The 111,509-nt window shown below is 68.8% G+C and carries 105 protein-coding genes, 1 other RNA gene and 1 pseudogene (1 of these 107 cut by a window edge); 46 read left to right on the forward strand and 61 right to left on the reverse strand.

From position 1 onward, the window contains the following. Positions 1-199: the end of an RNA 2',3'-cyclic phosphodiesterase gene (thpR, locus tag GM656_RS04275; RefSeq protein ID WP_162412406.1), read on the forward strand. 365 nt of this gene lie to the left of the window's left edge; only the last 199 of its 564 coding nucleotides appear in the window; its start codon lies beyond the left edge, outside the window; it ends in the stop codon at positions 197-199. Between the two features lie 46 nt (positions 200-245). On the opposite strand, the gene GM656_RS04280 is transcribed toward thpR, so the two are convergent. Next, on the reverse strand, positions 246-518 hold the full coding sequence (locus GM656_RS04280) for a hypothetical protein (protein WP_162412407.1): 273 nt from the start codon (positions 516-518) through the stop codon (positions 246-248). A 163-nt stretch (positions 519-681) separates the two neighbouring features. Between GM656_RS04280 and GM656_RS04285 the strand changes: the two genes are divergently transcribed. Then, complete coding sequence (locus tag GM656_RS04285; protein ID WP_162412408.1) at positions 682-1,494, forward strand: ZIP family metal transporter; 813 nt, start codon at positions 682-684, stop codon at positions 1,492-1,494. Here the strand turns inward: GM656_RS04285 and GM656_RS04290 are convergent. Continuing rightward, positions 1,491-1,943, reverse strand: a complete 453-nt coding sequence (locus GM656_RS04290; RefSeq protein ID WP_162412552.1) for a hypothetical protein — start codon at positions 1,941-1,943, stop codon at positions 1,491-1,493. The two genes, GM656_RS04285 and GM656_RS04290, sit on opposite strands and share 4 nt — an antisense overlap. 188 nt (positions 1,944-2,131) lie before the next feature. Between GM656_RS04290 and GM656_RS04295 the strand changes: the two genes are divergently transcribed. Genes GM656_RS04295 through GM656_RS04305 form a run of 3 tightly spaced genes read left to right on the forward strand, consistent with a single transcriptional unit; the run spans position 2,132 to position 3,230 of the window. Next, positions 2,132-2,284, forward strand: a complete 153-nt coding sequence (locus tag GM656_RS04295) for a 50S ribosomal protein L39e (protein ID WP_162412409.1) — start codon at positions 2,132-2,134, stop codon at positions 2,282-2,284. Then, positions 2,284-2,562: a 50S ribosomal protein L31e gene (locus GM656_RS04300; protein ID WP_162412410.1), complete on the forward strand. Its 279-nt coding sequence runs from the start codon at positions 2,284-2,286 to the stop codon at positions 2,560-2,562. Before GM656_RS04295 ends, GM656_RS04300 begins: the two co-directional genes overlap by 1 nt. A gap of 2 nt (positions 2,563-2,564) precedes the next feature. Then, positions 2,565-3,230 carry a translation initiation factor IF-6 gene (locus GM656_RS04305; RefSeq protein ID WP_162412411.1) on the forward strand — a complete coding sequence of 222 codons (666 nt, stop codon included), beginning with the start codon at positions 2,565-2,567 and terminating at the stop codon, positions 3,228-3,230. 49 nt (positions 3,231-3,279) lie between these two features. On the opposite strand, the gene GM656_RS19010 is transcribed toward GM656_RS04305, so the two are convergent. Next, positions 3,280-3,444 carry a hypothetical protein gene (locus tag GM656_RS19010; protein WP_174242930.1) on the reverse strand — a complete coding sequence of 55 codons (165 nt, stop codon included), beginning with the start codon at positions 3,442-3,444 and terminating at the stop codon, positions 3,280-3,282. Positions 3,445-3,525: 81 nt separating this feature from the next. Here GM656_RS19010 and GM656_RS19015 point away from each other — a divergent pair, with 81 nt between their 5' ends. The 7 genes from GM656_RS19015 to GM656_RS04335 all read left to right on the forward strand — a co-directional run bounded on the left by GM656_RS19015 (position 3,526) and on the right by GM656_RS04335 (position 10,308). Further along, on the forward strand, positions 3,526-3,663 hold the full coding sequence (locus GM656_RS19015) for a hypothetical protein (protein ID WP_174242931.1): 138 nt from the start codon (positions 3,526-3,528) through the stop codon (positions 3,661-3,663). Between the two features lie 127 nt (positions 3,664-3,790). Then, on the forward strand, positions 3,791-3,964 hold the full coding sequence (rpl18a, locus tag GM656_RS04310; RefSeq protein WP_162412412.1) for a 50S ribosomal protein L18Ae: 174 nt from the start codon (positions 3,791-3,793) through the stop codon (positions 3,962-3,964). Beyond that, positions 3,964-4,428 (forward strand): prefoldin subunit alpha, encoded by a 465-nt coding sequence (gene pfdA / locus GM656_RS04315; protein WP_162412553.1) that lies wholly within the window; start codon positions 3,964-3,966, stop codon positions 4,426-4,428. Before rpl18a ends, pfdA begins: the two co-directional genes overlap by 1 nt. Positions 4,429-4,434: 6 nt before the next feature. After that, entirely contained in the window at positions 4,435-5,664 is a 1,230-nt protein-coding gene (ftsY, locus tag GM656_RS04320; RefSeq protein ID WP_162412413.1) for a signal recognition particle-docking protein FtsY, read from the forward strand. A 220-nt stretch (positions 5,665-5,884) separates the two neighbouring features. Further along, positions 5,885-7,624 (forward strand): nitrite/sulfite reductase, encoded by a 1,740-nt coding sequence (locus GM656_RS04325; protein WP_162412414.1) that lies wholly within the window; start codon positions 5,885-5,887, stop codon positions 7,622-7,624. Continuing rightward, positions 7,617-9,203 (forward strand): Coenzyme F420 hydrogenase/dehydrogenase, beta subunit C-terminal domain, encoded by a 1,587-nt coding sequence (locus GM656_RS04330; protein WP_174242932.1) that lies wholly within the window; start codon positions 7,617-7,619, stop codon positions 9,201-9,203. Before GM656_RS04325 ends, GM656_RS04330 begins: the two co-directional genes overlap by 8 nt. Positions 9,204-9,792: 589 nt before the next feature. Beyond that, positions 9,793-10,308: a cell wall anchor protein gene (locus GM656_RS04335; RefSeq protein WP_162412415.1), complete on the forward strand. Its 516-nt coding sequence runs from the start codon at positions 9,793-9,795 to the stop codon at positions 10,306-10,308. A 78-nt stretch (positions 10,309-10,386) separates the two neighbouring features. Here GM656_RS04335 and GM656_RS04340 read toward each other — a convergent pair whose 3' ends face one another. From GM656_RS04340 to GM656_RS04350, 3 genes are read right to left on the reverse strand one after another with little or no spacing between them, the layout of a single operon-like run. Continuing rightward, on the reverse strand, positions 10,387-11,037 hold the full coding sequence (locus GM656_RS04340) for a bifunctional 4-hydroxy-2-oxoglutarate aldolase/2-dehydro-3-deoxy-phosphogluconate aldolase (RefSeq protein ID WP_162412416.1): 651 nt from the start codon (positions 11,035-11,037) through the stop codon (positions 10,387-10,389). A 49-nt stretch (positions 11,038-11,086) separates the two neighbouring features. Next, a complete protein-coding gene (locus tag GM656_RS04345) occupies positions 11,087-11,461 on the reverse strand; it encodes a cupin domain-containing protein (protein ID WP_162412417.1) in 375 nt (124 codons plus the stop codon). A 40-nt stretch (positions 11,462-11,501) separates the two neighbouring features. Then, a complete protein-coding gene (locus tag GM656_RS04350; protein WP_162412418.1) occupies positions 11,502-12,410 on the reverse strand; it encodes an AEC family transporter in 909 nt (302 codons plus the stop codon). A 119-nt stretch (positions 12,411-12,529) separates the two neighbouring features. On the opposite strand from GM656_RS04350, the gene GM656_RS04355 reads away from it, so the two are divergent. Both GM656_RS04355 and GM656_RS04360 read left to right on the forward strand, forming a co-directional pair. After that, positions 12,530-13,936 (forward strand): signal recognition particle protein Srp54, encoded by a 1,407-nt coding sequence (locus tag GM656_RS04355; protein ID WP_162412419.1) that lies wholly within the window; start codon positions 12,530-12,532, stop codon positions 13,934-13,936. A gap of 140 nt (positions 13,937-14,076) precedes the next feature. Continuing rightward, positions 14,077-14,475, forward strand: a complete 399-nt coding sequence (locus tag GM656_RS04360; RefSeq protein WP_162412420.1) for a universal stress protein — start codon at positions 14,077-14,079, stop codon at positions 14,473-14,475. A 24-nt stretch (positions 14,476-14,499) separates the two neighbouring features. Here GM656_RS04360 and GM656_RS04365 read toward each other — a convergent pair whose 3' ends face one another. The 6 genes from GM656_RS04365 to GM656_RS04390 all read right to left on the reverse strand — a co-directional run bounded on the left by GM656_RS04365 (position 14,500) and on the right by GM656_RS04390 (position 20,257). Beyond that, complete coding sequence (locus GM656_RS04365) at positions 14,500-15,183, reverse strand: thioredoxin family protein (RefSeq protein WP_162412421.1); 684 nt, start codon at positions 15,181-15,183, stop codon at positions 14,500-14,502. 1 nt (position 15,184) lies between these two features. Then, positions 15,185-15,928, reverse strand: a complete 744-nt coding sequence (locus GM656_RS04370) for an ABC transporter ATP-binding protein (RefSeq protein ID WP_162412422.1) — start codon at positions 15,926-15,928, stop codon at positions 15,185-15,187. Next, on the reverse strand, positions 15,925-16,683 hold the full coding sequence (locus GM656_RS04375) for an ABC transporter ATP-binding protein (protein ID WP_162412423.1): 759 nt from the start codon (positions 16,681-16,683) through the stop codon (positions 15,925-15,927). The genes GM656_RS04370 and GM656_RS04375 overlap by 4 nt, the downstream gene beginning before the upstream one ends. Next, positions 16,680-17,771, reverse strand: a complete 1,092-nt coding sequence (locus GM656_RS04380; RefSeq protein WP_162412424.1) for a branched-chain amino acid ABC transporter permease — start codon at positions 17,769-17,771, stop codon at positions 16,680-16,682. The genes GM656_RS04375 and GM656_RS04380 overlap by 4 nt, the downstream gene beginning before the upstream one ends. After that, complete coding sequence (locus tag GM656_RS04385) at positions 17,768-18,706, reverse strand: branched-chain amino acid ABC transporter permease (RefSeq protein WP_162412425.1); 939 nt, start codon at positions 18,704-18,706, stop codon at positions 17,768-17,770. The genes GM656_RS04380 and GM656_RS04385 overlap by 4 nt, the downstream gene beginning before the upstream one ends. A gap of 135 nt (positions 18,707-18,841) precedes the next feature. Next, the gene (locus tag GM656_RS04390) at positions 18,842-20,257 is read right to left on the reverse strand and encodes a substrate-binding protein (RefSeq protein ID WP_162412426.1); all 1,416 of its coding nucleotides are present in this window, start codon (positions 20,255-20,257) and stop codon (positions 18,842-18,844) included. Between the two features lie 140 nt (positions 20,258-20,397). Between GM656_RS04390 and GM656_RS04395 the strand changes: the two genes are divergently transcribed. The 4 genes from GM656_RS04395 (at position 20,398) to GM656_RS04410 (ending at position 23,639) form a co-directional block, all read left to right on the forward strand. Beyond that, complete coding sequence (locus tag GM656_RS04395) at positions 20,398-21,252, forward strand: hypothetical protein (protein ID WP_162412427.1); 855 nt, start codon at positions 20,398-20,400, stop codon at positions 21,250-21,252. 112 nt (positions 21,253-21,364) lie between these two features. Further along, a complete protein-coding gene (locus GM656_RS04400; RefSeq protein ID WP_162412428.1) occupies positions 21,365-21,943 on the forward strand; it encodes a magnesium transporter in 579 nt (192 codons plus the stop codon). 48 nt (positions 21,944-21,991) lie between these two features. Next, positions 21,992-22,510 carry a magnesium transporter gene (locus GM656_RS04405; protein WP_254282022.1) on the forward strand — a complete coding sequence of 173 codons (519 nt, stop codon included), beginning with the start codon at positions 21,992-21,994 and terminating at the stop codon, positions 22,508-22,510. 64 nt (positions 22,511-22,574) lie between these two features. Next, positions 22,575-23,639 (forward strand): nucleoside recognition protein, encoded by a 1,065-nt coding sequence (locus GM656_RS04410; RefSeq protein WP_162412430.1) that lies wholly within the window; start codon positions 22,575-22,577, stop codon positions 23,637-23,639. Between the two features lie 3 nt (positions 23,640-23,642). On the opposite strand, the gene GM656_RS04415 is transcribed toward GM656_RS04410, so the two are convergent. Both GM656_RS04415 and GM656_RS04420 read right to left on the reverse strand, forming a co-directional pair. Continuing rightward, on the reverse strand, positions 23,643-24,374 hold the full coding sequence (locus GM656_RS04415; protein ID WP_162412431.1) for a GNAT family N-acetyltransferase: 732 nt from the start codon (positions 24,372-24,374) through the stop codon (positions 23,643-23,645). A gap of 98 nt (positions 24,375-24,472) precedes the next feature. Next, on the reverse strand, positions 24,473-25,366 hold the full coding sequence (locus tag GM656_RS04420) for a CBS domain-containing protein (RefSeq protein WP_162412432.1): 894 nt from the start codon (positions 25,364-25,366) through the stop codon (positions 24,473-24,475). Between the two features lie 156 nt (positions 25,367-25,522). Here GM656_RS04420 and GM656_RS04425 point away from each other — a divergent pair, with 156 nt between their 5' ends. Continuing rightward, entirely contained in the window at positions 25,523-26,455 is a 933-nt protein-coding gene (locus GM656_RS04425; RefSeq protein WP_174242933.1) for a branched-chain amino acid transaminase, read from the forward strand. A gap of 63 nt (positions 26,456-26,518) precedes the next feature. Here the strand turns inward: GM656_RS04425 and GM656_RS04430 are convergent, their stop codons facing one another. The 3 genes from GM656_RS04430 to GM656_RS04440 form a co-directional block, all read right to left on the reverse strand. Next, the gene (locus GM656_RS04430; RefSeq protein ID WP_162412433.1) at positions 26,519-27,181 is read right to left on the reverse strand and encodes a DUF502 domain-containing protein; all 663 of its coding nucleotides are present in this window, start codon (positions 27,179-27,181) and stop codon (positions 26,519-26,521) included. Between the two features lie 139 nt (positions 27,182-27,320). Beyond that, positions 27,321-28,487 carry a galactonate dehydratase gene (gene dgoD / locus GM656_RS04435; protein ID WP_162412434.1) on the reverse strand — a complete coding sequence of 389 codons (1,167 nt, stop codon included), beginning with the start codon at positions 28,485-28,487 and terminating at the stop codon, positions 27,321-27,323. Between the two features lie 258 nt (positions 28,488-28,745). After that, positions 28,746-29,627: a ketopantoate reductase family protein gene (locus GM656_RS04440; RefSeq protein WP_162412435.1), complete on the reverse strand. Its 882-nt coding sequence runs from the start codon at positions 29,625-29,627 to the stop codon at positions 28,746-28,748. A 90-nt stretch (positions 29,628-29,717) separates the two neighbouring features. Here GM656_RS04440 and GM656_RS04445 point away from each other — a divergent pair, with 90 nt between their 5' ends. Continuing rightward, positions 29,718-30,296 (forward strand): hypothetical protein, encoded by a 579-nt coding sequence (locus tag GM656_RS04445; protein ID WP_162412436.1) that lies wholly within the window; start codon positions 29,718-29,720, stop codon positions 30,294-30,296. A gap of 9 nt (positions 30,297-30,305) precedes the next feature. Here the strand turns inward: GM656_RS04445 and GM656_RS04450 are convergent, their stop codons facing one another. The 3 genes from GM656_RS04450 to GM656_RS04460 form a co-directional block, all read right to left on the reverse strand. Next, entirely contained in the window at positions 30,306-30,608 is a 303-nt protein-coding gene (locus tag GM656_RS04450) for a DUF7130 family rubredoxin-like protein (protein WP_162412437.1), read from the reverse strand. A 72-nt stretch (positions 30,609-30,680) separates the two neighbouring features. Continuing rightward, positions 30,681-31,883 (reverse strand): homoserine O-acetyltransferase MetX, encoded by a 1,203-nt coding sequence (gene metX / locus GM656_RS04455; protein WP_162412438.1) that lies wholly within the window; start codon positions 31,881-31,883, stop codon positions 30,681-30,683. Next, positions 31,880-33,166 (reverse strand): O-acetylhomoserine aminocarboxypropyltransferase/cysteine synthase family protein, encoded by a 1,287-nt coding sequence (locus tag GM656_RS04460; RefSeq protein WP_162412439.1) that lies wholly within the window; start codon positions 33,164-33,166, stop codon positions 31,880-31,882. The genes metX and GM656_RS04460 overlap by 4 nt, the downstream gene beginning before the upstream one ends. Positions 33,167-33,307: 141 nt before the next feature. Here GM656_RS04460 and GM656_RS04465 point away from each other — a divergent pair, with 141 nt between their 5' ends. Continuing rightward, the gene (locus GM656_RS04465; RefSeq protein WP_162412440.1) at positions 33,308-34,267 is read left to right on the forward strand and encodes an AAA family ATPase; all 960 of its coding nucleotides are present in this window, start codon (positions 33,308-33,310) and stop codon (positions 34,265-34,267) included. Positions 34,268-34,294: 27 nt separating this feature from the next. Here the strand turns inward: GM656_RS04465 and GM656_RS04470 are convergent, their stop codons facing one another. Next, positions 34,295-35,086, reverse strand: coding sequence for a TrmB family transcriptional regulator (locus GM656_RS04470; RefSeq protein ID WP_162412441.1), 792 nt, complete (start codon positions 35,084-35,086; stop codon positions 34,295-34,297). 196 nt (positions 35,087-35,282) lie between these two features. On the opposite strand from GM656_RS04470, the gene GM656_RS04475 reads away from it, so the two are divergent. Next, the gene (locus tag GM656_RS04475) at positions 35,283-35,615 is read left to right on the forward strand and encodes a DMT family transporter (RefSeq protein WP_162412442.1); all 333 of its coding nucleotides are present in this window, start codon (positions 35,283-35,285) and stop codon (positions 35,613-35,615) included. Between the two features lie 2 nt (positions 35,616-35,617). On the opposite strand, the gene GM656_RS04480 is transcribed toward GM656_RS04475, so the two are convergent. Genes GM656_RS04480 through GM656_RS04500 form a run of 5 tightly spaced genes read right to left on the reverse strand, consistent with a single transcriptional unit; the run spans position 35,618 to position 42,465 of the window. Next, positions 35,618-36,031, reverse strand: coding sequence for an SHOCT domain-containing protein (locus GM656_RS04480; protein WP_162412443.1), 414 nt, complete (start codon positions 36,029-36,031; stop codon positions 35,618-35,620). Positions 36,032-36,090: 59 nt separating this feature from the next. After that, complete coding sequence (locus tag GM656_RS04485; RefSeq protein ID WP_162412444.1) at positions 36,091-37,704, reverse strand: DUF7519 family protein; 1,614 nt, start codon at positions 37,702-37,704, stop codon at positions 36,091-36,093. Between the two features lie 2 nt (positions 37,705-37,706). Then, positions 37,707-39,098 (reverse strand): DUF58 domain-containing protein, encoded by a 1,392-nt coding sequence (locus GM656_RS04490; protein WP_162412445.1) that lies wholly within the window; start codon positions 39,096-39,098, stop codon positions 37,707-37,709. Then, the gene (locus tag GM656_RS04495; RefSeq protein WP_162412446.1) at positions 39,095-39,691 is read right to left on the reverse strand and encodes a DUF7269 family protein; all 597 of its coding nucleotides are present in this window, start codon (positions 39,689-39,691) and stop codon (positions 39,095-39,097) included. Before GM656_RS04495 ends, GM656_RS04490 begins: the two co-directional genes overlap by 4 nt. After that, positions 39,691-42,465, reverse strand: coding sequence for a transglutaminase TgpA family protein (locus tag GM656_RS04500; RefSeq protein ID WP_162412447.1), 2,775 nt, complete (start codon positions 42,463-42,465; stop codon positions 39,691-39,693). The genes GM656_RS04495 and GM656_RS04500 overlap by 1 nt, the downstream gene beginning before the upstream one ends. 166 nt (positions 42,466-42,631) lie before the next feature. On the opposite strand from GM656_RS04500, the gene GM656_RS04505 reads away from it, so the two are divergent. The 3 genes from GM656_RS04505 (at position 42,632) to GM656_RS04515 (ending at position 44,991) form a co-directional block, all read left to right on the forward strand. Further along, positions 42,632-42,907 (forward strand): hypothetical protein, encoded by a 276-nt coding sequence (locus GM656_RS04505; protein ID WP_162412448.1) that lies wholly within the window; start codon positions 42,632-42,634, stop codon positions 42,905-42,907. A 144-nt stretch (positions 42,908-43,051) separates the two neighbouring features. Continuing rightward, the gene (locus GM656_RS04510) at positions 43,052-43,990 is read left to right on the forward strand and encodes an ABC transporter ATP-binding protein (protein WP_162412449.1); all 939 of its coding nucleotides are present in this window, start codon (positions 43,052-43,054) and stop codon (positions 43,988-43,990) included. Next, positions 43,987-44,991, forward strand: a complete 1,005-nt coding sequence (locus GM656_RS04515; protein ID WP_162412450.1) for an ABC transporter permease — start codon at positions 43,987-43,989, stop codon at positions 44,989-44,991. Before GM656_RS04510 ends, GM656_RS04515 begins: the two co-directional genes overlap by 4 nt. A 20-nt stretch (positions 44,992-45,011) precedes the next feature. Here GM656_RS04515 and GM656_RS04520 read toward each other — a convergent pair whose 3' ends face one another. The 4 genes from GM656_RS04520 to GM656_RS04535 all read right to left on the reverse strand — a co-directional run bounded on the left by GM656_RS04520 (position 45,012) and on the right by GM656_RS04535 (position 51,236). Continuing rightward, a complete protein-coding gene (locus GM656_RS04520; RefSeq protein ID WP_162412451.1) occupies positions 45,012-47,210 on the reverse strand; it encodes a response regulator in 2,199 nt (732 codons plus the stop codon). Positions 47,211-47,360: 150 nt separating this feature from the next. Beyond that, positions 47,361-49,445, reverse strand: coding sequence for an NAD-dependent DNA ligase LigA (ligA, locus tag GM656_RS04525; protein WP_162412452.1), 2,085 nt, complete (start codon positions 49,443-49,445; stop codon positions 47,361-47,363). Positions 49,446-49,553: 108 nt separating this feature from the next. After that, entirely contained in the window at positions 49,554-49,814 is a 261-nt protein-coding gene (locus GM656_RS04530; protein ID WP_162412453.1) for a HalOD1 output domain-containing protein, read from the reverse strand. 309 nt (positions 49,815-50,123) lie between these two features. After that, complete coding sequence (locus tag GM656_RS04535) at positions 50,124-51,236, reverse strand: pyridoxal-phosphate-dependent aminotransferase family protein (RefSeq protein WP_162412454.1); 1,113 nt, start codon at positions 51,234-51,236, stop codon at positions 50,124-50,126. 181 nt (positions 51,237-51,417) lie between these two features. Between GM656_RS04535 and GM656_RS04540 the strand changes: the two genes are divergently transcribed. After that, positions 51,418-51,621: a hypothetical protein gene (locus GM656_RS04540; RefSeq protein ID WP_162412455.1), complete on the forward strand. Its 204-nt coding sequence runs from the start codon at positions 51,418-51,420 to the stop codon at positions 51,619-51,621. Between the two features lie 22 nt (positions 51,622-51,643). Here GM656_RS04540 and GM656_RS04545 read toward each other — a convergent pair whose 3' ends face one another. Beyond that, positions 51,644-52,159 carry a zinc ribbon domain-containing protein gene (locus tag GM656_RS04545; protein WP_241692698.1) on the reverse strand — a complete coding sequence of 172 codons (516 nt, stop codon included), beginning with the start codon at positions 52,157-52,159 and terminating at the stop codon, positions 51,644-51,646. A gap of 74 nt (positions 52,160-52,233) precedes the next feature. Between GM656_RS04545 and GM656_RS04550 the strand changes: the two genes are divergently transcribed. Next, complete coding sequence (locus tag GM656_RS04550; protein ID WP_162412456.1) at positions 52,234-52,860, forward strand: hypothetical protein; 627 nt, start codon at positions 52,234-52,236, stop codon at positions 52,858-52,860. 33 nt (positions 52,861-52,893) lie between these two features. Continuing rightward, a complete protein-coding gene (locus GM656_RS04555; RefSeq protein WP_162412457.1) occupies positions 52,894-54,639 on the forward strand; it encodes an excinuclease ABC subunit C in 1,746 nt (581 codons plus the stop codon). A gap of 923 nt (positions 54,640-55,562) precedes the next feature. Here the strand turns inward: GM656_RS04555 and GM656_RS04560 are convergent. Beyond that, positions 55,563-56,777, reverse strand: coding sequence for an ABC transporter substrate-binding protein (locus GM656_RS04560; RefSeq protein WP_162412458.1), 1,215 nt, complete (start codon positions 56,775-56,777; stop codon positions 55,563-55,565). Between the two features lie 164 nt (positions 56,778-56,941). On the opposite strand from GM656_RS04560, the gene GM656_RS04565 reads away from it, so the two are divergent. Then, the gene (locus GM656_RS04565; RefSeq protein ID WP_162412459.1) at positions 56,942-57,871 is read left to right on the forward strand and encodes a M48 family metallopeptidase; all 930 of its coding nucleotides are present in this window, start codon (positions 56,942-56,944) and stop codon (positions 57,869-57,871) included. Between the two features lie 179 nt (positions 57,872-58,050). Here the strand turns inward: GM656_RS04565 and GM656_RS04570 are convergent, their stop codons facing one another. From GM656_RS04570 to GM656_RS04580, 3 genes are all read right to left on the reverse strand, one after another. Then, positions 58,051-59,406 (reverse strand): right-handed parallel beta-helix repeat-containing protein, encoded by a 1,356-nt coding sequence (locus GM656_RS04570; RefSeq protein ID WP_162412460.1) that lies wholly within the window; start codon positions 59,404-59,406, stop codon positions 58,051-58,053. A 220-nt stretch (positions 59,407-59,626) separates the two neighbouring features. Beyond that, on the reverse strand, positions 59,627-62,098 hold the full coding sequence (ppk1, locus tag GM656_RS04575; protein WP_162412461.1) for a polyphosphate kinase 1: 2,472 nt from the start codon (positions 62,096-62,098) through the stop codon (positions 59,627-59,629). A gap of 3 nt (positions 62,099-62,101) precedes the next feature. Further along, the gene (locus GM656_RS04580; protein WP_162412462.1) at positions 62,102-62,812 is read right to left on the reverse strand and encodes a metallophosphoesterase family protein; all 711 of its coding nucleotides are present in this window, start codon (positions 62,810-62,812) and stop codon (positions 62,102-62,104) included. 1,571 nt (positions 62,813-64,383) lie between these two features. Between GM656_RS04580 and GM656_RS19310 the strand changes: the two are divergent. After that, positions 64,384-64,656: pseudogene (locus tag GM656_RS19310) on the forward strand (IS1595 family transposase); the annotation flags it as partial. Between the two features lie 290 nt (positions 64,657-64,946). Here the strand turns inward: GM656_RS19310 and GM656_RS04585 are convergent. Further along, positions 64,947-65,711: an IclR family transcriptional regulator gene (locus tag GM656_RS04585; RefSeq protein ID WP_162412463.1), complete on the reverse strand. Its 765-nt coding sequence runs from the start codon at positions 65,709-65,711 to the stop codon at positions 64,947-64,949. Positions 65,712-66,057: 346 nt separating this feature from the next. Between GM656_RS04585 and xacF the strand changes: the two genes are divergently transcribed. From xacF to GM656_RS04605, 4 genes are all read left to right on the forward strand, one after another. After that, on the forward strand, positions 66,058-67,506 hold the full coding sequence (gene xacF, locus GM656_RS04590; protein ID WP_162412464.1) for a 2,5-dioxovalerate dehydrogenase: 1,449 nt from the start codon (positions 66,058-66,060) through the stop codon (positions 67,504-67,506). 781 nt (positions 67,507-68,287) lie between these two features. Beyond that, positions 68,288-69,370: a D-xylose 1-dehydrogenase Gfo6 gene (gfo6, locus tag GM656_RS04595; protein WP_162412465.1), complete on the forward strand. Its 1,083-nt coding sequence runs from the start codon at positions 68,288-68,290 to the stop codon at positions 69,368-69,370. Between the two features lie 42 nt (positions 69,371-69,412). Continuing rightward, on the forward strand, positions 69,413-70,279 hold the full coding sequence (locus GM656_RS04600; RefSeq protein ID WP_162412466.1) for an MBL fold metallo-hydrolase: 867 nt from the start codon (positions 69,413-69,415) through the stop codon (positions 70,277-70,279). Between the two features lie 81 nt (positions 70,280-70,360). Next, positions 70,361-71,536, forward strand: a complete 1,176-nt coding sequence (locus tag GM656_RS04605; protein ID WP_162412467.1) for a mandelate racemase family protein — start codon at positions 70,361-70,363, stop codon at positions 71,534-71,536. A gap of 57 nt (positions 71,537-71,593) precedes the next feature. Here GM656_RS04605 and GM656_RS04610 read toward each other — a convergent pair whose 3' ends face one another. Continuing rightward, positions 71,594-72,520, reverse strand: a complete 927-nt coding sequence (locus GM656_RS04610) for a nucleoside hydrolase (RefSeq protein WP_162412468.1) — start codon at positions 72,518-72,520, stop codon at positions 71,594-71,596. 385 nt (positions 72,521-72,905) lie between these two features. On the opposite strand from GM656_RS04610, the gene GM656_RS04615 reads away from it, so the two are divergent. Next, on the forward strand, positions 72,906-76,391 hold the full coding sequence (locus tag GM656_RS04615; protein WP_394352092.1) for a CehA/McbA family metallohydrolase: 3,486 nt from the start codon (positions 72,906-72,908) through the stop codon (positions 76,389-76,391). 3 nt (positions 76,392-76,394) lie between these two features. Beyond that, positions 76,395-77,165, forward strand: a complete 771-nt coding sequence (locus GM656_RS04620; protein ID WP_241692699.1) for a hypothetical protein — start codon at positions 76,395-76,397, stop codon at positions 77,163-77,165. 77 nt (positions 77,166-77,242) lie between these two features. Here GM656_RS04620 and GM656_RS04625 read toward each other — a convergent pair whose 3' ends face one another. After that, a complete protein-coding gene (locus GM656_RS04625; RefSeq protein WP_162412469.1) occupies positions 77,243-77,437 on the reverse strand; it encodes a XapX domain-containing protein in 195 nt (64 codons plus the stop codon). 415 nt (positions 77,438-77,852) lie between these two features. Here GM656_RS04625 and GM656_RS04630 point away from each other — a divergent pair, with 415 nt between their 5' ends. Continuing rightward, on the forward strand, positions 77,853-78,893 hold the full coding sequence (locus GM656_RS04630; protein ID WP_162412470.1) for a zinc-binding dehydrogenase: 1,041 nt from the start codon (positions 77,853-77,855) through the stop codon (positions 78,891-78,893). 23 nt (positions 78,894-78,916) lie between these two features. Here GM656_RS04630 and GM656_RS04635 read toward each other — a convergent pair whose 3' ends face one another. Next, positions 78,917-80,128, reverse strand: a complete 1,212-nt coding sequence (locus GM656_RS04635; RefSeq protein WP_162412471.1) for a cation:proton antiporter — start codon at positions 80,126-80,128, stop codon at positions 78,917-78,919. 34 nt (positions 80,129-80,162) lie between these two features. Beyond that, positions 80,163-80,651, reverse strand: coding sequence for a cation:proton antiporter regulatory subunit (locus GM656_RS04640; RefSeq protein ID WP_162412472.1), 489 nt, complete (start codon positions 80,649-80,651; stop codon positions 80,163-80,165). 162 nt (positions 80,652-80,813) lie between these two features. On the opposite strand from GM656_RS04640, the gene GM656_RS04645 reads away from it, so the two are divergent. Further along, entirely contained in the window at positions 80,814-81,587 is a 774-nt protein-coding gene (locus GM656_RS04645; protein ID WP_162412473.1) for a CbiX/SirB N-terminal domain-containing protein, read from the forward strand. 388 nt (positions 81,588-81,975) lie between these two features. Here the strand turns inward: GM656_RS04645 and GM656_RS04650 are convergent, their stop codons facing one another. From GM656_RS04650 to cobN, 3 genes are read right to left on the reverse strand one after another with little or no spacing between them, the layout of a single operon-like run. Next, positions 81,976-82,737, reverse strand: coding sequence for a cobalt-precorrin-7 (C(5))-methyltransferase (locus GM656_RS04650; RefSeq protein WP_162412474.1), 762 nt, complete (start codon positions 82,735-82,737; stop codon positions 81,976-81,978). Continuing rightward, positions 82,730-83,458, reverse strand: coding sequence for a precorrin-8X methylmutase (locus GM656_RS04655; protein ID WP_162412475.1), 729 nt, complete (start codon positions 83,456-83,458; stop codon positions 82,730-82,732). The genes GM656_RS04650 and GM656_RS04655 overlap by 8 nt, the downstream gene beginning before the upstream one ends. After that, the gene (gene cobN, locus GM656_RS04660; RefSeq protein ID WP_162412476.1) at positions 83,448-87,335 is read right to left on the reverse strand and encodes a cobaltochelatase subunit CobN; all 3,888 of its coding nucleotides are present in this window, start codon (positions 87,333-87,335) and stop codon (positions 83,448-83,450) included. Before cobN ends, GM656_RS04655 begins: the two co-directional genes overlap by 11 nt. Positions 87,336-87,370: 35 nt before the next feature. On the opposite strand from cobN, the gene GM656_RS04665 reads away from it, so the two are divergent. From GM656_RS04665 to GM656_RS04675, 3 genes are read left to right on the forward strand one after another with little or no spacing between them, the layout of a single operon-like run. Further along, positions 87,371-89,518: a VWA domain-containing protein gene (locus tag GM656_RS04665; RefSeq protein WP_162412477.1), complete on the forward strand. Its 2,148-nt coding sequence runs from the start codon at positions 87,371-87,373 to the stop codon at positions 89,516-89,518. A 57-nt stretch (positions 89,519-89,575) separates the two neighbouring features. Then, positions 89,576-89,782, forward strand: coding sequence for a CbtB domain-containing protein (locus tag GM656_RS04670; protein ID WP_162412478.1), 207 nt, complete (start codon positions 89,576-89,578; stop codon positions 89,780-89,782). Then, a complete protein-coding gene (locus GM656_RS04675) occupies positions 89,782-90,495 on the forward strand; it encodes a CbtA family protein (RefSeq protein WP_162412479.1) in 714 nt (237 codons plus the stop codon). Before GM656_RS04670 ends, GM656_RS04675 begins: the two co-directional genes overlap by 1 nt. A gap of 12 nt (positions 90,496-90,507) precedes the next feature. Here GM656_RS04675 and GM656_RS04680 read toward each other — a convergent pair whose 3' ends face one another. The 13 genes from GM656_RS04680 to uvrB all read right to left on the reverse strand — a co-directional run bounded on the left by GM656_RS04680 (position 90,508) and on the right by uvrB (position 103,195). Then, the gene (locus GM656_RS04680; RefSeq protein ID WP_241692700.1) at positions 90,508-91,278 is read right to left on the reverse strand and encodes a hypothetical protein; all 771 of its coding nucleotides are present in this window, start codon (positions 91,276-91,278) and stop codon (positions 90,508-90,510) included. 148 nt (positions 91,279-91,426) lie between these two features. Next, positions 91,427-92,695 carry an outer membrane protein assembly factor BamB family protein gene (locus GM656_RS04685; RefSeq protein ID WP_162412480.1) on the reverse strand — a complete coding sequence of 423 codons (1,269 nt, stop codon included), beginning with the start codon at positions 92,693-92,695 and terminating at the stop codon, positions 91,427-91,429. Then, positions 92,688-93,059: a DUF3209 family protein gene (locus tag GM656_RS04690; protein ID WP_162412481.1), complete on the reverse strand. Its 372-nt coding sequence runs from the start codon at positions 93,057-93,059 to the stop codon at positions 92,688-92,690. Before GM656_RS04690 ends, GM656_RS04685 begins: the two co-directional genes overlap by 8 nt. Positions 93,060-93,086: 27 nt before the next feature. After that, on the reverse strand, positions 93,087-94,310 hold the full coding sequence (locus tag GM656_RS04695; RefSeq protein WP_162412482.1) for a CbiX/SirB N-terminal domain-containing protein: 1,224 nt from the start codon (positions 94,308-94,310) through the stop codon (positions 93,087-93,089). Next, complete coding sequence (locus GM656_RS04700) at positions 94,307-94,966, reverse strand: cobalamin biosynthesis protein (RefSeq protein WP_162412483.1); 660 nt, start codon at positions 94,964-94,966, stop codon at positions 94,307-94,309. The genes GM656_RS04695 and GM656_RS04700 overlap by 4 nt, the downstream gene beginning before the upstream one ends. Next, positions 94,963-95,235, reverse strand: a complete 273-nt coding sequence (locus tag GM656_RS04705) for a ferredoxin (protein ID WP_162412484.1) — start codon at positions 95,233-95,235, stop codon at positions 94,963-94,965. The genes GM656_RS04700 and GM656_RS04705 overlap by 4 nt, the downstream gene beginning before the upstream one ends. A 2-nt stretch (positions 95,236-95,237) precedes the next feature. Further along, positions 95,238-96,332, reverse strand: a complete 1,095-nt coding sequence (gene cobJ, locus GM656_RS04710; protein ID WP_162412485.1) for a precorrin-3B C(17)-methyltransferase — start codon at positions 96,330-96,332, stop codon at positions 95,238-95,240. 2 nt (positions 96,333-96,334) lie between these two features. Next, entirely contained in the window at positions 96,335-97,258 is a 924-nt protein-coding gene (locus GM656_RS04715; protein WP_162412486.1) for a precorrin-3B C(17)-methyltransferase, read from the reverse strand. Further along, positions 97,255-98,226 (reverse strand): cobalt-precorrin 5A hydrolase, encoded by a 972-nt coding sequence (gene cbiG, locus GM656_RS04720; RefSeq protein WP_162412487.1) that lies wholly within the window; start codon positions 98,224-98,226, stop codon positions 97,255-97,257. The genes GM656_RS04715 and cbiG overlap by 4 nt, the downstream gene beginning before the upstream one ends. Before the next feature lie 426 nt (positions 98,227-98,652). Then, a complete protein-coding gene (locus tag GM656_RS04725) occupies positions 98,653-99,567 on the reverse strand; it encodes a cobalt-precorrin-4/precorrin-4 C(11)-methyltransferase (protein ID WP_162412488.1) in 915 nt (304 codons plus the stop codon). Beyond that, on the reverse strand, positions 99,564-100,358 hold the full coding sequence (locus GM656_RS04730; RefSeq protein WP_162412489.1) for a cobalt-factor II C(20)-methyltransferase: 795 nt from the start codon (positions 100,356-100,358) through the stop codon (positions 99,564-99,566). The genes GM656_RS04725 and GM656_RS04730 overlap by 4 nt, the downstream gene beginning before the upstream one ends. Continuing rightward, complete coding sequence (gene cbiT / locus GM656_RS04735) at positions 100,355-100,993, reverse strand: precorrin-6Y C5,15-methyltransferase (decarboxylating) subunit CbiT (protein WP_162412490.1); 639 nt, start codon at positions 100,991-100,993, stop codon at positions 100,355-100,357. The genes GM656_RS04730 and cbiT overlap by 4 nt, the downstream gene beginning before the upstream one ends. Before the next feature lie 144 nt (positions 100,994-101,137). Beyond that, positions 101,138-103,195, reverse strand: coding sequence for an excinuclease ABC subunit UvrB (uvrB, locus tag GM656_RS04740; RefSeq protein ID WP_162412491.1), 2,058 nt, complete (start codon positions 103,193-103,195; stop codon positions 101,138-101,140). Between the two features lie 272 nt (positions 103,196-103,467). Between uvrB and GM656_RS04745 the strand changes: the two genes are divergently transcribed. After that, entirely contained in the window at positions 103,468-104,055 is a 588-nt protein-coding gene (locus GM656_RS04745; RefSeq protein WP_241692701.1) for a hypothetical protein, read from the forward strand. A gap of 17 nt (positions 104,056-104,072) precedes the next feature. On the opposite strand, the gene GM656_RS04750 is transcribed toward GM656_RS04745, so the two are convergent. The 3 genes from GM656_RS04750 to GM656_RS04760 all read right to left on the reverse strand — a co-directional run bounded on the left by GM656_RS04750 (position 104,073) and on the right by GM656_RS04760 (position 106,050). Beyond that, positions 104,073-104,687 (reverse strand): rubrerythrin family protein, encoded by a 615-nt coding sequence (locus tag GM656_RS04750; protein ID WP_162412492.1) that lies wholly within the window; start codon positions 104,685-104,687, stop codon positions 104,073-104,075. Between the two features lie 61 nt (positions 104,688-104,748). Beyond that, positions 104,749-105,176: RNase P RNA component (rnpB, locus tag GM656_RS04755), an RNA gene on the reverse strand. Between the two features lie 244 nt (positions 105,177-105,420). Next, on the reverse strand, positions 105,421-106,050 hold the full coding sequence (locus GM656_RS04760; RefSeq protein ID WP_162412493.1) for a twin-arginine translocation signal domain-containing protein: 630 nt from the start codon (positions 106,048-106,050) through the stop codon (positions 105,421-105,423). Between the two features lie 113 nt (positions 106,051-106,163). Between GM656_RS04760 and GM656_RS04765 the strand changes: the two genes are divergently transcribed. Next, on the forward strand, positions 106,164-106,808 hold the full coding sequence (locus GM656_RS04765) for a hypothetical protein (RefSeq protein WP_162412494.1): 645 nt from the start codon (positions 106,164-106,166) through the stop codon (positions 106,806-106,808). After that, entirely contained in the window at positions 106,805-108,142 is a 1,338-nt protein-coding gene (locus GM656_RS04770; protein ID WP_162412495.1) for a hypothetical protein, read from the forward strand. The genes GM656_RS04765 and GM656_RS04770 overlap by 4 nt, the downstream gene beginning before the upstream one ends. Positions 108,143-108,169: 27 nt before the next feature. Here GM656_RS04770 and GM656_RS04775 read toward each other — a convergent pair whose 3' ends face one another. Further along, on the reverse strand, positions 108,170-109,933 hold the full coding sequence (locus tag GM656_RS04775) for a nitrite/sulfite reductase (RefSeq protein WP_162412496.1): 1,764 nt from the start codon (positions 109,931-109,933) through the stop codon (positions 108,170-108,172). Between the two features lie 93 nt (positions 109,934-110,026). Beyond that, positions 110,027-110,368 (reverse strand): hypothetical protein, encoded by a 342-nt coding sequence (locus GM656_RS04780; RefSeq protein ID WP_162412497.1) that lies wholly within the window; start codon positions 110,366-110,368, stop codon positions 110,027-110,029. 271 nt (positions 110,369-110,639) lie between these two features. Here GM656_RS04780 and GM656_RS19020 point away from each other — a divergent pair, with 271 nt between their 5' ends. After that, positions 110,640-110,783 carry a hypothetical protein gene (locus GM656_RS19020; protein WP_174242934.1) on the forward strand — a complete coding sequence of 48 codons (144 nt, stop codon included), beginning with the start codon at positions 110,640-110,642 and terminating at the stop codon, positions 110,781-110,783. Positions 110,784-110,829: 46 nt separating this feature from the next. Beyond that, a complete protein-coding gene (locus GM656_RS04785; protein ID WP_162412498.1) occupies positions 110,830-111,507 on the forward strand; it encodes a DUF7119 family protein in 678 nt (225 codons plus the stop codon). The last annotated feature ends 2 nt before the right edge of the window (positions 111,508-111,509 follow it).

Below are 111,509 nucleotides of genomic sequence, written 5' to 3' on the forward strand. Positions count from 1 at the left end.
CCCGGAAGACCGCGACTTCACGCCGCACGCGACCGTCGCGCGGATGGACCACGCCGGCGGGAAAGAGACGGTCCAGCGCGCGGTCGAGACCGACGACCCGGACGTGGGTCGCCTGACGGTGGACGAGATTCGCCTGAAAGAGAGCGTCCTCGGGAGCGACGGACCGACGTACCGGACGCTGAAGTCGGTGTCACTGTGAGGTGGGTCCGAGGCGCTGTGGCCGAACTACGGGCCGGCAGCCCGTCTCAGCGGCCGAGGCCGATCCGGGGCGACGCGCCGGGGAGGTGGCGCGTAACCGCCCAGCGGTTCGCCGCCTCGTCGACCGGCGCGAGTTCGACCCGGACGGAGTTTCCGGGTTCACGAGCCTGTAACTTTTCCGCCAGGATCGGGTCGGCGTAGTCCACCACGTCGTATCGGTTCCCGCTGCTCATCGCCCGAAGCGAGAACTTCACATCCTCAGCACCGTTCGCCTCGATAACGTAGGAGTTTGCGTTATTTGGCTGCTTTGCTTTTGACATGCACTATACTTGAGACAATACCTGGATAAATGTTGTCCACTAGTGCATATTGTCCGAGGATATTGTATAAGGGATATTACGTCGGTTCCGCGACCCGTTTAGGTCCGCCGAAAACAATCAACTTCGTGATAATTCTTAACCCCGCGAGGGGCGTAGCACCGGCATGGTCGCCTTCGAGAACGTCGCGTTCGTGTTCGTGGCCGGGCTGCTGACGGCGCTGGCTACCGGGCTCGGTGCGGTGCCGTTCTTTCTCGTCGAAGAGTTCTCGGACCGGTGGAACGTCCTCCTGTGGGGACTGGCGTCCGGGATCATGGTCGCCGCGTCGCTGTTCGGCCTCGTCCGCGAGGGGCTCGCCTACGGGTCGCCGATACTGCTCGTCCCTGGCGTCCTCGCCGGCGTCGGACTCGTCGTGGTCGCCCACCGGGCGCTGGAGGACTTCGATCACTCGCCGAAGGAGTTCGAGCGGGCCGACTTCAAGAAGCTCCTGTTGATACTGGGTATCCTGACGGTTCACAGCTTCCCGGAGGGGGTCGCAGTCGGCGTCTCGTTCGCCGAACTGGGGCTGGAGTCGACCATGCCGGGGAGCATGATGGCCGTCGCCGGTCTCTCCGTGCCGCTGCTCGCGGTGTTCATGACTGTCGCCATCGCCATCCACAACATTCCGGAGGGCACCGCCATCGCGATTCCGCTCCGCTCGCTCGGCGTCAGCGAGTGGAAGATGGTGTGGTGGGCGGTGTTCTCCTCGCTCCCGCAACCGCTCGGGGCCGTCATCGCCTACTACTTCGTCACGCTTGCGAAGGCATTCCTCCCCTTCGGCTTCGGCTTCGCCGCCGGCGCGATGGTGTACCTCGTGCTCACAGAGTTCGTCCCCGAGGCGCTCGAATACGGGTCCGGCCTGCCCGGCGGCGGCAAGCGCGAACTGACGACTGGCATCGCGGTCGGCGTGCTGGCGATGGTCCCGCTCGCGTTCGTCTAGATCGGGAGGCGCTTCTCGATGATAGTCAGGTCGACGAAGGCGGTCAGCGGGTCGTCGAACTCCTCAACGCGCGTCTCCATGCGGTAGTTCGAGTGGTCGACGGCGAAGAAGTACGGTCCGGGCTCGTCCAGCGGTTCGCGCGCGCCCCCGTTGGCGGTCGACGCCTCGTAGATGTCGGAGCCCTCCGGTCGCACCGCCGTCTGACTGAACTCCGGGTTCCCCCGCGGGGTCTTCTCCGGCTCCCGGCCCTTGATGTAGGCGTCGTAGCGCTCGAAGGTGGTCTGATCGGTGAAGAAGTACACGCTGAACGGAACGTCCGCCTTGACGATGTACTGGATCTCTCCGCCGGGGTCGGACACGTCGGGGATCTCCTCTTTCACCCAGGCGCTCTGCGGGTCGATAGTGACGTCCTGCTTGACGCTCACGACGACGTTACCGCCGCCTCCCAGACAGCCCGAGCTCGCTGCTGTGGCGCCTGTTCCGACCGTGCGGAGGAACGTCCGGCGATTCATCTACCGAGAATCAGGGAAATGACTGCACTTAGTTCTACGTCCGCAGTTATGGCCGCTGATAACGGGGACGGCGCGGGTGCAAAAAGGAAGGAATTTAAGCCGCGGCGCGGAAGAGGCAGCACACCATGAGTAAGAAGTCGAAGGCCAAGAAGAAGCGACTGGCCAAGCTGGAGAACCAGAACAGTCGCGTCCCGGCCTGGGTCATGCTCAAGACCGACCGCGACGTGCAGCGAAACCACAAGCGACGCCACTGGCGGCGCAACGACACTGACGAATAATGAGCGCCAGTGACTTCGAGGAGCGCGTCGTGACCGTCCCGCTCCGCGACGCACGGGCAGAACCGAACCACAAGCGCGCCGACAAGGCGATGGTCCTCATCCGCGAGCACCTCGCCAAGCACTTCTCGGTCGACGAGAGCGCCGTCCGTCTGGACCCCTCGATCAACGAGGCGGCCTGGGCCCGCGGCCGCGCCAAGACCCCGAGTAAGATTCGCGTCCGCGCCGCCCGCTTCGAAGAAGAGGGCGAAGCCGTCGTCGAAGCAGAGACCGCCGAGTAACGTTGCTCCGCGCGGCATTCTCCGGGTCGTCGTACGTGGGCGTGTTCGCCCGTGCGACCGACGACTGCGTGCTGGTTCGCCCCGATTTAGACGAATCGCTCGTCGAGGATCTGAACGAGGAACTGGACGTGCCGGCCGTCCCGACGACGATCGGTCAGTCCGGCACCGTCGGCGCGCTGGCCGTCGGTAACGCGAACGGACTCGTCGTCACCGAACGCGTCCGCGAGACGGAAATCGAACGGATTCAGGAGGTCGTCGACCTCCCGGTGACGCGACTGCCCGGCCGGATCAACGCCGCGGGCAACGTCGTCTGCTGTAACGACCACGGCGCGTACGTCCATCCCGACCTCTCGCGCGAGGCCGTACAGGCGGTCCGCGACGGCCTCGACGTGCCCGTCGAGCGCGGCGTCATCGCCGGCGTCAACACCGTCGGGACCGCCGCCGTCGCCACCAACAACGGGGTGCTCTGCCACCCGAAGGCGACCGACGGCGAACTCGACGCGCTCGAGGACGTCCTCGACGTGCCCGCCGACATCGGGACGATCAACTACGGCGGCCCGCTCGTCGGCTCCGGGCTGGTCGCCAACGACTACGGCTACGTCTGTGGCTCCGAGACCTCCGGCCCCGAACTGGGCCGCATCGACGCGGCGCTCGGCTACATCGACTGACGCCGCGAACGGTCCGTTCGGGCCGGTTTTCTATCCGTTTTCCGTCTCGTCAGGACGGGTGCTGGTGGCTGAGTTTCTCCGCGACGACGCCCGGAACGGGAAGCCCGCAGTCTCCGCAGGTCCACGAGCGGCTCGTGCCGCCGCGCTCCGGCGTCAGGTCCTGCCTGAACCGCAGCGTCGCACCGCATTGACACTGATAGGTCGTCCGACTCATAGCGTCGGCTAGGGACCGCTGGCACATAGTCCATGACAATTCGTGACAAGAGATAATATGTCACCGGACTAATTGACACACATGGTTCAGCGAACCCCAGCCGTCGACGACCCGACACGACTCGTCTGCCGGAAGTGCGACTACTCGACCGACGTGCTCCGTCCGTCCTGCCCGGAGTGCGGCGGCGACATGGTGTACGCACCGGACGCACCGGAGTGAGGGCCTACCTCGCGGCGGTCACGCCGCCGTGCGGCCGCGTCGCGGGCCTCGGGCTCGCACGCCGAGAGCACGACCGCACACGGGCGGAAGGGGAAGATACTTCCCTGCCCTGCCCGCACCTGCGTGTATGAGCACGTACACTGTTCGCGGTAGTTTCCCGGCCCGAGACGGCCCGCAGGAGTTCGAAAAGGAGGTCGACGCGCCCAACGAGAACGTCGCGACGGAGCGCGTCTACGCCGACTTCGGCTCCCAGCACAACCTCAAGCGCACGCAGATCACCATCGACGAGGTGGCAGCATGATGGGCGGCGGTGGCGGTGGCGGCGGCGGCGGTCAGATGCAGCAGGTCGCACAGGAGATCGAGCAGATGGAGCAGGAGATCGACGCCATCGACGAGGAGATCGAGCGCCTGCGCGAGAAGAAGTCCGACATCGACGAGGCCATCGAGGCCATCGAGGTCCTCGAGTCCGGGTCGACGGTGCAGGTCCCGGTCGGCGGCGACGCCTACGTCCGCGCCACTATCGACGACATCGACGAGGTCGTCGTCTCGCTGGGCGGCGGCTACTCCGCCGAGCGCGAGCAGGACGGAGCCATCGACACGCTGGGGACGAAACAGGAGACGCTCGACGACCACATCGGCGAGCTCCAGGAGGAGAAGGCCGAAGTCGAGACCGAGATGGAGGAGCTCGAACAGCAGGCCCAGCAGATGCAACAGCAGCAGATGCAGCAGATGATGCAGCAGCAACAAGAGCAGGACGACGAGTAAGGCCGCATGTTCGACGGACTGAAGGACAAACTCAGCGGGTTCACGAGCGACGTCGAGGAGGAAGTCGACGACGAGGCGCTCGACGCCGAAGAGGAGACCGAAGCGGACGCCGAAGTCGAGGCGGAACCGGAACCCGAGGAGACGCTCGACGCGGAACCCGAAGTCGGGGCGGAAGCGGAACCCGAGGCGGACACCGATGTCGAGGCGGACGCCGACGCGGAGCCAGCGCCCGACGGCCCCGCGACCGTCGAGACCAGCGAAGCGACGTCGGAAGCGGCGGCACCGGAGAGCGAGCCCGCCGAACCGGCGACCGAGGCAGCGGGCGAGGAGTCCGACGACGATGACGACGGCCGCGGACTCGCCGCGAAGGCCAAGATCATGGCCACCGGGAAGACGGTCATCGACGAGGAGGACCTCCAGAGCCACCTCGACGACCTCGAACTGGCCCTGCTCTCGAGCGACGTGGAGATGAGCGTCGCCAACGAGATTCTGGCGGGCGTCAAGGAGAACCTCACCGGTCAGACCCGCCGTCGCCTCTCCAGCACGGGTAACCTCGTCCGCGACGCACTGCGCGAGTCGCTGTACGAGGTCATCAGCGTCGGGCAGTTCGACTTCGACGAGCGCGTGCGGGCGGCCGACAAGCCCGTCACCATCGTCTTCACCGGCGTCAACGGCGTCGGGAAGACGACGACCATCGCGAAACTCGCGAAGTACTTCGAGGATCGGGGGCTCTCGACGGTGCTCGCCAACGGCGACACCTACCGCGCCGGCGCGAACGAGCAACTGGAGAAGCACGCCCAGAACCTCGACAAGAAGATCATCACCCACGAACAGGGCTCGGACCCGACGGCCGTCATCTACGACGCCGTCGAGTACGCCAAGGCCAACGACATCGACGTGGTGCTCGGCGACACGGCCGGCAGACTCCACACCTCGGACGACCTGATGGCCCAACTGGAGAAGATCGACCGCAACATCGATCCGGACATGACGCTGTTCGTGGACGAGGCGGTCGCCGGCCAAGACGCCGTCAATCGGGCGCGCGAGTTCGACGACGCCGCCGCGGTCGACGGTGCAATCCTGACGAAGGCCGACGCCGACCCGCAGGGCGGCGCGGCCATCTCCGTCGCGCACGTCACCGGAAAGCCGATCCTCTTTCTCGGCACCGGACAGGGCTACGACGACCTCGACCAGTTCGATCCCGAGGAGATCGTCGACAGCCTGATCGGCGAGTGAGCCACCGACCTCTCGGTAATTCTTTCTGGTAACGTCGGCGTCGATCGACGCCCGCGAGCCTCGCAACCGTGCGACACCTCAGCGGTCCGACGAGTGCCGACGCCATCGACCCGGACAGTATTGCCGCATCGAGGGAGGTGTGGACGTATTCTCCGGCAGAGGCGCGTTGAAGGGGACAGTCGTCCATCATCGATTCACACAGTATTGAGGTGTGTGGTCAATGAACACAGTCGAACGCTGGAAACAGGAGAAGCACCCGCTCGACGTCGTCGACGACGTCGAGCGATACGCGAGCGAGGAGTTGAGTTTCGAGGAGATCGAGGCCCGCGCGGGCGACGGCGAGTGGGAGCGCCTGAAGTGGGCCGGGCTGTACGCCCACGGGCGGCAGGACGGGTACTTCATGTTGCGGACGAAGGTTCCGGGCGGTTCCCTCACGCCGGCGCAGGCCGAAGTCATCGGCGAGGTCGCCGACGAGTACGCCACCGCGCCCGCCGAGTTCGGCGGCGAGGACCAGAACGCGGTCTGGGGCGACGCCTTCCTCGACATCACGACCCGGCAGGACGTCCAGATGCACTGGATCGAGATCGAGGACGTACCGGAGATCTGGGACCGCTACGATGAGGTCGGCCTGACGACGGTCCAAGGCTGCGGCGACTCGGCGCGGAATGTGCTCGGCTGTCCCGCCGCCGGGCTGGACGACCACGAGTGCTTCGACGCCCAGCCCGTGGTCGACGCGGTCTCGGACTTTTTCACGGAGAACCGCGAGTACGCGAACCTCCCGCGGAAGTTCAAGCTGACCGTCACCGGCTGTCGCCACGACTGCGCGCAGTCCCAGATCAACGACGTGGGACTGACACCGGCCAGCCGCGAGGTCGACGGCGAGGGGTACTACGGCTTCCACGTCCGCGTGGGCGGCGGCCTCTCGGACGGCCCGCGGATGGCCTCGGACCTCGACGTGTTCGTCCCGCCGGAGGACGCCGTGGAATTCTGCCGCGCCGTCGCCCAGACGTTCAAGGAACTGGGCGACCGAACCAACCGCGGCGTCTGCCGGATGCGCTACCTCGTCCAGCAACTGGGTCCCGAGCGGTTCGAGGAAGCGGTCCGGGACCGCTGTGTCGTCGATCTCCCGACGCGGGGGACCGACCGCACGGTGGGCTATCGCGGCGACCACGTCGGCGTCCACGACCAGCGCGATTCAACCCTCAGCTACGTCGGTTTCAACGTCATCGCCGGACGGATGGGCGGTGAAGAGTTCGCCCGCGCGGCGCGGGCCGCACGGGAGTACGGGACCGACGACGCCTCGATTCGGCTCGCGACCGACCAGAACTTCCTCGTCACGCACATTCCCGACGCGAGCCTCGGCGACCTGCTGAACGAGCCGTTCGCCCGGACCTACCGGCCGGACCCCGGCCCGTTCTCGCGCGGCGCGGTCGGCTGTACCGGCTCCGAGTTCTGCAACTACGGCATCATCGAGACCAAGAAGCGCGTCCGACGGTGGGCGAAGGCGCTCGACCGCCGCGTCGACGTGCCCGAGGAGATCGACGTGGTGCGGATGCACATGTCCGGCTGTTCGGCCTCCTGTGCCCAGCCGCAGATCGCCGACATCGGCTTCCGGGGCGAGACCGTGCAGGTGGCCGACCCCGAACGGACCACCAACGAGGAGGGGGACGCGATCGTCGAGGGGATGGACTTCGGTCTGGGCGGGAGCCTCGGGGCGGACAACGAGTTCCTCGACTGGGTCGAACACGCCGTCCCGGCCGACGCCGTCGTCCCGGCACTGGAGGAACTGTTCGACGCCTTCGCCGACGAACGAGACGACGGCGAGCGCTTCTACGAGTGGTGTCGCCGCGTCGGCAACGACCGCCTCCGCGCGGTCATGCGGCGCGCCGACGCCGACGTGTCCAGCGGGATCGCGCACGGCGACGGCGGCGGTCGCGGGGAGGTGGCCGAAGATGACTGACCGGCGCTACCGGCGGCAGGTCGCGCCGGCCGACGCCGCGCCCGAACTGGTGGACGACGAGCGAACCGGTGCTACTCCGGGCCGCGGCGACCTTCGACTGGTGACCGACGGCGGCGAACCGATGCCCGGTGTCCCGGACGACGGGACCGACGGTTGCGGCTGTGGGGACTCGTGTGGCTGTGGCGGTGGCGAGAGCGGGCGAGACGGCGAGCGGCGCGCTCGACCGGACGGCGGCACCGGCGCGGCCAACGTCGAGCCGGACGGGACGCTCAAGCCGATCCAGTTCACCGAGCCCGCGTCGGGGACCAGTCAGGACGTGGAGAGCGGGCCGCCGGACGAGCGCGTCGGCGTGCCCGAGGGCGTCGACCTCGACACGCCCGGTTACGGCATCCGCGCGGAGATGAGCGACATCGAGGAGCCCGACGGGAAGACGTGGTTCATGGAACTGGACGAAGCGGTGATACAGGCCGACCGCTGCATCCAGTGTGGGACCTGCGTCGCGGCCTGCCCGAGCGACTCCATCGGCGTCGGCGAGGACGACCTGCCGGAACTCGTGAAGATGTGTACGGGCTGTTCGCTGTGCTGGGACGTGTGCCCGCGCGGCGGCCTCCGGTACGAACGGCAGTGGAAGATCACCGGCGGCGACGACAACGTCTCGGGCGCGGGCGACCCCATCACGGAGTTCTCCGCGAAAGTCGAGGACGACTGGCGCGAGAACGCTCAGGACGGCGGTCTCGTGACCTCGGTCCTGTGTCACCTGCTCGAAGCCGGGGAAATCGACGGCGCACTCATCGCGACCGAGAGCGACGACGCCGAGTGGAAGGCCGAATCGTTCCTCGCCACCACCCCGGCGGAGTGCATCGAGAACGCCGGCAGCTTCTACAACCAGACGCTCGCGCTCGGGAACCTGGACCTCGAACGGTGGGCGCACAAGCTCGACGTTCCCCTCGCCGATGCCTCGCTCGCGCTCGTGGGCACGCCCTGCGAGATCGAAGGAATCCGCGCCCTGCAGGACTTCGACTGGGACTACGCCGCCCAGGAGGACGGCGTCCGCGCGGTCGACTACACCATCGCGCTGATGTGCACGAAGAACTTCAACTACTACTCGCTCGTCGGCGAACTCATCGAGGAAGAGCGCGGCATCGACCGGTCCGACATCGGCAAGATGGACGTGCTCCACGGGAAGCTGATGGTCTACGGCGAAGACGGCGAGATGCTGCTGGAGGAGGACGTCGAGGCGTTCCACGACGCCGCGCTCAAGGGGTGTGACGAGTGCGCCGACTTCACCGGCTACTGCGCAGACCTCACTGTCGGGTCGGTCGGCTCCAGCGACGAGTACTCCTCGGTCATCGTCCGCACCGAGCGAGGACTGCGTGCGTGGGAACTGACGGAACCGGACCTCGACTACCACGATCTCGAAGACCGCTCGGCGATCGGAAAGCTCCAGGGCTGGGACAAGAAGAAGGCCTTCGACTCGCTGCAGCGACCCTTCGACCCCGACGCACCGCGGTTCATCGACTACGCGGACCACGCCGAGAACTACGGAACGACGCGTGCCCCCCACGAGAGCGATCACTGAGACAGGGGCTGACAGATCAGGGCCGTATCGCGGTTCACACCGGATTATCCCGTTGTTAAGGCCGGATTCGCCCGTCGCTCGAACGGATTTTGACCGTCAGACGCTCGGGACCGCGGTCGTAAGCCGACCCTGTGACGGCGTTCCCGTCGCGGGGTGTCCGACTCTTCGACTCCCCATGAGAGCGTTCGGCACAATAGCGGTGTGTGGGATTACCAGTCGGTCCCGATTTCGCGAGCGTCCTCCCGACTTCGAGCGGAGACGCGACGATCGGACGCGCTCGGGACGAGCGGATTTATCCGACCTGGCGGCGCGATAATCCAGCGTTTCGCGAGTGAACCGCGGATTTACTCACAGCCGCCGTGGCAGGGACCCGCGGACTCGGCCGGGACCGGACAGAAGTCGTCCCGTCGTGCCGCGGTGAGCACACAAACCTGACGTAGACCGCCTCTATCCGCAGATATTCGGCTGAGACAGAGGCGGCTCGTGCGCTCGGAGACCGTTCAGCGGGAGCGACGGCGAAACGTGGTCCGCTCGGTCCATCCTTAGCAGGTCATTCATAAACTCCCCCGGTGACGTTCGGGGAAACGCTATGGGAAGCCAGAGCAGTACACGACGGAACGTCATCAAACTCGCGGGCGGGGCGCTCGTCGCCCTCGCCGGCTGTAGCGACAGCGGCAGTAGCGGGACCCCGACCGAGGGCGGCGGTGCCGAGGGCCCGGGGACGGGAACCGAATCGGGCATGGATGAGACCGAATCGGGCATGGGCGAGACCACCGAGACCGAATCCGGTATGGGCGAGTCCACCGAGACCGAGTCGGAGATGGACGCGACCACTGAAACCGACACGGAGCTGACCAACGAGACCGACACCGGTGCGACGACCGAGACCGGGATGTCTGGCAACGAGACGTCGCTCGGCAACGAAACCGGGACGGCCGGTAACGAGACGTCGCTCGGCAACGAAACCGGGACGGCCGGCAACGAGACGTCGCTCGGCAACGAGACGACGCTGGGTAACGAAACCGCCACGCCCGGTAACGAAACCGCGCTCGGTAACGAGACGGCCACGCCGGGCAACGAGACGGCGACCGAGACCGAAGAGTAACGCCGGAGCCCTACCGACCGCCGTTCGACCCGTCGGGCCGGGAGCGCTCCCGGCCCCCGACGGGGCCGTGTTGCGTTGCTATTCTCGGGCGGCTTCGACCGCGGCGACGAACTCCGCCGCCTGCTCGCGGACGCCGTCCATGTCATCGTTCTCGATGGCCTCGTAGTTGACCAGCGCGGAGCCCGCGCCGACGGCGACCGCGCCTGCGTCGAAGAAGTCGTCGACGTTGTCGGTGGAGACGCCGCCGGTCGGCATGATCGGCACGTCGCCGAGCGGTCCCTGGATCGCGCCGATGTGGCCCGGGCCGACGGTCTTCGCGGGGAACATCTTCAGGATGTCCGCGCCGGCCTCCATCGCGTCGGCGGCCTCCGTCGGCGTCATGACGCCGGGGATGACGACGACGCCCTCGCGGTTGCACACGTCGATGACGTCCTCGTTGAGGTTCGGCGCGAGGACGAACTCCGCGCCGGCCTCGATGACGTTGCGCGCCGCGGCGGCGTCCATGACCGTCCCGGCACCGATGACGGCGTCGGTGTCGGCGAGCGCCTTGTCGACGGCCGCGATCATGTCCGAACAGCGCTTGGCGTCGGCGGTGAGTTCCAGTGCGGTGACGCCGCCCTCGTGGACGGCCGTCGCCACGTCGACCATCTTCTCCTCCGGAATCCCGCGCAGGACCGCCGTGACGCCGCTGTCGACCAGTTTCTGCTGAACCGCTTGCTTGCTCGTCATGGGCGCACCTGCGACGGGGTGGCCCAAAAGCGTGACTGAAGGCCCCGCCCTACTCGTCGGGGTCGTACGGTAGCGCGATGTCGGTCGGCGGCGCGCCGACGCCTAGGACCGTCACCGACGCCGCGGCGTCCGCGGGGTTGTACGCGCGATGCGGGCTCTCCGGTTCGGCGACGAACACCTCGCCCGCGGGCACCTCGTACTCGCGCTCCGGCGTCTCGACGTGGAGCGTCCCGTCGACGACGGAGAACAGTTCCTCGCGGCGCTCGTGGTAGTGGTAGGTCCGGGGCAGTTGCTCGCCGGGAGCCATCTCGTAGGTGGCGGCGTGGAGCGCGTGGAGTTCGACGGCGTCGGAGATGCCGCGCCGGTCGCAGGGGTAGTCGTCCGTCGCCGGCAACTCGGCGGGGTCGATCTGGTGGTAGGCCATACCACCGGTGGGGCGGCGGCCGGCAAAAGCGTGGTCACGGTCAGGCGAACAGCCAGACGAGGACCGAGAGGGTGCCGATCGAGACCACCGTCGACGTGAAGACGTTCAGCGACGCGAAGGCCGCGTCGCCGCCCATCTCGGTGGTGTACACGTACGTCGAGACGGCGGTCGGGGCGCCGAACATCACGACGGCTGTCCCGAGCGCGGTGGAACCGACCGGGAGCGAGGAGTACACCAGCCACGCCAGCACCGGCATCCACAGCACCTTGAGCGCGACCACGCTGGCGGTCTTCTCCACGTGAGAGGCCGGCAGGTCCGTGTCGAGCGAGGCCCCGATGCACAGGAGCGCGAACGGGAGCGCCAGTTCGGCCGGGATAGCGAGCGCGTCGACGAACGCCCCCGGGACGGGAATGCCGAGGACCGATGCGCCGATTCCCCCGGCGAGCGCGACCAGCACCGGGTTCGTGAGGAGCTTCCGGCACTCGGCGACGAGCGAGGCGTCGCTCCCGTTGATGCGGACGAGCAGGAACACCGTCACCGGGACGTGCGTGATCGAGCCGATGCCGAGGAGGACGCTCGCGACCGCCGTGGCGTCGCCGCCCATCGTCTCCGCGACGAGGGGGAGGCCGAGAAAGCCCATGTTGCTGTGGTACGACTGGACGACCGAGACGCTGCGGCGCTCGGCCGCATCGAGGCGGCGGTGGACGAGCCAGCCGAGGCCGATCGTCACGGCGATGACGACCCAGAAGCCGGCCAGCAGCGACGGCGAGATGATCTCGCGAAGCGGCTGGCCGTACGTGGACCGGAACACCAGCGCCGGCAGGGCGACGGTGAACACGAGCGTGGTGAGCACGTCCGTGCGACGCTCGGTCAGGAGCCCGAGGTGGCCGGCGACGACGCCGGCGGCGAGAAACGCGACCATGAACCCCAGTTGCCCGAGCACGCCCATACTGGGGTCCAGACGGGTCCCCCTCTTGACCCTTTCGTCGGCTGCAGATTTGGCGGGCGACCCGGTCGCGCACGCGACGGCAAGCCTTTACCCGCGCGGTCGCGTACCTCGCCCCAACAATGGTACTCGACGATCTCGGGAGCTCGCTCCGGGGGACCCTCGACGACCTCCGGGGGAAGTCCCGCCTCTCGGAGGAAGACATCGCGGACATCGTCAAGGAGATCCAGCGGTCGCTGCTGCAGGCCGACGTGGACGTGGGGCTCGTCCAGGACCTCTCGAACAGCATCGAGTCTCGCGCGCTCGACGAGGAGCCGCCGGCCGGCACGACGCCGCGGGACTGGGTCCTGCGCATCGTCTACGAGGAACTGGTCGACCTCGTCGGCGAGTCGACCGAGCTTCCGCTGGAAGAACAGACGATCATGCTCGCCGGCCTCTACGGGTCGGGGAAGACGACGACGGCCGCGAAGATGGCGTGGTGGTTCTCGACCAAAGGCCTCCGCCCCGCGATCATCCAGACCGACACCGACCGCCCCGGCGCGTACGACCAGGCCAAGGAGATGGCCGAGCGCGCAGAGGTGGAGTTCTACGGCGACCCGGACGAGGACGACCCGGTGAAGATCGCTCGCGAGGGGCTCGCCGCGACCGAGAGCGCCGACGTGCGCATCGTCGACACGGCCGGCCGCGACGGCCTGAACGAGGAGCTCATCGAGCAGATCGAGCGCATCGAGCGGGAGGTCCAGCCCGACCGGAACCTCCTGGTGCTCGACGCCGCGATGGGCCAGAGCGCGAAGAGTCAGGCCGCGGACTTCGAGGCGGCCATCGGCATCGACGGCGTCGTCATCACGAAACTCGACGGGACGGCGAAAGGTGGCGGGGCGCTCGCCGCCGTCAACGAGACGGACTCGACCATCGCCTTCCTCGGGGCCGGGGAGACCGTCAAGGACATCGAGCGCTTCGAGCCGTCCGGGTTCATCTCCCGACTGCTCGGCATGGGCGACCTCAAACAGCTCACCGAGCGCGTCGAACGCGCGATGGAGGAGACCCAGGAGGGCGACGACGAGGACTGGGACCCCGAGGACATGCTGGAGGGGCAGTTCACCCTCAAGGACATGCGCAAGCAGATGGAGACGATGAACAACATGGGGCCGCTCGACCAGGTGATGGACATGATTCCCGGGCTGGGCGGCGGCCTCATGGATCAGCTCCCGGACGACGCGATGGACGTGACCCAGGAGCGGATGCGCGACTTCGACGTCATCATGGACTCGATGACCGAGGAGGAACTGGAGAACCCCCGCGTCGTCGGCCAGTCCCGGACCGAGCGGATCTGCCGCGGCTCGGGCAAACCCGAGGAGCGCGTGCGCGAACTCCTCCAGCAGCACAAGCAGATGGACCAGATGTTGAAGCAGTTCCAGGGCATGGGCGACGGCGACATGGAGCGGATGATGAAGCAGATGCAACAGGGCGGCGGTGGCGGCGGCATGGGCGGCATGGGCGGCGGCGGGATGGGTCCGTTCGGCGACTGAGGCGGCGCAACTGGTTTCCAGAGCGACAATTTTCCCGAAAATAACGGGGGTGAACGTGTTCGCAGCGACATCTATCACGTTCGATGGGGCGAGATACGGACCAGAACTAAGGTGTGGCCACTCGTACCGAGTGAGCGAGCATGTACGAAATCGTTGCCGGCATCGACAAGAGCGAGGACCGTGGGCGTGCGATCGCGGAATCGATCACCGAGATGCCACTCGATCACGGCGAGGTTCGGGTGACGCTGTTGCACGACTTCCAGGACAACCCCGAGGGAGCGTCCGTCGACCAGGTGGCGTCCGTTCGCCACGCCAGGAAGATCCTCGAGGAGGTCGGCATCGAGGTGGTGCTCGAAGAGTCGAGCGGCGAGCCGGCGGACGCCATCCTCCGGCTGGCCGACGAACAGGACGCAGAGATGATCGTGGTCGCCGGGCGCAAACGGACGCCGACCGGGAAGGTGCTGTTCGGCAGCGTCACCCAGAGCGTGATTCTCGGGACGGACCGGCCGGTGCTGGTCTGTAGCGGCGACGAGAACTGAGGGAGCGCCGGAGCCGGAATCGGCTCAGGAGCCGTACACTTCTTCGACCCGCTCGGCGAGCGCCGCCGGGTCGGTCCGTCCAGTGATGATCTCCACCGGTTCCCCGTCGTCGAACAGCACGAACGCGGGGGCCGCGTTGACGCCGACCGAGCGGCAGAACTCGGGCGAGCGCTCGCCCGCGACGCCGCCGACCGGGGTGCCTTCGGGGAAGGCAGCCAGTACCTCGTCCAGCTGGTCTTTCATCGCCTCGCAGGGGTCACAGAACAGCTTCCAGACGGTGACCACGCAGCGCCGGTGGGAGTCGACGAACGCCTCGTAGCTGTCGTCGTCGAGGTGTTCGACCCCCTCGGGAACCGGCGTCTCCGGGCCGAGTTCGGTCGCCATCTGGGCCATCGTCGTCAGTTCCTGCAGGGAGTACGACCCCTCGACGTTCGACCGGAGCGTCAGGAACGTGGCGAACTCCTCGCGGGTGACGCCCAGCTCGTCGACGCGCTCGGCCGCTGCGTCCGGGGAGTCGAGGCCGAACACCTCGGCGACCGACTGGTGGAACTCCGCGTCGGGCATCGTCACGTAGGTGTCGTAGTACACCTCGCGGTCGGCCTCGAACGCCTCGGTCGTGCTGACCGCGTCCGTCTCCGCGTCGACGACCACGACGCCCTCCCGTTCGAGCGCGTCGAGCAGCGCGTCCGGTTGCCGTGTCTCAGCCATTTCAGACACCCAGGTAGCGGTCTCGCGTCTCTTGGTCGTTTCGGAGCGTCTCGGCGTCGCCCTCGAAGACGACCGTCCCGCGGTCGAGCACGTAACACCGGTCCGCGATCTTCATCGCGGCGATGGCGTTCTGCTCGACCAGCAGGATGGTCGTCCCGTCCTCGCTGATGCGCCGGATGGCGTTCTCGACGGACTCGATGATCTGGGGGGCCAGCCCCTCGTACGGTTCGTCGAGCATCAGCAGGTCGGTGCTCTGGTGGAGCGCGCGGGCGATGGCGAGCATCTGCTGTTCGCCCCCGGAGAGCGTCCCGGCCTTCTGCGACCGGCGTTCGTCCAGTCGCGGGAAGTACTCGTAGATCTCCTCGGTCGACATCCCCTCGTCGCGGAAGTCGAGGTTCCGTCCCCAGGTGTTGGACTTGTTGCGGACGGTCTCCGCGAGGTGGAGGTTCTCGGCGACGGTGAGGTCGGTGAACACCCGACGCTCCTCGGGGACGAGCGAGACGCCGCGGACGGCGATGTCCTCCGGCGGGGCGTTGGTGATGTCGGTTCCATCGAACCGGATCGAGCCGCTGCGGACGTCCGGCGGAGTCGCCCCGGAGATACAGCGCAGCGTCGAGGTCTTCCCCGCGCCGTTGCGCCCCAGCAGCGCGGTGATCTCGCCGTCGTCGACGTTCATCGACACGTCCTGGATGATGTGGCTCTCGCCGTAGTAGCCGTTGATGTCCTCGACTTCGAGCAGCGTCATTCCTCGACACCTCCCAGGTAGGCCTCCTGGACGGCCGGGTCGTTCTGGACCTCCTCGGGGGTCCCCTCCGCGATGACGGCCCCGCGGTTGAGGACGACGATGCGGTCCGAGATGTCGAAGACGATCTCCATGTCGTGTTCGACAAGCAGGAAGGTCAGGTCCAGTTCCCGCTTGACCTCCTTGATGAGCTCGACGGTGGATTTCGTCTCCTCGGGGGACATCCCCGCCGTCGGCTCGTCCATCAGCAGCATGTCCGGCTCGGCGGCGAGCGCGATGCCGATCTCGAGCCGGCGCTTGTTCCCGTAGTCGAGGCTGTCGGCCTGGGACTCGCGCTCATCGTAGAGCCCGACGGACTTCAGGACCTCGTCGGCGACCCTGGTGACCTCGGGATAGGCGTTCTCGTGGCGGAAGAAGTTGAACCGGAACGAGCCGTGTTCGGCCGCGAGCGCCGCGATGACGGCGTTCTCCTCGACTGTCAGCTCCGGGAAGATCGACGCCGTCTGGAACGACTTGCTCATGCCGAGCTGGACGACCTGGTGGGGCTCCATCCCGACGATGGAATCGCCCTTGAACAGGATCTCGCCGTAGCTCGGGTCGAGCCGCCGGGTGACGAGGTTGATGAACGTCGACTTGCCCGCGCCGTTGGGGCCGATGAGGCTCACGCCCTCGCCCTGTTCGATCGCGAGGTCCACCTCGTCGACCGCCGTGAGGCCGCCGAACTGCTTGGTGAGGCGCTCGGTTTCGAGGACCGTCACGACTCCTCACCTCCGAAGAGGCGGCTGCGAACGTACTGGACGCCGCCCCAGATGCCGTCGGGGAACAGCACGACCATCACGACGAACACGAGACCGAGGATGAGGTGCCAGAAGGGCCCAAGCGTCGGGAACCCGCTGACGATGTTCTCGATGTACAGGTACAGTCCGGCTCCGAACAGCGGCCCGAACAGCGAGCCGACGCCGCCGAGGACCGTCATGATGACGATGCGTCCGGACTCGGTCCAGTACAGCGACTCCAGGGGCACGTAGCTCCCCTCGATAGCGAACAGGCTGCCGGCGATACCGGCGAAGGCGGCCGAGATGATGAACGCCATCAGCTTGTACCGCCAGACGTTCAGCCCGACGAACTCCGCGCGGCTCTCGTTTTCGCGAATCGCACGGAACACGGTCCCGTACGGCGAGTGCAGGATGCGGTTCGCCATTGCCACCGACAGCACGGTGATGACGGCCACGAACACGTACACCATGTTGTCGACCAGCATCGAGAGCGGGAACGGCACCCCGCCATGGAGGTCGACGACGCCAAGCAGGTGGCCGATGTCGACGGACGTGAAACCGTTCTCACCGTTCGTGAGGAACGCCAGCGGCGACGCCGCGAGGTAGAACGACATCTGGCCGAACGTCAGCGTCAGGATGGCGAAGTAGATCCCGCCGCGTCGGAGCGACAGGAACCCGACGATCCACGCCATCAACACCGCAAACACCAGACCGGCGAGCAACACCAGCAGCGGGGAGCTACTGACGCTCGCGCTGAAGATGCCGGCCGCGTAGGCCGCGCCGCCGAAGAAGACGGCGTGGCCGAACGACAGCAGGCCGGTGTATCCCAGCAGGATGTCGAACCCGATTGCGAAGATGCCGTAGATGAGCATCAGCGTCGCCAGTTGCGTATAGCCGTCGAGGTAGTTGTTGAACAGGAACGGGAAGACGGCGACGGCCACCAGCGTGAGCAGCACCGTCGAGATCTCCCGGTCGCGGAAGCTGGCCCACTGGTCGGCGAGGCCGCCGCTGACCTCGTTCTCCGCGTCGGCCGTCGCGGTGGCGGTCGCGTCGCGGGGTTCGTCGCTCACGAGACATCCACCTCCGAACCCAGCAGTCCCTGCGGACGAACCAGCAGGATGACCGCCGCGAGCGCGTAGATTCCGACCTGACTCCAGGCGGCGTTGCCGGTCTGGATGAGGGCCACCTGCAGCGTGCCCAGCATCAGTCCGGCCACCACGGCCCCTTCTATTTTCCCGACGCCGCCGATGACGACCGTCAGGAACGCCGGCACCAGCTGTTCGGTGCCGATGTTGGGGTTGACGTTGGCGAGCGGACCGCCCACCACGCCGGCGACGCCGGCGAGTGCGGCACCGATGCCGAACACGACGAGGTACGGGCGACTCAGTTTGATACCGAGCAGTCGGACCATCTCACCGTCGAGCGTCCCGGCCTGCACGATGAGCCCGAAGTCGGTGTACTCGACCAGCAGGTAGACGCCGAGCACGAGCACCGCCGTGATGGCGATGACGCCCAGCCGCCACCGCGGGAAGTTCCCGATGATCGGGAGCGCGATCGGACCCGATGCCCACGAGGGTTGCTGGAACGGCTGGCTGTTCCCACCGAGCATCGCCCGGAGCGTCTCCTGGACGATGATCGCGAGCCCGAAGGTGACGAGAATCTGGTCGGTGTCCGGCCGGGAGTAAAACGCCTGTGCGACGAATTTCTCCATCAGGAGACCGATCACGAACACGACGATCGGGACGATCACGAGCGCGGCGATGAACCCGAGGCCGATGCCGTAGGACTGGATGCCCCATTCCGCCAGTTGGCCGTTCGTCAGCGGTACCTCCGTGGTGATGAACAGTCCCAGGTACGCTCCCACGAGGTACAGCGCCCCGTGCGCGAAGTTGACGAACTTCAGCGTCCCGAGAATGATCGACAGCCCGACCGCAAGCAGAACGTAAATCGCGCCCTGTTGCAGGCCGTTCAATAGTAGCGTGAGGATATCAGCCAGTAACGTCACGGGTTCACCCCACCACTGTGCGAGTATCTCAATAATTCTTCACTTCTAATCATGATTAATGTTGATCTATCACGTATCGCGGTCCCTTGCATTATAAATCCTGAGGAGATTCGAACGACGTGTCAGGGTCGGTCCCTACTCGTCGCCGTAGTCGCCCAGTTCACACTCGGCGGCCGGACCGGAGTCACAGCCGTACCCGACGTCTTCGCGGGCGGTCAGCTCGACGATCTCGATGAAGTTCCCGCCGGACTGCTCGCTCTCGGGGAGGCCGCGAGCGACCGGGATGGCCCGCTGGGCCTGGTGGTCGCAGGCACGCATCAGTTCCTCACCCATCCCGATGTTGCTGTACTCGTAGTCCTCCAGTTGACGGATGACCTCCGGCGGGTAGAACGTGCCCGCTCGCTCGGCGGCGGCCGCGTACTGGAGCGTCTGGGCGTAGGCCAGTTGTGCCGGACCGGACGGGGTCCGGTCGTACTCGTCCCTGAACGCCTGCGTGAACGTGTTCGAGGGCTCGTTGTCGAGCTGGGAGTCCCACGCGATGGTCCCGAATTTGCCCTCGATCGCGCCGCCGGCGGCCTGCGCCATCGGACGGTTGTACAGCGGAACGACGATCTCCATGTCTTCGTCGATGCCCGCGTCGACGGCCTGGGAGACCGAGTTCGCCCCGTCCAGCCCGTAGTGGTTCAGCACCAGCACGTCGGCCCCCGAGTTCGCGGCCTCCGAGAGGTACGAGGAGAAGTCGGAGGTACCCAGCGGCGTCGGGACGCTCTCGACCTGCGACCAGCCGATATCGGAGAGGAACTGGTTCATCGACTCCTGCTGGGTCTGGCCCCAGGAGTAGTCGGCGTACAGCTGGTAGAAGGAGTTGTCCGAGCCGTACTCTGACTCCAGCACCGGCGCGAGCGCCTGACCCGTCATGTAGGCGTTGAACATCTCCCGGAAGCTGTAGCGGACGCAGTCCTTCCCGGTGGTGTCGTTCGAGTGCGTCAGACAGCACATGAACATGACCTTCTCTTGCTGACAGAGGCCCTGCACGGCGATGGCCACCGCGGAGGACGAGCCGCCCGAGATCATTACCACGTCGTCCCGGTTGATCATCCGCGAGGCGGACTGGCGGGCGGTGTCGGCGTCGGTCGCCGTGTCGCCGTTCACCGAGTCGACCGTGTAGCCCAGCACGCCGTCACCGCTGAGGTCCGAGAAGCTTTCGACCCAGCCACCCCCGTTGTTGAGGTGCTTCTTCGCCAGTTGATACGCCCGGAGTTCGTCCTGGCCCTCCGAGGAGTACGGGCCCGACTGCGGGACGTTGAACCCGAACGTGACCGTATCGCCCTCGACCGGGAAGTTCCCGAGCGCCGGGTAGTCGGTGCTACCGCCGCCGTCACCGCCGCCGTCGCCGCCGTCTCCACCACCGCCGTCGCCGCCGTCACCGCCGCCACCGTCGCCACCGTCTCCACCAGAGCATCCCGCGAGTCCCGTCAGACCCGCGACCCCTGCAATTCCCGTACTTTTCAGCAGCCGTCGTCGACTCACCGATCTGCCATCAGTTGGCATAGTCCATACGGGGAGCCAATCTATCATAATAGTTGTGGAAGATTAAGTGAATGTTTCACTTGTGGGAAAAACCCGGACGAAGCGGTCTCCGTCTCGATTTCGTCAGAGCGTTTATCCCGCCGCGAGGGTAGAGGGATGATATGGCAGGCCGTCGACGGTCCCAGTTCCTCCTCGTCGCCGTCGTCGTCGTTACGGCTGGCTGTAGCGGGTTCGCGTTCGGCGACGGCGGGGACGGCACAGTGTCGACGGTGACGCCCGCGCCGGTCCCGACCGACGGCGCGGGGGCGTATCCAGTGGGTCTCGGTCCCAGCGGCGTCACGAGCCCGTCACTCCTGGGCGCCGCCCACGCGGATGCCCTCAACGGGACCGGCTACACGCTGGGCATGACCCGGACGGTCCGGTACGAGAACGGCACGCTTCGCTCGTACCTCCGGATCGAAGTCGCCCTCGACGCCGACCGGACCCACTTCGCCAACGTCTCGGTGCGCGGCCACGCGGCCCCGGTGTTGCTCGGCCGGCCACCGGCCTCGGCGTCCTTCTGGTCCGACGGCGACGTGTACCTCCGCCGGCTCACCCGCGACAACCGGACCATCTACAACGAGTACGAACCCCCGGACAGCTACGCCGGGACGTGGCGCTACTGGGTGCACACGGCCGCCCTCAACGGCCGCCCGGCGGCGGACGTGACCCAGACGGTCGCGCCGTTCCAGACCCGCGTCGCCACCGCCGGGAGCGGCGACGAGACGGAGTACGTCGTCAGCGGCGACCGCCTGCGGCGGGGCGAAATCGGGGCCCCGTGGTCGGCGCGTCGGAACGCGACCCTGGCCGCCCGCGTCACCGAGGACGGACTCGTCCGGGCCTACCGGACCGAGTACACCGCGACGACGGGCGGCGAGCGCGTCCGAGTCACGCGCACCGTCCGGTTCGACGGGGTCGGGAACACGACCGTCGGCCGCCCGTCGTGGTACGGCCGGGCGCGGTCGACCGCCGGGTGACGGGCGGACGGGGTCGGCGTCGCGGGCCGAGAGAACGAGCCGCCCGCGATCAGGGACACGGCCGCGCGGCTATCAGGTGGCTTTTTTTCGCGCGCCGTCGTTCGACCGGTACATGAGTCTCCGCGAGGTCGCCGCCGAGGCCTATCGGGAATCGCTCCCCGTGCTGGCGCTCAGCGCGGTCGGCGGCCTGTTCGCGGGGGTCGTTCTCGGCGGCATGGAGGCGGAACTCCGGGCGGTGTCCGGCCTGCTCGTCCTCGTTCCGGCGCTGCTTGCCACGCGCGGGAACGTCTACGGGTCGCTCGGGGGTCGGCTCGGATCGGCGCTCCACCAGGGGCTCATCGAGCCCACCTTCTCCTTCGACGACGAGCGCGTCAACGCGGCGGTCGCGGCGGCGCTGGCGAACGGCGTCCTCGTCAGCGGAGTCGCCGCGGTGATGGCCGTCGCGCTGCTCGTCGCGCTCGGACGGCCCGTGGCCCCGCTGGGGACGCTGGTCGCCATCGCACTGCTCGCGGGTATCGTCTCGGGCCTGCTGTTGACCGTCGCGGTCGTCTCCGTGGTGTTCGTCGGCTATCGGCGGGGACTCAACCCCGACACGCTCGCGGGCCCGGTCGTGACGACGACGGGCGACGTGGTCGGCGTCGCGACGATGCTCGGGGCGACGCGGCTCGTCCTCGCGCTCGGGGGTGGCTGAGTGACGGACTTCGACGCGCAGTGGTCGGTCCCCGGCATCGTCCGGACGATGTTTCCGATCCTGCTCGTCCTGACCGCGATCGAACTCGGGAGCGGGCTCGTGCTCGATACCTTCGAAGGAACACTACTGCGCTACCCATCGCTCCTTGTCCTCGTGCCGGTCACCATCGGGATGGCGGGGAACCTCGGGAGCGTGCTGGCGGCGCGGCTCTCGACGGCGTTTCACCTCGGACTGTTGTCGTTCGAGGCGACCGACGACCGGCTGGCGGGCAACGCGCTGGCGACCGTCGGCCTCGCGGTGACCATCTTCCCGCTCGTCGGCGCGGGCGCGTGGGGCGTCCAGACAGCGCTCGGCGGGACCGCCCTTCCGCTCCCGACGGTCGTCCTCGTCGCGCTCCTCAGCGGGAGTCTGCTGGCGGTGCTGGCCATCGTCGTCACTGCGGTGACGACCTACGCGGCCTACCGGTTCGGCCTCGACCCCGACGACGTGGTCATCCCCGTGGTCACGAACGTCTGCGACGTGCTCGGCGTGGTCGTGCTGTTCGGTGCTGTCCGCCTGCTCGTCTGAGACGGCCCGCTGTCGGGCTGACGCGACCGATGGGCCTTTGCCGGTCAGCGCCCGAAGGCGAGGTGTGCAGTCGCTCGTCGCAGCCGTCCTCGGACATCCCGCGGCCGCCGTGCTCGCGGACGTGGTCGTCCGGGTGCTTCGGATCACGGTCTTCCTCTCGCTGGGCGTGTTCCTCGCGGAACTCGCGGTGGCGTTCGGCCTCGTCGAGAAGATCGCCGTCGTCTCGCGCACCCTCACCGCGCCGGCGAACCTCCCGGACGAGGTGGGAACGGCCATCCTGACGACGACGGCCTCGACGACGGCCGGGTACGGCATGCTCGCGGACTTCCGCGAGTCGGGCGTCCTCTCGGACCGCGCGACGCTCGTGGCCGTCACCATCAACACGTTCTTCGGGTTCGCCCAGCACATCGTCACGTTCTACGCGCCCGTTCTCATCCCGATACTGGGCCTCCGAGTCGGCGTGCTCTACGTCGCGACGCGGGGGCTGGTCGCGCTGGCGATCACGCTGACCGGCATCGCCGCGGGGGCGCTCCTGCTCGACGCGTCGAACGTCGGGCGAGCGAGCGCCGACGCGTCGCCGGACGGCGGGACGGCCGAGCCGAGCGCGACGGCGGGCGAGACCGATCCCGCAGACGTGCTGGACGACCCGCCCGAGAGCCGCCGCGCGGCCGTCCGAACCGCCCTCGCGGAGACCGGCGAGAAGGTCAGGGACATCCTCCCGCGGCTGGCGGTCATCTACGCCGTCGTCTCGCTGCTCGTGGCCTACGGCGACGAACTGCTCGCGCTCGCCGGCCGTGACGCGGCGGGCGTCACCGCGGCCGCGGACGGCTTCGCGGGCCTGCTCGGCCTCCCCGGCGCGGCGATCCCGGTCATCGCGGCCTACGCGCTCGACACCACGTCGGGCGCGACGGTCATCGCGCCGCTGATCAGGAACGGGACGTTCACGGCGCGGACGGCGGTGGCGACGATGCTCGTCGGCGGCATCATCTCCTTCGCCGTCTCGACGTTCAAGCGCTCTATTCCCTTTCAGTTCGGCATCTGGGGCCGGGAGTTCGGCGCGAAGGTCGTCGCCGTGAACACGGCGCTGAAAATCGTCTGGATCGCGGCCGCGCTGGTCGTGTTGCTCTGAGCCCTAGAACGTGTAGGCCATCATCACCTCGTCGACCTCCTGGCCGTCGATGGTGTAGTGGTTCTTGCGGATCCCTTCGGTGTTCCAGCCGTGTTCTTCGAGAAAGACCATCGCGCTCTCCGTGATGGCCGGGACGCTGTTGTACAGCTTCCGGTACCCGTTGGCCTTCGCCCAGTCGAGCCCGCGCTGCATCAGCTGGCTCCCGACGCCGTTGCCCCGGTACCGCTCCCTGACGCCGACGGTGAGCTGTGCCGTCTCCCGGAGCTTGTCGAGCTGGGGCAGGTCGAGGTGACACCAGCCGATCACCTCGCCGTCGACCGTGGCGACGAAGAACACGCGCGACTCGACGGTGTTGTGTCGCGTGACGGCGTCCTCGTACAGCAACTGCTCGGCGATGCTCTCGGCGACCACGTACGTCCCGTCGCTCGACACGTCGCGTATCGTCTGGACGAGCCCCTCGAAGTCGTCGTTGCGCGCCGGGCGGATCGTGTAGGTCAGGTCCCCGGTCGAGTGTTCCTCCACGGAGCCAACGTCGAGCGCCAGCGTCAGCGTCCCGCCGTCGTCCCGGATGTACCCCTTCGACAGCAGGTGGGAGAGCGCCTCCTCGAACGCCTCCGGGTCGAGGTCCGCCATCTCCCGGACTCGGTGTCGCGCCGCAGTCCCGTGCCGTTCGACGAGCTGGTACACCTCCATCGCCGCCGTCGTTTCGAACGTCGGCCGTTCAACTGCGTCCATATCGGGGGTATGACCTGGCAGGTGCTTAACCATTGTTATCTGGTAACAGGAAACACAGTCGGTCGCGGCAGAGCCGAAGCCGAGGACGAACCGACGGCTCAGGCGGTCTCGGGAATCGGGTCGGAGATGACGACGGCCTCTCCCTCGACGACGCAGTCTCCGGTCTCGTCGTCGACGGCCGTGGTCAGACGGAATCGGTTGTCCTTGATGCGCTCGACGACCTCGCAGTGGGCCGTGACCCGGTCGCCGATGTCGACCGGCCCGCGGTAGCTCAGTTCCTGCGAGAGGTAGATCGTCAGCCCCGGCAGTCGGGCCAGCGCCGCGCTGATCACGCCGGAGACGAGCGTCCCGTGTGCGATGCGCCGGCCGAAGCGGGTCCCCTCCGCGAACGCCTCGTCGAGGTGGAGGCGGTTGGTGTCGCCGCTGGCCTCGGCGAAGGCCTCCACGTCGGACTGCGAGAGCGCCTTGGTGAAGCGGACGTGATCGCCCACGTCGATACCGTCGGCCGTGCCGTAGCTCTCGAACTTCCAATCATCGTTCTCGTAGAGCGTGTCGGGACGGGTGAACCGCGTGCGCTGGGAGGGCAAGTCCCCGGTCGGTGTCGGCCGTGAGATGTGCGGGATGTAGTTCGAGAGGTCCGTCGTCGTGAGGATGCCGACCAGCGAGCCGTCCTCGATCACGGGCAGTTTCTTGATGTTGTGCGTCCGGAGCCGTTCGACGGCCGTCTCGAGGTCCGCGTCGGGGGCGACGGTCACCAGCGCCTCGGCCATCACGTCACCGACGGTCAGCGCCGTCGTGTCCCCCTCCTCGGCGGTGACCGCCACGACATCGCTCTCGGTGATGATACCCACGCAGTCGCCGTCCGTCTCGACGACCAGCGAGCCGATGCCCCCGTCGCGGAGTCGGCGGGCCGCCTCGACGACCGTGGCGTCCGGCCCGATCGTCTCGACCGGCGTTCGCATAACGTCTCTGACAAGCAGTGGGACGAGCATCGTGTGAGCGCACACGTGGCAGACGTATAACAGTCCGCCCGGGACCGCACGCGGACCGTCAACACTCTTAAACACGGACATCAATGGAGTAGATATGACACACGACGAGACGACACGCGGTCACCGTGACTGCCGCCCCGCCGGGAGGGCCGCCCGATGAGCGACCGTCCGGAGATGTTCGAGGGGGCCGACCGAATCTGGATGGACGGCGAGTTCGTCGACTTCGAGGACGCACAGACTCACGTCCTCACCCACGCGCTCCACTACGGTACCGGCGTCTTCGAGGGCGTGCGCTGTTACGACACCGAGCAGGGACCGGCCATCTTCCGCTGGGAGGAGCACCTCGACCGGCTGTACCAGTCGGCAAAGCCCTACGACCTCGACATCGAGTTCAGCAAGGAAGAACTGACCGAGGCGACGACGGAACTCATCCGCACGGAGGGCTTCGAGTCGTGTTACATCCGCCCCATCGTCTACTACGGCTTCGACTCGCTGGGCGTCAGCCCGAAGAACTGCCCGACGCGGACCGTCGTCGCGGCCTGGCCGTGGGGCGCGTACCTCGGCGAGGAGGCCCTAGAGGAGGGCGTCGACGTGATGGTGTCGTCCTGGCGCAAGCACGCCTCCAGCCAGATACCGACGAACATCAAGACCACTGGCCTGTACGTCAACAGCATGCTCGCCGGCGAGGAGGCGCGCCGCAACGGCTACACCGAGGCCATCGTCCTGAACAAGGAGGGCAACGTCGCCGAGGGACCCGGCGAGAACGTCTTCGTCGTCCGCGACGGCGAGATCTACACGCCCGGGCTGGCCGAGAGCATCCTCGAAGGCATCACCCGCAACACCGCCATCACGCTCGCCGAGGAACTGGGATACACGGTCCACGAGGAGGCCACCATCTCCCGCGGCGAACTGTACACCGCCGACGAGCTGTTCTTCACCGGCACGGCCGCGGAAGTCACGCCGATCCGGAGCGTCGACGACAACGAGATCGGGTCCGGGACGAAAGGTCCGGTCACCGACGAGATCCAGACGGCGTTCTTCGACCTCATCGAGAGCGGCGACCGCGAAGAGTGGTTCCGCTACATCTGAGAGTACCGGTATAGCGGCCTTCACAGGGTCGTCCGAACCGCTTTCGCCGCGGCCCGCCGTCCGTCAGTCGTCCGCGAACTCCTCTTCGTCGGCCACCGGAATCGGCGTGCCGCCGGCGTTGCGGTTCGTGTCGCCGAAGCCGGCGCTGAGGATGCGCGTCAGCGCGTCCTCGACCCGCTCGTCGATCTCCTCGTAGCGGTGCGGTTCCACTTCGAGGACGTAGCCGGTCGTGATGTTCGGCGCGGTCGGTAAGAAGAGCACCTCGCGGCCGTCGTCGGTCGTCTTGCCCGTCTTGAACGCCGTCATCCGCATCCCGTCCCACACCTCGAGTTTCACCGGCGACTGGAGTTCCTCGGTGCCCGAGAGGGCGGTCTCGACGGCCATCTTCGAGGCGTTGTACACGACCCGAAGCCCGGGGACGTGGTTCATCACGTCGTCGATGGCCCGCTCGACGAGGTCGCCGACGGCCGTCCGCATCAGGTAGCCGACCGAGAAGACGATCAGGACGAAGATGACGAGCGTCGTGAACACCCGCGCGAACTCGACGAAGCCGCCGCTCGAGGGGAGTCCGAGCGTCGACAGGAGCTCGGCGTCGATGGCCGGAATGACCGCCGCAGAGGCGAGGATACCGTAGAGGTAGACGATGACGTACACCGTCACCAGCAGGGGCAACAGGATGATGAGCCCGCTCGCGAAATCGCGCTTCCACGACGTGGACGAGGCCATACGTACACCTGTCGGGCGCGGACTATCAGCCCTTTCCTTTAGACACCGTGTTCGACCGCGTCGACGGCCGCCTGACGGATTGCCGGCCCTGCTGCACGGACGGCGACGGCGAGGCGATACCCGGTCCCCGGCCGCCCGGCTACCACTCGGCGACGCTGCCGTCGTCGTGACGCCAGACCGGATTGTGCCAGTCCACGTCCTGCTCGGCCTGCTCGCGGACGAACGACTCGTCGATCTCGATGCCGAGACCGAGATCCGTCGGGACGGTGACGTAGCCGTCCTCGTACTCGAAGACCGACGGGTCGGCCAGGTAGTCGAGCACGTCCGAGGTCTCGTTGTAGTGGATGTCGATGCTCTGCTCCTGGATGAGCGCGTTGGGCGAGCAGGCGTCGACCTGGACGCAGGAGGCCAGCGCGACGGGACCGAGCGGGCAGTGGGGGGCCATCGCCACGTCGTAGGCCTCCGCCATCGCCGCGATCTTCTTCACCTCGGTGATGCCGCCGGCGTGCGAGAGGTCCGGCTGGATGAGGTCGACGGAGCCGTCCTCGAACACCTGCTTGTAGTCCCAGCGCGAGTACATCCGCTCGCCCGTCGCGATGGGGATGTCGGTGCTGGCGGCGATGGCCGGCAGGGCGTCGTTGTGCTCCGGCAGGACCGGCTCCTCGATGAACATCGGGTCGTACGGCTCCATCGCCGAGGCCAGTCGCTTGACCATCGGCTTCGTCACGCGGCCGTGGAAGTCCACGCCGATGTCGACCTCGGCACCGACGGCCTCGCGCACCTCGCGCAGGCGCGTCGCGGCCGCCTCGACCGTCGCCGGATCGTCGATGCGCTCGATCTCGGGCGTCGCGTTCATCTTCAGCGCCGTGAAGCCGGCGTCGACCTGCTCGCGGGCGGCGTCGGCCACGTCCGAGGGCTCGTCGCCGCCGATCCACTGGTAGACGCGGATGCGGTCGCGGGCCGCGCCGCCCATGAGCTGGTGGACCGGCGCGCCGAGCTGCTTGCCCTTGATGTCCCAGAGGGCCTGGTCGATGCCGGCGATGGCCGACATCAGGACCGGGCCGCCGCGGTAGAAGCCGCCGCGGTACATCGCCTGCCAGTGGTCCTCGATGTCCTCGGGGTTCTCGCCGAGCAGGTAGGAATCGAGCAGTTCCTCGACCGCCGCGCGGACGGTGTGAGCCCGCCCCTCGATGACCGGCTCGCCCCAGCCCACCGTCCCGTCCGCGGTCTCCAGTCGCAGAAAGAGCCACCGGGGCGGAACCTCGAACAGTTCGTAGTCGACGATCCGGTTCGCGTCGTCGCTCATGGCATCGGTCCTCCCGTCAGACGGCCGCCGAGCGTCGATACGGGCCGTCCCGCTCCACCGCGGCGTACCGAGGCGTTCCCCATCGGAGCTGAGCGTGTGTGCATCGTCGGATCAGTCGATCAGCGCGGAGTTAACGATTGTGCCCTCGCTGTCACCGAAACCGCGAACAGCAGCACTGCCAGTACGTTCGAGACAGTGTTCATCAATCGGCCCGGAGCGCCACCGGGAGTCACAGGTGCGTGGAGAGCCGTATCCGGTTCACAGCGTGCTCGATTCCCACGCGCGAATCAGTCGCGTCAGCGTCTCGTTCACCGGGACCGCACTCGTCGCCGCGTCGACGACGTACCCGTTGATGGCGTCGATCTCCGTCCGCCGGCCGGCCGTCACGTCCTGGTACATCGAGGAGCGGTTGGCCGCGGTCTTCTCGATCACGTCCCGAGTGAGCGAGACAGCGCGGTCGTCCGGGAGGTGGACGCCGCGTTGGCGCGCGACCGCGGCCGTCTCGCGGGCGGCGTCGGCGGCGAGACGGTCGGCCGGCGGGTCCGCGAGCGCGCCGTTCTCGACGCGCGCGAGGGCCGTCACCGCGTTGATGCCGGCGTTGACCGCGAGCTTCTCCCACAGGCGCGTCGGCATGTCGGTCGCGACGGTCGTCTCGACGCCGGCGGCCCGAAACGCCGCGCCCGCCTCGTCCGCGACCGGTGACCGTCCGACGGTGCGCTCGCCGAGGACCACCTCGCCGCGCCCGGTGAACGCGACGGTGCCCGGCTCGCGGAGGCGAGCGCCGTACGAGCACGTCCCCGCGAGGACCGGACAGTCGAGCGCCGCGGCGAGCGTCTCCTCGTTGCCCATCCCGTTCTGGAGCGAGCAACACGCGTCGAGCGCGCACTCGCCAAGCGCCGCGGCGGCGTCGGCGGTGTCGGAGGCCTTCACCGTCACCAGCGCGAGGTCGGCGGCGTCGGGCGGGTCGGTCCGCGCGTCGGGGAACGCCCGGAACTGCTCGGTCCCGACGACCGACAGGCCCGCGTCGGCGACCCGACTCACGTGGGGCTCCCGGCCGACCAGCGTCACGTCGTGTTCCCGGGCGAGCAGGCCCCCGAGGAGGCTCCCGAGGCTCCCGGCGCCCATGACCACGATGTCCATCAGGTGCAGTGAGGCGCGGCCCGGACAAAAAGCCATCACCGGCGGTCCTCGACCAGCACGCACTTGCACGCGAGCGACGAACGGGCGGCCATGAGCGACGAGGACGAGCGCGACGAGACGGAGCGCGAGGCCGCGGCGGTGGTCCGCGCAATCGACGACATCGGTATCGACCGGCTCACCGACGCCATCGTCGACGCGTGGGAGCAACTGGACGAGGAGCGCGATGGACCGACGTGGCCGCGCGAGGAGACGCGCTATCGGCTGGAGTTAACGGACCCGGACGAAGCCGTCGGGCTGGACGCGCTCGCGGCCGTGCTGGACGCGTCGCCCCGTGTGCCCGAGTCGGCGTTCGTCCACCTCGGGCTAGGCCGGCGCGCGGACCTCGGCGACGAGCGCTTCGCCGTCGAAACCATCGCCAGCCACGGCGGCGTGACGGCCGCCGATGGCCACACGACCGGACGCGTTCCGCTGACGGGCGAGACGTTCGACGCGCTCGCGCGCGTCCACGGCGACGCGCTCCGCTACGCCGTGGTCTGTGATGACGACGGACGGGCGATCGTCGAGCGCGACTGGACGACGCTCACCTTCTCGCTCCCGGCGTCAGCGGTCGGCGCCGTTCGAGCGGCCGCCGAGTCACTCGACGACGACCGGATCGAGCGGGAGCGGTAGGGACCGCGGTCAGTCCTCTTTCCAGTAGTAGATGTCCTCTTTGGGCGCGCCGCAGTCCGGGCACTCCTCGGGCATCTCGTCCAGTTCGCCCATCTCGCCGCACTCCCAGCAGCGCCACATCAGCTCGGCCTCGCCGGCGCTCCCCGATTTGAGGTGTTCGCTCGACAGCGCCTCGATGCCGTCCTCGACGGTGACGTAGAAGCCGTGCTCGTCGAAGCCGCGGATGGTCCCGAGCCTGTTCCCCTCGTCGTCGAACACCGTCTGCCCGAACGAGTACTCCTCGCTCTCGATGTTCGTTCTCATGTCGCTCATACAGAGATACTAACGCGCCGAAATATGATAAAGACTAGCGTGATCGTTCGGGCCCGTGGAGTACGGGGGCCGCTACCGCGAGAAGAGGCTGTTGTGGACCGGCGCGAAGTTGCTCTCCTCGCTGTCCTCGACCACGGAATCGGTGACGGCCTTGCCGTCGACGCCGGCGTCGAGGAAGTCCGACAGCGGCGGGCCGACGTTGTCCGGTTCCACGAGGAAGGCGTCGTGGCCGTGGTCGGAGTCGATGACGTGGTGGGCGACGCCGGCGTCGGCCGCCCGGAGCGAGTCTGCCAGCGCCTCGGCCTGCTGGGTGGTGAAGTGCCAGTCGGCGGTAAAGGACATCACGAGCGCCTCGCCGTCGAAGGCCGCCAGCGCGTCGGCGTCGGAGTCGAAGCCCGCGGCGAGGTCGTAGTTGTCCATCGCCCGCGTCAGGTAGAGGTAGCTGTTGGCGTCGAAGCGCTCGGTGAACTTCTCGGCGTTGTAATCGAGGTACGACTCCACGTCGCGGTAGGGGAAGAACGACCCGGCTGCGTCGACGGGGAACGTGCGGACGGCGTCCCGGCCGGCGGCGCGGCGGCCGAACTTCTGCTCCATCGACGCCTTCGAGAGGTACATCACGTGGCCCAGCTGCCGGGCCAGGGCGAGGCCGTCGCGCGGCGGCTCGCCGTCGTAGTAGTGGCCCCGGTCCCAGTTCGGGTCGGTCGTGATGGCCCGGCGCGCGATGGCGTCGAGCGCGAGGCACTGGGGGTCCAGCCGCGCTGCGGTGGCGATTGGGACGATGCGCTCGACGTGGTCGGGGTGGCGTTTCGCCCACTCGAGGACGTTCATGCCGCCGACGCTGCCGCCGACGACGGCGTGGAGGTGCGGGACGCCGAGTTCGTCGAGCAGGGCTCGCTGGGCCTCGGTCCAGTCGCGGACGGTGACCGGCGGGAAGTCCGTGCCGTAGGGCTCGCCGGTCTCGGGGTTCTCGCTGGCCGGTCCCGTCGACCCGTAACAGGAGCCGGGGACGTTCACGCAGACGGCGTAGTACTCCGTGGTGTCGATGGCCTTGCCCGGCCCGACGATGTCGTCCCACCAGGCGCGGGCCTGGTCGGCGCTGTCGACCCGGTCGCGGCCGGCGACGTGGGCGCTCCCGGTCAGCGCGTGACAGACGAGTACGGCGTTCTCGCCGTCGAACTCCCCGTAGGCCTCGTAAGCGAGTTCGAGGTCGGGGATCGTCTCCCCGCAGTCGAACTCGAACTCGCCCACCGAGACCGTGCCGTGTTCGACGTTCATGTCACTCGCTCGATGGCGTCGTCGACGTCCGCCAGGATGTCCTCGGGGTCCTCGATGCCGACGCTCATCCGCACGAGGTCGGGGCTGACGCCGCTCGCGCGCTGTTCCTCCTCGGAGAGCTGTGCGTGCGTGGTGCTCGCGGGGTGGATGACCAGCGTCTTCGCGTCGCCGATGTTGGCGAGGAACTGCGCGAGGTCGGTCTCCTCGCAGAAGCGCTGGCTCGCCTCGTAGCCGCCCTCGAGGCCGAAGGTGACGATGCCGCCGAAGCCACCCGAGAGGTACTCCGTCGCGAGGTCGTGGGTCTCGTGGTCTTCGAGTCCGGGGTAAGTGACCCAGGCCACGTCGGGGTGGTCCCGGAGGTGCTCCGCGACGGTCATCGCGTTCTCGCAGTGCCGTTCCATCCGCAGCGAGAGCGTCTCGGAGCCCTGGAGCGTCGCCCACGCGTCGAAGGGCTTCTGGCCGTCGCCGAGCGAGCGGAGGCCGCGCTGGCGAGCGGCGACGGTGAACGCGCGGTCGCCGAACGCCTCCGAGAAGTTCGTGTCGTTGAACGCCGCGTTCGGCGCGCCGAGTTCGGGGTACTTCTCGGGGTACTCGCCCCACGGGAACGAGCCCCCGTCGACGAGGACGCCGCCGACCGTCGTCCCGGAGCCGTGGATCCACTTCGTCGTCGACTCCCAGACGACGTCGACGCCGTGGTCGAGGGGGTTACAGAGCGCGGGCGTCCCGAACGTGTTGTCGACGAACAGCGGGACGCCGCGGTCGTGGGCCACCTCGGCGATGTCTTCGAGCGGCGGCACGACGAGCGAGGGGTTCCCGATGGTCTCGCAGTGGACGTACGCCGTGTCGTCGTCGATGGCCGCGGCGTAGGCGTCCGGGTCCAGCGTGTCGACGAAGCGGGACTCGATGCCGCGGCGGCTGGCGGTGTGGGTGAGGTAGGCGTGTGTCCCGCCGTAGATGGACGAGGCGGACACCACGTTGTCGCCGGCCTCGGCGAGGACGAGCGTCCCGGCGTCCAGCGCGGCCATCCCGGACCCGGTGGCGACGGCGTCGACGCCGTTCTCCAGCGACGCGAGGCGCTTCTCCAGGGTCCTTACGGTGGGGTTGTCGAACCGGGAGTAGACGTTGCCCGGGTCCTCGAGGGCGTACCGCTCGGCCGCCGTCTCGGCGTCCTCGAAGACGTACGACGAGGTCTGGTAGATGGGCGGCGCGCGCGCCCCCGTCGCGGGGTCCGGCTCCTCCTGGCCGGCGTGGACGCAGCGCGTCCCGAATCCGTAGTCGGTCATGTATCACGTGCATATATCTCCACACATCTATAACCACCAGTTACGGCAAAACTCTCTGACTGTGCGGAACCGACCCAGGGGAGTCGGATGCCACCGACCGATAGTGAGTGGGTATTTGTCGGTGGCTGTCCACACGCCGGTATGGACCACGAGACCGCCGGCCGGACCAGCCGGCAGATCCTCGACGCCGTCGGGAACGCCGTCGTCGCCGACGACCGGTTCCTCGAGACGGTCATGACGGGCGTCCTCGCCCGGGGCCACGTCCTGCTGGAGGACGTGCCCGGCACGGGGAAGACGCTCACCGCCCGGTCGTTCGCGACGGCGCTCGACCTCTCGTTCAAGCGCGTGCAGTTCACCCCCGACCTCCTGCCGGCCGACATCACCGGCTCGAACGTCTTCGACGAGGCCACCGGCGAGTTCGACTTCCAGCCCGGCCCCGTCTTCGCCAACGTCGTGCTGGCCGACGAGATCAACCGCGCGCCGCCGAAGACCCAGGCCGCGCTGCTTGAGGCGATGGGCGAGAAGCAGGTCACCGTCGACGGCGTGACCCACGAACTGCCCGACCCGTTCTTCGTCATCGCCACGCAGAACCCCGTCGAGCAGGAGGGGACCTTCGGCCTGCCGGAGGCCCAGCGCGACCGCTTCATCGTCAAGACCTCGATGGGCTACCCCGACTTCGCCGGCGAGCGCGAACTCATCGACCGGCGGGCCGACCGCACCGAACAGGCCCCGAGCGTCACCGGCGTCATCGACGGCGAGCGCATCCCGGCGCTCCAGCGGGCCGTCGAGTCGGTCACCGTCGACGGGACGCTCAGGGACTACGTCGTCGAACTCGGGCGGGCAACCCGCGAGGACGACCGCGTCGACGTTGGCGTCTCCCCGCGTGGCATCCAGCGCCTGTTCGAGGCGACCCGCGCCGCCGCCGTCATCGACGGCCGGGACTACGCCGTCCCCGACGACGTGAAGGGCGTCGTCGAGCAGGCCTTCGCCCACCGGCTCGTCCTGACCGCCGACGCGGGCGTCCGCGGCGTCGATCCCGCCACGGTCGTCCGGGACGTACTGGACCGCGTCGAAGTGCCCGCGGTCAGCCCCGGCCGCTGAGGCGGGCCACGGTCACTCGGTTCCGGATTACCGCGCCAGCAGCGGCTCCGCATCGGCCCACAGTCGGTCGAAGCGGGCCTCGAACGCCGTCGCGACCTCCGCGTCGGTGATTCCGACCACGCCGAGCCGGTCGGCCGGCGAGAGCGGGTCCGGGACGTCGAGCGTCACCGCCGCGGCGTCGATCACGTCGAAGGAGAGCCCGACCGTCGGCGCGGTCCGGACCGCCGCGTCGGTCGCCCGGTCCGCGAGAATCTCGGGAAGCGACTCGGGCAGCACGTCCAGCACCGCCTCGCTACAGAGCAGGTCGACGCGCACGTCCTCGCCCACGCCGTCGAGGAACGCGTCCACCTCGGTCTGGAGCGTCTCCCACGACGCGCGCTCGTACGGCGGGCCGACGGTCGCCCGGACGCGCTCTCGGGCGGTCCTGACGTGCCGACGCATCGCCGCCCGCATCTCGTCGCTCCCGAGCGACCCTGGCCAGAAGCTGCCGTCGACGGGCGGTTCGGGGAGGAGGTCGGACCTGACGGACGCGGCGACGGACCGGTAGCGTTCGAACTCCGACGCCAGTTCGCGGGTCCGTTCCGCGAGCAGTCTGTCGACGGCCCGCTCCGGGTCGACGGCGGCGTACCGCGTCGGGTCGGTCGAGTGCGTTCGGACGAGCCCGCGGGCTTCGAGGCCGTTGAGCACGTCGTAGATCCGGCCTCTGGGGACGCCGCTCGCGTCGGAGAGGTCGCTCGCGGACACCGCGCCGGTCACCAGCAGCGTCCGGTACGCCGTCTCCTCGTAGCTCGAGAGGCCGAGTTCGGCCAGGTCGGTCATCGGTCGGGTGGTCGAGCGGCCGGTACAAAGGTCCACAGGACCGGGGCCGACGCGAGTGGGGTCGGCCGCGGAAGGCGACTCCACGCCGCACCGCTCGTCACCGAAAGCGGCTCTACAGCCGCCAAGCGTCCGAAACGCACCGAAAGTGGCGGGGCGTTTCAGCACGTTCATCCCGCCGCCGGCCGCCGCTCCCGGTATGAATCCGTACGTGGTTCTCGGCGCCGCGATCGTCTCTGAACTGCTCGGAACGACCGCGCTCAAGCTCTCGGAGGGGTTCTCGAAGCCCGTTCCCAGCCTCGTCGTCGTCCTCGGCTACGGCGCGGCGTTCTACCTCGTCTCGCTGACCCTGGAGGAACTCCCCATCGGCGTCGTCTACGGGACGTGGGCCGCGCTGGGCATCGTCGGCGTCGCCGCCATCGGGACGGTCGTCTTCGACGAGCCGGTCGACGCGGTCGGCGTCGTCGGCATCGCGCTCATCGTCGCCGGCGTGTACTGCCTCAACGTCGTCTCGTCGATGGCCGCGCACTGATCTCAGTTCCGCTCGAACTCCCGTTCGCGCTCGCGCCGCGTCGCGTCCTCGGCGTCTTCGAGCGTCTCCGTCTCTAACAGCCGCTCCAGTTTCCGCTCGAACTGCTCGTCGGTCAGCTCGCCCTCGGCGTAGCGGCGGCGCAGTCGGTCCAGCGGCGCTTCGCCGTCCGCGTCGCTGTCGGTCGCCGCCGCGGGCTCGCGGCGCTGCTCGTCGGCGGGTTCGTCGACCGCCTCGTCGTCGGCGTCGCCGAACAGTATCTCGGTGAGCGGGACGATCACGACGTAGCCGACGAGCAGGGCCGCCAGCCACCACCCCTGGTCGGTGATGAGGGCCACGAGCCAGAGGCCGGTCACGACCATCGTGGCGATCTCGGTCACGTTAGCGCTGACCCGCTCTCGCGGGGACCGCGTGGGCATAGCGTCGCCTTGTCACCACTGGGCAAAGGGTGATTCGGTGTGCCGGCGCGCAGTCGCCCCTAGCGGAGCGCCACGGCCAGCGCCACGACGGCGACGAGACAGACGACCAGGGCCGCGAGCGCGACCGGCGACGCCACCGCGACGGAACCGCTTGCGAGGGCCGCGAGCCCGACCGTCGCGACGGCGCCGACGCCGCCGACGGCGACCGTGCCGCCGGTGTGGACGAGTTCCGTGCGCCGCGTCGCCGCCGCGGTCCCGACCTCCCGGCCGAGCGTCGCGCCGAACGAGCCCGCGTCCCAGACGACGAACGCGCCGACGAGGCCGGCGAGCACGAGCCACGTCGGGGCGTCGAGCGTCGCGGCGAAGGCGCTCGCGACGAACAGCCCGCCGCCGGCGAGCGAGACGCCGGCGGTCGCCTCGCTGAGTGAGGTCGTCGCCAGCGCCAGCCAGAGCTGGCCGACGGCGGTGACGAGCGCGAACAGCGACGCCACGACGAGCGCCAGCGCGACGGTCTCGGCCCCGTAGACGTCGACGACCGGGACGAAGAAGCGGTCGACGGCGGGCGCGACCGGCGTCGACCGCAACGCCGCCTCGACGGCGTCGACGACCGGGCCGGCGACCGCGAGCACCGCGAGGACGACGGCCGCGCCGCCGACGTACGGCGCGACGACGGTCCCGACGCGGTCGGCCGAGCTCTGGACGGTCCGCCGGAGGAACCACACCGCGACCGAGAGCGCGGCCCCGGCGAGCAACAGCCACCAGAGGAGGCCCCGGAGCGCCGGCGCGGCCGTCACCGCGACGAGCAGGTCGTACAGGCCGCCCGGGAGCGTCGCGGCGAGCACCGACTGGCCGAGCGCCAGTTCGACCAGCGCGGCGACGGGGACCACCAGGACCGCGAGCCGACTCGTCCACCGGAGCGAGCGCTCGACCGCGTCGACCGCCCTGGCAACGTCCGGCGCGTCGGCCGTCTCGGGGACCAGTTCGGCGAGCGGGAGCGCGGCGACGCCGCGGGCCACCGCTCCGGCCGAGACCGCGAGCAGCAGGCAGAACACGGCGAGGTGCGTGCGGCCGGGAACCGGGTCGAACACCGGCCCGAGAACGCGACGGAGCGTCTCGCCGGTCAGTTGCTGGACCCCCGGCGTCCCGGCGTTCGACTGTAGGTACCCGATGGCCCCGCGGAGGCCGAGCGCCGCGGCGACGGTGAACGGGAGCAGCGTCGTGCGCACGAGGACGCCGGCGTAGTCGGCCACCCGCTCGGTGTCGACCGCGCCGCGGACGGCCGCGCTCGCGCCGAACACCGCCACCAGGCAGCCGAGCACGACGAGCACCTGCGAGACGAGCGCGACGACCATCGGACGGATGCCGGCCGGCGTCGAGACGGGGAACAGTTCCGCGCCGAGCGCGACGACCGTCCCGGCGCTGGCGACCGCGAGCCCGACGGCGAGCGGCAGCGCGAGCGCGCTCGCGAGGACGGTTCCGACCGCCCGCCAGCGGTCCCAGCCGACCAGCCACAGCGACAGCGCAAGGAGGACGCCGGTCGCCGCGCCGACGGCCGCGGGCCGCGTCGCGCCGACGGTCCGCAGGAGTCCGGCCACGACCAGCGCCGTCAGGACCGTGACGGTCGCGAGGCTCGTCCGGGGCGTCCGCGTTCGGATGGGTGTGTCGTCAGTCATGGTCACGCGCTGAAGAGGTCCGCGAGCGAGGCCCGCAGCGCCACGTCGATGGGGCTGTCGAGGTCCCAGTCGATGACGGTCGCGCCGGTCAGTTCGGCCCGCTGGAGCCGGGCGGTGCGCTCGACGCCGGCGACGGCCGCGCCGAGCGAGTCGCCGCGGGCCAGCGCCGGGCTGACCAGCGTCGTCGGGTAGTCCCGGACGGCCAGCGACGAGACGAGCGAGACGGCCCAGTCGTCGGCGGCCGGCGAGAACACCACCACCTGCGCCGTCGGCGGGAGGCGCGCGAGCACCGCGAGCAGGTCGGGGTCGTCGACAGTCCCGCCGTCGGCCGTCGCCGTGGCGGGGACCGCCTCCTCGCTCGCCTCGCCCGGCGCGTCGACGTCGGGGGCCTCGTCCTCGCCGTCGGCGGCCGACTCGCGCGCCACGGCCCGTCCGACGCTGTCGAACACCCGTCTCGCGTGGGCGGCCGCGTGCCCGCCCGAGGGGTCGACCCAGGCCAGGCCGTCGGGACCCACGCCGCCGGGCACGTCCGCGTCGTCGAGGCCGACGGCGCAGACGCTGGCGACCACGCTGGTCCGCGAGAGCGCGTCGAACAGGCGCTCGGCGGCGTAGGCCGACAGCTCCGCGCCCGTCGGGAATCCGGGTTCCGGCGTCACGCGGGACGGGGGCCGCGCGTCGACGACCAGCACGGTCCTGACCGCCTGCTCCTCGCGGTAGTCGACGGTCGTCAGCTCGTCGGTCTTGGCGTAGCGCCGCCAGTCGATGCGGTTGACCGGGTCGCCGTGCTGGTAGGTCCGCGTCGAGTGGAACTCCAGCCCGCTGCCGCCGGCGTCCGTCGGGAGCGTCCCCGCGCGCGGGAGCGTCGCGTCCGCGAGCGGGACTTCCGAGACGGTGTTCGAACACGTCAGCGTCTCGTCGCCGGCCGCCGGGAGGTCGGCCGTCACCTCGTCGCTGGCCGACAGCGTCCGCACGCGGACGGCGGTCGGGTCGAACGTGTAGGTCCCGCGCTTTGCCATCACCGCGTACGACAGCGTCGCGCGCTTGCCGGGGCGCAGCGACGTACAGCGCCGCGGCGACCCCTCGACGACGGCCAGTTCCTCGGGCACGCCGTCGACGACGCGCACGTCCGTCAGCGAGCGGTCGCCCTCGTTGGTCACCGTCAGTTCGACCTGGACCGGTTCGCCGGGCGTCGGCTGGGCGTCGGAGACGGCGCGCGTCGCCCGCACGTCGATTCCCGGCGGGACCCGCGAGAGCGCGCCGTAGACCACGTACGCGAGCGGGACCGCGGTCGCCGCGAGCAACAGCGGTTCGGCGGTCAGCAGGGCGACGCTGACGAGGAACAGCGTGGCGGCGAGGCCGCCGCGCCAGCGCCTGACCCGACGGTGCGTCGTCATCGCTCCCCTCCCGACGTCCGCTCGATGGCGTCGACCGTTCGACGGATGCGACGCCGACGCTCGCTCTCGGGGTCGAGCCACAGACGGAGGCGCGCCAGCAGCGAGTGTGGCTCCGACGGGTCGAGCAGCGCCGCCGCGACGGCGTCCTCCGTCCACGCCCCGGAACGCACCGCCCGACGGGCCGACTCGCGCGGGACGCCGGCCCCGACGGCGTGGGCCGTCGTCGCGGCCTCGGTCAGCCGCCGAGTCACGGCGTCCATGGCCTCGTCGTCGCCCGCGACCGCGTCGCCGATGGCCGCGTCGACCTCGGCGGCGACGAGCGCACTCTCCGTCGCCGTCACCGCCTCTGGGGGGTAGTCGATCGCCGCGTCGAACGCCGTCCCCGATCCGCCGTCGTCGCCGCCGAGCCACGCCGCGAGCGCCGCACAGAGCCCGACGAGCAGGCTGCCGCCGACGAGCGCGAGTGAGGGGTCGAGCGCGCCCGCGACGGCGACCAGCGACTCGCCGAGGGCCGCGGGCGCGAACACGAGCGCCGCGGCGAGCGCCGTCGCCGACAGCCCGACCGTTCCGAAGACGGCTGTCCGCAGGCGCATCAGGACCGCACCTCCGAGCCGTCGGTCGCGTCGTCGACCGACTCGCGTTCGCTGGCCGCGGCCTCGATGGTCCGGATCGCCTCCTCGATGCCGTCGACGTGTGATTCGGCGTCGCGCTGGCCGTACTCCACGGCGCGGAAGGCGTCGCGGACCGTCCGCACGGCGGCCGGCGGGAGGCCGTCGCGCTCGATGGCGTGGGCGGCGATCTCGCCGGGCGTCCGGGTCCAGTACCGGCGAAGCGAGACGTGGCCGAGGAAGCGTGCCCACGCCTCGCGGACGGTGACCCGCGCCGCCGGCGTTCCGTCCGCCGCGGCCGAATCGGTACCGGCCTCGGACCCGAACGCGTCGCCGACGGTTTCCTCGGCGGCCGCGGCGCGGTCGCGGAGCCACGCCCCGAGCGCGGCGACCAGTTCGGCCGGCGTCGCGCGACCGGCGACGAGGTCTCGGAGCGCCGCGGCGGTCTGCGAGAGCCGGTCGCGGAGTCGGGAAAGGGCGTCGTCACACGCCCCGGCGAGCGCGACGAGCGCCCCGACGGCGGCCTCGCGGGCCGCGCCGAGCAGGGCCAGCACGGTCGCCGGCGAGAGGTCCCGACGGCGCGCGCCCGCGACCGAACCGACGAGGAGCGCGGCGAGGGGGACGCCGACCAGCGCGGCGTTGACGAACAGCCCGCCGACGGTCGCCGTCGCCGTCTGACCGTGTTTCGATACTGCGAACGTGGCCCCGGACGCCAGCGGCAGGCCGACCGTCGCGGTGCCGGTCGCACCGGTCCGCGCGACGGGCGTTCCGTCACGTTCGATCGTCGCGTTCGCCACCGGCTCGCCGCCCATCGTCGCGTTCACCGTCTGGCCGGCCCCCGGGAGCGCGAGCGGGAGGGTCGGCGACGTGGACACGGCGAGCCGTTCGAGTTCGACGGTCGCGTTCCCGCGGACCGAGCCGCGCCGGACGGTGAGCAAGACCTCGCCCGGTTCGGACGGGAGCGCGACGGTGGCGCGGCCCCGCCGGTCGGTCGTGGCGACGCGCTCGTCGTTGCGGAAGACGGCGGCCTCGCGCACCGGCACGTCGTCGACGGTCGCGGTGACGGTCACCTCGCCGCCGGTGACCGTCTCGCCGGTGACGCTCACCGCGGCCTCGGTCTCCAGGTCGAAGGTCTCGTTCGCCGACTGCTGGGCCCGCGGCCCGGCGACGGCGAAGGCGCGGCCCGCGTCGCGCGGCACGGCGGGGACCGACAGCGACGGCTCCACGTCGGGCGCGGAGACGCTGATCGTCAGGCGCTCCTCGTACGGGACCGTCCCGACGACGGTCCCGTCGGGTCCGGTCGTCCCCACCGGGTCGCCGTTGAAGTACACCGCCGCGCCCTCGATGGGCGCGCCGTCGCGGGTCACCGTCGCCGTCACGGTCGCGCCCGGCGTCGCCGTCCGGTTGAGTTCGACCGCGAACGCGTCGGACTCGCCGCCCGCGTCGTCGCCCGACTCACCGGCGTCGTCTCCCTCGTCTGACCCGCTCTCGGGGGCCTCCGTCCCGGTTTCGGCGGTCCCGTCAGCACCGGTTCCCTCGCCGCCGGTCGGCGCGGCGGTCGCCGGCGGCGTCGGGGTCTCCGCCGTCGGCGTCCCGACCGAGAAGTTCTCGCCGGGGCTGCCGGACTCCGAGGCGCTGTAGGACTGGCTCGCGTTTCGCATCGCCTCCCGCTCGGACGCCAGGCGCTCCTGGCCGGGCGTCGGGTCGAACTTCACCCAGCCGACGCCCTCGAAGTACACCTCGACCCACGCGTGGGCGTTCATGCCCCGGACGGTGTACTCGCTCCGGCCGGTCCGCTCGCCGGTGGAGTAGCCGACGACGTAGCGCGCGGGGATGTCCTGGCTCCGCAGCATCACCGCCATCGAGGTGGCGAAGTACTCGCAGTACCCCTCGTCCATCTCGAAGACGAACTCCGAGGCCACGTCGTCCTCCGGCGGCCGGCTGACGTTCAGCGAGTAGTTCTTGTTCGCCTCCAGCCACCGCTCGACGATCGTCGCCGTCTCGTAGGGCGACTCGCTGTCGGCGGTGAGCCGGTCGGTGAACGGCCCGATTCGAGCCGACGTGGACGCCGGAACGCCGGTGTAGCGCTCCTCGATGTGCTCCGGGTAGTCCCGACCGCTCGCGCGCAAGACGGCGGGGTCGTTCGGCGGCGTGACGCTGGTCGCGCTGTAGGTCGTCCCCGCCGGGAGCGCCCGCTCGGTCGTGATCGCCCGGTCTCGCGTGACCAGCACGTCATCACGTGACACCGTTCGCGGCCGCCAGACGGTCGGCAGCGAGGAGGCGGACTTCGCCAGTTGCACGTCGTAGCTGACCGTGGCGTCGGCCATGCCCTCGGTCGGAATCGGGCCGTCGTAGGCCCTCGGTCGCGCGCGGCCGTTCCAGCCCGTTCCGGTGTAGTTCCCGTACGCGGCGGTCCGCCAGTAGGCCGGCTCGGCGCTCCGGACCGTGAAGTGCGTCTCCGTGCTCTGGGACGTGAACGCCCCGTCGCCGCCGATGTCGCCGCCGACCGCCGTCTGGCCGCCGGGGTTCAGCGCGCCGAGTCCGCCGCCGCTCCCGCCCGGCGAACTGCCGCCCTCGAAGGGACTCTCGCCGGGCAGGGGGACGAGCGACTCGGCGGGGCTCTGTGCGCCGGCGGGCGAGAGAATCGGCAGCGTCGCCGCCGCGAGGACGACCGCGACCACGCAGACCGCGGTGAGCAGGACCCGGAGGTAGTCGCGGTCGGCCGATACGTCACCGAAGGGCGAGTCGTCGGAGACCATGAAACGGCGGAAATCTATCGTGTAGCCATCTCGGTCCCGGCGGTATAAATCTGCTGTCAGCGGCGGGGACGAGCGCCGCGCCGTCCGGTGGTCGCACCGACATGTCACGGTCGTCGCCCGTCACGGCTCGGTGGATACAAGCCCCCGGCCCGACAACCGGGCGGCAATGAGCGACTCCGAGGAGACCGTCCGGTGCTGGCTCGTCGAGCGGTCCAGCTACGGCGACGAACGCATGGTAACGCTCGTCTACGCGACCCCGACGGGCGACCGACAGCTCACGAAGCAGTTATCGCCGAACCTGCTCAGGCGAAAGCGCGTCACAGCGGCCGTCAACGTGGAGCCCGAGCGCCTCGAACCGGTGGCCGACGACGAGACGCGGGAGCGCTACGCCGCCGAGGCCGAGCGGATGGCCGAGCGCCACGACCCCGACGCGGAGGTCTGAGACGGACTGCCGCCCCCACACCCGAGACCGTCGAGCGAGCGGCCGCGAACCGCCGACGAACCGCCGGACGTGACGGGCGTGATGTTTTTTCCCTGACACGCGGAACACGAAAGACTATACACGCGGCCGGCACAAACGCGCCGTATGGCAGCGATAGAACTGGACGGCGTCACCAAGCAGTTCGGGAACCTCACCGCGCTGCAAGGGGTCGATCTCACCGTCGAAGAGGGTGAGATATTCGGCTTTCTCGGCCCCAACGGGGCCGGAAAGTCGACGACCATCAACATCCTCCTCGACTTCGTCCGGGCGACGGACGGGTCGGCGACCGTCCTCGGCCACGACATCCACGACAAGTCCAAGGCGATCCGCGCCCGGACCGGCGTCCTCCCCGAAGGCTACGACGTGTACGACCGCCTCACCGGGCGACAGCACCTCCAGTTCGTCGTCGAGTCGAAAGGCGCCGACGACGACCCCGACGCGCTCGCCGAGCGGGTCGGCATCGCCGACGCGATCGACCGCAAGGCCGGCGGCTACTCGAAGGGGATGCAACAGCGACTGGTCCTCGCGATGGCACTGGTCGGCGAGCCCGACCTGCTCATCCTCGACGAACCGACCACGGGTCTCGACCCGAACGGGGCGCGCCTGATGCGCGAACTCATCCGCGAGGAGAACGAGCGCGGCGCGACGGTGTTCTTCTCCAGTCACATCCTCGGCCAGGTCGAGGCCGTCTGTGACACGGTCGGAATCCTCCAGGACGGCCGCCTCATCGCGAAAGACAGCGTCGAGGGCCTCCGCGAGGCCGCGGCCGGCGACACCGTCCTCCGAGTGACCCTAGCGGACGCCGACGGCGTCGCGGACGCCAGCGCGGCCGTCGAAGGCATCGACGAGGTCTCCGCCGTGACCGCAGACGGCGCGACGCTGACCGTCACCTGCGACGGCGACGCGAAGATGGCCGTCCTCAACGCCGTCGAGGAGAGCGGCAACGAGGTCGCCAACTTCGAGACCGAGGAGGCGTCCTTAGACGAGGTGTTCGCCGCCTACACCGGCGAGCAAGAGCAGACCCAGCCGGAGGTCGACGCATGAGCGCCGGCGAGAACCCCGTGACGCGCCTGCTCGGCGACGTCGACACGAGCATCAAGAACTCCGAGTTCGCCGACTGGTACCCGGTCAGCAAGAAGGAGTTCCGCGACACCGTCCGCTCGCCGTGGATCTGGCTGCTGTCGTTCATCTTCATCGTCCTGTTCGCCCTGCCGGCGATGCTGGGGCTGTACTTCAACATCGGCCAGCAGTTCGCCGACGCCGGCGCGTCGCTGACCTCGGACGCCTACGTGCAGTTCGCGCTCCCCATCGCCGCGCCGCTGTTGCCCGCCGTCGCCATCGTCATCGGCTACGCCGCCATCGCCCGCGAGAGCGAGCGCGGCTCGCTGAAGATACTGCTGTCGCTCCCCTACACCCGCGGCGAGATCCTCGCGGGGAAGTTCGTCGGTCGGAGCGCCATCACGCTCATCCCGGTGACGGTCGGCCTGCTGACCGCTCTGCTCGTGTTGGTCCCCTCCCAGATCGAGGTCGCGTGGGAGACGTACCTGCTGTTCGCGCTGGCGACGATGGCCTACGGCGTCGTGTTCACCGCCTTCGCCATCGGCCTCTCGGCGGCGCTGAAGACGGCCCGGCGGACGATGGCCGCGTCGCTCGGCATCTACGTCTACCTGCAGGTGTTCTGGTCGAACCTCGGGCCGGGCCTCGGTCGGCTCCTGTCCGACCACGCGAACATCTCGCAGGTGACGCGGCTCCACGTCGAACTGTTCGTCTCCCTGCTGAGCCCCATCACGGCCTACCAGACGCTCGTCCAGGAACTGCTCCAGGACTCGGCGATCCGCTCGCGAATCCTGCTCACGTCCAGCCCGCAGGCCGCCTGCGAGGAGATGCTCGGCGGCACGATCGAAATGACCCAGACCGGCCCGCAGTGCGCTGAGGCCGCGCTGCCGCCGCAGTACGGCACGGTCGCCGTCGTCGGCTACCTCCTGCTGTGGCTCGTCGTCCCGCTGGTCGCGGGGTACTTCACCTTCGAAGGCAAGGACCTGTAGCGGCCGTCGCCGCGGACACGTCACTCGGGACCGTCGACACCGGTGACTTCGAACCGAGCGCCCCCGTCTTCTCCGTCGGTGACGCGGATCTCCCAGCCGTGGGCCTCCGCGATCTGTCTGGCGATCCGCAGCCCGAAGCCGGTCCCGTCCTCGGCGGTCGAGTAGCCCGCCTCGAACACCTGCTCACGCTCGTCGGCGGGGATACCTGGGCCATCGTCGGCCACGTAGAACCCCGTTCCGTCGTCGAGGAGTCCGACCGAGACGGTTACCCCCGGTCCGCCGTGTTCGATCGCGTTCCCGAAGAGGTTCTCGAACAGGCCCGATAGCCGGTCGCCGTCGGCCTCGATCGTCCACTGCCGGTCCCCGTCGGCCGCATACCGTAGCTCGGCGCCTTCGGTTCCGTCCGCAGCGATCCGCCAGGCGTCGTCGGCCGTCTCCCGGAGATCGACGGGTTCCGTCGCTCCGAGGTCGACTCCCTCGCGCGCCAGTCTGAGGACGTCGTCGACGATGTCGTGCATCCGACGGAGCGCGTTGTCGATCGAGTCGAGATGCTCACTGTCACACGCCTCGCGAGCCAGCATCAGTCGACTCCGAGCCACTTGCAGCGGATTTTGGAGGTCGTGAGAGACGACGCCGACGAACTCCTCTAGGCGCTCGTTCTGGCGTGCCAACTCCCGTTGCCGTGATTTCACCGCCGTGATATCTCGAAAGGTCCACAGTCGGCCGTACCACGTCCCGTCTTCGCCGACGACGGGCGCCGTATAGCGGTCGAACACGCGACCGTCGGCGAGTTCGATCTCGTCACGGGCGGTCATGTCGGGGTTTTCGTACAGGGCCTCGACCTTCGCGCGGAACGCCTCCGGTTCGGCGACGTGCTCTATCGCCCACTCGAGGGCGACTTCCTCGTCGCCGCGTTCGACGATGTCGCGCGGGATGTCCCACATGTCGAGGAACCGCTCGTTGTACGAGACGATCGTATTGTCTTCGTCGACGACGAATATCCCGTCGATGACCGCCTCCTGCTGTGCTTTGAGGATCGACCGCTGCCTGTCGATTTTCCGTTCGTGCTCCCGCTGCTCGGTCACTTCGCGGGTGACGCCCACCACGCCCTCGACCATCCCGTCGATCACCAGTGGCGTGAGCCGGTACTCCAGCACCTCGTATCCGTGTCCGGGGAACTCGCCGCTCACCTCGCCGCGGAGGTCCTCGCGTTCACCGTCGATCAGCTCCTGGTACGGGTCTCCCTCGTACGTGCTCCGAATCTTCGGTATGAGGTTGCTCGGGTCCCCTTCCAGTTCGTCTCTCGACGTTCCGTAGAACGAGGCCAGGTACTGATTGACGAGTTCGAATCGACCCTCAGAATCGTAGATGCAGGCCGATTCCGGCATCGTGTTTATCATTCGCTCGTACCGCCGCAGTTTCCGCTCTCGCTCCCTGAGATCGGTGACGTCGGTGATGAATCCCTCTAGCGCGTCCGGTTCATCGGCTTCCCCCGGGACTCGGTGTCCGTGTTCCCACATCCACTTCGTGGTGCCGTCTTCGGTGATGATCCGGTAGGTCACCTCGAACTCACCCCGGGTCGCGAGCGCGTCCTGGACCGTCTCCCAGATCCGGTCGCGGTCCTCGGGATGGAGCACGTCGTCGCCCCAGACCACCGCCCCTGCCTCGAAGTCATCGGCCGTGTAGCCGGTCAGGGCCTCGACCTCGCCCTCGACGGTCTCGATCGGCCAGTCCGGCGCGATGAGAGAGCGATAGACCATCCCCGGAAGGCTACTGATGAGCGACTCCAGTCGGCGGGTTCGTTCGTCGAGTTCTCGCTGAGAGCGGCGTGCGTCGACGGCGTTGCGGATCCGGTTCGCGAGCAGTTTGTACTGGTCCGTGCCCGACCCCTTCTGGAGGTAATCGGTCACGCCCGCAGAGATCGCGTCGCTCGCGATTTCCTCGGAGCCCTTCCCGGTATAGAGGATGAACGGGAGGCCGTCGTGAGCCTCACGGACGGTCTCGAGGAACTCGATCCCGTTCTGTCCCGGCATGTCGTAGTCCGAGACGACGCAGTCGAAACGCTCCTCGGAGAGTCGTTCCAGCGCCACATCGACGCTCGTCGCGGTCTCGACGCACAACCGGTCGTCCTCGTGTTCGAGCACTGTCGCGGTCACCTCCACGAGATCCGAGTTGTCGTCGACGTGGAGAACGCGGACCGACTCACCGCTCAGATACATTGTCTTTCAGGTACTATAGGAATAGGTCCACAAATAGATGGGGCCGAGAACGCACGCGAGACGAGTGATGGAAGAGCCGGCCGCGTCGAGGCCGCTCCCCCAGGATATCGCGACGGTCGACGACCCGGTCGTGACCGGCCGACCCGGCCTTCACAGCACGCCGGCGTCGGCCAGCAGGTCCTCGAAGGCCCCCTCGTCGAGCGTCTCGACGCCGTGGTCCGCCGCGTCGTCGCGCTTCCGCCGGCCCGGGTTGTCGCCACACACCAGGTAGTCCGTGTTGACGGAGACGCTGCTCGTCGCCGACCCGCCGTGTCGCTCGATCAGTTCCTGGGCCTCGCTTCGGGTGTAGCCCTCAAGCGACCCGGTGAAGACGAACGTCAGGCCGTCGAGGGCGTCACCGCCGGTCTGGGCTGCGGCCTGCGGGTCGACGTGGTCGAGCAGGCGGTCGAGGACGGCGCGGTTGCCCTCGCCCTCGAAGAAGTCGACGATAGAACGGGCGACGGTCTCGCCCACGTCCGGTACCGCCTCGAAGGCCCCGACGTCGCCGCGGTCGGCGGCGGCCACTACTTCGTCGAACGTCCCGAACTCCCGCGCGAGGTTCCGCGCGGTGACGGTCCCGACCTCGGGGATGCCGAGCGCGGTGAGGAAGTCCGCAAGCGGGGGTTCGCGGGTCGCCTCGACCGCCTCGACGAGGTTTTTCGCGCTCGTCTCTCCCCAGCCCTCCAGGTCGGCGAGGGCCTCGACGGAGAGGTCGTAGAGGTCCGCAGCGTCCGTAACGAGGCCGGCGTCGAGGAGTTGCCGGACCGCTTTCTCGCCCAGCCCCTCGATGTCCAGCGCGTCGCGGCTGGCGTAGTGCTCGATGCTCCGCTCGCGCTGGGCGGGGCAGGTCAGGCCGCCGGTGCAGAACGCCATCGGGCCGTCGCGCTCGACCGGGCTGTCGCAGGCCGGACAGGCCTCGGGGAACTCGAAGTGGCCGTCGCCGGCCGACTCGACGACCTCGACGACCTCCGGGATCACGTCGCCGGCGCGCTTGATCCGCACGCGGTCGCCGATGCCGACGCCGAGGTCGGCGACCTGCGAGGGGTTGTGCAGCGAGGCCCGCGAGACGGTGACGCCGCCGACCTCGACGGGGTCCATGAGCGCGACGGGCGTGAGCCGCCCGGTGCGACCGACCTGGACGACCACGTCCCGCACCGTCGTCTCCTCCTTGCGGGCCGGGAACTTGTACGCGAACGCCCAGCGGGGGGCCCGCGACGTGGAACCAAGCCGCTCGCAGTCCTCGATGTCGTTCACCTTGAGCACCACCCCGTCGATCTCGTAGTCGAGGTCGTCTCGGGCGTCGAGTTGCTCGTCGCGGTAGTCGATTGCGGCGTCGATCCCGTCGGCGACGGCCGTCCGGTCGCAGACGCGCAGACCCCACTCGGGGAACCGCTCGTGCATCGCCGCGTGGCTCTCGAAGTCGACCGAAGCGTCCAGGACGCCGAAGAAGAACACCGACAGCGGGCGCTCGGCGGTCACCGACGGGTCGAGCTGGCGGAGCGTCCCGGCGGCGGCGTTGCGCGGGTTCGCGAAGGGGTCCTCACCGCGTTCGACGCGTTCGCGGTTGTAGGCGGTGAACGCCTCGCGCGGGATGTACACCTCGCCGCGGACCGCCAGGTACTCGGGATAGTCGCCGCGCAGGCGGTGTGGGACGGCGGCGATGGTACGGACGTTCTCGGTCACGTCCTCGCCGACCTCGCCGTCGCCGCGGGTGGCGGCGCGCTGGTAGACGCCGTCCTCGTAGACGACCTCGACCGAGAGGCCGTCGAACTTCGGCTCGCAGAAGTACTCGACGGTGTCCGTGTCCAGCGTCCCGCGGACGCGCTCGTCGAACGCGCGCACGTCGGCCGCCTCGCCGCCCTGATCGATGGAGCGCATGGGCGCGACGTGTTCGACCTCGGGGAGTTCGTCGAGGGGGTCGCCGCCGACCCGCTGGGTCGGGCTTCCGTCCGCGTCGAGGTCGAACGCCGTCTCCAGGTCCTGCAGGCGGGAGAACAGCGCGTCGTAGGCCCGGTCACCGATGAGGGGGTCGGCCTCGACGTAGTACCGGTGATCGTGATAGCGGATCGCCTCGCGCAGCGACTCGGCCTGTTCGCGGGCAGCCGCTTCGTCGATGTCCCCGACGGGATCGAAGTCGGTCGGCGGGTCCGCGACGTAGGGGTTGTCCGCGGGGGCGGAGTCGTCGACAGCAACCATTTGTCGAGTCTGCGGGAGCCGACTACAAAGCCGCTGTGAACGCCGCCAACGGACGGCAAAATCAAGAGAGCGGGAGACAGGAGAGCAGTCGGTCGCGCGGGTCCGACCTTACCGGCCGATCGAGGCGGTCACCGTCTGAACGACGACCTCTCCGTCGCTCCGGACGGTGATCGAGTGACCGGCGTGTTCGAAGGAGACGCTTACCGGCGAGTCCGACTGGACGAGCGCGTCGAGCGCCTCGGGGTCGATCGCATCGTAGAGCGGGGCGAAATCGGTCTGTTCGCGGCCCGTGATCGCAGAGATGTACTCCGGCACGGCCATGCTCGGACGGGTCTCGCTCCAGTCGTACTGCTTTCGGGTGACGCTCATCTGCCCTGCCACATCGCGGTCCCCACTCCGTCGGTTACTCTTACTCATACTGAACTATCTACATCTTCGTTCCTGGGGAGTAATATACTCTGCCCAGCATTATCAAACTCTGAAAACGCCTCGGTTCGACGTGTTCGATGCGAGACGACAGTTCCGTCGTCGGATTTTCGACCGGTCGTCGACGCGCTCCCGTTCAAATAACGGGCCTTGATAACCATACTCAAACAGTCGGTTCCTCGGCTGACCCGGCCGCGCACGGCGAGACGACCAGACAGATCGGCGACCCGCCGGCTGCGCCGGTTCGAACGCTCAGAGGTCGGCGGCGTCTTCGATGGCGTCGGTGAGTTCGCGGATGCTCTCGACGGTGTGTTCGCCCATGTGGCCGATGCGGAACGTCTGCTCGCCCAGCTGAGAGCCGTAGCCGTTGGAGAAGACCATGTCGTGCTCCTCACTCACGGCCTCGATGGTCGCGGCCACGTCGATGCCCTGCGTGTTCTCGATGCAGGAGACCGTCTGGGAGCGATAGCCTTCCTCGGCGAAGAGGTCGAAGTGCTCGCTGGCCCACTCGTGGACGTACTCGGTCATCTCACGGTGGCGCTCGTCACGTCCCTCGTGGCCCTCCTCGAGCATGTATTTCATCTGTTTGCGGTAGGCGAGCATGACCGGAATGGCCGGCGTGGAGTGGGTCTGGCCCTTCCGGTCGTAGTAGTCGAGACACCGCTGGAAGCCGCCGTACCACGACGAGGAATCAGTGTCCAGCTCCCGTTCGTAGGCGTCGTCGCTGACGACGCAGACGGCGAGGCCAGGCGGCATGGCGAAGGCCTTCTGCGTCGAGGCGAAGATCACGTCGATGTCGTGCTCGTCGATGTCGACGTAGTCCCCGCCCAGCGCGGAGACGGCGTCGACGACGAAGTAGGTGTCCGGGTACTCGGCGATCACGTCGCCAATCTCCTCGATGGGGTTGCGGACGCCGGTCGAGGACTCGTTCATGACGGTCGCGACCACGTCGTAGTGCTTGTCCGTCGATTCGAGGTGCTCGCGGATGTCCTCGGGCTTGATCGCCTGTCCCCACTCGTACTCCAGGCGGTCGACGTCCTTGCCGAGGCGCTCGGCGACGTTCGCGTGGCGCTCGCTGAAGCTCCCGCAGGTCGGGACGAGGATGTTCTCGTCGACGAGGTTGAGCGTCGAGGCCTCCCAGAACTCAGTGCCGGAGGCCGTGAGGATGATCACCTCGTTGTCGGTGCCGAGGAACTCCTTCGTGTCCTCGACGATGGTCGTGTAGAGGTCGGTCATCCGGTCCATTCGGTGGCCGAACATCGGCTGGGCCATCTCCTGGATGACGTCCTCGCGGACCTCTGTCGGGCCCGGGATGTACAGCGTCTTGTCGGGGTAGTCGTCGGTATACTCGCGTTTTTCGGTCACGGAAGCCACCTTCGTAGGTGCCCCCTCGGAGCGAGCGGGCATGGTAGTTTTGATACCGGGCGGGAGCCGCGACGCGAACGGGCCGAGCGGCGGCCACCGGTGGGCCCCGAGAGACCCGATAACTCACACGCTCGTTGCAGTCTACGGGAAGTATTTACCGAATGAAGTGCCACGTGTTACCATGGACCGTCACGCCCCGCTTACCGACGACCAGCTCGCCGCAGTAGCCGACAGGGCGGTCGAGCAGGTCGCGGATACCCTCGCCGAACTCGGACTGGACCTGGGAGACGGCCAGACACCGCCGTCTGAAGGGGACTATCGCCGGAGCGGGCGGGCAGCGTCGCGGGCTGACGCAGAGACGCACCGCGAGCGCGCCAGGGAGTGAGAGCGACTGCGGACCGTTCGGGTCACCGGCGAGCGATCGCCCGGTGAGCGAACAGGACCAGCGCGGCGTAGACGGTGGGGGCGATCAGGGAGACGACGGAGACGGTAAGGAATCCCGAGAGCAGGATCCGGACGAACACCAGCAGGAACGGCGTGACCGCGAGCGCCTTCGCGCCGCGGTCGAGGGCCGCGTCGACGGAGTCGGCGTCGGCCGCGACGTAGCCGATGCCGACGACGGCGAGCAGGTACCACAGGGTCACGCCGTCGGGCGAGGCGAACGGGAGGGTAAAGAGCGCGACGACCCCGAGGGCGATGCCGACGAGCAGCGGCCCGCTGTCGTGCTCCTCGAACGAGACCAATATTCCCGAGAAGTCCCCGGACTCCATCGCCGTCTCGATGTCGGCGGCGGCGCTCGAACCGGGCGAGCGTCCGTGGGCGGCGTCGACGGGCGCGTCGAAGTCCCGGCCGCAGTGCATACACCACCTCGCGGTCGCGCTCACTTTCTCGGTGCAGTGGGGGCAGCGGGGATCCTCGCGCATAGGAGCATGTCCACGGGCTGGCAGTTAGCCGTTACGGGGAGAGGATTCAATGTCCTCGGCGCGTAACGGGGGGTATGGATTGGGTCGAACGGGCCGAGCGCCTCCTGTACGACGGGGAGGCGATCGAGGAGTCCGTCCGCCTCGACGGTGGCGGCGTCGTGGTGACGAGCCACCGCGTCCTCGCGTTCACGCCGGACCGCGAGGGGGCGAACTTCCACCAGGTCGACCGGCCGAACGTCGACGGCGTCGCCGTGACGACGAAGGGCGACTGGCAGTTCCTGGAACTCGGCGTGAAGGCGCTCGTCGTCGGCGGCGTGCTGGTCGGGGCCGGGACGATGGTGAGCCTCGACGGCCTCGTCGGAAACGTCTCGCTCGACAGCGGCGGGGCCGCGAGCGCCGTCGGAATCGGCGGCATGATGGGGATGCTCCAGACGATGCTGACGCTCATGGCCCAACTGGACGACCTCATGCGATTGTTCGGCGCACTTGGACTCGCCTTCGCGGCGGTCGTCCTCGGCGTCTACCTCTGGAGCCGCGACCGCCTGCTCGTCATCGGCGTCGCCGGCGACGACGATATCGAACTGGCCGCCCCGGACGAGGATGGACTCGTCGCCCGCGTCGAGGCCGCGATCGTGCCGGGGGCCGCCGCGGGCGAGGGCCGAGATCCCGGTCCGTCCCCGCCCGACGATCCGCTGGCGTGACGTTCAACTCCGCCGAGCGCTAACCCTTGGGTGATGGACGCCGCCGAGGTCCGCGACCGCGCCGGAGCGCTCCCGCGAGAGTCCGGCGTGTACCTGTTCGAACGCGCCGTCGACGACCAGCGACGCGTCCTCTACGTCGGGAAGGCCGTCGACTTACGAAGTAGGGTGCGCTCGTACGCCGACCCGCGGAGCGAGCGCATCGCGAAGATGGTCGACCGCGCCGACGGCGTCGACTTCGCCGTGACGGACACGGAGACGCAGGCGCTGCTGCTGGAAGCGAATCTCATCAAGCGCCACCGGCCGCCCTACAACGTCCGGCTGAAAGACGACAAGTCCTACCCGCTGGTCCAGCTGACCGACCACGCCGTCCCACGCATCGAGGTGACGCGCGACCCCGACGACGGCGCGACCGTCTACGGGCCGTTCACCGACAAGGGCCGCGTCGAGACGGTCGTCAAGGCGCTGCGAGAGACCTACGGCCTCCGAGGGTGTTCCGACCACAAGTACAGGAATCGCGACCGGCCCTGCCTCGACTACGAGATGGGCATCTGCACCGCGCCCTGCACCGGCGAGATCAGCGAGGCGGACTACGCCGAAGACGCCGAGTCGGTCAGGCGATACTTCGAGGGCGAGACCGGCGTGCTCGCGGACCCGCTCCGTCGCGAGATGGAGGCCGCCGCGCAGGCACAGGAGTTCGAGCGCGCGGCGAACCTCCGGGACAAGCTCGGCGCGGTCGAGGCCCTCCACGGCGAGGGCGACACGGCGGTCAGCGACTCGGCCACCCACCAGAGCACGGACGTGCTCGGCGCTGCCGTCGAAGGCGAGACCGCTATCGTCGCCCGCTTGCACGCCGAGGGCGGCAAACTCGTCGAGCGCGACCGACACACGCTCGCGGCCCCGGACGGCGAGGGCACGGCCGGAGTCTATCGCGCGTTCATTCCGCAGTACTACGCCGAGCGCGAACTGCCGGACCGAATTCTCTGTGCAGAAGACCCCGCCGACCCGGACATCGAGTCGTGGCTCGAGCGCGAGGGCGTGACGCTGTCGGTCCCCGGCGCGGGCCGCGAGGCCACGCTGGTCGACCTCGCGCTGAAGAACGCCCGCCAGCGCGGCCGGAGCGACGACGAGGCCGGGCGATTGGCCGACGCGCTCGGCATCGACCGCCCGACCCGCATCGAAGGCTTCGACGTGAGCCACGCCCAGGGCCGGTCCGTCGTCGGGTCGAACGTCGCCTTCGTCGACGGGTCGCCCGAGAAGAGCGACTACCGCCGGAAGAAGCTCACCGAGCGAAACGACGACTACGCGAACATGCGCGAACTCGTCCGCTGGCGGGCGCTGCGCGCCGTCGAGGGCCGCGACGACCGCCCCGACCCGGACCTGTTGCTCATCGACGGCGGCGACGGACAGCTCGGGGCCGCCCGCGACGCGCTGGCCGAGACCGGCTGGGACGTGCCGGTCGCCGCGCTCGCCAAAGACGGGGAACTGGTGATAACCGCAGAGCGGGTGTACGACTGGGACGACGACGCGCCACAGCTCCACCTGCTCCAGCGGGTCCGCGACGAGGCCCATCGCTTTGCCGTCCAGTACCACCAGACGCTCCGGGACGACGTGTCGACGGCGCTCGACGACGTACCCGGTGTCGGTCCCGCGACGCGAAAGCGACTCCTCCGCCGGTTCGGCAGCGTCGCGGGCGTTCGAGCGGCCTCCCGGGAGGAACTGACCGCACTGGACGGCATCGGTGAGCGGACCGCCGAGACGATCCAGACGCGCCTCGGCTGATTTCGTATCGCCGATGGTGGTTTATCGAACGAAACGAGCGAAACACAGAATCAGTGTCCTGAGCGCCCAGTAGTTTGAAAAACTCGGTTTCAACCGACTTTCGGGGCGAGCTCGTGAAATGAGATTTCGCACCCACGCGTGCACGAATGAAGTGAAAACGGAGAGCGAGGGCCCGCGCCCGAACCGGTCACTCGACCACCGCCTGAAAGGCTCCGGTTCCGTTCGGAGATCGGCGTATCCGGACATGAACCCCACTGCGGGACAACCCTGCCGGCGCACGACCGGCGAACATCACGGTCCCGTGTCTTCTCGCGGCGTGACACCGTCACCGATGAGAGAGGCGTCCGAGTGCAGCCCTATCGCACATCGCGTCTCGGAAGCGATGACCGGGTGGTTCGGTCGGATACCGCTCCGTTCGGTTTCGGGTGAATGCGATGTCAGTGGATATCCGAGATTCGGAGACTCAGGTCGAACCGCCCCGTTAGTTTCTGACGGCCGCCACGTTGATAGATAGCACACAACATTGCAGTTCGCAGTTCTCGTCCGATGGAGCCAGGCAGTTCCTCATCGAAAGGGAAGCACCGCTTTCGGACCAACCGTGCTCGATCACCGCGAGACAGGACTGCCATCAGCGAACGGGCGATCGGGGGCGACATCGGGAAACGGTCGAGAGACTGAGTTCCGATTGTTTCGAAACAGCCAGGAGTAGCCGTTTCAGAGCGTTTACACCTCGATTGCGCGAGAGAGCGACCCGTGAGGAGGACAGAGCGATATATTTTATTTCGCTATATCAAATCTGGTCGAGTCGCTCCGAGCCAGAATTCGTCGACGCCCGCAGACTACGGTGGCTCAGTCCGGCGGCTATCGGGACGGCGACCGCGAGAAAATCTGGGACCGGCGTCCGATTTCCGGCGAAACGGCCGTTAGAGATCGCCGTTGATGATATCCGCGACCCGCTGACGGTCGAACAGCTGTTCGTCGGCTGGAATTTCGGGATAGGGGCCCTCCCCGTAGGTCGGCCACTGGCCGAACTGCTCCGGATAGAGCTGTTTGGCAGTCATTTCCAGTTGGAAGAGGTTCAGGATCGGACCCTGGTATCTGGCCCCCTGCGCGTACATCCGGTCGTTCTGCACGGCGGTAATCTCCGCGGCCGCGGGGTCGGATTTGAACGTCTCCCGTCGCTTCGGGAGGCTCGTCCCCGGTTCCATTCCGCCGAGGAAGAGAATCACCTCGGGGTCGGCCTCCAGGAGGACCTCGAAGTCGACCGTCGAGTTCGTCTCGATCGCTCCCTCGAAGGCGTCACGGGGACCGAGCGGGCGGGTGTGCGCGTTCAGGAATCCCGGCTGGTCCATCGTGTAGGCCCAGATCTCGTCGAGGTCCGCGGAGGCGAGCATGACCGCCGTCGGCCGCTCCGACTCGGCCGGGAGGTCTGCCTCGATGGTCGACAGCAGGTCGTCGTGGATCGCGGCGAGCGCCTGGTACCGCTCGCGCTCCTGGAACGCCTCGGCCACGAGTTCGAACTGTTCCCACAGCGTGTAATACTCGTAGGACCCTGCCCAGGAGTCCGGCGGTTGCTGGTGGCGGTCGCTCAGGGAGTTCCCGAACCACGGAGAGACGTTCTCTGCGATCTCGTCGATGTCCGACTGGCTCCAGGCGTCCTGTTTGACGATCCACGCCGGGTCGGCGAGGTGCACGTCGCTGTCGAGTTCGTAGAGCTGCTCTTTGCTCGGCTGCCAGGAGGAGTACAGCCCCGACCAGTCGAGCGAGACGCCGGGGAGTCGCTCGACGAACTGGTTCCACAGGCCGTCGTAGTAGTCCGGCGCGTGCATGGCGGTGACCGAGTCCCCGCGGCCGAGCGCGAACGCCATGTCGGCGTGGTGGGTGAGCCGCGTGAACACGGTCTCCGGCGGCGACTCGAAGGACACCTCGCCGACCGGCGACATCGACACCGAATACGATTGGTCCGTCTCCGCTGCGGTCTGAGTGGCCTCGGCGTCGGTCGGCGTGCCGGCCGTCTGCGTCGAGTCCGCGTCACCGGCGCCTTCCGAACCGCTACACCCGGCCAGTAGTCCGCCGCCGACGACGGCTCCGCCGTACGCGAGCCACTCGCGCCGCGTCAGTGCTTCGTCCTGTGTCATAATTTTAGGTTCGCCTAATGCATTAAACCGGTTTCGGAGTTTCGGCGGGCCTAAATCGGTCGGCCGTCCGCCCGACGAACCGCGTCGACACGTGACCGTCGGCCGCGGACCGCTCGTCTGTCGTGAACCAAGGCGGTTTCACCGGTCGAACCGTATCGATTGCCATGCACGCAGGGCGTCGCCTGTTGCTCGCGATACTCGGCGTCTCGTCGCTCGCGGTGTACCTAGCTGCGGTGTTCGTGGGGTACCGGGTACTCGCAACCGTGTGGGCGCAGCGACCGTCGGCGGGGACGACGGCGCTCGTCGTGATTGGAACGGCGCTCGCGATGGGGGCGCTGAGCTACTGGGTCGGGACGAGTCAGATCAGGCGGTCGGTCGACGCGGTCGAACTCCCGCGGTCGCGAGCGCCCGGCGTCTACCGACGGTTCGACACGCTCACCGAGCGGATGGACGTGTCGACGCCGGCGCTGCTGGTGGCGCGCCTCCCGGTCCCGAACGCCTTCGCGGTCGGCGGGAGCGAGCGAGCGGTCATCGTCGACCGACGGCTGTTCGGGTACCTCTCGGGCGACGAACTCGAAGCGCTGCTGGCCCACGAACTCGCCCACCTCGAAACCCACGACGCGTTCGTCCAGACGGTACTCTACAGCCTGCTGCAGAGCGTCGTCGGCCTGGTCGCCATCGCGGTACTCCCGCTCGTGGCGCTGGCGGGCGGGGTCGCTCGAGCGCTGGCTCTGGTTCGCGGGCGGCCGGAGGCCTGGGCCGGCTCCTGGTTCGCCGTCGCCCAGCGTCGGGCGCTGCAGTTCGTCGGCCTCCTCGGGTTCGCCATCGCCCTCGTGGCGCTTGCGTACTCTCGGCGGCGCGAGTGGGCCGCGGACGACCGCGCCGTCGAGGTGACCGGGAAGCCGCTGGCGCTGGCCCGCGCCCTCGGGAAAATCGAGCGGGCGTCGACGCCGGATCTCGGCCCGCTGACACCGCTCTACGTCCACGGAACCGAAGACGACGATCTGTCGCATCTCCTGTCGACCCACCCGCCGATGGACGAACGCATCGAACGGTTGCGGTCTCGAGCCGCAACCGAGGCAAAAAGGGCCTAAGCGACCATTGAATAGAGGGGATACCGAGATTCAGACGGGTTTCGGACATAGATAACGACGGGTTGGGTGCAAGCAGACGGAATTACCCCGATATCTCGGAAGACAGACTACGTCCGCGCCCCGTTCGGAATCGAGGTCCGGGCCGAGGAGAGTAACCCCGTAGATAGAGGGTCAGATGCTCAGGGACGGGTCGCGTTCAGCCCCACCTGGAGACCGGCCGTGAAGTCATCGGCGACATCGAGGGCTGTTCCGTTGTCGCGGAGCGTGTTCGTGGCGACCACGCCGCTCTCGCCCGAGCGAACGCGTATTCCGGCCTCGGTCGCACCGCTGACGGCGTTACCGGTGATCGTGAAGCCGTGGGGACGCTGTTCCCGGCGCGGTTCGGTGGCGTCGCCGTCGGCCGGGACCGTCCGAGAGAGGATTCCGACGGGGCAGTCGGCGACCTGGTTCCCCGCGATCGTGATGTCGGACGAGCGCGCCGCCGGCGTCCCGGCGACCTCGTCGCGCAGGTGTGTCTCCTTGTACTCGATCTCGATGCCGGCCTCACCGCCGGGGTCGGGCGCGAACTCGTGCAGGTCCCGACAGACGTTGCCGACGATCGCGCCCCGCTGGGCCGGCGAGCAGGCGATGAGGCTGTGACCCCCGTCGAAGACCACGTTGCCGAAGACGACGAAGTGCGAGACGTTGTACGGCGCGATGTTGTTGAACTTCATCCCGGAGACGCGGTTCCCCGCGATGACGACGTCGCTCGACCGGCGGAGGTCCGAATCGCCGCCCGCCGGCGCGCTGCGGCTGGTGATGCCGTACCAGTTCGGATCGACGACCTCGTTGTCTCGGACGGTCACGTTCGTACACCGCGTGAACGAGATGCCCATCTGGAACCCGTTGACCGTCCGCGTGTTCGCGACGAGGAGGCCGTCACAGCCGTCGGCCTGGACGGCCTGATTGTCCAGTTGCGTGCCCGCACCGTCGAACTCGACGTCCGTGACGGCGACGTTGTCGCCACGGACCCGGAGCAGGTCGTGCCCCGTCGGCAGCGGGTTCTCCTGTGTATCGGTCGGTGCCGGGTCGTCCCGGCTGCCGGTCTCCGACGCGACGAAGCGGGTGCCCCGCTGGCCGGTCACCAGTGTGTCGTCGCCCACCGTGGCCGGACCGCCGAACTCGAAGGTGTGCGCGCTGGCGACGACGGTCCCGCCAGTCTCGCCGAGCTGATCGAAGGCGTGCTGGAACGCGACGTCCGCGGTGTCGTCGGTGGCCAGCGAGACGCCGCCCGTCGAGCCGTCGACGACGAGGTACGTGCCGGAGCTCCGCCCGGACCCGGTCCCCTGCCCGCGCTCGGCGGCCGGCGTCTCGTTCCGCGTCACGAAGTACACGTCGCCCGTGCCCGGAATCCCGCCGGCCGCCTGTGCGCGTCCGTCGCCGGACGCGAGCCCGAGACCGGCGGCCGCCCCGATGCTCCCGAGGAGCGACCGACGAGTGGTCTGTAGCGATCCCGCGCCGCGCTGGGTGTCGCCTGCCGGAGTGCTGGATGGCATTCGATTGAAGGTGTCGGCACACCGATACTGTCGTTTTATAATACTGTTCTGACCGGAACGTACCGGTACGTACGGGAACTAGACACAGCCGACTACCGACGAACGCAATCGGTGGACGCGACTCGACGGGGACTGCGCGAGGAGAGACGTGAGCGAGGCGTCGCGGTGTTCGACGAAGTCGAGCGTGGCCTCGGATCGGGCGACTGACCCGACCAGCGGGCTATCGCTCCCCGTACAGGCGTCGAAGCAGGTCCGCAGTGCCGGCCTTCGTCTTCAGATAGCGGCGGTCGCCGTCGGGCGTCCGGACCGCGTACGCGTAGGTGTCGCTGTCCGGGACGTACCACCGATCGCCGTAGGTCGACAGCGCCGTCGACCCGCCGTCGGTGACTTCCGGCGATTCTCCGTCCGCTCGCTCGTCCGAGACCGACGCGGCGTGCGGTACCGAGTCCTCCGGGCACTCACCGACGACGCACAGGTCGCTCTCCAGCGGGTAGTCGCCGGGCATCCCGACCGCGGAGTCCTCGTTGCGACCCGCCTTCAGCGTCTCGCGCATCAGGACCTCCTGTGCGTTGACGACGCGGTCGCCGTCGTCCGGATAGCGCTGGCGGTAGTCGCCGTCGGCACCCATCTCCCACAGCTTGCGGTTGTCCGCGAGGACGAGTTCGAGATTGAACCGGAGCTGGCGCTGGACGTCCGGGTCCGTGACCGGCGTGACCGCCTCGACGCGGTAGTCGAGGTTCCGCGTCATCCAGTCGGCGCTGCCGATGTAGTACTCGGGTTCGCCCCAGTCGTCGCCCTCGCCGGGGTCGGCCCGCGCGCCGTTCTCGAAGTAGAAGATGCGGGAGTGTTCGAGGAATCGGCCGACGAGGGAGTAGACGGAGACGTTCTCGCTGACTTCGTCGAGGCCGGGCCGGAGCCGGCAGATGTCCCGGACGACGAGGTCGATATCGACGCCGGCCATCGACGCGCGGTACAGTTCCTCGACGATGGCGGGGTCCTCGAGCCCGTTGACCTTGGCGACGATGCGGGCGGGCCGTCCGGCCCGGGCGTGCTGGGCCTCGCGGCGGATGTAGCGGGTGAACTCCCGGCGCATCGTGACCGGTGCGATGAGCAGTTCGCGGAACTCCTCGTCGAGCGAGGGGCCGGTGAAGAAGTTGAACACCTTCGTCAGGTCCCGACCGATGTCCCGGTCGGCTGTCAACAGACCGAGGTCGACGTACCCCTTGGCCGTCTCGGAGTGATAGTTCCCAGTCCCGATGTGCGAGTACAGTTCGACGCCGTCGTCCTCCTCCCGGACGACGAGCGCGGTCTTGGTGTGGGTCTTGAGGCCGACGGTCCCGTAGGCGACGTGGATGCCGTTCTCCTCCAGTTTTCGCACCCATTCGAGGTTGTTCTGCTCGTCGAAGCGGGCCTTCAGTTCGACCATCACCGCGACCTGCTTGCCGTTTTCGGCGGCGTCGATGAGCGACTGGATCACCTGCGAGTCGCTGGCGGTCCGGTAGATGGCCGCTTTCACCGCGAGCACGTTCGGGTCTTCGGCGGCTGCGGAGAGGAACCGCTGAACCGTGTCCGTGAAGTCGTGGTACGGGTGATGTAGCAGGATATCGTTCGCTCGAATTCGCTCGAAAATGCCGCGCTTAGCGGCCTCGTCGGGGTTACGGAGCGGACGCGGATTCCGGGTGTCGAGGCGGGGATGCGGCTGTGGGGTCCACTCGTCGAGCGAGAGGTCCGGCCGGTCGAGCTCGGTCAGTTCCGCGAAGTCGCGGTAGTCCAGCGGCCCGTCGAGGTCGTAGATCTCGCGCTCGTCGAGACCGAGTTGCTCTGTGAGCGTCGACCGGATGCGCGGGTCGGCGTCGGCGGAGATCTCCATCCGGACGACCGTCGCGAACCGGCGCTGTTCGAGCACGTCCTCAACCATGTCGATGAGGTCCTCGGCGACCTCCTCGTTGCGCCGTACCTCGGCGTTGCGCGTCAGTCGGAACAGCGCCGCGTCGACGATGTCGACGTTGGGTAACAGCAGATCCAGGTTCTCTCGAACGACGTCTTCGATCCGGACGTAGCGGGTGTCGTCGCCGACCTGGATCAGCCGCGGCCGGTTCGGCGGGATCTTGATGCGGGTGAACGTCGGGTCGTCGGCGTCCGACTGGCGCGTGAGGACGGCCAGCGACAGCGATCGATTCGAGATGAACGGGAACGGATGGGCGGGGTCGAAGGACAGCGGCGTCAGCGTCGGCAGCACCGAGTCCTCGAAGTACTCGCGCATCGACGCCCGCTCGGCGTCGCTGAGCGCGTCGTAGTCGAGAACGTGGATGCCCGCGTCGGCGAGGGCCGGACGAATCGCGGTCCGGTAACACCGGGCCTGTGTCTGGAGCATCGGCCGGAGCGTCTCGTGGACTTCGCCCCACTGCTCTCGCGGAGTCCGACCGTCTGGGGCAGTCTCCGTCACGCCGGCCTCCATCTGCTGTTTGAGGCCGCCGACGCGTTTCATCACGAACTCGTCCAGGTTTCGGGTGACGATCGACAGGAACCGGACCCGTTCGAGCAGCGGATTGCGTTCGTCGAGCGCCTCGTGGAGCACACGCCGCTGGAAGGCGAGTTCGCTCAGTTCGCGGTTGAGATACAGCGACGAGTCGGTCAGGTCGACGTCGTCGGGCCGGTAGGCCTCGATGTCCGGGGATTCAGAGCGCTGCATGGATTAGGAGGAGAGCGGCGCGTTCCGGTCCGGGTCGACGATGCTGTCTGCCGAGCGGTCCTCGTGGGTCGTCTCGGGCTCGACCGTGACGAACTCGCCCGTCGAGCACCGGTAGGCCGTCAGCTGACCGCCGTAGACGCAGCCGGTGTCGAGACCGACGGCCGCGGCCGTCTCGAACGGTTCGGAGAGTACCGTGTGACCGAAGAAGACGCGCGGCTGCACCGTCCGCGTCTCGAACCAGTACGGCCGGTCGTAACTCCCGTCGGGGACGAGCGAGCGCATGTTCAGCAGTTCCGTCAGCCCGTGGTCGACGAGGGGTTTACGGTGGTCGACGCCGCCGTGGACGACCAGCGAGTCGTCCCAGGAGATCGCCACGGGCAGCGAAGCGATCCAAGAGAGGTCGTCGTCGGTCAGCGACGCGACGGACTTCCGGCCGTCGACGAGCTTCTGCTCGTTGTTTCCGCGGACCGTCAGGAAGTTCGACGTGTGGCGCACGCGGTCGACGACGCCCGCGCTGTCGGGCCCCTTCCGAACGAGGTCACCGACGAAGACCACGAGGTCGTCGTCGGACGGGTCGAGTCGGTCGAGGAGTCGGTCGAGCGTCGGCCGACAGCCGTGGACGTCGCCGACGACGTAGATGTCGTCCCACCGACCGCTGTCGATCCGTCGATGCGAGGCGTCGAGTTCGGGATGGAGGCTCGGTGCTGAGGCCATGAGTCAAAAGGGCTGGTAGCCGAACCGACGACGTTCCGTATATAGGGGTTTTATATGAGGAGTATATAGCGCTACGTTCACGATACCGACGCGGTCGGACGGCCCTGATTCGTCCAGGGAGCAGCGGCGAGTCGCCAATCGCGGCACTCTATACCGGAATAGAGCACCACGTACCGGTCCTAGAAACGGCTTTCTATCGAGTGACAGTACTCGGGCATATGCAAGCCAGTGTCCCACGGCGTGCGACAGAAGATCACCCGAATCCGACACACAGTTGTCCGCTGTGTAACTGCACCGCCAGTAGCCGGGACGACATTTACTGTCACTTGCTGGTCTCACATCGGAAGAGTACGATCGCAGAGGCGCTGCTCGAAGACATCGAGTGCCGGCGGTAGCTCGGCGGCCGCTCGCGCTCGTCCCGGGCCCGTGTTTTTGCCCCGATGAGCGGATACCCTCGACTTCGATCGAATTGGATCACGAGTATCTCGATTCGATATAGCGAAATACGATATATTGAGATGGGCCGTACATCACGAAGCCGACAGCGAAACGGGCCCTGACGGCGTCTCAGTCCGAAATAGAGGTGTCGGTCGGACAGTCGCTTCCGGCGCGAGCAGCCACAGTGAGAGCGGATCGCGAACCATCCGCCCGGATCACAATCGACAGTCAACGAACGGTGACGGACAGCCTCCGAAAGCGACCAAATGGGAACGACGAGATGGCGCAACGAAAGCTGCCTTCGTGCGCGACAGAAAGTCCCTCCTCGCGCGGGGCACTCCCTTGGCTGGGGACTGACGGAGAACAATCGATCGTCCTGAATCGTCGCAACGAGCGGCGAGGAACTCCGAACTGCCGGATCGAGCACAAACAGCGAGCCGCGCGTCACCGAGGGCCGCCCGAAGGCCGTGACTCAGTGCAGTGTGGCGTGTTGCGGGCGGCCGAGTGGACAATTGAGAGGGTACCGACTAACGCGCGAGCCGGCCGGTCCTGTGTTGCCGGCGTTTGGTACGGATTGTGGGTGTGAGCTGTCGGATAATCTCCGCTCCCGCGGCTCGCTGTCGTTCGAGAGAGGCACCTCGGACGAGCGTGGGATTCTCAGTATGCCCCGCGCGAACTGGCCCGGAGCACCCGTGAACAACTGACGAACGACCACTGCGTTTCCGGCCCACCGTCGACTGGAGCGGGGCGTTCTGGTGCTACGAACTGAGTACTGCGACAGGAAACGCTATCTTGCGGCCAGGCGAGCCGTCGGCTTCGTCGGAAACGCCCGCTCTCGTACCCGATCTGGACGGGCTGTGCCGATTCGGACGGGTCTGCGCCGGATTAGGCGATTCGCCGCGAGGCCCGTGATAAATCATATATCGCGATATCAAATTGGCTGTGGACCGGGAGTCGAGATCGGAGCGGCGATTCAGGGAGCGAGATCTCGATAACACATATACACGTGTTACGACTGCGCTCTTGGGAAGCGGATTGTTAGTCAGTCCACAGCGGGCAAGGGCGACGCGGCCTCGTACCCGACGAAGCACGACCACTCAAGACGCTCAGTTCGGGAGCATCGTGCCGCGAATCTGCTGGCACAGGTCTGCCGGTATGACGGATTTGTTGCCCGCGTTGGCGTGCCGAGTCCGTGACTCAGTCCGGCAACTGTCAGGTGTTTCAACGGTATCACTGGTAGAATTGCGACCGCACATTCACCGACGAGACCGGCACGGTCTTCGAGTAGTCTGCGATACCGTCGGGTTCTCGCGGTCTGCACCTATATCCGGTTCAAGACCGGTCTTCGGCAACTGAACGTGGAAATCGAGGTTCACTACAAGGCGGTGAACCGGTGCACCAGACGAGGATTCAGCGATCGGTCCGGATACCCGAACGAAGTGGCGCGCCTGGATAGATCGTCCCATTCTATTGAACGAGAGTTTCCGTTGTGACACGGAACAACGGAGTCAAGGTTCGAAGAGAATCCGTGGTAGCACCGCTGACTCTCGAATGAATCGTCCGTCCGATCCAGTAAGGACGGAGACTGTCTAAGGAACGTCCGTTCACCAAATACGAACAGGTGTTCGCTGGAGAGTGCAGCGACCGCGCTGTTGTCGGGGTAGCCAGCGTGAGCCAATCGACGGGGCGAACGGAGTCAGGAGTAGGTGACGTTGAGTTCGATGACGTTGGCGACTTCGAGCACTTTCTGGGGGAGTTCCTCGGTAAAGCGCTCGTTCCGGAACCGGTTCGTCGGCCCGGAGACGCTGATCGCGCCGAGGACGTTCCCGTCGTTGTCGAGGACCGGCGCGGCGACGCACCGGAGGCCGTCGAGTCGTTCCTCATCGTCGAACGCGACGCCGTCCTCCCTGACCGAGTCGAGGCTCTCGCGGAGTTCATCCCGCGTGGTCACCGCGTTGTCGGTCTCGTCGCCGAGCCCGTGTCGGTCGACGATCGTGTCGACGCGTTCCTCCGGGAGATGGGCGAGGATCGCCTTGCCCAGCGCGGTCGAGTGGAGGGGGACGCGCGTGCCGACGTGGGCCTTGACCTGGACGGCCTGCTCGCCGCGGGCGCGGTAGAGGTACGACCCGCGGCCGTGCTCCTCGACGAGGACGTTCGCCAGTTCGCCCGTCTCCTCCGCGAGGCGGTCGGCCTCGGGTTTTGCGATGCGAAACAGTTTCTGGCGGTGCCGGGAGTACGCACCGAGTTCGAGGAATCGGAGTCCGACCCTGTACCGACCGTCGTCGTTGACGATGTACTCCTCCTGTTCGAGCGTGCTGAGGTAGTTGTGGATGGTGCTCTTCGGGAGGTCGAGGTGTCGCGAGAGCTCGGTGACGCCGGCGCCGCCGAGGTCCTTGAGACCGTTGAGTATCTGAAACGTCGTCTCGACCGATTTGACCGGGTTTTGTGCCGTTCGTGCCATAGTTTTGGTTTCGAGTCTGGACTGTGAGGACTCGGTCACGCGCCCGGAGCCGTTGGTGCGACGTCCGGCGGCCTCCAACGGATCCGTCGTCGCAGACCCACCACCGGGCCGCGTGGTGAGGGTGTTTCGTACCGAGTCGGGCGCGTCGGCCGTGAACCGTCGCCGAACGACCGAGGGTACTCGTATTCGTTAGATAACACTCACCGCACCGCTCCATTTAAAGCCATCGCTCGGCCGAGACGCGGTCCACAGGACGGGCCGGGCCCCGATCTCACTGGCGGTCCGCAGGGGCGTGGAAACGTCATGGGGAAACGCGTAAGTATCGTGGACGCAATCCATCGAACGTATGACGCAGACGTACGAGAACTACATCGGTGGCGAGTGGACCGGTAGCGAATCCGGCGAGACAACGGAGGTCACGAACCCGGTCGACGGCGAGGTCGTCAGCACCGTTCCGGTCTCCTCGACGGCGGAGACGGACGCGGCTGTCGCGGCCGCGGTCGAGGCGACCGACGAGTGGGCCGGCATGCCGGGCCCGGAGCGCGGGGCGATCCTGCGCGAGACCGGTGAGATCCTCAAGAACCGGAAAGCGGAACTGGCGGAGACGCTCACCAGCGAAGAGGGCAAGCCGCTCGGCGAGGCCCAGGGCGAGGTACAGCGGGCCATCGACATCTTCTATTACTACGCCGAGAAGGCGCGCGACTTCGGCGGCACGGTCAAACAGCCCAGCGGCGGCCGCGCCGGGCTGTCGACCAAGAAGGAACCGCTCGGCGTCGCGGCGCTGATCACGCCGTGGAACTACCCCATCGCGATTCCGGCCTGGAAGATCGCGCCGGCGCTCGCGGTCGGCAACACCGTCGTCGTCAAGCCCGCGATGCAGGCCCCGACGGTCGGCGCCAAGATCATCGAAGCGCTCGACGAGGCCGGCATCCCGGACGGCGCCATCAATCTGGTCTGTGGCCCCGGCAGCGAGGTCGGCGAACGCCTGACCACCCACGACGACGTGGACGCGGTGTCGTTCACCGGCAGCGCGTCGATCGGCGAGCACGTCTACGAGCAGTCGACGGCGAACGGCAAGCGCGCGCAGGCCGAGATGGGCGGAAAGAACCCCACGCTCGTCACGTCGAGCGCGGACGTCGACAAAGCGGTCGACATCGTCGGCGCCGGCGCCTTCGGCGGCACGGGCCAGGCCTGTACGGCGACCTCCCGCGCCATCGTCCACGAGGACGTCTACGACGAGTTCGTCGACGGCATCGTCGACTACGCCGAGTCCCTGACGGTCGGTGACGGCCTCGAGGGCGCGGACATGGGCCCCCACGTCAGCCAGGGCGAACTCGAGGGCAGTCTCGAGTACGTCGACATCGCCAAGTCCGAGGGCGCGACCCACGAGACCGGCGGCGAGGAGCTGACCGGCGACGACTACGACGCCGGGAACTTCATCTCGCCGGCCGTCTTCTCCGACGTGGAGCCGGACATGCGCATCGCACAGGAGGAGGTCTTCGGTCCGGTACTCGCCGTCATCCCCGTCTCGGACTTCGAGGAGGGCGTCGAAGTCGCTAACGGCGTGGACTACGGCCTCTCGGCCAGCATCGTGACCGAAAAGGTCGACGAAGAGAACGCGTTCATCGAGCGCTCCGAGTCCGGCGTCGTGAAGGTCAACGAGAAGACCACCGGCCTCGAACTGCACGTCCCGTTCGGCGGCCTCAAGCGCTCCTCGACGAACACCTACCGAGAGCAGGGCGACGCCGGCCTCGAGTTCTTCAGCTACATCAAGACGGTCTACCGCAACAGCTAACCGGCCCGCGACATCCGGGTTCTCGGTCTCTCGGTCGCCCCGTAGCATCTACGGGAACACAATCTTTTTATACCAATCTTCTGTATGCCTACTTGCTCTTGTCCACCACAAGAGCGAGCCTGCAAAGTCATCAGTCATGGTCGTAGCCCAATCGACCAGGGATGGTGGAACGGCCCCAGCACCGACGGCCATCGTCTGTCCCGTACAGACGTTCCACTATCGTTGCAGTCTGTAGGCACCCGGACCGCAACGAACTCCCGTCGTTGGACACTCTCGCGTCGAAGCGATTCCCGTAACATCGGACCGCACAACCGCCGCATGGCTCGTGGCAGAGACGCGTTCCGGTTGGGTTCGGCCATGCATACTTTCTCTCTCCGGAGTCCGTCACCCGCCGAGGAGACGTATCGCCGGCCGACGGCACCGAACGGCACCGCACACTGCCACGGCTGAACTCGCACCCCGGATTAGCTAGCGCTCGTTCACTGATAGTGAACGGGAAGCGTAACGGTTGTACTGTCGTTATTCCGCGGCCGGTCCCGTGAGACCGTCGGTCCCCAGACGGCCCGAAATCCGGCCGAGTCGCCGCGCTGACCGGTTACATCCCGCGAGACCAGAGTTCGGTCGAGTCCGCCCGCCGAGCCGCACACTATTCCATGATATCGAACACGAGTGCATCTGCAAGGGATCGGTTGGTCTGATCGCTGAATTCACATTCGCGAATTCGGAACGCAGTCGATGTGGCAACACAACGCATAATAGCGACGCGGGCGCAGCAACCGGCATGAACGTCGACGCGCTCACGACGGACTTCGATCACCGCGACTGGCAGGAGTTGACGGAAACCGACGACCCGGTCCGGTTCGCGATGGTCGGAGTGGGCTGGTGGACCACGGAGCAGGCCATGCCCGCCGTCGCCGCCGGCGACCTCTGTGAGACGACCGTGCTCGTCAGCGGCGACCGGGAGAAGGCCGCGGACGTGGCCGCCTCCTCGGAGACAGTGGAGCACGCGCTCACCTACGAGGAGTTCCACGACGGGGCCGCGAGCGACGCGTACGACGCCGTCTACGTCGTCACGCCGAACGCCCGCCACCTGCCGTTCGTCGAGACGGCCGCGGAACTGGACAAGGCGATCCTCTGTGAGAAGCCGATGGAGTCGACGGTCGAGCGCGCCGAGCGGATGATCGAGGTCTGTGACGAGCACGACGCGACGCTGATGATCGCCTACCGGATGCACACCGAGCCGGCCGTCAGGCGAGCGAAAGACCTCATCGACGAGGGCTACGTCGGCGAACCGCTGTTCGTCCACGGCAACATGACCGAACCGATCCTCGACCTCGTGCCCGACCCCGACCAGTGGCGGCTGGACTGGGAGCTCTCGGGCGGCTGTGCCGTTATGGACATCGGGCTGTACCCGCTGAACACGAGCCGCTTCCTGCTGGAGGCGGACCCGGTTCGCGTCCGCGGCACCGTCGCCTCGGTCCAGGAGGAGTTCGACGACGTGCCCGACGAGCACGGGGCGTTCCAGCTCGACTTCCCCGGGCACGCCTACGCCGTCTGCACCGCCAGCCAGAACGCCCACCTCGACAGCCACATCTCGGTGCTCGGAACCGAGGGGAAGGTCCGCGTCGAGCCGGCGTTCTATCCGTGGGACGACCGCGCCCTCCAGCTCTCGCGAGGCGGGACGACGGTCGACATCGACTTCGAGCAGATCGACCAGATGGAAGAGGAGTTCGAGTACTTCAGCCACTGCCTACTCACCGGCGCGGAGCCCTACGCCGACGGCGAGCACGGCCTGGTCGACATCAGGACGATCAAGGCCGTCTACGAGGCCTCCGAGACGGAGTCGACGGTCGAGCTCGACTGACGGCACGAAGGTTTTTGTCGGGCGCGGACCCACTGGCGAGCCATGGTCCACTCGACCTGGGGCGACTGGTTCGTCCGCGACGAGATCGAAGCGACGGATCCCGGCGACGGCGTCGTGGTCTGGTACCTCGGCTGTAACGGCTTCGTCCTCCGGTCGGCGACGACGACGCTGTACGTCGACCCCTACTTCGGCGAGGGTGACCCGCCGACGCTCGTCCGCATGATTCCGGTCCCGATGGACCCGGCGGACGCGACGCTGTGTGACGCCGTGCTGGTCACCCACGAGCACATCGACCACATGCACCCGCCGTCGTTCGAGCCGCTGGTCGCGGACCGCGGCGCGGACGTGTACGCGCCGTCCGCGTCCTACGCGGAGCCGGACTACGACGGCGAGATCCCCGTCGACGGCGACCAGCGCAACGAGGTCGCTGCCGGCGACACGTTCGAGGTCGGCGACTTCACCGTCCACGTCGCGGGCGCGAACGACCCCGACGCCATCGAGCCGGTGAGCTACGTCGTCGAGCACGAGTCCGGGACGTTCTTCCACGCGGGCGACAGCCGCCCGGCAGAGGCGTTCGCCGACGTGGGCGAGCGCCACGACGTCGACGTGGGCGCGCTGGCGTTCGGAACGGTCGGCTCCATCTACGAGGCGGAGCCGGACCGCGGCGTCCGTACGAAGTGGTACATGGACGAGAACGAGGTGATCGAGGCGGCGAACCAGTTGCAACTGACCCGGCTGCTGCCCTCGCACCACGACATGTGGCAGGGCGAGGGCGGCGACCCGAAGGTCCTGCACGACCACGCGGTGTCACACGAGTACCCCCGGATCGTCGAACCGCCGTACGTCGGCTGTTCGGTCCGGCTGGGCGAGCCCGGTATCCGGCGTCTCGACGCGCTCGACGGCGACTGAGAGGATCACCGCCCTTCGTTGTCGCGTCGACAAGCTGTGTGTCGGGGTACATTTATTACGCCGACCCCGGTACGTTCGCCAATGTCGCCAACGATCACGAAGATCGAAAGCCGAGAGTTCGAGTACCCCCTCGAGGACGTGGGGACCGACGAGCACGGCTTCAATCTCGTCTACGAGCCGGGCGAGACCACGACGCGGAAGCTGTTCGGCGTGCAGGTCCACACCGACGAGGGCATCACGGGGGAGTACGTCGGCGGGAACTCCCCGGCGGCCGCCCAGTACAACATCGTCGCCCAGTACCTCGTCGGCAAGGACCCGCTGAAACGCGAGAAACACTGGTCGGAGTGCAAGCGCGCGCTCAGGAAGTACGACCGGATGGGCATCGGCCCCATCGACATCGCGCTGTGGGACTTCGCGGGCAAGTACTACGACGCGCCCATCCACGAACTGCTCGGCACCTACCGCGAGCGCATCCCCGCGTACGCCTCGACCTACCACGGCGACGACGCCGGCGGCCTGGACTCCCCCGAGGCCTTCGCCGATTTCGCCGAGGAGTGTCGCGACGAGGGCTTCGGCGGCTTCAAGATCCACGGCTGGGGCGGCGGTGACGCGGCCCGGGACCTCACCCGCGAGGTCGACGCCGTCCACGCCGTCGGCGACGCCGTCGGCGACGAGATGGACCTCATGCACGACCCGGCCTGCGAACTGGAGACGTTCGCCGACGCCCTGAAGCTCGGCCGCGCGCTCGACGAGGAGGGCTTCTTCTGGTACGAGGACCCGTTCCGCGACGGCGGCATCTCGCAGCACGCCCACAAGAAGCTGGCACAGAAGCTCGATACCCCGATCCTCCAGACCGAGCACATCCGCGGGCTGGAGATCAAGTCCGATTTCGCCGCCAGCGAGGCCACCGACTTCCTGCGGGCCGACCCCGAGTACGACGCGGGCATCACCGGCGCGATCAAGGTGGCCCGCATGGCCGAGGCGTTCGGCCTCGACGTGGAGTTTCACGCTCCCGGACCCGCCCAACGCCACTGCATCGCCGCCTGCCGCAACTCCAACTACTACGAGATGGCGCTGGTCCACCCGGACTGCCAGAACACCCAGCCGCCGGTGTACGAGGGCGGCTACTCCGACCTGATGGACGCCGTCGATTCCGACGGGACGGTGTCCGTGCCCGACGGTCCCGGCCTCGGCGTCGAGTACGACTGGGACTTCATCGCGGACAACACGACGGGGAGCGTCCACACGTACGAGTAGCGCGTCGGGCGGCCGGATCGGTATAGTTCTTCTCTCGCTACCGCGGTAAATCGACGCCTACTCAGCCGCGTAAGCTCGCACGCCCGTTTCGAGGATGTCGCGGTAGCGGGCCACGTCGATGTCGACGGCCACCCGTCCGTTCGGGTCGTTGTCGGTCACGCCGTGCTCGTCGCAGATGACCGCGCCGTGGGAGGGCCCGCCGCTCGTGTCGACGGCGATGTAGTACTCCTCGAAGGTGAGGACGGCGTCGTCGACGATGTCGGCGACGACCGCGGCGTCGTGGATGGCCGGGGCCTCGGCCGTGGGGTAGGTCCCGGAGTCGGGGCGGTAGTCGAGCCACTCGGCGACGGTGGCGCGGACGCCGCCGGCCTCGCGGCAGGACGCGACGAACTCCGGAGCCACGGTCGCGCGGTTGGTCACGTCGAGGCCCACCATCTTCGGGCCGGCGTCCTGCAGGACGCGGCTGGCCGCCGCGGGGTCGTTGTGGAAGTTCGCCTCGGCCATCGGCGTCACGTTCCCTGTCGTCATCGCCGCCCCGCCCATGAGGTAGATCTCGTCGACCAGGTCGGGAAGCGTCGGCTCTTTCGCGAGCGCCAGCGCGAGGTTCGGCAGCGGCCCGACGGCCGCGATGGTCAGCGCGTCGCCGTGCTCGCGGGCCGCCTCGATGATCGCGTCGGCCCCGTGGCTGTCGCGCGTCTCGCGGTCCGTCTCGGGCAGTTCGCCCTTGATACCGTTCTCCCCGTGGATCCACTCCGCGGTGTCGAGGTCGTCGACGAGCGGCCGGGCGCAGCCGCGCGCGACGGGCACGTCGTAGCCGCCCAGTTCCAGGATCCCGTGGGCGTTCCGCGTTGTGTTGTCGACGGTCGTGTTGCCACAGACCGTCGAGATGCCGACCACGTCGACGGCGTCGTGGCCGAGCGCCATCGCCAGCATCACGGCGTCGTCGCACCCGGGGTCCACGTCGAAGAAGACTTTGCGTGACATACCGTTCGCGTTGCGGCCAGCGTCTAATAAAGACTGGTGCGCTCACGCGACGAGGTGCCGAGCCCGGCGAACGGACCGATACGCGGCCACAGACACGCCAGATGGAAGCGGTCCGAGCCGTGACACATGGCTGTGCCGGATGTGCGTGGCGGCACATGGAATGTGCCGGGGGGAACGCTCTTGAAGGAGACGCAAGGCGACACCGGTACCGGCCGGCCACCGAGCGGGACCAGTCCACGACGCGTGGGCATCACGGCGGCGCTCGGTCACCGACCCGACGACGCGCGGAAACGTCGTTCCGCCACTATGTATTGTTTCGGGTACTTGTAGGCATTTGTTTGTCCGACGTAACTTTTAAATACGCTGTATTTATACCGTGCACAAAGTGACATCCAGTAACAACGTCCGTTCGCTAGCGCTTAGCATCGTTCTCGTTCTCTCCGTCGTGAGCGGTCCTGTGGCCGCTTCGGCGACGACGTCGGCACAGCCGACGAACGCGAGCGCCGCGGCGACGGCACAGACCGCACAGAATTCGAGCGCACCGGCCGTGAACTGTCAGCTGAACCAGAGCTGCCCGAGGCCTGATAGTTCGGTCGACCTCAACGCCAGCGGAGCCGGCGTCGACGTGCTCATCGACGGGAGCCATCAGGGTTCGACGTTCACGAAGTTCGCGAACCGGCTCAGCGAGCGGGGGTACGACGTGGACACGAAGCGCTCCACCACGGGCGGGCTGACCTCGTGGAACGACTCGGCCGCGAGCGGGCTGTCGGACTACGACGTGGTTATCATCCCGGTCCCGCAGACCGCTTACAGCGAGGCCGAGCAGCGGGCGCTGGACGAGTACGTCCGCAACGGCGGCAGCCTGTTCGTCGTGGCCGACTGGACCTCGCCGCTGCAGGGCAACGCGGGGAAGCTCAACGACATCACCGACCCGTACGGGCTCCACTTCAACGGCGAGAGCGACAAGTGGCTGCGCAACATCCAGGACCCGACTAACAAGACCGTCGAGGACTACGAGTGGCGAGTAGTCCTGCACAACACCGGGAATCATCCCGTCACCGACGGCGTCGAGACGGTGGAGTACGACGGCGTCAGCATCAACGTGACCGACACGGACAACGGGACCCAGGCCCCGCTGCTGTACGGCGACGAGGACACCTACGAGTACACGTACTCGACGACCGAGGAGCGCTTCCCCGGCGGGGAGCGCATCGTCGGCGCGGCCGCGACGTGGGACATCGGCCAGAACGGCCGCGTCGTCGCCTTCGGCAGCCAGAAGTCGCTGACGACCTACCTCACCGACGAGTGGCAGGCCGAACACCAGCAGACCGACACCCGGCCGTTCCTGTTCCGGACGGTGAAGTGGCTGGCCGCCTCGGGCCACGTCGAGCGCCCCGAGAGGCCGGTCGCGGTCACCGGCGAGCGGCTCAAGGGCGGCGAGACGCCCGCCAACGAGACCATCGTCCTGAAGAACAGCGAGGTCGCTGTCGCCATCGGGACCGAGAGCAACGGGCCCTTCGGCACGCTCCCCGGCGGCATCTACGACGCCAACGCCTACGGGCTGACGACCGACCAGATCGGCGTCGCCGAGTTCGCGTTCAACAACTTCGGCACGTGGCCCGTCTACGAGTCCTTCGAGCGCCAGAACGCCACCGGACCGAACGGCGCGGCGGTCGTCACCGCGACCGGCCACGCCAGTAGCAATCCGAACGTCTCGCTCACGACGACGTACACGCTGCCGGCCAACTCCAGTCACGTCTGGATCAACACGACGATGGAGAACGGCGGCGACCGGCGCCTCCCGGTCAACGACTCAGAGCGCCTCCAGAGCGGGGCGGCACTGAGTTCCGAGGGCCAGTCCACCTGGCTCCCCGGTTCGGGGACTATCGAGGAGACGCGCGCGCCGCCGGTGAGCGCCGACACGCTCACCCAGCCGTGGGCCGCGCTGACCGGCGACCGAGTCAGCTACGGCGTCTGGGGCGGGAACGGCTCGTTCACCTCGTACACGGCCTCCTCGACGTGGGTCGATCCGTGGCTCGAACACCGCCTCGACCCCGGCGAGTCCCAGTCCGCAGAGTTCGCCTTCTTCGTCGGCGCGGACGGGTCCAGTAGCGCGACCAGCGAGTACTACAACCGTCAGACCGACGCCGACGTGGGCTCGGTGACCGGCACGGTCGAGAGCGCGGACAACGAGTCCGTCTCGCGGGCCACGGTCACCGCCTCGACGGACGACGGCGCGTTCACGTACACCGTCGGGACCGACGAGGGGTCGTACGACCTCGACCTGCCGGCCGGCGAGTACACCCTCCGGGCGGAGGCACCGGGCTTCGCGCCCTCCGAGTCCAAGACCGTGACCGTCACCGAGGGCGAGACGGCGGCCGTCTCCTTCGACACGCTCGAAGGCCCCGCGCCGGTCAACGTCACCACGTCGCTGAACGACAGCGGGCAGGTCAGCCCGGCCGACGCCCGGATCACGGTCCTCGACGAGGGCACGGCGGTCAAGACCGTCTACACGCAGACGACGCCCGTCGGAACGGCGTCCTTCGAACTGCCGCCCGGTAACTACACCCTCGTCCTGAACCACGGGACCGAGTACAACACCGAACCGGTCCGCAAGAACGTCTCCGTGACGCCGGGCGAGGCAGTCACGGTCAACGCCACGTTCACGGAAGAACTCGACCCCAGCGAAAACGACTGGGTCAGCGTCGACCCGCACGCCCACAGCAGCGTGAGCTTCGACGGCAAGACGCCGATCGACAACTTCCTCGCCATCCAGAAGTCCTCGGGCGTCGACGCGGTGTTCATCTCGGACCACAACGCCATCGGCGGCTGGGGCTCGATGCAGTCCCAGGCCGAGGCGCGCGACGAGCTGTTCATCCGCAGCGAGGAGATCACCACCGGTGACCTCGGACACTTCAACCCCTACCCGATGCACGGCGAGGAGATGGTCGACTCCGAGGGGACGCTCGTGGAGTTCATCGAGGAGTCCCGCGCCCAGCACAACGCGACCGTCTTCCAGATCAACCATCCCGGAGACCGCTTCGTCGACCTCTCTGAAGCGCCCGGACAGGAGGACGAGTACCTCCCGATGGTCGACGCCATCGAGGCGTATAACGGCGAGTACGGGGCCGGTGACGCCGCCAGCGTCCGCGGGCTGTTCAATCTCTGGAATCAGGGCTACGACATCGCCGCGACCGGGGTCAGCGACGACCACTGCTCGCAGTGCTTCCCGGTCAAGTACGGCAGCGCCCGCACGCGGGCCTACGTCGAAGGCAACGTCACCGCCGACAAGTGGGCGCAGTCCGTGAAGGACGGCCACACCTACGCGACGTACGGACCGGCCGTCCAGTTCACCGTCGCTGACCGGATGCCCGGCGAGACCGTCACCACGACGGCCGGGTCGAACGTCACCGCCGAGGCCACGGTCCGTAACCTCGACGAACTCGCGTACGCCCACGTCATCAGGAACGGCACGACCGTCGCCAACGTCACGCTCGACGGGACGAACGACACGATGCGTACCGAGGTCCCGGTCGACGGGAACGCCTGGGTCGCGTTCCGTGTCGTCGACGTTGACGGCGACCGCGCGCTGACCAGTCCCGTCTGGATCGCGACCGGCCAGCGGGGCGAGTCCGACACCGAGAGCGACGGCGAGTCGGGCGGCGCGGCGTCCGACGACACCGAGACGGCCACCGACGCGAGCGGGACCGCGACCGACGCCGAGCCGGCGACCGAATCCGGCGGCGGGGCGACCCAGACCGACGCCGCGGGAACCGAGACCGCCGCGGCCGCTGGCCCCGGCTTCACCGCCGTCGCGGCGCTGATCGCGCTCGTCGGCGCGGCCCTGCTAACGGCCCGGCGGGGCGAGTGAACCATGCGGGACGTCAGCCAGCGGTCGACGCGGCGGGGGTTCCTCGGGACCCTCGCGCTGGCGGCGGCATCGAGCGCCGGCTGTAGCGGGTTCGGCGCGTCCTCGGGCCAGTCCGACCCCACCGGTGCATCCGGATCGAGCCCCGAGACGGCCGCCCCGACGCGGACGCCGACCGAGGCGGACCACGAGCACGGCCACGACCACAGTACCGAGGACAGCGATCACGACGAGGCCCACACCCACGAGGACCACGCGGACGCGGCCGGTCCGCTCGGGTCGTTCGAGTCGTCGCTTCGCGAGCGCTTCGTCGACGTCGAGTCGCTCAGCGTCGAGGACGGCCGCGTCAGGCTGACGTACGTCACGCAGAGCACCCGGAGCCACGAGATCGCCGCGGGCATCGAGACGGTCGTCGTCTCGTTCGTGCAGGCCTACGCCGACGACTGGCGGGTCGACGGCCTCGACGCGAAGCTGATCGAGCCCTCGGGGACGGTGATGGGCTACTGGCGGACCGAAACCCGGTGGGCCAGGCCCGTCGTCTCGGGCCACGAGACCCGCACCGCGCTCCTCGAACGCACGCTCGACACCTACCACGGCCGTCTGACGCGCGACCACAGCCACGGCGACGGTGGCAGCGAGAATAGCGAAGGCGCTCACGACCACAGCGACGGAGATGGCGAGCACAGTCACGACGAAACCGATGCCGGACACAGTCACGGAGACGGCAGTGGCGACCACGCGCACGAGCCGACGGGGACGGGCCACACCGACGGGTGATCGGAGGCCCGGGCGACCGCCGTCGCTCGACGGTGGCGAACGAATCAGCAGGAAATTTCGGTTCCGTCGCGACCGACTCAGATGCCGAACAGCGAATGGAGGCTGACGCCGACGTCGAAGTGCTCGACGAGGCGGTAGCCGACGAGGATGCCGGCGATGCCCATGACGCCCGCGAGGTTCGGCGGGGCCGGAATCGGAACGTCGAGGAGGCCGAAGGCGACGCCGGTGAAGACGCCGGTCATCGTCGCGAGGACGACGAGCGAGAGATTCATCGGGCGCTCACCCCGTCCGTCAGCCGCGGTGCGGTCGCGTCGTCGCGGGTCGAACTGCGTGTCATTGGTGAGACAGGGAACGGCGTCGACGGATAAGTATGCTCGCTCTCGTCGCCGCAGTGCGTCGAACTCACATACCACTGCGGCTGGTCGAGTATCCCGGGTTCATAGAAGGCGATTCGATATCCAGATAATTGCCTTTGTAATACATATCTGCATCGTAAGAGTTCATATCTCCGATATTGGCCAAGTAATGCAGAATTTGGAACTAGATTTGAGTATATAGGTATTTTCTCGATATTTTTCACTATATAGACGTATAACGTCGATAGTCGTCAGCACTTCAGTGAGACGGCACCGTCCTGTCGGTTCCGCGGACTGGCCATTTATAAGAGTTGCACGATAAATGATGACGATGCAAGCCGTTCAGTTCGACCACCACGGCGACCGTGACGTGCTCGAGTATGGCGAGTTCCCGGACCCGGAGCCGGGACGCGACGAGGTAGTGATCGACGTGAAGGCCGCCGCGTTGAACCACCTGGACATCTGGACGCGGCGGGGCCTCCCCGGCGTCGACCTCGACATGCCCCACATCCCCGGCAGCGACGGCGCGGGCGTCGTGAGCGAGGTGGGCGAGGACGTATCGCGATTCGAACCCGGCGACCGCGTCGCCGTTCTCGCTGGCAAGAGCGGCGGGGGCGACGAGTTCACGCGGAAGGGCGACCCGACGCTCGCACCGGACTTCCACATCATCGGCGAGCACGTCCGCGGCGTCCACAGCGAGTTCGCCGCCGTGCCGGCCGAGAACCTCACGCCGGTCCCCGAGGGCGTCGACTGGGAGACGGCCGCCGCGGCCCCGCTCGTGTTCCAGACCGCCTGGCGGATGCTCCGCGACCGCGGCGATCTGAAGGCCGGCGAGTCGGTGCTCGTCCTCGGCGCGTCCGGCGGCGTCGGCCACGCCGCCGTCCAGGTCGCCGACCACGCGGGCGCTGAGGTGTTCGCGACGGCCAGCAGCCAGGAGAAGCTCGACTACGCCGCCGAACTGGGCGCGGACCACACAATCAACTACGCGGAGACGGACTTCGCGAGCGAGATCCGCGACCTGACCGACGGCCGCGGTGTCGACATGGTCGTCGACCACGTCGGCGCACAGACCTGGCAGGACTCGCTCAAGAGCCTCGTCAAGGGCGGCCGCGTGGTGACCTGCGGCGCGACGACGGGCGGCACCCCCGAGACGGACCTGAACCGCATCTTCTGGAACCAGCTTCAGGTGATCGGGTCGACGATGGCGACGCCGGGCCAGGCCGACGAGGTGCTCGAACTGGTCTGGGAGGGGCACATGGAGCCGCGCGTCCGCGAGACGCTGCCGATGAGCGAGATCGCCCGCGCCCACGAGATCATCGAGAACCGCGAGGGCTTCGGGAAAGTGGTCGTCGTCCCGGACAGCGAGCTGTAGGTCGCTCGTCGCGGGTTCGACGGCTACTCCGTCCCGAACCGCTCGACCGCGAACCGTTCGAAGGGCGCTGAGTACTGCATCAGCATCGTCCCCAGCACGCTCATGACGAGCACGTAGGCGACGGTGAAGGAGTAAATCGCGTTGGCGAGATCGACCGACAGCGACACGCCCGCGCCCGTCAGCGCGACGGCGGCGATGATGAGCGAGAACTCCCCGCGCGTGACCATGCCGAGACCGACGCGCATCGACCGCCGCGGGCCGAGGTCGTACGCGCGGCCGCCGAGATAGCCCGAGAGGATCTTGGTCGGCGTCGTGACGACGACGGCGGCGGCGACGAGGCCAGCGACGCCGGGGAACAGCGTCGGATCGGTCTCGACGCCGATCCAGAAGAAGAACACGGCCGCGAACGTGTCCCGGACCGGTTCCAGCAGGTTTTCGAGGTCGTGGGCGTGCGAGGTCGGGGCGAACGCCATGCCGACGAAGAAGGCCGCGACGGCCTCGCTGACGCCGATGGCGAGGGCCACGCCGGCGATCAGAACCGTGACGCCGACGGCCCGCAACACCTTGTACTCGTTAGAGTTGGTCTCGAGCGCCCGCTCGAACCACGGCGTGCCGTACTGCGCCAGCAGGAGGAGGCCGACGATGAACGCGAGCGCGACGCCGACGGAGGTCGCGGCGGCCCCCACGTCGGATCCGCCGGTGACGAGCGCCGCGGCGACGGTGAGATACACCGCGATGAACAGGTCCTCGAAGACGAGGGACCCGAGCATCGGTTCGGCCTCGTCGTTGGCGATCCAGCCGAGGTCGATGAGCGACTTGGTGATGATGGCCGACGAGGAGATGTAGACGATGCCGGCCACCAGCACGGCCGCGAGCGGGTCGCGAAACAGCGCGAACCCGAGCAGCAGGCCGGCCCCGAAGTTGATGCCAAGGTCGAGGAGTCCCGCTCTCCCGATGCGCTGGCGGCTCTCGACGAGGCGGTCGAGGTTGAACTCCAGCCCGAGGAAAAAGAGGAGGAAGACGATGCCCAGTTCCGCGCCGATGTCGACGAATTCGGAGCCGCCGATGGTGGGGAACTCGACGCCGGCGACGGCGAGGTCGTCGGTCACGGACGGCGACAGCACCATCCCGACGACGATGTACAGCGGGATGACGGACTTGTCGACCCTGACGGCGACGACGCCGGCGACGGCCACGGCGGCGAACAGCACGCCCACGCCCAGCAAGTCAGCCACTCTGGGCCACCTCCCGCAGTCCGCTCACGTGCATCTATTCGTCACCGGAGAGGAGGTGCTCGAAGGCGTCACAGCTCTCTCGATTGCCGACGACGACGAGGGTGTCGCCCGCCTCGATGGTCCGCTCGGGCATCGGCCCCGGAATCACCTCACCGTCGCGCTGGATGGCGACGACGGTCACGCCCGTGCGCTGGCCCACGTCGGCGCTGGCGACCGTCTCACCGACGAGCGGGGAGTCCGGGTCGACGGCGAACCACTCCAGCAGCGTCCCCTCCGCCAGCATCGTCTCGACGTGGTCGGACTGGACCGGCTGGAAGTACGCGCCCTCCAGGATGGTCCCGACCAGACGGGCCATCCGATCGGAGAGTTCGACGAGCTTCTCGGAATCGGCGTCGTCGCTCGCTTTCAGGTACAGTTCGCGGGTCCCCGTGTTGTGCGTGACGATGACCAGTTGCTGGCCGCCGCCGATGTCCACCTCGTGTTTCTTCCCCACGCCGGGCAGGTCGCTCTCGGTCACGTCCATACCCGCGAGATTGCGTCGGCGAGGCAATAAGACCCGGGTGCGAGAGCCGGTTCGAGGAAGGCGCAGGGAGTGACCCAAAGGTATTAGTGGACTCGACGTAACCCTAAGACAAGCCAACTTTCGCTAAGACAAAGTAATTTGTTTTAGCGACGGGAGCCACCAATGCCACACGACACACTCCTGCTCATCGGTCGCGACGCGCCGCGTGCGACGCCGTTCGAGACACACGCTCGCCGCCTTCGCGACCGCGGGGTAGCCACGGACGTGCGAGTGCTGACCTACGACCGCGAGCCCCGCCGGGAGCTGCGCGAGGCCCTCGCCGCCGTCGACGCCGACCGCGTGTTCGCGCTCCCGCTGACCGTCGCCCACGACCACACGACGGTCACCGAGATTCCGGCCGCGCTGGCGGCCGTCGACGCCGAGACGCACTACTGCGAGCCCGTCGGGCGCAGTCCGCTCGTCACCGAGGCGCTCCGAGAGCGCGCGGTGTCGGTCGTCCCGGAGTCACACGACTCGTCGCTCGCGCTGGTCGCCTTCGGCTCCGGCGGCACGCCCTACCAGCGACAGGTGACGGAGTACCACGCCGAGCGCCTGCGCGAGCGGACCGACTTCGGCGAGGTCGAGCCCTGCTACCTGCTCCAGAACCCCGCCGTCGAGTGCGTGCGCTACAACCTCACCCGCGACCACGCCGCCGCCGTCCCGCTCTTTCTCGCGCCGAGCGAAGCGACCGCCGAGCAGATTCCCGCCAAGCTCGACCTCGACCGCGGCGGCCTCGCCTACGCCGACCCGCTCGGCGAGCACCCGCTCGTCACCGAGGCCATCGAGACCGCCGTCGAGACGACGCGGACGCTCGCCTGCGCGACCACGCCGCGGACCTTCGAGGCCACGCTGGCCGGGACGACGCGGCCGATGGCGACCGACGGCGAAGGCGACTAGGAACGGGTTGGTCGGTTCTCGCTAGGTCAGTGGGCCGTTTTGAAATAGTGGATAGCACGGACAGCGCTTTTCGGACCGCCTCGAACGCCCTCGACCGCTCGCGGTCGCCGGCCGGCATATCCTCGCTCGCGTCGCTCGCTCGGATAGCGGCCGCCCGGGCGACTCCCCGCTGGCGCGAGTCGCTCACGGCTCGCGTCGCTCTCCGTTCGCGAACGAGGCGCGTCGCGCCTCGTCGGTCTCGCCCGTTCAGTCCGCCAGGAGCCACCAGTTCCGTTCGACAGCCTTCCCTTCCCCGGGTCGGCCGACGGAGCGGCCTCCCGGCCACGGTAGATCGAGTGGCCTTCGAAGCGACGGGTGAACAGCGGAAAAACGCCGCTCTCCGGCGCCGTCAGTCCCGGCGGACGACCAGCACCGAGAGGTCCGAGAACCGCGTGTCCTCGCGGCCGTCGCCGCCGGCGTCGGCGGCGAGGTCGCCGAGCGTCGTCGCGGTGCGCGCCTCGTCGTCGTGGGTGAGCCGCTCGTACACGAGCGCCGGCAAGTCGGGGTCGCCGCCGGCGTCGAGCAGATCGGCGGCGACGTCCTCCGGCATCAGGTCGAACGGCCGGGGGAGGACGAGCAGGTGACGGTCGTCCACGTCGCGGCGGAGGCGGGCGCGGTCGTCGGCGAGGTCGCCGCTCTTGTGCAGCGTGACGAACGTCGCGTCCTCCATCGGCGTCCGGGCGCGACTGGCCGCGACCTGGAGCGACGAGATACCCGGCACGACGCGAACGGGGCGGTCGACGGTCCGCTGGACCTTCCCGACGAACTGGTAGCCCGAGTGGTTCGGGTCGCCCATCAGCACGGCCGTCCCGCGCTCGCCGGCGGCCACGCGCTCGGCGAAAGCGTCGAGCGTGTCCAGTTCGTCCCGGTAGCCGCAGGTCAGCAAGTCGGCGTCGGTGCGCTCGGCGACGAAGTCGACGACCGTCTCGAAGCCGACGACCACGTCGGCCTCGCAGATGGCCCGCTCGCCGCGCGGCGTGAGGAAGTCGAGATTCCCCGGTCCGATGCCGACGGCGCGGATCGGCCGGTCGGCGTCGGGGTCCTCGGGCGCGCTCGCCGCGAGAGCCGCGGGGTCCGGCCCGCTATCGAGGTCGTAGTCGTCGTCACTCATCCAGGGAGACCGCCCCCTCGCGCACGTCTGACGCGACGTGCACCAGTTCGTTCGTCAGCCCGGCGGCCAGCCCGCTCCCGCCCCGGCGGCCGACGTTCGTGATGGTCGGAACGCCGTGCTCGGCCGCCACCTCGCGGAGCCGTTTCCGGCTTTCGGCGGCCTTGACGAAGCCGACGGGCGTCGCGACGACGACGGCCGGCCGGGTCCCGTCCTCGATACAGTCCGCCAGCGCGAGCGCCGCGGTCGGCGCGTTGCCTACGACGGCGATAGCGCCGTCGTAGACGCCCTCCCTGTCGAGTTCGAGCACCGACGCGGCCGTCCGGGTCATCCCGGTCTCGGCGGCCAGCTCCGCGCCGTTGCCGATGGCCTTCCGCACCGGGCAGTCGTGCCCGCGGCCGGTGATACCCGCTTTCACCATCGTGATGTCGGTGACGATTGGCTGTTCGTCCAGCACGGCGCGCGCACCCGCGCGGACCGGTTCGTCGTCGTCCGCGCCGGTGAAGCGAACGAGATGCTGGAACTCGGGGTCTCCGGACGCGTGGACCGACTTCTGGCGGATGCGGTCGGCGAGCGTCTCGTCGGGGACGAGTCTGCGAACGCGGTCCATCGAGGTCTCGGCGATGTCCATCGCGTTCTCCGTCGTCGCGCCGAGGTCGGCGTACTCTTCGAAGTCGCCCTCGCTGTTCGCGTCGTCTGTCGCGTCGTCCGTGTTAGTCGTCATCTGAAGTCACCTCCGTCCGTTCCGCACTGGTGTTGCGCGCTTCGAGGTCGCCATCCACTTCGAGGTTCAGGTCCCGCAGTCGGTCGCGCGTCTCGTCGTCGGCATCCCAGAGGCCGCGGTCGATGGCCTCCAGCAGCGTGTCGGTGATGGAGTCCAGCGCCCAGGGGTTCACGTCGCGGAGCCAGTCCTGGCGGTCCGCGTCGAAGGCGTACCGCTCGGCCACGTCGTCCCAGAGCGCGTCGCTGACGACGCCGGTGGTGGCGTCCCAGCCCAGCACCACGTCGACCGTGGTCGAGAGGTCGCCCGCGCCCTTGTAGCCGTGTTCCTCCATCGAGTCGAGCCACGATGGGTTGAGGACGCGGGCGCGCATCGCCTTGCGCACCTTCTCCTCGTTGGTGTACACGTCGACGTTGTCCGGGTCCGAGGAGTCGCCGACGTAGGAGTTCGGTTCCTCGCCGGCGATCTCGGTCACGGCGGAGATGAATCCGCCGTGGAAGGCGTACCAGTCGGAGGAGTCGAACTCGTCCTGCTCGGCGGTGTCCTCGATCTTGACCGTCGCGTCGACGGAAGCGAGGCGGCGCTCGAAGGACTCGTGGGCCTCGCTGACGCGGCCACGGGACCCCATCGCGTAGCCGCCCCACTGAACGTACACGTCGGCGAGGTCCGAGCGGTCGTCCCAGTTGCCCTCGTCGACGGCCTTGTTGGTGCCTGCGCCGTAGCCGCCGGGCCGCGTCGTGAAGACGCGGTGTTTCGCCGCGCTCTCGGCGTCGTCCTCGTCCATGCCGTCGGCCACGAGGTCGTCGGTCTCCGCCTCGACGTGTTTCTTCACGTAGTTCATCTCGTGGGGTTCGTCGAGGTCGACGACCGCGTCGACCGCGTCGTGGACCACGCCCGCCGCCGCGGGGAAGGCGTCCCGGAACAGGCCCGAGACGCGCGTCGTCACGTCGATGCGCGGGCGGCCGAGTTCCTCCAGCGGAATCGGTTCCACGTCCTCGACGCGGCCGGCGTCGGACCAGACAGGTTCGACGCCCATCAGCGCGAGCACCTGCGCGATGGTCTCGCCGCGGGTGCGGACCGTCGGCGTCCCCCAGACGACGACGCCGATCTCCTCGGGGTACTCGCCCTCGTCGCTCTCGTGGCGCTCCACCACGCCGGCGGCGACCTCGCGGCCCACGTCCCAGGCCGTCTTGGCCGGCACCTTCCGCGGGTCGAGCGTGTAGAAGTTCCGGGCCGTGGGGAGCAGGTCGACGCCGCCGCGGGTCGGCGCGCCGGAACCGCCGGGCGGGACGTACTCGCCCGCCAGCGCGTCGGCGGTGCGGGGAATCTCGTCGGCCGCGCCGGCCACCCGCGGGGCGGCCTCCTCGCAGATGTACGCGAGCGCCTCGCGCAGGTCGTCGTGCGCGCCGGACCGAGCGCGGGCGTCCCCGATGGGGTCGATGTCGACGACGAGGAGGTTCATGTTCACCTCCGAGTCGCCGTCGTCGAGTTCGCTCACGGGCACGTCGAAGTCGTGCTCGGCCAGCGTCCGGACGAGAGCTTTGCTCGTCTCGTGGACGCGGTCGGCGGCCTCGGCGTAGGTCATCCCCATGGCCTCGTCGTACTCGCCGGGGGCGTTGCGCAGTTTGTCGTAGTCGACGCCCAGCACGCCCGCGACGCTCTCGCGAAGGGACGGTGCGCCGGGGTTTTCGAGGCGCGTGAGCGCGACGAGGTAGTCGACCAGTCGGTCGTCGGCCGGCGGTTCGCCCATCGTGTGCAGGCCCTTGCGGATCTGGGTCGTCTTCACGTCGGTGAGGTACTCGTGGACGCGCTCGACGAGTCCGTCGATGGCCACGTCGTCACCGTCCACGTCTCCCTCCGCGAGCGTCGACCCCGCCTCGTCGGGCCCCCGCACGTCCGCTTTCTCGGAGATGTCGCCGGCGATGCCGAGTTCAACGGCGAGGTCCAGTTCGTCCACCGTCTGTCGAATCTGCTCGGCCAGGTGCTCGCCGTCGTCGGTGCGGGCGTCCTCCATGCCCGCCTCGCGGTAGCGGTCGGCCAGTTCCTCCAGGTCGGCGAGGTCGTCGTAGGTCCCGGCGTTGGCCATCACCGGGGTCAGATAGTCGACGATGGCGGCGTAGGACCGGCGCTTGGCCTGGGTCCCCTCGCCGGGGTTGTTGACGATGTAGGGGTAGACGTTCGGGATATCGTCGATCAGCTGGTCGGGCGCGCTCTCGCCGTCCAGTCCGACCGTCTTGCCGGGGAGCCACTCCAGACTGCCGTGGGTCCCCAGGTGGACGACGGCGTCGGCCTCGTAGGCGTTCCGGAGCCAGCGGTAGAAGGCGACGTAGTCGTGGGGCGGCTGGAGGGCCGAGTCGTGGTACACCTTCGAGGGGTCCATGCCGAACCCGCGCGGCGGCTGGACCGTGACGAGGACGTTGCCGAACTCCGCGCCCGGAATCGCGAACGGGCGCTCGGGCGGGTCGCCCCACTCCTCGACAACGTTCGCGCGGAAGTCCGGGTCCAGCGCCTCGAACCACTCGCCGTACTGGGCCGGCGAGACGGTGTCGACGCTCAGTTCGCGCACGTCCTCGGGCGCGACCCAGCGGTCGTCGAGCGTCAACTGGGCGGTGAGCCGTTCGACGAGCGACTGACCGCTCTCGGGCATCGTATTGCCCAAGTCGTAGCCGCGCCCGTCCAGTTCCTCCAGCAGATTCACCGCGCTCTCGGGCGAGTCCAGCCCGAAGGCGGTCCCGATGCCGTCGTCGCTCGGCGGGTAGTTGTGGAGGACGACGGCCACGTTCTTCTCGTCGTTTGGCGTGTGGCGCAGTTCGGCCCAGTTGACCGCGAGGCGCGCGACGTGGTCGACGCGGTCGTCGATGGGGAAGTGCTGTTTCGGGGCGCTGCCGATGCCGGCGGCGTCGTCTGTGCGCTCCTTGCCCGAGATGGGGTGGGTGATGACGTTGCCGTCGAACTCCGGCAGCGCGACCGAGAGCGCGAGTTCGAAGCCCATCACGCCCGTGTCGCTGGCGTCGTACCGGGAGCGCGAGCGCATCGTCGTCACGGTCTGGATGACGGGGACGCCCAGTTTGTCGAGGAACACGTCTTCGGCGCCGTCGCCCTCGTCGTCAGCGCTGCGTCCGCGTTCGTCCATCGACAGCGAGAACATGAACGACGAGCAGACGGCGTCGACGAGTGGATTGCCGTCCTCATCCAGCAGCCACTCCTCGGTGACCTGCTCGGCGTTCCACTGGCCCTCGGCGTCGGTCGCCGGCTCGCAGAATATCGGGAGCGCGTTCGCGCCCTGGGCCTCGATGGCCCGGACCTGCGCGTCGACGTAACGGGTGTTCTCGTGGGTCCAGTGGGACTCGTAGAACCACACGGCGACGGTCGGCTTCGACGGATCGAACGTCGCCCGCAGGTCCGCGACGCTCGCGCCCGGGTGGTCCGGGTGGTAGACGCCCTCCGTCGGGAGCGCCACCGGGTCGTCGTAGGCGGGGTCGGCGTCGCCGTACTGCGCGACGAGGTAGCGGGCGCAGTTGGCGACGTTGCTCGCGCCGCCCTTCTCTAAGTACTCGTAGACCGTCTCGCGGTGCTCGTCGGGGACCGACGTGTCCTCGAAGGCGAAGGCGTCGCCGGTGGCTTTCACGACCAGCGGGACGCCGGCCTCGCGCAGGCGCTCGACGGCCAGGTCGTAGCCCGGCATGCTGTCCTCGGCCCCGTGGAGCCAGAGGACGACGGCGTCGGCGTCGGTCAGTTCGTCGACGAACGCCTCGACCGCCGGTTCGTCGTCGAGGTCGCTCTCAGAGCGCACGACGAGGTCCGCGTCCACCTCGCCCGCGGCCCGCTGAACGGCCCCGAGTTCGTTCTCTGTCGCGGTGTAGAGTCCAAGCTGTGGCATAACGTTATTAAATCTCCGTTTTCACTAGTACAAGTATGGTTGTATTCGGCGCGGGCAAAAAAGCTTCGCAGGGGCCGGCGTTCGCGGCCGTCGTCGGCCAGCGCGACCTGAAGGACGGCCTGCTGGCGGTCGCGACGGACGACGACCTCGACGGCCTGCTGGTCCGCGGCGAGAAGGGCACGGCGAAGTCGACGGCGGTGCGCGCCCTCGCCGATCTGCTTCCCGAGCAGCGTGCGGTCGCGGACTGCCCCTACGGCTGTCCGCCCGACCGCCCCGAGGCCCAGTGCGAGGACTGCCGGGCGCGGGCGGATCCGCCCGTCGAGACGCGGTCGGTCCCGCTGGTGACACTCCCGCTCGGGGCGACGCGGGACCGCGTCGTCGGCACGCTCTCCGTCGCCGACGCGCTGGACGGCGACCACGAGTTCGACCCCGGCCTGCTGGCCCGCGCGAACCGCGGCATCCTCTACGTCGACGAGGTGAACCTCCTCGACGACCACCTCGTGGACGTGCTGTTAGACGCCGCCGCGAGCGGTCAGAATCGCGTCGAGCGCGACGGCGTCACCGTCACGCACCCCGCCGAGTTCACGCTCGTCGGGACGATGAACCCAGAGGAGGGCGACCTGCGGCCCCAACTCCGGGATCGCTTTGCCCTCCAGACCGAAGTCAGCGCGTGCGAGGCGCTCGACGACCGGGTCGCCATCATCGACCGGGCGCTCGGTGCGGACGCCGAGACTGAAACGACGGCCGAGGCGGACGACCGCGGCCCCGGCGAGCGACTGCGGACCGCCCGCGACCTGCTCCCCGAGGTCGACCTCGCCCGCGAGTTCCGCGAGCAGATCGCCGAACTGTGTCGCGACGCCGGCCTCGACGGCCACCGTGGCGACATCGCCACCGCGCGGGCGGCCCGGACGTTCGCCGCGCTCGACGGTCGGGCGACGGTGCTCGAATCCGACGTGGAACGCGCCGCCGCGTTCGCGCTCCCGCACCGACTCACCAGTCGCCCCTTCGAGGACGCGCCGGACGTAGACGACGTGCTGGACGACCACTTCGAGGACGAGGAGGGCGAGTCCGAGGAAGAGTCCGCCACCGACGAGGGGAGCGACGCGGACGGCGACGAGGAAGGAGAGGCCGGTGACGAGTCGGCAGACGACGGAGCCGATTCCGAAGGCGACGGCGATGGGGGGAAACAGGAACAGCCCCCGGACAGCAGCGGGGAATCTGACGATGAGAGGGACGAGTCGGAGGAGCGCGGTGAGCAACCGACGCCGGCATCCGCCGACAGCGACGGCGAGCGCCAGGAGGCCGACGCCGGCGACGAGAGCACCGCCGGCGGCGACGGGGACGCCGACGAGTCGGGCGAACCCGACCAGCCCGAGGATGCCGAGGACGCGACGCCGCTCCTGCCGGGACAGTCCCGCGCTGCGGTCGGCGACAGCGGCGCGCCCGACGTGGACGCGCCGACGGTCGACACGGACGGCGGCGAGACGAGCGGGCGCGCGGGAGCGACGGGGACCAGCCGCGGCGCGACGGTCCGCACCGAGCGCGCCGGAGAGGACGACGAGGTCGACGCAGCGGCGTCGGTCAGGGCGGCGGCCGGGCGCGGGAGCGACCGCGTCGAGTCGCGCGACCTCCGCAAGTCGGTCCGGGCGGGCGACGCGGAGACGCTGGTCGTGTTCGCCGTCGACGCGAGCGCGTCGATGCGGCCGGCGATGCGCGCGGCGAAGGGCACGGTGCTCGAACTCCTGAAGGACGCCTATCAGGCCCGCGACGGGGTGGCGTTCGTCACGTTCGCCGGCGACGGAGCGGACGTGGTCCTGCCGCCCACCGACAGCGTCTCGCTGGCCGCCCGCCACCTCAAGGACCTGCCGACCGGCGACCGGACGCCGCTCCCCGACGGCCTCGTCGCCGCCCGCGAGGTGCTCGACCGCGCCGACCCGGACGCCGGCGTCGTCGTCCTGGTGACCGACGGCCGGGCCAACGCCGCCGAGGGGAGCCCCGTCGAGGCGACGCGGACCGCGGCCCGCGCGCTCGGCGAGGCGGCCGACCGGACCGTCGTCGTCGATGCGGGCGACGGGAGCCGCGCCGGCCTGCTCGACCTCGTGGCCGGCGAGACGGACGCGCGAATCGTGTCGCTCGACGCGCTGAGCGCCGAGCGCGTCGACGCCGTGGCGGGCGATCGATAGCCCGACCGAGGCGGAAGTTTTACAATCTCACTTGTTCTTTAGACAATTGAGTCTTCAATGCAGGACGACACTGACACTGCACGCGCTACGGACAGCGTGTACGACCGAATCGACCGCGCCAGAGCGTCCCTGACCGGACCACAGATCGCCATCGCCGTCGCGCTGGTGGCGGCGCTGGGCTTCACGCTCCTGTTCGTCCAGGACCCGATGCTCCACGACTCGCTGCACAACTTCCGACACAGCGCCGGTATCACCTGCCACTGATGGCGACCGACTACCTCGAACGGGGCGCGGTCGCCGGCGTCGCCGGCGGGCTCGTCTACGGGCTGTTCGTCGCGACCGTCGGTAACGCGTTCACCGCCGGGCTGGAGACGTTCGAACACGGGCACGGTCACGGCGGCGGCCCGGTCGTCTCCGAACTGACGACGACCGTCGCCAGCGTCGGCGGCGGCGTCCTCTGGGGCGTCCTCTTCGGCGTCGCCGCCTTCGGCATGGCGTACTTCTTCCTCGAACCGGCCCTGCCGGGAACGGGGGCGACGAAGCGCCTCGCGCTCGCCGGAGCGGGCTTTCTCACCGCCTCGGGCGCGCCGTGGCTCGTCCTACCGCCCCAGCCGCCGGGCGTCGAGCAGGCACTGGGAACGGACACCCGGCTGGCGTGGTACGCCGGCATGATGGTCCTCGGGGCGCTGGTCGCGGCGCTCGCTGCCCTCGCCGCGCGGCGGACCGCGGATCGGCACGCGGCGGTCAGGCTGGCCGCGACCGCGGCTCCGCTCGCGCTGCTCGCGGTCCCGGTCGCACTCGCGCCCGCCAACCCCGTCCACGGCGACGTGCCCGCGTCGCTGGTCGCCGCGTACCGCTGGACGGTCGTGTTCGGTCAGCTACTCCTGTGGGCGACCATCGCTGGCGTCCACGCGTGGCTCGGCGACGCCGAGACCCGAGTGAGCGAGGACCTCGACTACCCGGCGACGGCCGACTGACTGCGCCGCAGCTCAGATTTTTCCGGCGACGGTGCCGAGGTTCAGCGCCAGCCCGACGATGGCGACGACCGCCGCGACAGCGAGGTTCGCCGTCGTCCCGCCGAGGCCGAACGACACCGTCCCGGCCGACGCCAGCGCGCCGAACCCGATGCCGGCGACGACCAGTGCCACGCCTGCCAGCCCGACTAACATCGTGCCGGTCGGGCCGAACCGGCCGGTCGACCGACTCGCCTCGTACCGATCGAGCGCGTCGTGCATCGTCTCCGTGACGGACGCCTCTACGTCCTCCATCTGCCCGGAAAGGTAGGTGTTCAGCGTCTCCTCGTCGTCGTCGAGCTCCTCGGCGCGCTCTGACAGCCGCCTGTCGTACTCGGTCAGCTCGGCCTCGCGCTCGTCGAGGTCGGTCTCCCGGTCGTCGAGCACGGCCTCGCGTTCGTCAAGCCGATACTCCCGCTCGTCGAGGTCGGCCGCTCGCTCGTCCAGTTCCTCCGTGCGGATTTCCAGGTTCTCCTCGCGCCGGTCGAGTTCCGCGCCCCGCTGGTCGAGGCCCATCTCGCGCTCGTTCAGCCGGCGCTGCATCGTCGCGAACTCCCGCTCGCGCTCGGTCGGGTGGTCCTCGGTCTGGGCGTCGACCTCCGAATCGTCGGACTCCGCGTCGGCGTCAGCGGCCAAGGCCGCTATCGGCGTTCCGTCCAGGTCCTCAGTCGTCTCGGACGACCCCGACTCGTCGTCCGTTTCAGCCGATTCGTCCGGGTCGTGGTCCGCGTCTGTGTCATTGGCCATGTTCGACGGTCCCGTGTCGAGAGGATATGGCCGAGCGGACGGTTAGTTTGCCAGCGCCTACCACAGTAGCCGGAGCCAAACCGGCGGCTCGCGTCCGAGCGGTAGCCGGCAGAACAGATTCTACTGCACCGATGTCCGCGTCGGTGCGTCAGCGATGCGGGTCAGCCACACCGCTCGTCGCCGCCAGCCGGTGCAAGCGATAGGCCCCGCGTTCGCGTCCGTCGTCGTGGTAGATCACCGGCTCCTCGACGGCGACCGCGCAGTCGCCGTCGACCGCCGCCGCCGTCACGACGCCGTCCGTCTCCAGCGTCCCGACCGCGCCGTCGGCGATGTCGAACAGACGGAGCGCGTGGGCGTCGGCGTCGCGGTCGCGGAAGTGCTGCGCCCCGGGGACGGCCAGCAGGTCGCCGGCCGCGCCGAGGCCGCTGGCGAATCCGCCGACTGGGGCCGACCAGCGTCGCTCGCCGTCGAGCGAGACGCCGACAGCGGTGTGTTCGTTCGGGTGGCGGGCGTCGGTCTGGCGGCCCTCCTCGGGGTAGGTGTTGCCGGTGACGAACACCGCGCCCCCGTCGGTCGCGCGGACGTGGTTCGGGTAGGCGTAGACGGTGTCGCCGGCCACGTCGGTCGGCGTCGCGAGCGGGACGCGCCAGCGTTCGCTCCCGCTCTCGTTCAGCCGGTAGCCGCAGTAATCGCCGTGGCTCGACAGGACCGCTCCCTCGTCGAGCAGCGCCACGTCGCCGACTCGCCGCTGGCCGTCGGTCCCGGGGTCCCACATCCAGCGGGGCGAGCCGTCGGCGGCGTCGAGGACGACCAACCCGTGCTGGTGGTCGCCGGGACAGCGGTTGTAGGCGACGGCGACGCGGTCGTTCCGGACCGACAGTGCGATCGGTGAGGCGTCGGTCGGGTAGGTCCACGCGACCGACCCGTCCGGGCGGAAGGCGTAGACCGCGCTCTCGAAGTGCCGAACGTCGTCGCCGTCGGCGTCCGTTCGGCGCTCGTACCGGCGCGCCGCGGCGTACAGCCGGTCGCCGTCGGCGGCGAGGGCGGCGACGAACGGCAGGAGAAAGCGCGTCTTCTTCTGGGCCGCGCCGAGGTCGGTTCGGGTGTCGTAGCTCCAGCGGACGCCGCCGTCGGCGTCGTGACAGCGGACCTGCCCGCGGGCGCTCCGCTCGCCGACGGCGACGCCGCCGTCGAACGGGACGGCCGCGACGACGCTCGGGTCGCCCTCGGTCTCGTGACGCCACCGGCGGGTCGGCGGGCCGTCGCTCGCGATGTCGAAGGCCAGCACGTCCCCGTCGGCGGTCCCGACGACGGCCAGCCCGTCGGCCAGCGCGACCGCCGAACGGCGCCCCTGGTGGCGCGAGCGGGCCGGGGGAATATCGCCGAGCGACGCGGCCTGTGCGCGCCGGCTACTCATCGACTGGGAACGCCTCGTGGAGTACGTCGTGGGCCTCGCCGAGGCCGGCGAGCACGTCCTCGCCCTGCGCGGTGAGGCGGTGGACCGCGCGCTCGGCGTCGCGGACCGCGACGAGCCGGCCCCGGAGGTAGTCGTACTCGGGGTCGTCCTCGTCGGCGGCGGCGATCTCCTCTTCCAGATCGACGAGCGCGGCGTCGAGGTGGCGCTCGATGCCCGCGAGCGTCTCCGCGTTCGCGAGCGCCTCGATCGGGCCGTCGAGATGCCCCTCCAGCTCCTGTTCCGCGTGCTGGCGCGCGTGGTCGTCTTCGGTGCCGAGAACGGTCATGAGGCCGAGTCGGAGGGCCTCGATTTCGTAGCAGCTCATGGATGTGGTGTGGGTTGTCAGTGGGAGTCACAGCGTCTGGTCGACGAGTTCGCTGACGATGCGGTCGCGGTCGAGGTGCGAGGAGACGATCTCCTCTGCGTCGCGCTCCCCGACGCCGCCGTACCAGACCCCGTCGGGGTAGACGGCGACCATCGGCCCCTCGCCGCAGCGGCCGAGACACGACGAGCGCGTGATGCGGGCGTCGCACTGGTCGCTGTCGCGCGCGGCCTGGCGGAGGCGTTCGAGGACCGCGGGCGAGCCCTCGCCCGCGCAGGTCTGGTTCGTGCAGACCGCGACGTGCTTCTCGGGCGCGTCGTGGACGTGGGGGTCGTCGGCCACGTCCTCGCGGTCGGCGTGTTCGGCCTGATGGGTCAGCGCCCGGAGCATCGCCCGCGCGCCGCCCTGGTCTTCCTCGTAGCCGTCGAGTTCGACCTTGTACTTGCAGGTGTCACAGGACATCTCGACGCTCCCCGTGCGGGCCTCCTGCCAGCGGTCGCCGAGCACGTCGAGCAGGCGTGGATCGGTCCCCAGCGGCTCGCCGGGGGCGGCGTCGACGTACGGGTACTCCTCGTCGAACTCGCGCGCGCCGTCCTTGATGCGGCCGGTCAGCACGCCGTCGCCGAGCATGTAGGGCACGACGACGACGGCGTCGGGTCGGCTCTTCGCCAGGTCGTGCAGCGTCTCGGAGAGCAGCGGCTCGGTGACGCCGATGAACGACGCCTCGACCCGCGAGAAGTCGCGGCCCTCGTAGAGCAGGCGGGCGAGCTTGTGTACGTCGGCGTTGGCGTCCGGGTCGCTGGAGCCCCGGGCACAGACCACGACGGCCACGTCGTCGCGTTCGCGGTCGACGCCCAGGTCGGCCTCCACGCTCGCCGCCCGGTCGTCGAGCAGGTCGAGGATCGCGGGGTGGACGCCCAGGTGCGCGCCGTTGTTGATGGTCAGTTCGGGGTGGGCCTCGCGGGCCTGCGTGACCGCCAGCGGCACGTCGTTCTTGACGTGGCTCGCGGCGAACAGCGAGAGGTGGACGACCGTGACCTGTGAGACTGTCGCGGCCAGCCCCGAGACGGCCTCGTCGATGGCCGGCTCGGCCAGTTCGAGGAACGCCGCGTCGACCGGGATGCCGAGCCGCCCTTCGAGGTCGGCGGCCAGCTCTCGGACCTGCTCGTTGGACCTCTCGCGCCGGGAGCCGTGGCCGACGAGCAGGACCGCCTCGTCGTCCAGCGCGTCGGCGGCGACGGTCGCTTCGCTCATCGGACTCGCTCGACGCTCTTTCGGAGCTTGCGCCGCCGGCTCGGCGCGAACAGCCCCGTCGCGTCGCTGCCCTCGTACAGCCAGTCGCCCAGCGCCGGAGCGGCCTCGTCGGCCACCCCGAACCAGTGGCCCGACGACGCCTCGGCGAGGTCGTCGGACGGCGCGTCGACCGGGCAGCGGTCGAGCAGCGTCTGGATCGTCCGGAGCAGGCGCTCGTCTTCGTGGACGAACGAGATGCCCACGGCGCCGGCGTCGGACTTGAAACAGACCGTGCCACAGCCCTCCAGCAGGCCCCGGAGGAGCTGGCGGTCGTAGTCGGCGAAGGCGTCGAAGCGGTAGCCGCCGGCCTCCCCGTCGAAGGGCAGGCCCAGCGCCGCGCTGGCGCGGTCGGCCAGCCCGCCGATGACCTGGACGGTGAACTCCTCCTCGCGGCGGGTGATCGAGGTGTCGTGGGCGTAGGCCCGCTCGACGATGCGGCGGTCGGCGCGCTCCGCGCCGGCGATGGACGCGAGGCGGCGGGCGGCGGTCTCGTCGCTCGTCCGCACGGTGACACAGCCGTCTTCGCAGTCGCCGTCGGCGGCGACCCGCCCCCAGAAGTACGCCGTCTCCGGGTGGGCTGCGAGCATGTCCGACGGCGCGCCGGTCTCGACGCTCACGGCTGGACCTCCCCGGCGTCGGTCGCCGGCGACCCGTCGGCCGGCACGTCGTGCTCGACTGACTCGACGGTGATTGCGTCCAGCGGACAGGCGGCGGCGGCCTGCTCGGCGTCGTCCCGGCGGTCGTCCTCGAAGGTGGCCTCGATCGCCGTCCGGTCGTCCGTCTCGACGGCTGCCAGCCCCTCGCTATCCTCGACGAAGCGGTCGTCGCGGACGAGACAGGCGAACACGCCGTCGCAGGCCTCGCGGTCGATGGTGATTCGGTACATGGTCAGTAGTCGTACTTGGTCTCGTAGCCCCGCGGCGTCACCATCCGGTCGTCCCAGACGTACGTGTCCTCGTTGCCCACGAGCAGCGTGGTGGTCATGTCCACGAGGTCCGTCTCGCCGAGTTCGGGCAGGTCCGCCAGTTCGACGATTTCGACCTGTTCGTCCTCCCGGCCGGCCGCGTGGACCACGCCGACCGGCGTCTCCGGGTCGCGGTGCTCCAGTAAGATCTCGCAGCACTTCTCGTAGTTGTCCCGGCGCTTGCGGCTCCAGGGGTTGTAGATCGTGATGGTGAACCCCTCCTTGGCGGCGGCGTGGAGCCGCGACTCGATGGTCGGCATGTCCGTGAGGTGGTCCGACAGCGAGATGGAGACGGTGTCGTTGACCAGCGGCGCGCCGACGCGGGCCGCACAGGACTGGGCCGCCGGAACGCCCGGGACCACGTCGAAGTCGAGCATCGTCGCCGTCGCGCCCTTGGACTCGACGATCTCCAGGGCGAGGCCGGCAAGCGCGTAGACGTTCGGGTCGCCGCTGCCGATGATGGCCACGTCGTTGCCCGCCAGCGCGCGGTCGATGGCCTCCTCCGTCCGCGAGACCTCGCCGCACATCGGCGTGTCGTAGATGTCCTCGGCTCCCTCGGTGATCTCGTCGGGCAGCAGGTCGACGTAGGTCGTGTAGCCGACGATGTGCTCGGCGTCCAGCAGGGCAGCGCGGGCGCGAGCGGTCATCCCCTCGGGCTGGCCGGGACCGAGGCCGACCGCGATGAGTCGGCCGGGATCGGCGTCGAAGTCGTCGACGGTCGCGCCGACTTCCTCCTCGTCCGAGGAATCTGACGAGGCCGCGCCGCAGGAACTGCTGGTGGACGAAGACGACGAGGACGACGAAGCGCCACACTCCGAGGTGGTGTCGTCGGCCTCCGTCGACGGACTCGCCTCGCCGGCCGAGGCGCTCGATTCCGGCCCGCTCTCGGCTCCGCTCGCACCACATTTCGACCCGGTGTTTGCCTCCGTATCGGTCTCTCCGGCCGATGCCTGTGCCTCGCTCGCGCCGCACTTCGATTCCGTCTCTGTACTCCCGTCGGTGGTGTTGTCAGTGCTCATTGTCAGAAATCGTCGACGTCACGCCCGCCGCGCGGGGTGACGAGGAACTCCCGGTAGTCGTTGCGCCAGACGCGCGTCTCGTGGGTGCCGACGACGATGGACGATCCCATGCCGCCGACCTCCTCGTCGTGGTCGGGCAGGTCGCCCAGCGTCGTGATGGTCTCCGTCTCGTCGTCCAGGTTCCGGCCGGCCGTCCCGCGGCCGGCGTCGTTGACGATGGCGGCGGGCACGCCGTCGGCCCGCTCCTCGCGGAGGACGGCGACGGCCCGCTCGTAGTCGCGCCAGCAGTTGTAGAGGACGACGACGAAGCCCGAGATGGCCGCGGCGCGAAGCTTCTCCTCGATCTCGTCCCAGCCGCGCCACTTGTCCGACAGCGATATCGTACAGAAGTCGTTGGACAGCGGCGCGCCGAGGTTCGCCGCGCCCGACAGCGCCGCGGTCACGCCGGGGACGATCTCGATGGGCACGTCGTCGGCGTCGTCGGCGTCGGCCATCGTGAACAGCAGGTCGGACTTCCCGTAGACGTTCGGATCGCCGCCGGAGACGTGGGCCACGTCCTCGCCGTCCCGGACCCGCGCGAACGCCTCGCGCGCGAGTTCGACCTGTTTGCCCATCGACGAGCGGATCAAAGTCTGCGTGTGGCCGTCGGTTCGTTCGAGGACGGTTCCCTCCTCGTCGGCCACCTCGCTGTCGTCGGTTCGGCCCGACAGCGCGGCGGACTCGGGCGGGAGCGTCCCGTCCTTGCGCAGGAACTCCTGGTAGAGGTTCGAGGCGACGACGCAGTCGGCCGTCTGGATGACGTCCTTCGCGCGCTGAGTCATGTCGTGGGGGAGGCCCGGCCCGATGCCGACGACGTACAGCGTGCCGTAGTCGTCGGGGGTCGCGGTCGCCGGGGCCGACGCGGCCACGTCCTCGGTCCCGCTCATTTGCCGATCGCCACCGTCACGGCCTCGTCGTAGCGGGTCTTCTCGGCCAGCAGGTCGTGCTCGCGGCCGGCGGCGATGGCCGACGCCTCGGCGATGCCCGGCCAGCCGATGAGTTCCTTCGAGCGCGAGGGGGTCGGTCCCTCGAAGCGCTCCAGCGTCTCCTTCTCGAAGGCGATCACGCCCAGCCCCCACGCCTCGGCGGCGGCGAGCATCCCCTCCTCGTCGGCCTTCCGCGTGCCGGTGGCGACGAACTCCACGTCGGAGCGGTCGCGGCCGGCCGCGTCGAGCGCGCGCTCCCACGCGGCGTGGAACTGGTCCACGTCCGCGCCGGCGACGCTGCCACAGCCCAGCACGACGCCGTCGTCGCTGTTGCGCTTGAGGACGGTCACGTCGTCGCCGACCACCACCGCCTTCGGGCCGTCGAGGCGCTCGACGGGGCCGAGTTCGTCGTCCAGCACGGCGAGGTTGGTGGCGACCGTCGAGTCGCCGTTGACGACGTGGGCGTCGAGGGCCTTCGCCCGCTTCTCGACGCCCTGCTTGTCGGCCGCCTCGCTGGCGGTCGTCATCGCCGGGACCGCGCCCATCGACGCCAGGTCGTCGGCGACCTGGTTCGCGCCGTGGTGGCCGCCGGTGATGGGGATGGCCCACGTCAGTTCCTCGTCGACCACGCAGATGGCGGGGTCGTCCCACTTGTCGTCGAGCAGATGGGCGGTCTTGCGCATCGCGATGCCGCTGGCCATCAGGCCGACGAAGCAGTCGTACTCGCCCCAGTGCTCGTCGAACACCGCGCCGTGGTATTCGAGGACGTCGATGGACTCGTAGCGGTCGCCGATGCCGTCGACGATCTCCTCGGCGGTGTCCATCTTCCGCTCGAAGGCGACGATGGCGATGTCCTCTGCCACCTCGCCGTCGGAGTCGGGCGCTTTGCAACTGTTCGAACTCGAATCGCCGTCGCTGTCTGTGCTCATGAATGTCCTCCGGCCGGTGTTCGGTCACACGCGGCTGCCGGCCAGTCAGCCGCTCGGCTACTGCCAGCCATTCCACTCCCAGCTGCTGTCGGCGCGCGCCGGCGCGCTCGGATGGCGCGCCAGAAATCGTGCGAGGGATGAGCGACCGACAGTCGAAGGGAGCGAATCGGATGGGGAGGCGTGTGGTCTGCTGTTTGGTGCGGTGCTGTGGGGTGGACTGAAAGGGGCCGGGCGCTCCGGGAAGACGACTGACGCAAGCACGCAAGCGAAGCGAGCGCGCGCAGCGAGGTCCTCGACCGGAGCGACCGGGGGCTTTCTACCTGTACTCGGCACCTCCCGCTACTCCTAGTCCTCGACCGGAGCGACCGGGGGCTTTCTGGCGGTTCGCGGTCGCGTCCGCAGTGACCACGGCGCGTCCGGACCATCCTAGTCGTCGGCCTCCTGTGAGTCCGCGTCGCTCCCCCGGTTCGCCCAGTCGCCGTACAGGTACGAACGCTCGTAGTCGTCCCCGCCCACCGCGTCGCCGATGACGACCATGGCTGAGGCGCGATAGCCGGCGTCTTCGAGTTTCTCGCCGATGGTCGCAATCGTTCCTTCGATGACGTCCTCGTCGGGCCAGGACGCGTGGTACACGGCCGCCACGGGCGTGTCGGGGTCGTGCCCGTCGGCCAGCAGGCGGTCCATCGTCTCGCTCACGGCGTGGGTCCCCAGATAGATACAGGTCGTCACGTCGCCCATGCCGACGAACTCGGAGATGTGGTCCTCCTCGGCGTCGAGCGTCTTGCCCTGCGGGCGGGTGAAGGCGACGTGGTTGGCGACCTCGTTGAGGGTCAACTGCGTGCGCATCGTCGCGCTGGCGGCGAACGCCGAGGTGACGCCGGGGACGATGTAGGTGGGGACGCCCTCGTGTTCGAGCGCGTCCATCTGCTCCAGGGCGGCCCCGTAGATGGCCGGGTCGCCGCTGTGGAGGCGAACCACGGTGTCGCCGGCCTCGTAGGCGTCGCGCATCAGCGGGATCAGCTCCTCCAGGTCCTTGCCGATGGACGACACCGTCTCGGCGTCGGCGCAGTACTCGTCCAGCAGTTCGCTGTTGACCAGCGAACCGGCGTGGACCACGAGGTCGGCGTCGGCGAGCAGGTCGCGGCCGGCGACGGTCAGCAGGCGGGGGTTCCCGGGGCCGGCCCCGACGAAGGGGATGCCCGCCTGCTCGTCACCGGCGCTGTGCTCGTAGACGCGGTCGTCCCGGTTCCCGGCGACGGAGTCGATGGCGTCCTGCGGGTCCGTCTCGTCCGCGGGCGGGGCGTCGGGCGTCTCGCCGTTGGCAGCGTCGTCGCCGGTCATCGTCGCACCTCGTCGCCGCAGAGGGCGGCCTCGGAGCGTTCCTGGCGTTCGAGGTCGCCGATGGACTGCGCACCGCCGTCGGTAACGACCCCGCTCTCGTCGGCCGCTTCGAGGAACGCGTCGGTGGCCTGCTCGACGCGGGCGTCGGGTCGCTCGGCGTAGGCCAGCGTGTAGTAGTCTCGCTCGTCGATGTCGGTCGGGTCGTCGGTGACGACCGTCTCGCCCTGCTCCATGAACAGCCGGCGGCCGTACACCACGTCGTAGCCGGCCTCGGTCAGGCCCTCGTGAGTGGCCGGCGCGTCGGTCACCTTGAACAGAATCATTCGGTCGGGACCGGTCGGCGACGCGCCCTGATCGGCCTCCCGCAGGGCGAGGCTGGAGCCGGCGGTGACCTCGACGCCCAGCGCGGTGGCGAACGCCGTCACCGCGCTGACGCCGGGGACGACTTCGAGGTCGACCGCGGGGTGAAACGCCGCGAGCGTCCGCCGGAGGTGACCGAACGTCGAGTAGACGTTCGGATCGCCCAGCGTGACGAAGGCGGCGTCGCCGTCGCGGGCGGTCGGCGCGATCTCCGCGGCGGCCTCCTTCCACGCCGCGCGCAGTTTCTCCTCGTCGCGCGTCATCGGGAAGTCGAGGTCGCCGATCCGCGATTCCGGGACGTGCTCGGTCGCGACCGAGCGGGAGAGTCGACCCGGCGAGTACACCACGTCGGCCGACTCCAGCGCGCGCTTGCCACGGACCGTCACGAGGTCGGGCTGACCGGGACCGAGGCCGACGCCGTAGAGCGTCATCGCTCGCCTCCGTCGACCGCGTTGCCGTCGGCCGTCTCTGCGGTACTCGGACTGCCGCCGCTCGTTCCGCCACAGCCGTCAGCGGCCACGTCCGCGCTCGCGCTGCCGACGAGCATGTAGACGGGATTCTCGGAGTCGAAGCTGGTCGCGCCGGCGAGCTCGTAGCCGTGACTCACCTGGAACTGGACGACCTCTTCCAAGATGTCTCGCTCGCGGAAGGCCTCGGTCGCCGCGCCGGCGACCTCCAACCGCGAGACGTTCATGACGATTCGGTCGACGCCGGTCTCGACGGCGTGGTCGAGGACGGCCTCGTAGTTGCGCGAGCCGCCGAGAAAGAGCGCGTCGGCGTCGTCGGGCAGGCCCTCGGGGGCCTCGGCCTCGCGCAGTTCGACGGCGGCGCTGGTGTCGTTCGCCGCGAGGTTCTCGCGGGTCACGTCGAGTCGACCGGCCTTGCGTTCGAGCGCAGTGACCCGCCCGGCCCGGCGCGCCGCCTCGATGGTGACGGCCCCGGTACAGGAGCCGACCTCGACGAAGTGGTCGGACTCGCTGAGGGCGAGTTTGCTTGCGAGGACGGCCCGGACCTCCGGCTTGGTCGGGCCGGCCTTCGCGTCGTGTGGGAGCGAGACGCGTGACATCACGCTATACAACTGCGGTAGCGCGTAAAACAATTTTGGTTGTATTAACCAAAATAGATGTGGTCGTCGGGCGCTTTGGAGACAAATCGAGTTGTGTTTTCGCTCGGACACGATCGAAACGCGTCCGTGACGGAGACGCCGTCCTCAGAAGTCGGGACCCGGCGCGGGGACGCCGCCGTCGTCCCCGCCGTCGAGGTCGAACTCCTCGCGCAGTTCGCGGATTCGGTCGCGGATGTCGGCGGCCAGTTCGAACTCCAGGTTGTCCGCGGCCTCGTGCATCCGCGCCTCCAGTTGCTCGACCTGCCGGGCCGCCTCGTCGGCGTCGCCGGGCCCCTCGCCCGTGACGCCGCCGGTGTCGGTCTTGCTCCCGGGGAGGTTCGTCTCGCCGACTTCCTTCTCGATGGTCGTCGGCTCGTAGCCGTGCTCCTCGTTGTACTGCTGCTGGATGCGGCGGCGGCGCTGGGTCTCCTCGATGGCCGACTGCATGGCGTCGCTGCGGTCGTCGGCGTACAGCACCACCTCGCCGTTGACGTTTCTGGCCGCGCGGCCCATCGTCTGGACGAGCGTGGTCTCCGAGCGCAGGAACCCCTCCTGATCGGCGTCGAGGATGGCGACGAGCGAGACCTCGGGGATGTCGAGTCCCTCTCGAAGGAGGTTGATGCCGACCAGCACGTCGATCTCGCCGAGGCGGAGCGAGCGGATGAGTTCGTGGCGCTCCAGCGTGTCGGTCTCGTCGTGCATGTAGGCCACGTCCACGCCGGCCTCCTCCAGGTACTCCGTGAGGTCCTCGGCCATCCGCTTGGTCAGCGTCGTGACGAGCACGCGCTCGTCGCGCTCGACGCGGTCGTCGATGCGGTCCAGCAGGTCCTCGACCTGCCCCGTCGCCGACGCGACCTCGACCGCCGGGTCGACGAGGTGCGTCGGGCGGACGATCTGTTCGACCACCTGCTCGCTGTGGTCGCGCTCGTAGTCGGCGGGCGTCGCGGAGACGTACAGCGTCCGGTCGGTCTTCTCCTCGAACTCCTCGAAGGTCAGCGGGCGGTTGTCGAAGGCCGTCGGCAGGCGGAAGCCGTTCTCGACGAGACTCTCCTTGCGGCTCTTGTCGCCCTGGAACTGCCCGCGGATCTGCGGGAGCGTCTGGTGGGACTCGTCGACGACGGTGAGGAAGTCCTCCGGGAAGTAATCCAGCAGGGTGTACGGGGCCTCGCCAGTCTCGCGGTCCGAGAGATGGACCGAGTAGTTCTCTATCCCCGAGCAGTAGCCAGTCTCCTGCATCATCTCGATGTCGAAGGTGGTCCGCTCCTCGATGCGCTGGGCCGCGACGTGGTTGCCCTGGCGCTCGAAGTAGCGGATGCGCTGTTCGAGTAGCTCCTCGATCTCGTCGATGGCGCGCTGGAGGCGCTCCTCGGGGATGGAGTAGTGTTCGGCCGGGTGGACGAGCGCCGCCGGCTCCTCGCTCTTGACCTCTCCCTCCAGCGGGTCGACCTTCAGCATCCGGTCGATCTCGTCGCCCCAGAACTCCACGCGGATGGCGTAGCGGCCGTACATCGGGTAGATTTCGAGCGTGTCCCCGCGCACGCGGAAGGTCCCCTGCGTGAAGTCCACGTCGTTGCGCTCGTAGTTCAGATCGACCAGCCGTTTGAGCACCTCGTCGCGGTCGATCCGCTGGCCGACTTCCAGCGAGAGGGACATGTCCACGTAGTTGCGCGGGTCGCCGAGGCCGTAGATGGCCGACACGGAGGCGACGACGATCACGTCGTCGCGGGTGAGCAGCGAGCGCGTCGCCGAGTGGCGCAGGCGGTCGATCTCGTCGTTGATCGAGGCGTCCTTGTCGATGAACGTGTCCGTCTGCTCGACGTAGGCCTCGGGCTGGTAGTAGTCGTAGTAGGAGACGAAGTACTCGACGGCGTTGTCCGGGAACAGATTTCGGAACTCCTCGTAGAGCTGGGCCGCGAGCGTCTTGTTGTGGGCGATGACCAGCGTGGGCTTCTGGATCTCCTCGACCACCCACGAGACGGTGTTCGTCTTCCCGGAGCCGGTCACGCCGAGCAGGGTCTGTCGGTCCATGCCCTGACGGTACCCGTCGGCAAGCTGCTCGATGGCCTCGGGCTGGTCGCCGGCCGGCTCGAACGGGGCGTCGACGCGGAACGCGCGCTCGGCGTCGGGACGGTCGATGGAGAGGGGACCACCGGAGTCGCTCATTACCGGCTTCTAGGGCCGCACGGACTTGAGCCGCGTGGTTCGGCCGACGCGGTCGACCCACGACACCGGCCGTGGGCCGGCTAGCTACCACTCACGGTGCGAGCACGTGTCTGGAAACCGACGAGCTGAGGCCCGGACGGCAGCGGGCGGTGGTTCGGTCCGCGTCGAACCCACCGACCGACATCGCTCATCAGGGGTAGGTGAGACGTTCGCACCCCGTTGGGTCCTGAACGGACACGCACCTTTATCATATCAAAAATCCGATACCGCATATGGGAGAGACTGATCCGAAAACGCCGAGCGAGAGCGTCGGGGTGCTCGCGGAGGGGAACTGGTCGGTCGGGAACTGGCTCGTCATCCTCGTGTTCGTGGTGCTGACCGTCGTCGGCGTCGCGATGACCGCCGGACTGTTCGGCGGCGACGTCCTGACGACCTCCATCGAATCGGAGACGGACGGCATCGGCATCCCGCTGGCCGTCTTCCTGTACGCGACGCTGGGCGCACTGGGCTACGTGTTCACGCGCCTGATGACCGCGCTCGACGACTACGACGAGTGGAGCGACATCGAGAACCTCGCCGAGATGGGGATGCGGATTCCCGCCGCCTGGCTGCTCGCCGCCGGCGTCTTCCAGTTCGGGAGCCTCGCGGTCGGGTCGGCGAACCTGGCCGAGTCCCAGCTGGTCACCGGCGTGCCCTTCCTCGTCGGCCTCTACGTCAACGTCGCCTACAGGTGGCTCGGCGGGCTGGCCGACCGACTGCTCGGCCGACAGTCCGGGGCCAACGCGGTCGTGACGGAGGACACCGAGTCACAGCCCGGGCAGCCCAGGGCCGACGGCGGAACGGACGGAAGCGGCCGCTGACGCCGCTGCGTCTACCGTTAACAGACCGGCTTCGGGTTCACGCCGAGGTCTTCGAGCGTCCCGACGTACTCGTCGTAGGCGGCCTGAATCACGTCGACGGCGGCCCCCTCCGCGGCGTCCCAGTCGTCGTCGCCGTCACAGACGGCGGCGAGCAGGTCGGCCGCCTCTTCGCGTAGGTCTTCCACGTCGCTGCCGGCGCTACGGAACGTGCTCGCCGTCTGTGGGTCGGCCTGCCCGGTGAAGAACCCGGTGGCCTGCTCTTTGACCTTCTTGTCGACCAGCGCCCAGCCGACGAAACCGCCCAGTCGCTCGACCGTCCCTTCGAGGTCGTCGAGCACGTCGTGTACCGACAGCGTCCGGTCGGCCGCCTCGGCGTCGATGGCCTCGCGGCGCTCGGCCGCCCCGGCCGCGGCGTCGGCGAACAGCGCCGCCGCGCTCTCGTCGGCGTCGTCGCTCCAGGCGTCGAACGTCTCGTGTGCGGCCGCCTCGCGGGCGGCGACGGCCGCGAGCACCGCGTCGGGCTCCATCTCGCCGCGGGTGTCGGCGTACAGCGTCTTCGAGGAACCCAGTCGCGAGAGCTCCGTCTGCTGGTCGTCCCGAACGGCGTCGATGAGATCGGCTCCGGTGGTCATAGCCCATTCTGTGACCGGCGCGGGCTTGTAACCATCGAACCCGTCGCTGGCGAGTCACGGCGGCTGAGGGGAGTAAGCCCCCTTCTGTTCGGGCCGGCATTCGGCTCAGCGGCCGCGTCCAGCGCTCGCGCGCGGCGTCGGACTACCTGTCGACGCGGCCTTGCACCGGTGAGGTTTCGCCGTTCCATCGGTCCGTCGCCGGGAGCGTGGAGCACGATTGCGCTCCACGTCGACCGCGGGCAAGACGCCCGCAGTCGCGCGGATCGAGTCACGATCCGCGACTGCCCTCGGTGGGTTAGCTCTCCCTCGCTTCGGCCGCGATCGGGCGGCCTCGCTCGGGATTCGCGCACCTCATCGGTCCGGCGACGACGTGTCGTTTCTGTTCCAGAGCCGACGGTCTCCCGCCCCGGACTTGCGCCCGGTCACCCGTCCGACGGGTGGGGGGACTTTCCTCATGCCTCGCGGCACGGGAGCCGGCCTCCCTCTGCCGGTCAGAGATACGCGATTGCCGCCGATAAGGCTTACCAACCACCTTTTTCGTCGTCGGGTTTCCTCGGCCGCCGTCGGCGGCCTGTGGGAACCCTCCTCGAAAAACGTGGGCGAAAAATGCCGAGCGCGGCGACGCCGCGCTCGGGGAAACCGCGCCGTCGGCGCGGTATGCTCGTCGCGGGCCTTCCCTCCCCCGACGCCAGCGACGAGCCGCTGGCGCGGCCATTCGGCGGCGGAGAAGGTATCATACCTCGGATAGTTCGACGGTGATGGCGTCGACGTAGTGGGTCGAGTCGCCCTCCCAGATGACGCTCGTGCCGACGGCGAGGTACAGCGTGTCCGTCGAGAGGGCGGGCGTGGTCCACTCGAACTGGTAGGCCCGCCAGCCGTCGGCGAGCCACAGCGGTTCGCGGAGGCCGCCGTAAGGCGTCTGCCCCAGCGCGGTCGTGTTGACCCCGGGACTCGGGAAGTCTTCCTCGGCCTGCGGCGGTTCGGGACCGAGGCGGACCACGGCGTCCCGGAGGGTGTTGAACGACTCCGACTCGCTCCAGAACTCGACGGTGACCGTCGCCGTGTAGCTACCGGGGGCGACCGAGATCGGGCGGACCGCCCAGCAGGTGCCGTCGTCGTAGTCGCCCTCGTTGAAGACGCTGAGGCTGCGCTCGCCGTCGTGGGCCTGTTCCGTCGAGACCTCGATGCGCCACTCGAAGTCCGGCAAGTCCACCTCAGGCCCGATGGCGGCGTCGCGCCCCCACTCTCCGAGCCCGTCTTCGAACCCCTCCTCGAAGGTCGGGCCGCGGGAGGTCCCGAGACAGCCGGCGACGCCGGAGGCGGTGACGACAGCGCCGGCGCGCAGCAGGTCACGTCGGTTCATGCCTACCGATCGGGCCGCTGACATCCTAAAACGCACGGCGGCCACGCGACCGGACGGTCCGCGTCAGTTTGAGCCTCCGCAAGACGTTTTATCCGGGACGCGGCACAGCCACTATGGACTGGTCCCGCAGACGCCTCCTCGCGACGGCCGCGACGGGCCTCGGCGTCGCCCTCGCCGGCTGTGATACGACCGACGACGCTCCGCCGCCGTCACCGGGGCTCGACCGCCGTCCCGTCGACGACTACGAGGTCGAACGGGTCAGAAACACCGACGCGGTCCCGCTGTTCACCCGTGGGTCGTTCCCGACGTCGACGGACGATGCCGACAGAGAGGGCCGACCAGCCGGGAGCTACGACCACGCGTACGTCGTCTCGGAGGCAGACGTAGACGAACTCGCGTTCGCCGACGTGCCCGAGGCGAAGCGCCTCCGGTCGTTCGCCGCCGCCACCGACTTCGAGGCGGGGTCGGTGTACCTCTTTACCACGCCGGTCGGCGCGTGCTACGACGTCCGGATCGAGTCGATCTCGCTCGACCCCGACGGCGACCCGGACGGCGACTTCTGTCGGGCGCTCCGGCCGGCCGACGTGGCCTGCGACGTCGACGAGTACGACACCCTCGGGTACGCGATACGGCTTCCGGTGGCCCGCGAGCAGACGAACGGGCACAGCGGCGGGATGTCGAGTTCCTGTCGCCGGGCCCCGTCACGGGTCGCCTTCGACGCCGAACTGACGCCCCACGACGGGAGTGACGGCGAATGACGGGGTCGACGCGCCGGGACCTGCTCGCCGCCTGCGGTGCGGGGCTGGCCGGCCTGGCCGGCTGTTCGGGGCTGTCGCCGTTCGAGGAGCGCGAGGAGCGCGTCGACACCGGACGGCTCGACGGCGACCTCGCGACGGTCGCGCTGCCGGCGTCGCCGTATCCGGTTTCGGTCCCGGCCTCGCTCGGCCAGCGACACCGCGAGCGGGCCCGCGAACTGCTCGACGGCGTCCCGGACTCGCCGTCGATACCCAACGCCGCCGTGGCACAGAAGCTCGTAGAGGAGCGCGACCGGGCCGAGAACTCGCTGGAGTCGGACGGCGACGGGCGCGAGGAGTGGCCGCTCAACCGACTCGACGGCCACCGGTACGACCGGAGCGAGGCCGCGAGGGTTCGGTCGGCGTATCGCGCCGCCGTCGGCGAGGACGACGGCGACCCGCTCCGCGAGTACCGGCGAACGGTCGCGGCGAGCCGCGGGGCGTTCGAGGGAGACCTGGCGTACCGCGCGAGCGACCCGGTGACGGCGGTGCTGGCCCACGAGCCGGTGGAGGAACTGCTCGCCGAGTGCCGCGAGACCAACCAGCCGACGCCACCGTATCCCGACGACCCGCGAACCGAACCGTTCCGGGCCGGCGAGGCCGTCGGGACCGTCGAGCGAGGCGCGGCGGCGCTGGGCGACGCGCGACGGCTCCGAGAGCGCTACCTGCGCGCGGCGTCCGACCCGACGCCCCAGTGGGACCGTCTCGCGGTCGCCGCCGAGTCCCTGGAGCGAGCGCTCCGGTTCTCGCAGGACCGCGTCGAGGGGTACCGAGACCCCGGCCCAGACGTCTTCGAACGAGACCTCGACGGGACGGCGGCGCGGCGGCTGTACGCCGACGCGGCCCGCGACCTCCGAACCCGAACCGAGGAGACGGAGGCGGCGGTCGACGACGCGGACTTCGCGACCGCCGTTCTCGACGCCGGGCAGGGACTCGTCGCGCTGGAGGTTCTGACGGCGGTCGTCATGGGAATCCGCGATGGCGAGTACCAGGGAGATCCGTCGCTGTCGACGGTCCGGTCGAGCGCCGAGGCGTCCGCCGCGGCCGTCGAGTCGGCCCTCGGCACGGAGCCACGGGGTCTCGCCGTTCGGCTCTGTGAGCCGGCGCTGTTCACCCATCGCTACGCGGTTCGGAGCGTCGCCAGGTACGAGCCCGACGCCGCCGAACTGCTCGCGGAGTTCCGACGCGCAGAGCTGTTGGCCAGCGCGGTCCCCGCCGCGACAGCGTTCGTCGTCGAACGACTGCGGGACGGGGAGACGGCACAGTGGGACGGCGACGCGACTCGGCGGAGCGGGTGAAAATCGGAAAACGCGGCGGTCGTGACGTTAGTCGTCAGACGGGAGCGGCTCGCCGGAGCCGTCGGTCGGCGCGGGCGAGGCCTGCATGTCGTCGTCTTCGGCGTAGGGGTACCACGTCATCTTCGTGTTGTGCATGTACGGGTCGTGGTAGTCGGTCTCCTCCGGTTCGACCATCTCGGCCAGCGTCTCCTCGTCGCGGTCTTCGACGAAGTCGCGGAACGTCTCGCCGTCCTCGCGGGCGTCCTCGAAGTTGTTCACGAGGTTCTTGATCGCGCCGGGCACCTCGTCGGCGGGGACGCGCATCTCAACCCAGTCGGCGAAGCGCGGGTCGTCGCCGAGGCCGCCGCCGAGGCCGATGTCGAGCGCCTCGACCGGCTCGCCGTCCTTGCGCGTCTTCATGCCGCGCAGGGACACGTCGGCGATCTGGGGCTGAGCGCAGGAGGCCGTACAGCCCGAGAGGTGGATGTGGAACTCGTCGTGGTCCGCGGGCAGTTCGACGTTGTCGCGGAGCCAGCGGGCGTAGCGGACCTGCCGGTTCTTCGTCTCCACGATGGACAGCGAGCAGAACTCCGTGCCGGTACAGGCGATGGAGCCGCGCATGAACGGCGACGGGTCGGGAGAGTAGTCCTCGAGCAGTGGCTCGTCGAGCAGGTCGTCGAGGTTCTCCTCGGGCACGTCGGTGACGATGATGTTCTGGCGCTGGGTCAGACGGACCTCGCCGGAGCCGTACTCGTCGGCGAGTTCGGCCAGTTCGAGCGTGTCGTCCGCGCCCATCCGGCCGACCAGGACGTTCAGGCCGACGTAGTAGTTGCCGTCGTTCTGCTCGTGGACGCCGACGTGGTCGTTGTGGCCGTCCTGCGAGCCGGTGTTGTAGCTGTACTGGTCGCGCATGTCCTCGCCGGCGGTCTCCAGTTCGAAGTCGACGTACTCCTCCTGCAGGACCGAGCGCATCTTCTCCGGTCCCCATTCGTCCATGAGGAACTTGATTCGGGCGTTGAAGCGGTCCTCGCGGTCGCCGTGGTCCCGGAAGAGCGCGGACATGCCGTGGGCCACGTCCGCGGCCTGCTCCGGCGGGACCCACACGTCGAGTTCGCGGGCGAGACGCGGTTCCTTGCGGGAGAGGCCGCCGCCGATGCGGACGTTGAAGCCGAGTTCGCCGTCCTTCTCGGCGGGCTCGAAGGCGAGGTCGTTGATGTCGCCCTGGCCGCAGCCCTCGTCGCAGCCGGCGATAGCGACCTTCCACTTGCGCGGGAGGTTCGAGTAGTCGTCGTTGCCCTTGAACGTCTCGTGGAGGTCCTTCGCGACGGGCCAGGCGTCGACGTGCTCGTGCTTGTCCTTGCCGGCGACCGGGCAGCCGACGATGTTGCGCCAGGAGTCACCGCAGGCCTGCTGGGTGCCGAGACCGACGGACTCCAACTTCTCGAAGATCTCCGGGATGTCCTCCAGTTTGATCCAGTGGAGCTGGATCGACTGACGGGTCGTCCAGTCGCAGTAGGCGTCGCCGAACTCGGGGTTGTCGGCGGGGCCGGTCGCGTACTCCTTTGCGACCTCGCCGATGACCTCCAGCTGGCCCGGTTCGATGACGCCGTTCGGTGTCCCGATCCGCATCATGAAGTACGACTCCTGCCCGGAGCGCTGGTGGTACAGGCCCCACCACTTGAAGCGCTCGAACCACGCGTCGTGCTCGTCCTCGGGGATGGCGTCCCACCCCTCCTCAGCGAACTCCATCAGGTGCTCTCGGATCTCGTTGCCGTACACCTCGTCCTTCCAGTTCTCTACTTTCGTGGGCATAGCTAATTCTACACGATCACTAGCCACCCACACATATACACCACGCCTTGCCGTCAACCGTCTCCCCCACTCCCCAATATAGGGGATATTTACCTACTCCGGAGGGCGAGCGAGCCGCGTCCGCTTCTCCGGGAAATGAATGCTCTCGTGGTCGACACCGTAGAACTCCCCGGATTCGGGGTCTACGACGCGACCGACCGTCAGCCAGTCGGTGACGCCGCTCTCGCCACACGCGATACACTGACCGGCGATACGAGCCTCGATGTCCGGGTAGTCGATACCCACTTTCACGAACCCTTCAGCGAGGAAATCCGTCGTCTCACACCCGCAGAAGTCGCTTCGAGCCAGCAACCACAGGTCCGAGACGTTCACTTCCCTGGAGTCGTTGACGGAGATCCACGCACCGTCGTCGAGCTGGTGAACGTCGGTCGTCATTACATCTCATTAACTCACTGGGACACCTGAGGGCGTCGGCGATTGCAAGATTCACCGGAGCCGGACGGACACCGCTGCAGTCTTGCGGTGGGTGCGTGTCGTTCGCATGGTCCATCCCCCGTCGTCAGACGTACTAGATAGCGGACCTTGTTTCCGGTAGGCCGCAGTGCGGGTAGAGCTTACAGGAGAGAGGGCGTTTAAGATAGTGGCTCCGTTACAGAGGAGTACGACAGCAGGACGGCCCCGACGGGTCGTGGCTGCGAGAGAAACGATGACGGACGCACAACAGACCTACGACGAAGACGCTGATCGCGAAGAGCCGACCACGGACCACCTCGACGACGTCGAGGACGGGTGCGGCTGTACCGAGATCTGGGAGCACATGAGCGAAGAGCGCGAGAGCGCCGACGACTGAGGCCCGTACGGGATACTTTTGTGCGACGGCCCGTAAAGAGGGACTGATGCCAGAGGGGCCCGAGGACCACGTACCGTCAACCGATCGCGAGTCGCCGGTCGGGAAGCCGGTCATCCGCGGCGATCCGACACTGACCGGACAGCGGCCGGAAGACGCCGTCGAGTTCGATCCCGACGACCCCGAGAGCCTCGAACTCGCCGCTGAGACCGTCCGCCGATTCTCCGAGAACACCGCGGGCGCGGACGACAACGTGTACATCCTCCGCGGTGCGGCCGCGTGTGCCGCCCTGGTCCGCGGCGAGGGGTCCTACAAGGCCGCCGCACAGCGCGCCGGCGGCGAGGCCTCGGTGTCGTTCATCCGCAAGTGGTCCCGAGTCCACGACCTTCCCCGGTCGATCCGCATCCACGTCGCGAAAGGAGAGATCGCACCGACGGCGGCGAAACACATCGCCAGAGTTGCGGGCGAAGCTCGACTCCTGCTCGCCTGGGCCGCCATCGATCACGACCTGACCGTCCGCCAGATCCGAGCGATCGCGAGCCGCGTCAACGACGGTGCGTCGGTCGACGCCGCGCTGGCGGCCGAGGGCTACACGCTCGGGGAGTTGCGGACGCGGATCGACCGCGACGCCTACCGCCGACTCCGCCGACAGGCGGCCCTCGACGGTGCGGCTCCGGGCGAGATCCTCTCTGAAGCGGTCGAACAGTACTACGACGACGGACCGTAAGG

The organism is Haloarcula salina, from assembly GCF_010119195.1.
Taxonomy (GTDB): Archaea; Halobacteriota; Halobacteria; order Halobacteriales; family Haloarculaceae; genus Haloarcula; species Haloarcula salina.

Bases quoted from the DNA above. Each gene is read 5' to 3' on its own strand.
- GM656_RS04280 (WP_162412407.1), bottom strand. From the start codon at position 518: ATGTCAAAAGCAAAGCAGCCAAATAACGCAAACTCCTACGTTATCGAG.
- GM656_RS04285 (WP_162412408.1), top strand. From the start codon at position 682: ATGGTCGCCTTCGAGAACGTCGCGTTCGTGTTCGTGGCCGGGCTGCTG.
- GM656_RS04295 (WP_162412409.1), top strand. From the start codon at position 2,132: ATGAGTAAGAAGTCGAAGGCCAAGAAGAAGCGACTGGCCAAGCTGGAG.
- GM656_RS04300 (WP_162412410.1), top strand. From the start codon at position 2,284: ATGAGCGCCAGTGACTTCGAGGAGCGCGTCGTGACCGTCCCGCTCCGC.
- GM656_RS19010 (WP_174242930.1), bottom strand. From the start codon at position 3,444: ATGAGTCGGACGACCTATCAGTGTCAATGCGGTGCGACGCTGCGGTTC.
- GM656_RS19015 (WP_174242931.1), top strand. From the start codon at position 3,526: ATGGTTCAGCGAACCCCAGCCGTCGACGACCCGACACGACTCGTCTGC.
- rpl18a (WP_162412412.1), top strand. From the start codon at position 3,791: ATGAGCACGTACACTGTTCGCGGTAGTTTCCCGGCCCGAGACGGCCCG.
- pfdA (WP_162412553.1), top strand. From the start codon at position 3,964: ATGGGCGGCGGTGGCGGTGGCGGCGGCGGCGGTCAGATGCAGCAGGTC.
- ftsY (WP_162412413.1), top strand. From the start codon at position 4,435: ATGTTCGACGGACTGAAGGACAAACTCAGCGGGTTCACGAGCGACGTC.
- GM656_RS04325 (WP_162412414.1), top strand. From the start codon at position 5,885: ATGAACACAGTCGAACGCTGGAAACAGGAGAAGCACCCGCTCGACGTC.
- GM656_RS04330 (WP_174242932.1), top strand. From the start codon at position 7,617: ATGACTGACCGGCGCTACCGGCGGCAGGTCGCGCCGGCCGACGCCGCG.
- GM656_RS04335 (WP_162412415.1), top strand. From the start codon at position 9,793: ATGGGAAGCCAGAGCAGTACACGACGGAACGTCATCAAACTCGCGGGC.
- GM656_RS04340 (WP_162412416.1), bottom strand. From the start codon at position 11,037: ATGACGAGCAAGCAAGCGGTTCAGCAGAAACTGGTCGACAGCGGCGTC.
- GM656_RS04345 (WP_162412417.1), bottom strand. From the start codon at position 11,461: ATGGCCTACCACCAGATCGACCCCGCCGAGTTGCCGGCGACGGACGAC.
- GM656_RS04350 (WP_162412418.1), bottom strand. From the start codon at position 12,410: ATGGGCGTGCTCGGGCAACTGGGGTTCATGGTCGCGTTTCTCGCCGCC.
- GM656_RS04355 (WP_162412419.1), top strand. From the start codon at position 12,530: ATGGTACTCGACGATCTCGGGAGCTCGCTCCGGGGGACCCTCGACGAC.
- GM656_RS04360 (WP_162412420.1), top strand. From the start codon at position 14,077: ATGTACGAAATCGTTGCCGGCATCGACAAGAGCGAGGACCGTGGGCGT.
- GM656_RS04365 (WP_162412421.1), bottom strand. From the start codon at position 15,183: ATGGCTGAGACACGGCAACCGGACGCGCTGCTCGACGCGCTCGAACGG.
- GM656_RS04370 (WP_162412422.1), bottom strand. From the start codon at position 15,928: ATGACGCTGCTCGAAGTCGAGGACATCAACGGCTACTACGGCGAGAGC.
- GM656_RS04390 (WP_162412426.1), bottom strand. From the start codon at position 20,257: ATGCCAACTGATGGCAGATCGGTGAGTCGACGACGGCTGCTGAAAAGT.
- GM656_RS04395 (WP_162412427.1), top strand. From the start codon at position 20,398: ATGGCAGGCCGTCGACGGTCCCAGTTCCTCCTCGTCGCCGTCGTCGTC.
- GM656_RS04400 (WP_162412428.1), top strand. From the start codon at position 21,365: ATGAGTCTCCGCGAGGTCGCCGCCGAGGCCTATCGGGAATCGCTCCCC.
- GM656_RS04405 (WP_254282022.1), top strand. From the start codon at position 21,992: ATGTTTCCGATCCTGCTCGTCCTGACCGCGATCGAACTCGGGAGCGGG.
- GM656_RS04415 (WP_162412431.1), bottom strand. From the start codon at position 24,374: ATGGACGCAGTTGAACGGCCGACGTTCGAAACGACGGCGGCGATGGAG.
- GM656_RS04420 (WP_162412432.1), bottom strand. From the start codon at position 25,366: ATGCTCGTCCCACTGCTTGTCAGAGACGTTATGCGAACGCCGGTCGAG.
- GM656_RS04425 (WP_174242933.1), top strand. From the start codon at position 25,523: ATGAGCGACCGTCCGGAGATGTTCGAGGGGGCCGACCGAATCTGGATG.
- GM656_RS04430 (WP_162412433.1), bottom strand. From the start codon at position 27,181: ATGGCCTCGTCCACGTCGTGGAAGCGCGATTTCGCGAGCGGGCTCATC.
- dgoD (WP_162412434.1), bottom strand. From the start codon at position 28,487: ATGAGCGACGACGCGAACCGGATCGTCGACTACGAACTGTTCGAGGTT.
- GM656_RS04440 (WP_162412435.1), bottom strand. From the start codon at position 29,627: ATGGACATCGTGGTCATGGGCGCCGGGAGCCTCGGGAGCCTCCTCGGG.
- GM656_RS04445 (WP_162412436.1), top strand. From the start codon at position 29,718: ATGAGCGACGAGGACGAGCGCGACGAGACGGAGCGCGAGGCCGCGGCG.
- GM656_RS04450 (WP_162412437.1), bottom strand. From the start codon at position 30,608: ATGAGCGACATGAGAACGAACATCGAGAGCGAGGAGTACTCGTTCGGG.
- metX (WP_162412438.1), bottom strand. From the start codon at position 31,883: ATGAACGTCGAACACGGCACGGTCTCGGTGGGCGAGTTCGAGTTCGAC.
- GM656_RS04460 (WP_162412439.1), bottom strand. From the start codon at position 33,166: ATGACCGACTACGGATTCGGGACGCGCTGCGTCCACGCCGGCCAGGAG.
- GM656_RS04465 (WP_162412440.1), top strand. From the start codon at position 33,308: ATGGACCACGAGACCGCCGGCCGGACCAGCCGGCAGATCCTCGACGCC.
- GM656_RS04470 (WP_162412441.1), bottom strand. From the start codon at position 35,086: ATGACCGACCTGGCCGAACTCGGCCTCTCGAGCTACGAGGAGACGGCG.
- GM656_RS04475 (WP_162412442.1), top strand. From the start codon at position 35,283: ATGAATCCGTACGTGGTTCTCGGCGCCGCGATCGTCTCTGAACTGCTC.
- GM656_RS04480 (WP_162412443.1), bottom strand. From the start codon at position 36,031: ATGCCCACGCGGTCCCCGCGAGAGCGGGTCAGCGCTAACGTGACCGAG.
- GM656_RS04485 (WP_162412444.1), bottom strand. From the start codon at position 37,704: ATGACTGACGACACACCCATCCGAACGCGGACGCCCCGGACGAGCCTC.
- GM656_RS04490 (WP_162412445.1), bottom strand. From the start codon at position 39,098: ATGACGACGCACCGTCGGGTCAGGCGCTGGCGCGGCGGCCTCGCCGCC.
- GM656_RS04495 (WP_162412446.1), bottom strand. From the start codon at position 39,691: ATGCGCCTGCGGACAGCCGTCTTCGGAACGGTCGGGCTGTCGGCGACG.
- GM656_RS04500 (WP_162412447.1), bottom strand. From the start codon at position 42,465: ATGGTCTCCGACGACTCGCCCTTCGGTGACGTATCGGCCGACCGCGAC.
- GM656_RS04505 (WP_162412448.1), top strand. From the start codon at position 42,632: ATGAGCGACTCCGAGGAGACCGTCCGGTGCTGGCTCGTCGAGCGGTCC.
- GM656_RS04510 (WP_162412449.1), top strand. From the start codon at position 43,052: ATGGCAGCGATAGAACTGGACGGCGTCACCAAGCAGTTCGGGAACCTC.
- GM656_RS04515 (WP_162412450.1), top strand. From the start codon at position 43,987: ATGAGCGCCGGCGAGAACCCCGTGACGCGCCTGCTCGGCGACGTCGAC.
- GM656_RS04520 (WP_162412451.1), bottom strand. From the start codon at position 47,210: ATGTATCTGAGCGGTGAGTCGGTCCGCGTTCTCCACGTCGACGACAAC.
- ligA (WP_162412452.1), bottom strand. From the start codon at position 49,445: ATGGTTGCTGTCGACGACTCCGCCCCCGCGGACAACCCCTACGTCGCG.
- GM656_RS04530 (WP_162412453.1), bottom strand. From the start codon at position 49,814: ATGAGCGTCACCCGAAAGCAGTACGACTGGAGCGAGACCCGTCCGAGC.
- GM656_RS04540 (WP_162412455.1), top strand. From the start codon at position 51,418: ATGGACCGTCACGCCCCGCTTACCGACGACCAGCTCGCCGCAGTAGCC.
- GM656_RS04545 (WP_241692698.1), bottom strand. From the start codon at position 52,159: ATGCGCGAGGATCCCCGCTGCCCCCACTGCACCGAGAAAGTGAGCGCG.
- GM656_RS04550 (WP_162412456.1), top strand. From the start codon at position 52,234: ATGGATTGGGTCGAACGGGCCGAGCGCCTCCTGTACGACGGGGAGGCG.
- GM656_RS04555 (WP_162412457.1), top strand. From the start codon at position 52,894: ATGGACGCCGCCGAGGTCCGCGACCGCGCCGGAGCGCTCCCGCGAGAG.
- GM656_RS04560 (WP_162412458.1), bottom strand. From the start codon at position 56,777: ATGACACAGGACGAAGCACTGACGCGGCGCGAGTGGCTCGCGTACGGC.
- GM656_RS04565 (WP_162412459.1), top strand. From the start codon at position 56,942: ATGCACGCAGGGCGTCGCCTGTTGCTCGCGATACTCGGCGTCTCGTCG.
- GM656_RS04570 (WP_162412460.1), bottom strand. From the start codon at position 59,406: ATGCCATCCAGCACTCCGGCAGGCGACACCCAGCGCGGCGCGGGATCG.
- ppk1 (WP_162412461.1), bottom strand. From the start codon at position 62,098: ATGCAGCGCTCTGAATCCCCGGACATCGAGGCCTACCGGCCCGACGAC.
- GM656_RS04580 (WP_162412462.1), bottom strand. From the start codon at position 62,812: ATGGCCTCAGCACCGAGCCTCCATCCCGAACTCGACGCCTCGCATCGA.
- GM656_RS04585 (WP_162412463.1), bottom strand. From the start codon at position 65,711: ATGGCACGAACGGCACAAAACCCGGTCAAATCGGTCGAGACGACGTTT.
- xacF (WP_162412464.1), top strand. From the start codon at position 66,058: ATGACGCAGACGTACGAGAACTACATCGGTGGCGAGTGGACCGGTAGC.
- gfo6 (WP_162412465.1), top strand. From the start codon at position 68,288: ATGAACGTCGACGCGCTCACGACGGACTTCGATCACCGCGACTGGCAG.
- GM656_RS04600 (WP_162412466.1), top strand. From the start codon at position 69,413: ATGGTCCACTCGACCTGGGGCGACTGGTTCGTCCGCGACGAGATCGAA.
- GM656_RS04605 (WP_162412467.1), top strand. From the start codon at position 70,361: ATGTCGCCAACGATCACGAAGATCGAAAGCCGAGAGTTCGAGTACCCC.
- GM656_RS04610 (WP_162412468.1), bottom strand. From the start codon at position 72,520: ATGTCACGCAAAGTCTTCTTCGACGTGGACCCCGGGTGCGACGACGCC.
- GM656_RS04620 (WP_241692699.1), top strand. From the start codon at position 76,395: ATGCGGGACGTCAGCCAGCGGTCGACGCGGCGGGGGTTCCTCGGGACC.
- GM656_RS04625 (WP_162412469.1), bottom strand. From the start codon at position 77,437: ATGAATCTCTCGCTCGTCGTCCTCGCGACGATGACCGGCGTCTTCACC.
- GM656_RS04630 (WP_162412470.1), top strand. From the start codon at position 77,853: ATGCAAGCCGTTCAGTTCGACCACCACGGCGACCGTGACGTGCTCGAG.
- GM656_RS04640 (WP_162412472.1), bottom strand. From the start codon at position 80,651: ATGGACGTGACCGAGAGCGACCTGCCCGGCGTGGGGAAGAAACACGAG.
- GM656_RS04645 (WP_162412473.1), top strand. From the start codon at position 80,814: ATGCCACACGACACACTCCTGCTCATCGGTCGCGACGCGCCGCGTGCG.
- GM656_RS04650 (WP_162412474.1), bottom strand. From the start codon at position 82,737: ATGAGTGACGACGACTACGACCTCGATAGCGGGCCGGACCCCGCGGCT.
- GM656_RS04655 (WP_162412475.1), bottom strand. From the start codon at position 83,458: ATGACGACTAACACGGACGACGCGACAGACGACGCGAACAGCGAGGGC.
- cobN (WP_162412476.1), bottom strand. From the start codon at position 87,335: ATGCCACAGCTTGGACTCTACACCGCGACAGAGAACGAACTCGGGGCC.
- GM656_RS04665 (WP_162412477.1), top strand. From the start codon at position 87,371: ATGGTTGTATTCGGCGCGGGCAAAAAAGCTTCGCAGGGGCCGGCGTTC.
- GM656_RS04670 (WP_162412478.1), top strand. From the start codon at position 89,576: ATGCAGGACGACACTGACACTGCACGCGCTACGGACAGCGTGTACGAC.
- GM656_RS04675 (WP_162412479.1), top strand. From the start codon at position 89,782: ATGGCGACCGACTACCTCGAACGGGGCGCGGTCGCCGGCGTCGCCGGC.
- GM656_RS04680 (WP_241692700.1), bottom strand. From the start codon at position 91,278: ATGGCCAATGACACAGACGCGGACCACGACCCGGACGAATCGGCTGAA.
- GM656_RS04685 (WP_162412480.1), bottom strand. From the start codon at position 92,695: ATGAGTAGCCGGCGCGCACAGGCCGCGTCGCTCGGCGATATTCCCCCG.
- GM656_RS04690 (WP_162412481.1), bottom strand. From the start codon at position 93,059: ATGAGCTGCTACGAAATCGAGGCCCTCCGACTCGGCCTCATGACCGTT.
- GM656_RS04695 (WP_162412482.1), bottom strand. From the start codon at position 94,310: ATGAGCGAAGCGACCGTCGCCGCCGACGCGCTGGACGACGAGGCGGTC.
- GM656_RS04705 (WP_162412484.1), bottom strand. From the start codon at position 95,235: ATGTACCGAATCACCATCGACCGCGAGGCCTGCGACGGCGTGTTCGCC.
- cobJ (WP_162412485.1), bottom strand. From the start codon at position 96,332: ATGAGCACTGACAACACCACCGACGGGAGTACAGAGACGGAATCGAAG.
- GM656_RS04715 (WP_162412486.1), bottom strand. From the start codon at position 97,258: ATGAGCGGGACCGAGGACGTGGCCGCGTCGGCCCCGGCGACCGCGACC.
- cbiG (WP_162412487.1), bottom strand. From the start codon at position 98,226: ATGAGCACAGACAGCGACGGCGATTCGAGTTCGAACAGTTGCAAAGCG.
- GM656_RS04725 (WP_162412488.1), bottom strand. From the start codon at position 99,567: ATGACCGGCGACGACGCTGCCAACGGCGAGACGCCCGACGCCCCGCCC.
- GM656_RS04730 (WP_162412489.1), bottom strand. From the start codon at position 100,358: ATGACGCTCTACGGCGTCGGCCTCGGTCCCGGTCAGCCCGACCTCGTG.
- cbiT (WP_162412490.1), bottom strand. From the start codon at position 100,993: ATGTCACGCGTCTCGCTCCCACACGACGCGAAGGCCGGCCCGACCAAG.
- uvrB (WP_162412491.1), bottom strand. From the start codon at position 103,195: ATGAGCGACTCCGGTGGTCCCCTCTCCATCGACCGTCCCGACGCCGAG.
- GM656_RS04745 (WP_241692701.1), top strand. From the start codon at position 103,468: ATGGGAGAGACTGATCCGAAAACGCCGAGCGAGAGCGTCGGGGTGCTC.
- GM656_RS04750 (WP_162412492.1), bottom strand. From the start codon at position 104,687: ATGACCACCGGAGCCGATCTCATCGACGCCGTTCGGGACGACCAGCAG.
- GM656_RS04760 (WP_162412493.1), bottom strand. From the start codon at position 106,050: ATGAACCGACGTGACCTGCTGCGCGCCGGCGCTGTCGTCACCGCCTCC.
- GM656_RS04765 (WP_162412494.1), top strand. From the start codon at position 106,164: ATGGACTGGTCCCGCAGACGCCTCCTCGCGACGGCCGCGACGGGCCTC.
- GM656_RS04770 (WP_162412495.1), top strand. From the start codon at position 106,805: ATGACGGGGTCGACGCGCCGGGACCTGCTCGCCGCCTGCGGTGCGGGG.
- GM656_RS04775 (WP_162412496.1), bottom strand. From the start codon at position 109,933: ATGCCCACGAAAGTAGAGAACTGGAAGGACGAGGTGTACGGCAACGAG.
- GM656_RS04780 (WP_162412497.1), bottom strand. From the start codon at position 110,368: ATGACGACCGACGTTCACCAGCTCGACGACGGTGCGTGGATCTCCGTC.
- GM656_RS19020 (WP_174242934.1), top strand. From the start codon at position 110,640: ATGACGGACGCACAACAGACCTACGACGAAGACGCTGATCGCGAAGAG.
- GM656_RS04785 (WP_162412498.1), top strand. From the start codon at position 110,830: ATGCCAGAGGGGCCCGAGGACCACGTACCGTCAACCGATCGCGAGTCG.